General features: G+C 41.4%; 111 protein-coding genes, 3 tRNA genes, 1 pseudogene, 1 riboswitch and 1 other annotated feature (2 of these 117 running past the window's edge). Of the genes and pseudogenes, 86 read left to right on the top strand and 29 right to left on the bottom strand.

Going from position 1 to position 115,343, the window contains the following annotated elements; translation table 11 throughout:
- The 4 genes from IGJ28_RS08090 to IGJ28_RS08105 all read left to right on the top strand — a co-directional run.
- Positions 1-29 (top strand) — tRNA-Cys (locus IGJ28_RS08090); it begins 42 nt to the left of the window's first position.
- A 26-nt stretch (positions 30-55) separates the two neighbouring features.
- Positions 56-139: transfer RNA gene (locus tag IGJ28_RS08095), tRNA-Leu, on the top strand.
- A 126-nt stretch (positions 140-265) separates the two neighbouring features.
- Positions 266-349, top strand: a tRNA-Leu gene (locus IGJ28_RS08100).
- Positions 350-574: 225 nt separating this feature from the next.
- Positions 575-1,336, top strand: a complete 762-nt coding sequence (locus tag IGJ28_RS08105; protein WP_005472124.1) for a (S)-acetoin forming diacetyl reductase — start codon at positions 575-577, stop codon at positions 1,334-1,336.
- Positions 1,337-1,614: 278 nt separating this feature from the next.
- Here the strand turns inward: IGJ28_RS08105 and IGJ28_RS08110 are convergent, their stop codons facing one another.
- Positions 1,615-3,618: a beta-galactosidase gene (locus IGJ28_RS08110; protein WP_252712443.1), complete on the bottom strand. Its 2,004-nt coding sequence runs from the start codon at positions 3,616-3,618 to the stop codon at positions 1,615-1,617.
- A gap of 292 nt (positions 3,619-3,910) precedes the next feature.
- On the opposite strand from IGJ28_RS08110, the gene arcA reads away from it, so the two are divergent.
- The 11 genes from arcA to IGJ28_RS08165 all read left to right on the top strand — a co-directional run bounded on the left by arcA (position 3,911) and on the right by IGJ28_RS08165 (position 15,395).
- Positions 3,911-5,134 carry an arginine deiminase gene (arcA, locus tag IGJ28_RS08115; protein ID WP_252712444.1) on the top strand — a complete coding sequence of 408 codons (1,224 nt, stop codon included), beginning with the start codon at positions 3,911-3,913 and terminating at the stop codon, positions 5,132-5,134.
- A gap of 370 nt (positions 5,135-5,504) precedes the next feature.
- Positions 5,505-5,816, top strand: coding sequence for a hypothetical protein (locus tag IGJ28_RS08120; protein WP_003126763.1), 312 nt, complete (start codon positions 5,505-5,507; stop codon positions 5,814-5,816).
- On the top strand, positions 5,817-7,811 hold the full coding sequence (locus IGJ28_RS08125) for a V-type ATP synthase subunit I (RefSeq protein WP_041118997.1): 1,995 nt from the start codon (positions 5,817-5,819) through the stop codon (positions 7,809-7,811).
- Positions 7,795-8,268, top strand: a complete 474-nt coding sequence (locus IGJ28_RS08130) for a V-type ATP synthase subunit K (RefSeq protein WP_003126765.1) — start codon at positions 7,795-7,797, stop codon at positions 8,266-8,268. The genes IGJ28_RS08125 and IGJ28_RS08130 overlap by 17 nt, the downstream gene beginning before the upstream one ends.
- A gap of 13 nt (positions 8,269-8,281) precedes the next feature.
- Entirely contained in the window at positions 8,282-8,872 is a 591-nt protein-coding gene (locus tag IGJ28_RS08135) for a V-type ATP synthase subunit E (protein ID WP_003126766.1), read from the top strand.
- A gap of 12 nt (positions 8,873-8,884) precedes the next feature.
- Complete coding sequence (locus IGJ28_RS08140) at positions 8,885-9,886, top strand: V-type ATP synthase subunit C (protein ID WP_081131801.1); 1,002 nt, start codon at positions 8,885-8,887, stop codon at positions 9,884-9,886.
- A complete protein-coding gene (locus IGJ28_RS08145) occupies positions 9,879-10,193 on the top strand; it encodes a V-type ATP synthase subunit F (RefSeq protein WP_005472140.1) in 315 nt (104 codons plus the stop codon). Before IGJ28_RS08140 ends, IGJ28_RS08145 begins: the two co-directional genes overlap by 8 nt.
- 31 nt (positions 10,194-10,224) lie before the next feature.
- Positions 10,225-12,000 (top strand): V-type ATP synthase subunit A, encoded by a 1,776-nt coding sequence (locus IGJ28_RS08150; RefSeq protein WP_438845323.1) that lies wholly within the window; start codon positions 10,225-10,227, stop codon positions 11,998-12,000.
- On the top strand, positions 12,000-13,397 hold the full coding sequence (locus IGJ28_RS08155; RefSeq protein WP_003126771.1) for a V-type ATP synthase subunit B: 1,398 nt from the start codon (positions 12,000-12,002) through the stop codon (positions 13,395-13,397). The genes IGJ28_RS08150 and IGJ28_RS08155 overlap by 1 nt, the downstream gene beginning before the upstream one ends.
- The gene (locus tag IGJ28_RS08160) at positions 13,388-14,032 is read left to right on the top strand and encodes a V-type ATP synthase subunit D (protein WP_029487033.1); all 645 of its coding nucleotides are present in this window, start codon (positions 13,388-13,390) and stop codon (positions 14,030-14,032) included. The genes IGJ28_RS08155 and IGJ28_RS08160 overlap by 10 nt, the downstream gene beginning before the upstream one ends.
- A 331-nt stretch (positions 14,033-14,363) precedes the next feature.
- Positions 14,364-15,395, top strand: coding sequence for a D-alanine--D-alanine ligase family protein (locus IGJ28_RS08165; protein ID WP_113850319.1), 1,032 nt, complete (start codon positions 14,364-14,366; stop codon positions 15,393-15,395).
- Positions 15,396-15,626: 231 nt separating this feature from the next.
- Here the strand turns inward: IGJ28_RS08165 and vanS are convergent, their stop codons facing one another.
- The 9 genes from vanS to IGJ28_RS08210 all read right to left on the bottom strand — a co-directional run bounded on the left by vanS (position 15,627) and on the right by IGJ28_RS08210 (position 25,935).
- Entirely contained in the window at positions 15,627-16,712 is a 1,086-nt protein-coding gene (gene vanS / locus IGJ28_RS08170; RefSeq protein ID WP_438845324.1) for a vancomycin resistance histidine kinase VanS, read from the bottom strand.
- On the bottom strand, positions 16,702-17,397 hold the full coding sequence (vanR-C, locus tag IGJ28_RS08175; RefSeq protein ID WP_414142358.1) for a vancomycin resistance response regulator transcription factor VanR-C: 696 nt from the start codon (positions 17,395-17,397) through the stop codon (positions 16,702-16,704). Before vanR-C ends, vanS begins: the two co-directional genes overlap by 11 nt.
- A gap of 88 nt (positions 17,398-17,485) precedes the next feature.
- Positions 17,486-19,582 carry a membrane-bound serine racemase VanT gene (gene vanT / locus IGJ28_RS08180; protein ID WP_252712445.1) on the bottom strand — a complete coding sequence of 699 codons (2,097 nt, stop codon included), beginning with the start codon at positions 19,580-19,582 and terminating at the stop codon, positions 17,486-17,488.
- On the bottom strand, positions 19,579-20,151 hold the full coding sequence (vanXY, locus tag IGJ28_RS08185) for a D,D-carboxypeptidase/D,D-dipeptidase VanXY (RefSeq protein WP_252712446.1): 573 nt from the start codon (positions 20,149-20,151) through the stop codon (positions 19,579-19,581). Before vanXY ends, vanT begins: the two co-directional genes overlap by 4 nt.
- Positions 20,148-21,179 (bottom strand): D-alanine--D-serine ligase VanC1, encoded by a 1,032-nt coding sequence (gene vanC1 / locus IGJ28_RS08190; RefSeq protein ID WP_063856645.1) that lies wholly within the window; start codon positions 21,177-21,179, stop codon positions 20,148-20,150. The genes vanXY and vanC1 overlap by 4 nt, the downstream gene beginning before the upstream one ends.
- 348 nt (positions 21,180-21,527) lie before the next feature.
- A complete protein-coding gene (locus IGJ28_RS08195) occupies positions 21,528-22,337 on the bottom strand; it encodes an ABC transporter ATP-binding protein (RefSeq protein ID WP_021151270.1) in 810 nt (269 codons plus the stop codon).
- The gene (locus tag IGJ28_RS08200; RefSeq protein WP_252712449.1) at positions 22,334-23,254 is read right to left on the bottom strand and encodes an ABC transporter permease; all 921 of its coding nucleotides are present in this window, start codon (positions 23,252-23,254) and stop codon (positions 22,334-22,336) included. The genes IGJ28_RS08195 and IGJ28_RS08200 overlap by 4 nt, the downstream gene beginning before the upstream one ends.
- A gap of 101 nt (positions 23,255-23,355) precedes the next feature.
- Entirely contained in the window at positions 23,356-24,330 is a 975-nt protein-coding gene (locus IGJ28_RS08205) for an ABC transporter substrate-binding protein (protein ID WP_021151267.1), read from the bottom strand.
- Between the two features lie 450 nt (positions 24,331-24,780).
- Positions 24,781-25,935: a hydroxymethylglutaryl-CoA synthase gene (locus IGJ28_RS08210; protein WP_103299852.1), complete on the bottom strand. Its 1,155-nt coding sequence runs from the start codon at positions 25,933-25,935 to the stop codon at positions 24,781-24,783.
- Between the two features lie 191 nt (positions 25,936-26,126).
- Between IGJ28_RS08210 and IGJ28_RS08215 the strand changes: the two genes are divergently transcribed.
- The gene (locus tag IGJ28_RS08215) at positions 26,127-28,574 is read left to right on the top strand and encodes a hydroxymethylglutaryl-CoA reductase, degradative (RefSeq protein ID WP_252712451.1); all 2,448 of its coding nucleotides are present in this window, start codon (positions 26,127-26,129) and stop codon (positions 28,572-28,574) included.
- A gap of 91 nt (positions 28,575-28,665) precedes the next feature.
- On the opposite strand, the gene IGJ28_RS08220 is transcribed toward IGJ28_RS08215, so the two are convergent.
- The 4 genes from IGJ28_RS08220 to IGJ28_RS08235 all read right to left on the bottom strand — a co-directional run bounded on the left by IGJ28_RS08220 (position 28,666) and on the right by IGJ28_RS08235 (position 31,269).
- Positions 28,666-29,088: a GNAT family N-acetyltransferase gene (locus tag IGJ28_RS08220; RefSeq protein ID WP_372339116.1), complete on the bottom strand. Its 423-nt coding sequence runs from the start codon at positions 29,086-29,088 to the stop codon at positions 28,666-28,668.
- Positions 29,089-29,284: 196 nt separating this feature from the next.
- On the bottom strand, positions 29,285-29,926 hold the full coding sequence (locus tag IGJ28_RS08225; protein WP_252712453.1) for a hypothetical protein: 642 nt from the start codon (positions 29,924-29,926) through the stop codon (positions 29,285-29,287).
- Positions 29,927-30,139: 213 nt separating this feature from the next.
- Positions 30,140-30,409, bottom strand: a complete 270-nt coding sequence (locus IGJ28_RS08230) for a hypothetical protein (protein ID WP_208775311.1) — start codon at positions 30,407-30,409, stop codon at positions 30,140-30,142.
- A gap of 14 nt (positions 30,410-30,423) precedes the next feature.
- Entirely contained in the window at positions 30,424-31,269 is an 846-nt protein-coding gene (locus IGJ28_RS08235) for an aldo/keto reductase (protein ID WP_003126791.1), read from the bottom strand.
- Between the two features lie 153 nt (positions 31,270-31,422).
- Between IGJ28_RS08235 and IGJ28_RS08240 the strand changes: the two genes are divergently transcribed.
- A complete protein-coding gene (locus IGJ28_RS08240; RefSeq protein WP_003126792.1) occupies positions 31,423-32,427 on the top strand; it encodes a nucleoid-associated protein in 1,005 nt (334 codons plus the stop codon).
- A 44-nt stretch (positions 32,428-32,471) separates the two neighbouring features.
- Here IGJ28_RS08240 and IGJ28_RS08245 read toward each other — a convergent pair whose 3' ends face one another.
- Positions 32,472-32,831, bottom strand: a complete 360-nt coding sequence (locus IGJ28_RS08245) for a YxeA family protein (RefSeq protein WP_003126793.1) — start codon at positions 32,829-32,831, stop codon at positions 32,472-32,474.
- A 274-nt stretch (positions 32,832-33,105) separates the two neighbouring features.
- Here IGJ28_RS08245 and tuf point away from each other — a divergent pair, with 274 nt between their 5' ends.
- The 14 genes from tuf to IGJ28_RS08315 all read left to right on the top strand — a co-directional run bounded on the left by tuf (position 33,106) and on the right by IGJ28_RS08315 (position 47,092).
- On the top strand, positions 33,106-34,293 hold the full coding sequence (tuf, locus tag IGJ28_RS08250; protein WP_003126794.1) for an elongation factor Tu: 1,188 nt from the start codon (positions 33,106-33,108) through the stop codon (positions 34,291-34,293).
- A gap of 178 nt (positions 34,294-34,471) precedes the next feature.
- The gene (locus IGJ28_RS08255) at positions 34,472-35,101 is read left to right on the top strand and encodes a lysozyme family protein (RefSeq protein WP_252712454.1); all 630 of its coding nucleotides are present in this window, start codon (positions 34,472-34,474) and stop codon (positions 35,099-35,101) included.
- A 158-nt stretch (positions 35,102-35,259) separates the two neighbouring features.
- Positions 35,260-37,089 (top strand): DNA primase, encoded by a 1,830-nt coding sequence (gene dnaG / locus IGJ28_RS08260; RefSeq protein WP_003126796.1) that lies wholly within the window; start codon positions 35,260-35,262, stop codon positions 37,087-37,089.
- Between the two features lie 23 nt (positions 37,090-37,112).
- Positions 37,113-38,219 carry an RNA polymerase sigma factor RpoD gene (gene rpoD, locus IGJ28_RS08265; RefSeq protein ID WP_003126797.1) on the top strand — a complete coding sequence of 369 codons (1,107 nt, stop codon included), beginning with the start codon at positions 37,113-37,115 and terminating at the stop codon, positions 38,217-38,219.
- 324 nt (positions 38,220-38,543) lie between these two features.
- Positions 38,544-40,499 (top strand): cell division site-positioning protein MapZ family protein, encoded by a 1,956-nt coding sequence (locus tag IGJ28_RS08270; RefSeq protein ID WP_438845325.1) that lies wholly within the window; start codon positions 38,544-38,546, stop codon positions 40,497-40,499.
- Positions 40,500-40,617: 118 nt separating this feature from the next.
- A complete protein-coding gene (locus tag IGJ28_RS08275; protein ID WP_003126799.1) occupies positions 40,618-41,325 on the top strand; it encodes an AzlC family ABC transporter permease in 708 nt (235 codons plus the stop codon).
- Entirely contained in the window at positions 41,318-41,635 is a 318-nt protein-coding gene (locus tag IGJ28_RS08280; RefSeq protein ID WP_171918021.1) for an AzlD domain-containing protein, read from the top strand. The genes IGJ28_RS08275 and IGJ28_RS08280 overlap by 8 nt, the downstream gene beginning before the upstream one ends.
- Positions 41,636-41,660: 25 nt before the next feature.
- On the top strand, positions 41,661-42,524 hold the full coding sequence (locus IGJ28_RS08285; RefSeq protein ID WP_171918020.1) for a CvfB family protein: 864 nt from the start codon (positions 41,661-41,663) through the stop codon (positions 42,522-42,524).
- A 109-nt stretch (positions 42,525-42,633) separates the two neighbouring features.
- Positions 42,634-43,104, top strand: a complete 471-nt coding sequence (gene fur, locus IGJ28_RS08290; RefSeq protein ID WP_003126803.1) for a ferric iron uptake transcriptional regulator — start codon at positions 42,634-42,636, stop codon at positions 43,102-43,104.
- A gap of 89 nt (positions 43,105-43,193) precedes the next feature.
- On the top strand, positions 43,194-44,084 hold the full coding sequence (xerD, locus tag IGJ28_RS08295; RefSeq protein WP_252712456.1) for a site-specific tyrosine recombinase XerD: 891 nt from the start codon (positions 43,194-43,196) through the stop codon (positions 44,082-44,084).
- 14 nt (positions 44,085-44,098) lie between these two features.
- Positions 44,099-44,851 carry a segregation/condensation protein A gene (locus tag IGJ28_RS08300; protein ID WP_003126805.1) on the top strand — a complete coding sequence of 251 codons (753 nt, stop codon included), beginning with the start codon at positions 44,099-44,101 and terminating at the stop codon, positions 44,849-44,851.
- Positions 44,844-45,422, top strand: coding sequence for an SMC-Scp complex subunit ScpB (scpB, locus tag IGJ28_RS08305; protein ID WP_003126807.1), 579 nt, complete (start codon positions 44,844-44,846; stop codon positions 45,420-45,422). Before IGJ28_RS08300 ends, scpB begins: the two co-directional genes overlap by 8 nt.
- Complete coding sequence (locus IGJ28_RS08310) at positions 45,422-46,138, top strand: pseudouridine synthase (protein ID WP_081131786.1); 717 nt, start codon at positions 45,422-45,424, stop codon at positions 46,136-46,138. Before scpB ends, IGJ28_RS08310 begins: the two co-directional genes overlap by 1 nt.
- An 81-nt stretch (positions 46,139-46,219) precedes the next feature.
- A riboswitch (FMN riboswitch) is annotated at positions 46,220-46,344 on the top strand.
- A 154-nt stretch (positions 46,345-46,498) separates the two neighbouring features.
- Complete coding sequence (locus IGJ28_RS08315; protein ID WP_003126809.1) at positions 46,499-47,092, top strand: ECF transporter S component; 594 nt, start codon at positions 46,499-46,501, stop codon at positions 47,090-47,092.
- A gap of 41 nt (positions 47,093-47,133) precedes the next feature.
- On the opposite strand, the gene IGJ28_RS08320 is transcribed toward IGJ28_RS08315, so the two are convergent.
- Complete coding sequence (locus tag IGJ28_RS08320; protein ID WP_003126810.1) at positions 47,134-47,349, bottom strand: ferredoxin; 216 nt, start codon at positions 47,347-47,349, stop codon at positions 47,134-47,136.
- Positions 47,350-47,384: 35 nt separating this feature from the next.
- Here IGJ28_RS08320 and IGJ28_RS08325 point away from each other — a divergent pair, with 35 nt between their 5' ends.
- The 15 genes and pseudogenes from IGJ28_RS08325 to IGJ28_RS08395 all read left to right on the top strand — a co-directional run bounded on the left by IGJ28_RS08325 (position 47,385) and on the right by IGJ28_RS08395 (position 64,321).
- A complete protein-coding gene (locus IGJ28_RS08325) occupies positions 47,385-48,368 on the top strand; it encodes a helix-turn-helix domain-containing protein (RefSeq protein ID WP_003126811.1) in 984 nt (327 codons plus the stop codon).
- Positions 48,362-49,738, top strand: coding sequence for a RecQ family ATP-dependent DNA helicase (locus tag IGJ28_RS08330; RefSeq protein WP_113849938.1), 1,377 nt, complete (start codon positions 48,362-48,364; stop codon positions 49,736-49,738). Before IGJ28_RS08325 ends, IGJ28_RS08330 begins: the two co-directional genes overlap by 7 nt.
- A gap of 72 nt (positions 49,739-49,810) precedes the next feature.
- On the top strand, positions 49,811-50,446 hold the full coding sequence (locus IGJ28_RS08335) for an SAG1386/EF1546 family surface-associated protein (RefSeq protein WP_003126813.1): 636 nt from the start codon (positions 49,811-49,813) through the stop codon (positions 50,444-50,446).
- Between the two features lie 74 nt (positions 50,447-50,520).
- Positions 50,521-51,192, top strand: coding sequence for a (d)CMP kinase (gene cmk, locus IGJ28_RS08340; protein ID WP_003126814.1), 672 nt, complete (start codon positions 50,521-50,523; stop codon positions 51,190-51,192).
- A 307-nt stretch (positions 51,193-51,499) separates the two neighbouring features.
- Positions 51,500-52,708 (top strand): 30S ribosomal protein S1, encoded by a 1,209-nt coding sequence (gene rpsA, locus IGJ28_RS08345; RefSeq protein ID WP_252712457.1) that lies wholly within the window; start codon positions 51,500-51,502, stop codon positions 52,706-52,708.
- A 167-nt stretch (positions 52,709-52,875) separates the two neighbouring features.
- On the top strand, positions 52,876-54,186 hold the full coding sequence (gene der / locus IGJ28_RS08350) for a ribosome biogenesis GTPase Der (RefSeq protein ID WP_252712458.1): 1,311 nt from the start codon (positions 52,876-52,878) through the stop codon (positions 54,184-54,186).
- 234 nt (positions 54,187-54,420) lie between these two features.
- Positions 54,421-54,696, top strand: coding sequence for an HU family DNA-binding protein (locus IGJ28_RS08355; RefSeq protein WP_003126821.1), 276 nt, complete (start codon positions 54,421-54,423; stop codon positions 54,694-54,696).
- Between the two features lie 408 nt (positions 54,697-55,104).
- Positions 55,105-56,793: a dihydroxy-acid dehydratase gene (ilvD, locus tag IGJ28_RS08360; RefSeq protein WP_081131804.1), complete on the top strand. Its 1,689-nt coding sequence runs from the start codon at positions 55,105-55,107 to the stop codon at positions 56,791-56,793.
- Positions 56,793-58,490 (top strand): biosynthetic-type acetolactate synthase large subunit, encoded by a 1,698-nt coding sequence (ilvB, locus tag IGJ28_RS08365; protein ID WP_311810720.1) that lies wholly within the window; start codon positions 56,793-56,795, stop codon positions 58,488-58,490. Before ilvD ends, ilvB begins: the two co-directional genes overlap by 1 nt.
- 6 nt (positions 58,491-58,496) lie before the next feature.
- On the top strand, positions 58,497-58,973 hold the full coding sequence (ilvN, locus tag IGJ28_RS08370) for an acetolactate synthase small subunit (protein WP_081131721.1): 477 nt from the start codon (positions 58,497-58,499) through the stop codon (positions 58,971-58,973).
- Between the two features lie 38 nt (positions 58,974-59,011).
- Positions 59,012-60,010, top strand: a pseudogene (gene ilvC, locus IGJ28_RS08375) (ketol-acid reductoisomerase); the annotation flags it as partial.
- A gap of 13 nt (positions 60,011-60,023) precedes the next feature.
- Entirely contained in the window at positions 60,024-61,277 is a 1,254-nt protein-coding gene (ilvA, locus tag IGJ28_RS08380; protein WP_252711793.1) for a threonine ammonia-lyase IlvA, read from the top strand.
- 167 nt (positions 61,278-61,444) lie between these two features.
- A complete protein-coding gene (locus tag IGJ28_RS08385; protein WP_252711794.1) occupies positions 61,445-62,494 on the top strand; it encodes a hypothetical protein in 1,050 nt (349 codons plus the stop codon).
- Complete coding sequence (locus IGJ28_RS08390; RefSeq protein ID WP_003126829.1) at positions 62,495-63,754, top strand: tetratricopeptide repeat protein; 1,260 nt, start codon at positions 62,495-62,497, stop codon at positions 63,752-63,754.
- 9 nt (positions 63,755-63,763) lie between these two features.
- A complete protein-coding gene (locus IGJ28_RS08395; protein WP_252711795.1) occupies positions 63,764-64,321 on the top strand; it encodes a YpiB family protein in 558 nt (185 codons plus the stop codon).
- Positions 64,322-64,493: 172 nt separating this feature from the next.
- Here IGJ28_RS08395 and IGJ28_RS08400 read toward each other — a convergent pair whose 3' ends face one another.
- Positions 64,494-65,396 carry a YitT family protein gene (locus IGJ28_RS08400; protein WP_081131716.1) on the bottom strand — a complete coding sequence of 301 codons (903 nt, stop codon included), beginning with the start codon at positions 65,394-65,396 and terminating at the stop codon, positions 64,494-64,496.
- Between the two features lie 136 nt (positions 65,397-65,532).
- Here IGJ28_RS08400 and IGJ28_RS08405 point away from each other — a divergent pair, with 136 nt between their 5' ends.
- From IGJ28_RS08405 to IGJ28_RS08420, 4 genes are all read left to right on the top strand, one after another.
- The gene (locus IGJ28_RS08405; protein WP_003126834.1) at positions 65,533-65,883 is read left to right on the top strand and encodes a nucleotide pyrophosphohydrolase; all 351 of its coding nucleotides are present in this window, start codon (positions 65,533-65,535) and stop codon (positions 65,881-65,883) included.
- Positions 65,870-67,084 carry a CCA tRNA nucleotidyltransferase gene (locus tag IGJ28_RS08410; protein ID WP_103299871.1) on the top strand — a complete coding sequence of 405 codons (1,215 nt, stop codon included), beginning with the start codon at positions 65,870-65,872 and terminating at the stop codon, positions 67,082-67,084. The genes IGJ28_RS08405 and IGJ28_RS08410 overlap by 14 nt, the downstream gene beginning before the upstream one ends.
- Before the next feature lie 19 nt (positions 67,085-67,103).
- Complete coding sequence (locus tag IGJ28_RS08415; RefSeq protein ID WP_003126836.1) at positions 67,104-67,469, top strand: thioesterase family protein; 366 nt, start codon at positions 67,104-67,106, stop codon at positions 67,467-67,469.
- Between the two features lie 67 nt (positions 67,470-67,536).
- A complete protein-coding gene (locus IGJ28_RS08420; protein ID WP_003126837.1) occupies positions 67,537-67,995 on the top strand; it encodes a hypothetical protein in 459 nt (152 codons plus the stop codon).
- Positions 67,996-68,044: 49 nt separating this feature from the next.
- Here the strand turns inward: IGJ28_RS08420 and IGJ28_RS08425 are convergent, their stop codons facing one another.
- Positions 68,045-68,320 carry a hypothetical protein gene (locus IGJ28_RS08425; protein ID WP_081131714.1) on the bottom strand — a complete coding sequence of 92 codons (276 nt, stop codon included), beginning with the start codon at positions 68,318-68,320 and terminating at the stop codon, positions 68,045-68,047.
- Between the two features lie 181 nt (positions 68,321-68,501).
- Here IGJ28_RS08425 and IGJ28_RS08430 point away from each other — a divergent pair, with 181 nt between their 5' ends.
- Positions 68,502-69,059, top strand: coding sequence for an adenylyl-sulfate kinase (locus IGJ28_RS08430; RefSeq protein ID WP_171917961.1), 558 nt, complete (start codon positions 68,502-68,504; stop codon positions 69,057-69,059).
- Positions 69,060-69,380: 321 nt separating this feature from the next.
- Here the strand turns inward: IGJ28_RS08430 and rpmG are convergent, their stop codons facing one another.
- Positions 69,381-69,545, bottom strand: a complete 165-nt coding sequence (gene rpmG / locus IGJ28_RS08435; RefSeq protein ID WP_369914469.1) for a 50S ribosomal protein L33 — start codon at positions 69,543-69,545, stop codon at positions 69,381-69,383.
- Positions 69,546-69,666: 121 nt separating this feature from the next.
- Positions 69,667-70,620: an ABC transporter substrate-binding protein gene (locus IGJ28_RS08440; protein ID WP_252711796.1), complete on the bottom strand. Its 954-nt coding sequence runs from the start codon at positions 70,618-70,620 to the stop codon at positions 69,667-69,669.
- 169 nt (positions 70,621-70,789) lie between these two features.
- On the opposite strand from IGJ28_RS08440, the gene IGJ28_RS08445 reads away from it, so the two are divergent.
- The 9 genes from IGJ28_RS08445 to IGJ28_RS08485 all read left to right on the top strand — a co-directional run bounded on the left by IGJ28_RS08445 (position 70,790) and on the right by IGJ28_RS08485 (position 76,984).
- Positions 70,790-71,581 carry an ABC transporter ATP-binding protein gene (locus IGJ28_RS08445; RefSeq protein ID WP_438845326.1) on the top strand — a complete coding sequence of 264 codons (792 nt, stop codon included), beginning with the start codon at positions 70,790-70,792 and terminating at the stop codon, positions 71,579-71,581.
- Positions 71,578-72,561: a FecCD family ABC transporter permease gene (locus IGJ28_RS08450; RefSeq protein WP_252711798.1), complete on the top strand. Its 984-nt coding sequence runs from the start codon at positions 71,578-71,580 to the stop codon at positions 72,559-72,561. The genes IGJ28_RS08445 and IGJ28_RS08450 overlap by 4 nt, the downstream gene beginning before the upstream one ends.
- Positions 72,558-73,538 carry a FecCD family ABC transporter permease gene (locus IGJ28_RS08455; protein WP_103299879.1) on the top strand — a complete coding sequence of 327 codons (981 nt, stop codon included), beginning with the start codon at positions 72,558-72,560 and terminating at the stop codon, positions 73,536-73,538. Before IGJ28_RS08450 ends, IGJ28_RS08455 begins: the two co-directional genes overlap by 4 nt.
- A 72-nt stretch (positions 73,539-73,610) precedes the next feature.
- On the top strand, positions 73,611-74,177 hold the full coding sequence (locus IGJ28_RS08460) for a 5-formyltetrahydrofolate cyclo-ligase (protein ID WP_103299880.1): 567 nt from the start codon (positions 73,611-73,613) through the stop codon (positions 74,175-74,177).
- Positions 74,170-74,850: a rhomboid family intramembrane serine protease gene (locus tag IGJ28_RS08465; protein WP_003126848.1), complete on the top strand. Its 681-nt coding sequence runs from the start codon at positions 74,170-74,172 to the stop codon at positions 74,848-74,850. Before IGJ28_RS08460 ends, IGJ28_RS08465 begins: the two co-directional genes overlap by 8 nt.
- Positions 74,851-74,868: 18 nt before the next feature.
- On the top strand, positions 74,869-75,078 hold the full coding sequence (locus IGJ28_RS08470) for a YqgQ family protein (RefSeq protein ID WP_005472182.1): 210 nt from the start codon (positions 74,869-74,871) through the stop codon (positions 75,076-75,078).
- Positions 75,078-76,043, top strand: a complete 966-nt coding sequence (locus tag IGJ28_RS08475; protein WP_005472183.1) for an ROK family glucokinase — start codon at positions 75,078-75,080, stop codon at positions 76,041-76,043. Before IGJ28_RS08470 ends, IGJ28_RS08475 begins: the two co-directional genes overlap by 1 nt.
- Positions 76,044-76,058: 15 nt before the next feature.
- Positions 76,059-76,457 (top strand): rhodanese-like domain-containing protein, encoded by a 399-nt coding sequence (locus IGJ28_RS08480; RefSeq protein WP_005472184.1) that lies wholly within the window; start codon positions 76,059-76,061, stop codon positions 76,455-76,457.
- Between the two features lie 164 nt (positions 76,458-76,621).
- Complete coding sequence (locus IGJ28_RS08485) at positions 76,622-76,984, top strand: DUF488 domain-containing protein (RefSeq protein WP_005472185.1); 363 nt, start codon at positions 76,622-76,624, stop codon at positions 76,982-76,984.
- A 23-nt stretch (positions 76,985-77,007) separates the two neighbouring features.
- Here the strand turns inward: IGJ28_RS08485 and IGJ28_RS08490 are convergent, their stop codons facing one another.
- Positions 77,008-77,175 carry a DUF3042 family protein gene (locus IGJ28_RS08490; protein ID WP_003126853.1) on the bottom strand — a complete coding sequence of 56 codons (168 nt, stop codon included), beginning with the start codon at positions 77,173-77,175 and terminating at the stop codon, positions 77,008-77,010.
- Between the two features lie 153 nt (positions 77,176-77,328).
- Between IGJ28_RS08490 and IGJ28_RS08495 the strand changes: the two genes are divergently transcribed.
- The 10 genes from IGJ28_RS08495 (at position 77,329) to argS (ending at position 88,268) form a co-directional block, all read left to right on the top strand.
- The gene (locus IGJ28_RS08495) at positions 77,329-78,486 is read left to right on the top strand and encodes a galactokinase (RefSeq protein ID WP_252711799.1); all 1,158 of its coding nucleotides are present in this window, start codon (positions 77,329-77,331) and stop codon (positions 78,484-78,486) included.
- 48 nt (positions 78,487-78,534) lie between these two features.
- Positions 78,535-79,524 carry a UDP-glucose 4-epimerase GalE gene (gene galE / locus IGJ28_RS08500; RefSeq protein ID WP_021151224.1) on the top strand — a complete coding sequence of 330 codons (990 nt, stop codon included), beginning with the start codon at positions 78,535-78,537 and terminating at the stop codon, positions 79,522-79,524.
- 11 nt (positions 79,525-79,535) lie between these two features.
- Complete coding sequence (gene galT / locus IGJ28_RS08505; protein WP_252711800.1) at positions 79,536-81,017, top strand: UDP-glucose--hexose-1-phosphate uridylyltransferase; 1,482 nt, start codon at positions 79,536-79,538, stop codon at positions 81,015-81,017.
- Positions 81,018-81,055: 38 nt separating this feature from the next.
- Positions 81,056-82,042 (top strand): LacI family DNA-binding transcriptional regulator, encoded by a 987-nt coding sequence (locus tag IGJ28_RS08510; RefSeq protein ID WP_081131705.1) that lies wholly within the window; start codon positions 81,056-81,058, stop codon positions 82,040-82,042.
- Positions 82,043-82,276: 234 nt separating this feature from the next.
- Positions 82,277-82,999 (top strand): tRNA (adenosine(37)-N6)-threonylcarbamoyltransferase complex dimerization subunit type 1 TsaB, encoded by a 723-nt coding sequence (gene tsaB / locus IGJ28_RS08515; protein WP_081131704.1) that lies wholly within the window; start codon positions 82,277-82,279, stop codon positions 82,997-82,999.
- Positions 82,983-83,525, top strand: a complete 543-nt coding sequence (gene rimI, locus IGJ28_RS08520; RefSeq protein ID WP_438845327.1) for a ribosomal protein S18-alanine N-acetyltransferase — start codon at positions 82,983-82,985, stop codon at positions 83,523-83,525. Before tsaB ends, rimI (IGJ28_RS08520) begins: the two co-directional genes overlap by 17 nt.
- Complete coding sequence (gene rimI, locus IGJ28_RS08525; RefSeq protein WP_003126862.1) at positions 83,518-83,979, top strand: ribosomal protein S18-alanine N-acetyltransferase; 462 nt, start codon at positions 83,518-83,520, stop codon at positions 83,977-83,979. The genes rimI (IGJ28_RS08520) and rimI (IGJ28_RS08525) overlap by 8 nt, the downstream gene beginning before the upstream one ends.
- Positions 83,976-84,995, top strand: coding sequence for a tRNA (adenosine(37)-N6)-threonylcarbamoyltransferase complex transferase subunit TsaD (gene tsaD / locus IGJ28_RS08530; RefSeq protein ID WP_252711801.1), 1,020 nt, complete (start codon positions 83,976-83,978; stop codon positions 84,993-84,995). Before rimI (IGJ28_RS08525) ends, tsaD begins: the two co-directional genes overlap by 4 nt.
- Before the next feature lie 196 nt (positions 84,996-85,191).
- Positions 85,192-86,202, top strand: a complete 1,011-nt coding sequence (argF, locus tag IGJ28_RS08535) for an ornithine carbamoyltransferase (protein WP_081131703.1) — start codon at positions 85,192-85,194, stop codon at positions 86,200-86,202.
- A gap of 80 nt (positions 86,203-86,282) precedes the next feature.
- Positions 86,283-86,485 (top strand) — a binding site (T-box leader).
- 91 nt (positions 86,486-86,576) lie between these two features.
- On the top strand, positions 86,577-88,268 hold the full coding sequence (gene argS / locus IGJ28_RS08540; RefSeq protein WP_003126865.1) for an arginine--tRNA ligase: 1,692 nt from the start codon (positions 86,577-86,579) through the stop codon (positions 88,266-88,268).
- A 61-nt stretch (positions 88,269-88,329) separates the two neighbouring features.
- Here the strand turns inward: argS and IGJ28_RS08545 are convergent, their stop codons facing one another.
- On the bottom strand, positions 88,330-88,800 hold the full coding sequence (locus IGJ28_RS08545; RefSeq protein ID WP_003126866.1) for an arginine repressor: 471 nt from the start codon (positions 88,798-88,800) through the stop codon (positions 88,330-88,332).
- 302 nt (positions 88,801-89,102) lie between these two features.
- On the opposite strand from IGJ28_RS08545, the gene rpsB reads away from it, so the two are divergent.
- The 9 genes from rpsB to IGJ28_RS08590 all read left to right on the top strand — a co-directional run bounded on the left by rpsB (position 89,103) and on the right by IGJ28_RS08590 (position 102,015).
- A complete protein-coding gene (gene rpsB, locus IGJ28_RS08550) occupies positions 89,103-89,891 on the top strand; it encodes a 30S ribosomal protein S2 (RefSeq protein WP_003126867.1) in 789 nt (262 codons plus the stop codon).
- Positions 89,892-90,004: 113 nt separating this feature from the next.
- Complete coding sequence (tsf, locus tag IGJ28_RS08555) at positions 90,005-90,886, top strand: translation elongation factor Ts (protein WP_005472197.1); 882 nt, start codon at positions 90,005-90,007, stop codon at positions 90,884-90,886.
- Positions 90,887-91,030: 144 nt separating this feature from the next.
- Positions 91,031-91,753 carry a UMP kinase gene (gene pyrH, locus IGJ28_RS08560; RefSeq protein WP_003126869.1) on the top strand — a complete coding sequence of 241 codons (723 nt, stop codon included), beginning with the start codon at positions 91,031-91,033 and terminating at the stop codon, positions 91,751-91,753.
- 1 nt (position 91,754) lies between these two features.
- Positions 91,755-92,312: a ribosome recycling factor gene (gene frr / locus IGJ28_RS08565; RefSeq protein WP_003126870.1), complete on the top strand. Its 558-nt coding sequence runs from the start codon at positions 91,755-91,757 to the stop codon at positions 92,310-92,312.
- A gap of 163 nt (positions 92,313-92,475) precedes the next feature.
- The gene (locus tag IGJ28_RS08570; protein WP_003126871.1) at positions 92,476-93,273 is read left to right on the top strand and encodes an isoprenyl transferase; all 798 of its coding nucleotides are present in this window, start codon (positions 92,476-92,478) and stop codon (positions 93,271-93,273) included.
- A complete protein-coding gene (locus tag IGJ28_RS08575) occupies positions 93,270-94,076 on the top strand; it encodes a phosphatidate cytidylyltransferase (protein WP_003126872.1) in 807 nt (268 codons plus the stop codon). The genes IGJ28_RS08570 and IGJ28_RS08575 overlap by 4 nt, the downstream gene beginning before the upstream one ends.
- Before the next feature lie 437 nt (positions 94,077-94,513).
- The gene (gene rseP / locus IGJ28_RS08580) at positions 94,514-95,782 is read left to right on the top strand and encodes an RIP metalloprotease RseP (protein WP_081131699.1); all 1,269 of its coding nucleotides are present in this window, start codon (positions 94,514-94,516) and stop codon (positions 95,780-95,782) included.
- A gap of 73 nt (positions 95,783-95,855) precedes the next feature.
- Positions 95,856-97,559: a proline--tRNA ligase gene (locus IGJ28_RS08585; protein ID WP_252711802.1), complete on the top strand. Its 1,704-nt coding sequence runs from the start codon at positions 95,856-95,858 to the stop codon at positions 97,557-97,559.
- Between the two features lie 106 nt (positions 97,560-97,665).
- Entirely contained in the window at positions 97,666-102,015 is a 4,350-nt protein-coding gene (locus tag IGJ28_RS08590; protein WP_252711803.1) for a PolC-type DNA polymerase III, read from the top strand.
- 112 nt (positions 102,016-102,127) lie between these two features.
- Here the strand turns inward: IGJ28_RS08590 and IGJ28_RS08595 are convergent, their stop codons facing one another.
- The 3 genes from IGJ28_RS08595 to IGJ28_RS08605 form a co-directional block, all read right to left on the bottom strand.
- Entirely contained in the window at positions 102,128-103,069 is a 942-nt protein-coding gene (locus IGJ28_RS08595) for an AEC family transporter (protein ID WP_252711804.1), read from the bottom strand.
- 121 nt (positions 103,070-103,190) lie between these two features.
- Complete coding sequence (gene yidC, locus IGJ28_RS08600; RefSeq protein WP_005472205.1) at positions 103,191-104,120, bottom strand: membrane protein insertase YidC; 930 nt, start codon at positions 104,118-104,120, stop codon at positions 103,191-103,193.
- Between the two features lie 112 nt (positions 104,121-104,232).
- Complete coding sequence (locus tag IGJ28_RS08605) at positions 104,233-104,514, bottom strand: acylphosphatase (RefSeq protein WP_005472207.1); 282 nt, start codon at positions 104,512-104,514, stop codon at positions 104,233-104,235.
- Positions 104,515-104,623: 109 nt separating this feature from the next.
- Here IGJ28_RS08605 and IGJ28_RS08610 point away from each other — a divergent pair, with 109 nt between their 5' ends.
- Both IGJ28_RS08610 and IGJ28_RS08615 read left to right on the top strand, forming a co-directional pair.
- Complete coding sequence (locus IGJ28_RS08610; protein WP_252711805.1) at positions 104,624-105,382, top strand: TrmH family RNA methyltransferase; 759 nt, start codon at positions 104,624-104,626, stop codon at positions 105,380-105,382.
- A 125-nt stretch (positions 105,383-105,507) separates the two neighbouring features.
- Complete coding sequence (locus IGJ28_RS08615; protein WP_003126881.1) at positions 105,508-106,020, top strand: HD domain-containing protein; 513 nt, start codon at positions 105,508-105,510, stop codon at positions 106,018-106,020.
- A gap of 119 nt (positions 106,021-106,139) precedes the next feature.
- On the opposite strand, the gene IGJ28_RS08620 is transcribed toward IGJ28_RS08615, so the two are convergent.
- Positions 106,140-107,342 (bottom strand): YdcF family protein, encoded by a 1,203-nt coding sequence (locus IGJ28_RS08620; protein WP_438845328.1) that lies wholly within the window; start codon positions 107,340-107,342, stop codon positions 106,140-106,142.
- Between the two features lie 130 nt (positions 107,343-107,472).
- Here IGJ28_RS08620 and IGJ28_RS08625 point away from each other — a divergent pair, with 130 nt between their 5' ends.
- Entirely contained in the window at positions 107,473-107,991 is a 519-nt protein-coding gene (locus IGJ28_RS08625; RefSeq protein WP_103299887.1) for a GyrI-like domain-containing protein, read from the top strand.
- 71 nt (positions 107,992-108,062) lie between these two features.
- Here IGJ28_RS08625 and IGJ28_RS08630 read toward each other — a convergent pair whose 3' ends face one another.
- The 3 genes from IGJ28_RS08630 to IGJ28_RS08640 form a co-directional block, all read right to left on the bottom strand.
- Positions 108,063-109,397, bottom strand: a complete 1,335-nt coding sequence (locus IGJ28_RS08630) for a serine hydrolase (RefSeq protein ID WP_171917953.1) — start codon at positions 109,395-109,397, stop codon at positions 108,063-108,065.
- Between the two features lie 221 nt (positions 109,398-109,618).
- Positions 109,619-109,780, bottom strand: a complete 162-nt coding sequence (locus IGJ28_RS08635) for a hypothetical protein (RefSeq protein ID WP_003126893.1) — start codon at positions 109,778-109,780, stop codon at positions 109,619-109,621.
- 210 nt (positions 109,781-109,990) lie between these two features.
- Positions 109,991-110,335, bottom strand: coding sequence for a DUF4828 domain-containing protein (locus IGJ28_RS08640; protein ID WP_003126895.1), 345 nt, complete (start codon positions 110,333-110,335; stop codon positions 109,991-109,993).
- Positions 110,336-110,707: 372 nt separating this feature from the next.
- On the opposite strand from IGJ28_RS08640, the gene sfsA reads away from it, so the two are divergent.
- The 4 genes from sfsA to IGJ28_RS08660 all read left to right on the top strand — a co-directional run.
- A complete protein-coding gene (gene sfsA / locus IGJ28_RS08645; protein ID WP_005472220.1) occupies positions 110,708-111,436 on the top strand; it encodes a DNA/RNA nuclease SfsA in 729 nt (242 codons plus the stop codon).
- Positions 111,437-111,453: 17 nt separating this feature from the next.
- Complete coding sequence (locus IGJ28_RS08650) at positions 111,454-112,452, top strand: Gfo/Idh/MocA family protein (RefSeq protein ID WP_252711807.1); 999 nt, start codon at positions 111,454-111,456, stop codon at positions 112,450-112,452.
- Between the two features lie 12 nt (positions 112,453-112,464).
- Positions 112,465-113,721 carry a DEAD/DEAH box helicase gene (locus tag IGJ28_RS08655; protein ID WP_252711808.1) on the top strand — a complete coding sequence of 419 codons (1,257 nt, stop codon included), beginning with the start codon at positions 112,465-112,467 and terminating at the stop codon, positions 113,719-113,721.
- Positions 113,722-113,786: 65 nt separating this feature from the next.
- Positions 113,787-115,343, top strand: the 5' portion of a protein-coding gene (locus tag IGJ28_RS08660) for a sigma 54-interacting transcriptional regulator (protein WP_103299890.1). It continues 1,155 nt past the right edge of the window; 1,557 of the gene's 2,712 nt are visible here — the first part of the coding sequence; it begins with the start codon at positions 113,787-113,789; its stop codon lies beyond the right edge, outside the window.

The following is a 115,343-nucleotide window of genomic DNA, read 5'->3' on the forward strand; positions in this document are numbered from 1 at the left end:
CATCACCGGTTCAAATCCGGTTACCGCCTTAGTACGATACTAATATTTGCGTTATGCCGACGTGGCGGAATTGGCAGACGCGCTGGACTCAAAATCCAGTGCCCGCGAGGGCGTGCCGGTTCGACCCCGGCCGTCGGTATTATCGATACATCATTCGTTCGTACGATTGATGTATCGATTTTTATCCTAATATTGGTTGAAGATCAACTGGTTGGATAAAAAAAGCTGTTAAAATTTAGTAAGTACTTGAGTGATCTGCAATCATGCCGACGTGGCGGAATTGGCAGACGCGCCAGACTCAAAATCTGGTGTCCGCAAGGACGTGCCGGTTCGACCCCGGCCGTCGGTATAACAATGAAGCATCAACGTATTCCTTACGTTGATGCTTTTTTTATTTAAATGTGTGCTTTCTTAAATTTTGAAAGGATTGATCTTTATCAGCAAAAAGAAAAAGTATTGCGAATTACTGTTTTAGAAAATTTACTAGAATGCGTATTTATTTTCACTAGCTGAGAGTATTCATAAGCAGTAACATAAAACTGTAAAGAGTATTCATAAGAAGGAGTGGAAATGAATGAAAAAAGTTGCATTAGTTACCGGTGCTGGTCAAGGTATTGGCTTTGCCATAGCTAAGCGTTTGTACAAAGACGGCTTTGACGTGGCAATGGTGGATTACAATGAAAACTCTGTAAGAGCGGCAGCGAAAGAGCTTGGTGAACATGCGATTGCTATCAAAGCAGATGTTTCGAAACGGGATGAGATTTTTTCAGCAGTTGATAAAGTAATAGATGTCTATGGTGACTTATCAGTGATTGTAAATAATGCTGGGGTAGCACCGACTACACCGATAGAGTCTATTACTCCAGAACAGTTTGAAAAAGTTTATTCCGTGAATGCCGGGGGCGTATTATGGGGAACACAAGCGGCTTCTGAAGCATTTCAAAAGTTGAATCATGGTGGAAAAATCATCAATGCTTGTTCACAGGCAGGTGTTGTGGGTAATCCTAATCTCATGTTGTACAGTAGCTCAAAGTTCGCTGTTCGTGGTATGACCCAAATCGCTGCGCGAGATTTAGCTGACTATGGTATTACTGTAAATGCTTATGCACCAGGTATTGTTAAAACACCGATGATGATGGATATTGCGCATCAAGTAGGTGCTAATGCTGGTAAAGATGATGAATGGGGGATGCAAACTTTTAGTAAAGATATCGCATTGAAACGTTTATCTGAACCCGAAGATGTTTCGGCAGTTGTTTCATTTTTAGCCAGTGATGATGCCAACTATATAACTGGACAAACAATCATTGTGGATGGCGGAATGCAGTTCCAGTAATCAATAAGTTGTTGATCTAGGATTGGGCGTTCGGATAGTCCCGCAGGTTTTCAGTTGATTGAAACTCACCAAAATAGTGGCATTTTCTTGTTCAATTGTTACTGTAAGAAAAACTAAATGATAGTAGTTATGTAATTTGCTGTTTCATGCAAATCATCGAATGAATGACCCGATTAGATAGATTCTAATCGGGTCATTCATCTGTATACGAAGGAACGATCGAAAAAGTCTGAGAATGGAGTTATCACAAAGAATAGAACAAAAGATAAAGCAATTCTTTAGCCCTTGGCAAATTTGATGATTTCAACTTCCATGGGGGCGAGGGTGAGTTCACAAACTTTTCTTTTTGATAATAATGCTGTACCTTCCGATAGAAATTGTACTTGTTGTGAATCGTTTGTATGATTAAGTAGGAATAAGAAGATATGGGTTGGTCCTTGTCGAACAGTGACAGACAACTCGCTGTTTTCTTGCAAATACCTCTCAGCAACTTTTTTTAGTTTTGCATCACTAAAAATGTCGTTCAATAAGTCGGTCAACCCTTCTTGTTCTAGCTCGGTCCCTAAGTAATAGGCCAGCCCTTTGCCAAACCGATGTTTAGTGATAGCTGGTGAATCTTTAAGAAAGTCACTTGTGAAAGTGGCGAGTGGGGTAGCGCCTTGTAAATGGATCAGTTCTTCCCACCGACGATTTTCATAAAATTTATTTTTAAAATGCACTTGTTGCTGGATTTCCGGTTTTAAAGGCTGAAATTCTTCGACTGTGATTCCCAATACTTCTTTAAAAAGTCCTGGATAGCCGCCAAGATAGACTTGATCGTTTTCGTTGACGATTCCGCTGAAGAAATTTGTCAAGAATGTTCCACCATTTGCTACAAATTCTTTGACTTTATTGCCGAATTCTTCTGATGCAGAGTACAAATTATACGCAATCACAAGGGGATAGCCGTCTAGTGATTCAGATGGATGAATGAAATCAACAGCAATGTTCAACGCTCTTAGAGCGGCATATAACGCCCTCATTTGGTGAATATAGCGAATATTGGTATTCGGCTTCGCATCTAGCTCAAGGGCCCACCAATTTTCCCAATCAAATACGATAGCAATATCGGCAACAAACCGGCTGCCAACGATGTCATTCAACTGTTTTAATTCATTTCCCAGAGCAGCACATTCTCGAAAGGTGCGACTTGTGTGTGGATCACCATGAGGGACTATTGCACTATGGAATTTCTCTGCCCCTCCTTGTGATTGGCGCCATTGAAAGAACATCATGCCATCGGAGCCATGAGCAAGTGCCTCATAACTCCATAAGCGCATTTGACCGGGTTTTTTGACGCCGTTTACTTGGCGCCAGTTGACCGCACTTGGGGCTTGTTCCATGATCAAAAAAGGTTTCTTTTTTAAACTTCGCATGAGATCATTGGCTAAGAATTGGGGATAGGGCAGAGATTCAAACGGATTAGGATAGGCATTCCAGCTAACGACATCCATTTCAAAAGCCCATTTGAAGCCATCGACATATTTATGAAGACCCATCAAATTCGTGATGAATGGGATGTTTGACGAGAATGTTTGAATTGCCTTTTTCTCGATCTGATAAATTTCCAGATTCATATCAGAAATGAAGCGACGATAATCAAGCTGTTGACAAGGATTCTTAAAAGTCGGCATTTCTTCTGGTAGGAAAATCTCGTCCCATTCTTGATAGGTTTGGCTCCAAAATTTTGTTGACCAAGCCGTATTCAATGCTTCAATTGTTTGGTATTTTTTTTCTAGCCAATTTTGGAAACTGGCACGACAGTTCGGGCAATAACATTCATGGATGTGACAAGTATATTCATTATTGATATGCCACATCACAACTCCCGGATGTTGGCTGTATCGTTTGGCAACAGCTTCACTGAGCCGACGGGCATATTCCCGATAAATCGGTGAAGTCGGGCAATAGTGCTGGCGAGAACCATGTACCAACCGATTGCCATGAATGGTCATCGGCATCATTTCAGGATATTTTTTGACTAACCATGCAGGGGGCGAAGCTGTTCCATTGGCTAAATCGATGGCAATATTGTTTTCATAAAGGAGATCCATCAGCCAATCCAAAAAAGTGAAATCAAATGTTGATTCATTTGGTTGAATGTTTACCCAACCAAAAATATTGATGCTGACATAATTGACTCCAACTTCTCTCATTAAGCGCATGTCTTCCTTTATCGTTTCTTGTGACCACTGTTCAGGATTGTAATCTGCGCCGTAATAAATTTGTTTTTGATCAACCATCTGTTAAACTTCCTTTCTCATAGTAAGACATATTTGTTTCAATCATAACAAAAAAAGTAAAAGCTGAAAGCGTTAGCAAAAAGGTGCATGAAATAATACAAATATCTGTAAAATGTTCAAACCGATCTCAATACACGAGAACCATATTACTTGCTGTTTTTTTATTTTCAACCTACAATTAAATATAATTGATAACACTCAATTCTTAATGAAGATGTATTATTATTAGATGTTCTTTTATATTTATGCACATCTTCAGCATTTTTGAAATGAGCGAAAGGAATGGTTGGATATGTCAAAACCTATACAAATATTTTCAGAAATTGAACCGTTAAAACGGGTGATGCTCCATCGTCCTGGTGCAGAACTTGAAAACTTGATGCCGGATTATTTAGAAGACTTGTTGTTTGACGATATTCCATTTTTGGCACAAGCCCAACAAGAACATGATTTTTTTGCAAAAGTTTTAGTGGAGAATGGCTGTGAAGTGGTTTATTTAGAAGACCTGGCTGCTGAAACATTACAGCTTTCAGGGTGTAAGGAAGCTTTCTTGGATGATTATTTGCAAGAGACGAAAATTCAAGATCAAGATGTATTAAATGAAGTCAGAGACTATTTTCTTTCGATTAAAGACGAACGAGCGTTTATTGATCAAACGATGGCGGGGTTAAAAAAACAGGATTTTTCCATATCGAAGACTGTAAGTTTGTCAGCAATGCGGGAAAATGATTATCCATTTATTATTGATCCGATGCCAAACCTTTATTTTACAAGAGATCCGTTTGCTATTATAGGACATAGCATTTCTCTTAACCGGATGTTTTCGGAAACTCGTCGAAGAGAAACGCTTTATGGACAGTACATTTTCAAGCACCATCCGCAGTTCGCCAAGCCATCGGTCAATTTCTTGTATGATCGAGAAGAACCTGCACGTATCGAAGGTGGGGATCAGCTTGTTTTGTCCCAGCATGTATTAGCGATCGGTATTTCTCAGCGTACAGAAGTGCACTCTATCGAAAAAATTGCTGAAAACATTTTTTCAATGGAACCGTCATTTGAACATATTTTAGCATTTGATATTGGTTCTGAACGGAAATTTATGCATCTGGACACAGTCTTTACCATGATTGATAAAGACAAGTTTACGATTCACCCTGAAATAGAAGGTGAACTAACCTTGTTCTCTATTACAAAGCAAGGACAAGAAATCAAAGTAGTTGAAGAAAAAGATACGTTAGATCACATTTTATGCCGTTATTTGGACTTGCCGGCAGTCGAGTTGATTCGTTGTGGCGGCGACGATATCACGGCAGCTGCCAGAGAGCAATGGAACGATGGATCAAACACATTAGCCATCGCGCCTGGCGAAGTGATCGTCTATGACCGGAATACTATTACGAACCAACTTTTAGCAGAGGCCGGTATTAAATTACATCAAATTCCAGGTAGTGAATTAGTAAGGGGCCGTGGCGGCCCCCGCTGCATGAGCATGCCGTTTATTCGTACAGCTGATTGATAGAATGACTAGCTGATTTAAGTGTTTTTTTATCAGCAAAAAACAGGTGGCATCACAAATTAGAACGTTTAAAAAAGATGAGAGGAAGTCATTTTTCTTTCATCTTTTTTTTATTTGATTAAAAAACCTCCATTATAATGAAAGGGGTTACTTTTCGTGAAATTGTGCAAAAAATTTAAATTTTATATGTAATGATTATAAAAAAACAGATGAAACCTTGTTATACTACAAAATATATGTTACGGTTATATTAGTGACTCGGGTAAGTGTGAGTAGATGACACTTATTAAATTTTAACACCATACGAACAGCGATCGCTTGATTCGTAATGGTTTTTTTTCGCGAAAAAAAGTAGAAAGTAGGTGAGAGAATGTCTGTAGATGCCATTCGTTTGCTGCAAGAAGCAGAAGAGTTTGCAGAACAAAAAAACACGAAAGCGGAAGCTGAAAAAAAACAACTGATCCATGAAAGTCAAACAAGAATTTCAGCATTCCAGAAAGAATTGGTACAAAAAGAACGTGAAGCACAACGAATGATTGAAGAAAAAGTTGCAACGGAATTTGAGCAATCAAAACAACCCCTTGTGGCAAAAACAAAAGAGGAAGTTGAGACATTGCGCACGATTTCAGCTGAGTTGAAAGAACAAGCATTGGCAATAATAATAAATAAGGTTGTGACATAGATGGCGATTGCAAAAATGCAAAAATTCAGCCTGTTGACCTTTTACGAACAAAAAGATGCCGTTTTACAGCAGTTGCAAGACTTTCAAGTTGTCGAATTGCTTTCTTCTGAAATGTATTACGAGTCAGAGGAAACCACAGGCGTGTTAACACCCGTTCGTGATGAACAGAAACAGACTGAAGAAGTAGAAAACCAATTTGATCAAGTAAATTGGGGCCTGCAATTATTAGAGGAATATGTTCCAAAAAAAGGAATGCTGGAAAAACTTCGGCAACCAATCAAGCGCTACACACTTCACGAATTAGCGCAAGCCGCTCATACTTATCCTTGGCAAGAAGTTTGTCAAACACTTCGAAAACAAGACAAACGTTTACGATTGATCGAACAAGAAAAACGAGAGCTTTTGGCTCAAGAAGCAGAACTGAATAGATGGAAATACTTTGAAGACCGTCCTCAGATTTTGAATGAATTAAAAAAATCAGGTGGCCTATTAGGTTCGCTCCCAAATTCAGAATTTGCGGCTTTCACAAAGGGGTGCGAAAAACTGCCCCTCGTTTATTTTGAAACAGTTTATCAATCACAAACGACTACATACTTATTCGTTCTTTTCCATAAAGATGTTAAAGATAAAGTAAGTTCCCTTTTAAAAAAGACTGCATTCGAGCAGTATACCTATCCCTATTCAGGTCTGCCAAAAGATGACCTGCAACATGTAAAAGAAAAATCCCACGCATTGATTGAGGAAGAAAAAACAATCAAACACTCCTTACGTGCAATGAGCGAAGAGCAGGGACAATTGCGTCTCGTAGCAGAGTATTTAGATGGCGCGATCAAACGAGCTCAGAGTAATGAAAAGTTGCTTCGTTCGGCTCATGCCGTAGCTATTTCAGGCTGGATCCCTGTTGAGCAAGCAGCAGAACTGGAGAAAAGGATCCAACAGGCCAGCAAAGATGCTTTTTATCTTGAATACCAACAAGTGAAAGAACAAGAAATCGAGGATGTTCCGATTTTGTTGAATAATTCGCGGTGGATACAACCCTTTGAAGGGTTAGTGCGGATGTATAGTTTGCCCCAGTATGATGAATTAGATCCTACACCGTTTATGGCGCCATTTTATATGGTTGCATTTGGAATGATGGTTGCAGATTTTGGCTATGGATTATTACTGTTTTTGGCAACATTCTTGGGCAAAAAATTCTTTCATTTAAGTAAAGGATTGGAACAAAATTTGACGCTGTTTCAGCTTTGTTCGATTCCCACGATTATTTGGGGCTTGATTTATGGTAATTTCTTTGGCTTTGAATTGTCATTCCAATTGTTATCAGCCCAAGAAGATGTCAATCAGATTTTGGTCTTGTCGATCATTTTCGGATATATCCAAATCATGTTTGGATTAGCTTTGAAGTTTTATGTCCTTTGGAAACGAAAAGATCAGAAGCTACAGGCTATTTTTCAGGCTGGATCTTGGATGGTCTTTTTGATCAGTGTTGTTCTATTGGCAGCAGGAATGTTGCTGTTGCCTGATTCGCCTTTACAAACCATTGGTTTGATCATGATTATCGCTAGCTTAGTGGCAGTTGTATTTGGCGGTAGTTTAGAAGGAAAAACACTAGCTGGTAAAATCGGCTCAGGACTATATGGATTAATGGATGTTACGAATTACGTAGGGGATATGATCAGCTTCACACGACTCATGGCGTTAGGAGTCGCAGGGGGCAGTATCGCATCCGCATTCAATTTGATCATCAGTTATTTACCAATAGCTGCGCGTTTCACAGTCGGTATTTTGCTTTTTGTGGCGCTGCATGCATTAAATATCTTTTTAAGCTATTTAAGTGCGTATGTTCATGGTATTCGTTTACAGTATTTAGAATATTTCGGAAAATTTTTCACCGGTGGGGGACGAGCATTTGTACCTTTCAAAACCGATGAAAAATACGTAGAGGTTATCTCAGAAGAGAAAATGCAGGAGGAAAAGAATGGAAAATTGGATTAGTTTCTTTTATGAAAATGGCGGGTTAGTTTTTGCCGCATTAGGTGTAGCTACAGCGACAATTTGTGGTGGGATCGGCTCAACGATCGGGGTCGGTATGACCAGTGAAGCCGCTGCAGGATTGACTGCAGAGCAACCAGAAAAATTTGGACAGGCCTTGATCTTGGAACTGTTGTCAAGTACCCAAGGACTATACGGTTTCGTTATATCATTCATGATTTTTGGTCAAATGAGCGGAACGATCTCCCTTGATAGAGGAATGTACCTATTTATCGCTTCTTTACCTATTGCGTTGACAGCAATCGTTGCCGGAAGATGGCAAGGACGTGCTGCAAGTGCCGCTATGCAGATTCTAGCCAAGAAACCGGAGCACGTAACAAAAGGGATCATTTATGTAGCGATGATGGAAACGTATTGTATCTTAGGTTTCGTTATTTCCTTCTTGCTAGTTTTAAATTAAGAGGGGGAGAAAGATGTCTGATATTACGCGATTAACCGAAAAAATCACAGCAGATGCTGAAAAGAAGTATCAGTTGGTCCTTAATGATGCACAAGTAGAAATTGAAAAACAGGAGCGTCTCAAACGTTCTCAACTAGAAGAACAACTTTCTGATCGTTTGGCCCAATTTGAAAAAGAAAAACGGGCAGAAATGTATTTGCAGATTTCCGATATTCACATTCAGTCTCGCAATAAAGTGCTTGCCGCGAAACAATCCGTTTTGGAAGAATTGTTTAGTGAGGCACTTGAGCGCTTGAACCAAATGGAAGCCGCTGATTTTCAAGCATTCGTCACAAAAGGAGTACAAGAAGCACAGGTTTTTGGTGAAGTTGAATTGGTATTGGGAGAAAAAAGTGCGCATCTGCTGACAGAAGGTTCATTGAAAGAGATTCAACAAACGATTCCTGAATGTCGACTAACAGTTGCAAAACAAGTTTTGCCGCGAAAAGGCGGATTTTTACTGCGCCAAGGCGATATTGAGCTGAACTTTACGTTTGATGCGTTGTTGGATGCCAGCAAAGAAGAGTTGAGCCATACATTACTGCAATTGATTTTTGAACAGTAAGCGGGTGTAAAAATGGAAGATATCAAATACAACACGCTGAATACACGAATACGAACCTATGAAGCGGAATTGATCAGTCGCAGCCGTTATGAACGTATGCTTTCTGCCAACAGTGCCGAAGAAGTTTATGCTCTTTTGCGAGAAACCGTTTATGGTGATTTTATCAATGAAGAAGATCGAGTCCATGATTTTGAACAAGTATTGACCGCAGAATTAAAACGAGTATATGAAAACTTGTATCAGCTAACACCTGATCGTTCTGTGGTGGATTATTTTGCCCTTCGCTATGATTATCAAAATCTGAAGGTGTTAGTAAAAGCTAAATTCATGAAACAAGACTTTTCTGAATTTTTGGTACCGATCGGAACCATGCCTTTAAATGAATTGAAAGATTTGGTCAACACAAGAAAAAGTGCACACGCAGAGAAGCCAATGATTGCTTGTATCGATGAAGTATTTTCCTATATCGAAAATTATCATGAGATTCAATCCGTAGATATCATTTTTGACAATCATTTTTGGGAACATCTTTGGTCAATCGGTAAGCGATATGATGATCCGTTTTTACAAGGGATCATTCAACGGCAAGTAGATATTTTTAATATTTCGACAGCACTACGTAGTTACGCCATGAAGCGTCATCGAGGCTTTATCAGCGCTGTTCTAGCAGATAATGGGACTCTCCCTGCAAAAGAGCTGTTGGAAGCAATCACGACGTCTTTGGAAGTTTTTGTCCAGTATCTGCAAAATACACCTTACAAACATTTGATTAATCACAGCTATGAAGAACTGCTTGAGAAGAAGACCCTCAATACGTTTGATCTGCGAAAAGATAACTTTTTGATGGCAAAATTGAAAGAACAAAAAATCGTACCATTCGGTCCAGCTGCGATGATCGGTTACTTGTATGCAAAAGAAATCGAAAGTAAAAATTTACGGATTATTTTGATTGGAAAAATCAATAAAGTACCGGAAGAGATATTAAGAAGTCGGGTGCGTGATACGTATGAATAAAAAAATAGCAATGATGGGTGGCAAAAACTCAATTTTGCCCTTCAAAGGTCTAGGAATTGATATCTATCCTGTAGATGATCTTGAAGAAGCCGCACAACAGCTGCAGGAAATGGCAGAAGACTATGGGGTGATCTTCTTGACCGAGCGATTGATTGAACAGTTGGAGTCAATCATTCGACAATACGAAGAACTACCCACGCCAGCCATCATCCCCATCCCCAGCAGTACAGGGAGTCTAGGGATCGGAATGGCACGGATCCAGCAGAATGTCGAGAAAGCTGTTGGAATGAATATATTAGATTCTTAAAAGAGAAGTACGGCAACTAGGAGGAATGCATGTGGCATTTGGCACAATAGAAAAAGTATCTGGTCCCTTGGTCACGGCCTCAGGTTTATCAGGAGCTAAGATCCATGAAATCTGTAAAGTCAGTGAAAAAGGCTTGATTGGAGAAATCATCGAGATCAAGAAAGGTCTCGTGTCGATCCAGGTATATGAAGAAACAGCAGGAATTGGACCGGGCGAACCCGTTGAATCAACAGGGGCTCCGTTATCGGTTGAATTAGCCCCTGGCTTGTTGACAGAAATGTTTGATGGTATTCAACGTCCATTAGATACCTTTATGAATCAAACAGAGAGTGATTTTTTGGAACGGGGTGTGACCATTGACCCGCTAAATCGTCAAAAAAAATGGACGTTCATGCCGCAAGTAAAAGTAGGGGACAACGTACAAGCTGGAGACATTCTAGGACTTGTTCAAGAAACAACAGCCATTGAACACAAAGTGATGGTTCCGCTAGGTGTGAAAGGCACTGTAAAGGAAATCATGGTAGGTAATTATGCTATTACTGAACCGATTTGTCTTTTAGAAACGGCAGAAGGCGAACAGCGCTTGACTATGATGCAAAAATGGCCTGTCCGTAAGCCTAGACCGACTGCAGCAAAGTTAAATCCGGGTGAACCATTAGTCACTGGTCAACGGGTGATCGATACCTTCTTTCCGGTAGCTAAAGGTGGATCGGCAGCTGTGCCGGGACCTTTTGGTGCAGGAAAAACCGTTGTTCAGCATCAAATCGCGAAATGGTCGGATGTCGACATCGTTGTGTATGTTGGTTGTGGCGAACGCGGCAATGAAATGAAAGATGTTATCAATGAATTTCCAGAATTGATCGATCCTCACACGGGTGAATCGATCATGGAACGAACCGTTTTGATTGCCAATACTTCAAATATGCCAGTTGCAGCTCGTGAAGCTTCGATCTATACAGGAATCACTATTGCTGAATATTATCGGGATATGGGATACAGTGTAGCGATCATGGCAGATTCGACTTCACGATGGGCCGAAGCATTACGAGAAATGAGCGGTCGTTTACAAGAAATTCCTGGAGATGAAGGATATCCAGCCTATTTAGGCAGCCGGATCGCGGAATACTATGAGCGTGCTGGTCGGTTCCGTTCGTTGGGATCGGAGCCTCGAGAGGGCAGTATTACAGCTATTGGTGCTGTTTCGCCAGCTGGAGGGGATATCTCAGAACCAGTTACTCAAAACACGTTGCGGATCGTGAAAGTTTTCTGGGCATTAGACAGTATGTTGGCACAAAAGCGGCATTTTCCTTCTATTAATTGGCTGAACTCCTATTCTTTGTATGAAGATCAAATCAATTCTTATTTAGATCAGTTGATGGGACCTCGCTGGTCGGAGATGGTCAATGAAGCAATGGCGATCTTGCAAGAAGAAAGCCGCTTAGAAGAGATCGTTCAGCTAGTGGGAATGGACTCTCTCTCTCAGAAAGATCGTTTGACGATGATGACGGCTCGTTCTTTGCGTCAAGATTATCTGCAGCAGAATGCTTTTGATGACGTGGACACCTATACGTCAAGAAATAAGCAATTTAAAATGCTAGAAAATATTTTATATTTTGATGAACAAGCAAAACGGGCCTTGCAGCTAGGGGCGTATCTGGATGATATAACCAAAGGTACCATCGATCTGCGAGAACGGATTGCCCGCAGTAAATATATTCCTGAAGAAGAACTAACACGTTTAGATGCAATCAAACAGGACACGAAAGCATTATTACAAAAAATCGTAGAGACTGGAGGAATTCATTAATGCTAAAAGAATATCGAACAGTCTCGGAAATCGCTGGTCCTTTGATGGTGGTAGAAAATGTCAAAGGCGTCAAATTTGACGAACTTGTCCAAGTGCGAATGGACAGTGGCGAGGTTCGTCAAGGGCAGGTTTTAGAAGTCAGCGATGATTATGCCGTTGTACAGGTTTTTGAAGGCACTAGTAACCTGAGTGCAGAAGAGAGTAAAGCCCGCTTTTTAGGAACGGGTTTAACGCTTGGTGTATCGCCAGATATGATGGGGCGTGTCTTTGATGGACTAGGTAAGCCTAAAGATGATGGACCGCAGATCATTCCAGAAAAACGAATTGACGTCAATGGCGAAGCCATCAATCCAATGGCCAGAGATTTTCCAGATGAGTTCATTCAAACGGGGATCTCAACGATCGATCACTTGAATACGTTGGTCCGTGGTCAAAAACTGCCGATCTTTTCTGCGTCAGGATTGCCTCATAAGGAAATTGCAGCACAGATCGCCCGTCAAGCGACTGTGCCAAGTCAAGAAGGTAACTTTGCCATCGTTTTTGCGGCGATCGGCATTCCTTTCGAAGAAGCTGAATTCTTTGTAGAAGAGTTTCGCAAAACCGGTGCATTGGATCGCTCGGTATTGTTCATGAACTTAGCCAATGATCCAGCCATTGAGCGGATTGCTACACCGAAAATGGCATTAACAGCAGCCGAGTACTTAGCTTTTGAAAAAGGAATGCATGTATTAGTTATCATGACCGACATGACAAACTATTGTGAAGCGTTGCGGGAAATTTCAGCTGCTCGCCGAGAAGTTCCTGGCAGACGCGGTTACCCTGGTTATTTGTACACCAACTTAGCGACTCTTTATGAACGGGCAGGACGTTTGATGGATAAAGAAGGATCCGTCACTCAAATTCCGATCTTGACGATGCCGGATGGAGATAAGACCCACCCAATACCCGATCTGACCGGCTATATTACGGAGGGACAGATTATCCTTTCCCGTGATCTTTACAAGAGAAACATCAATCCGCCAGTGGATATTCTACCTAGTTTGTCCCGACTGAAAGATAAAGGAACCGGAGAAGGCAAGACTCGGCGGGATCATGCGGCGACGATGAACCAAATCTACGCGGCATATTCTGATGGGAAGGCTGCCAAAGAACTGTCGATCGTATTAGGGGAATCCGCACTTTCAGATATTGATAAGAAATTTGCTCGTTTTGCGGATCTTTTTGAAAAAGAATACGTAAATCAGGGATTTGATACCAACCGAACGATTGAAGAAACATTGGACATTGGCTGGAAATTGCTCGCTACATTACCGAAGCAAGAATTGAGCCGAATCAAAGAAGAATTTATTGAAGCCTATCTTCCTACTGGGGAGGATGTGAATCCTTCATGGCAATAATGAATGTCAATCCGACTCGGATGGAATTGAGTCGGCTTCGCAAACGCTTGACGACGGCAACTCGGGGGCATAAGTTATTGAAAGATAAACAAGATGAGTTGGTTCGCCAATTCATTCAGTTAGTCAAAAAAAATCAAAAATTGCGCCAACAAATGGAATCAGCGTTACAAGCTGGAATGGAAGAGTATGTTTTGGCATCTAGTAGTATTCCTGATGTGATCTTGCAAGAAGCTTTTATGATTCCTTTGAACAAAGTGACGTTAGATGTTCAAAGCCGCACGGTGATGAACATGGAGGTACCGGTACTCAATCCTGTTTATGAAGAAGAAAGTTCGGATGATGATTTTTCATATGGTTTTGTTAGTACGACAAGTGAGTTGGATCTTTCTCTGTCCCATCTGGATCAGATTTTGCCAGTCATGCTGCAATTAGCTGAAATTGAAAAAACTTGTCAGCTGATGGCAAATGAAATCGAACGGACTCGTCGGCGAGTCAATGCACTAGAATACATGACAATTCCGAAGTTGACAGAAACCATCCAATACATTGAGAGCAACTTAGCAGAGGATGAACGAGCAACATTGACACGCTTGATGAAAGTGACGGATATCATTGCCGAAAATGAAACGCGCTAGACACAATGAGAATTCACCCTTTTTTCAACTATTTTCTGTCATAAACAGAAAGATTTTTTAGTTGAGAAGTCAGTAAAACTGGTTTATTTTTTCTTTGGGAATAACATAAGCTTACGGCAGCTATTTTCAGTATAAATCTGAAAATAGCTGCCGTGTGTGTGTTATTCGTTTGTAAAGCGAATAGCTAATGATTTCTGCAATGTGAAAGAGGAGGCTTATTTCGAACAGAATAGGTTGCTATGGAAAGAATAGCGAGAAATTTTTCTTCATGATAAAATGAATGCTAGCTATTTCTAAACCAAAACAAAAAGTAAAAGAAGGGATAGGTATCATGAATATTGTGGTATTAGCAGGCGGTCTCAGTCATGAAAGAGATGTATCATTGTCTTCCGGAGGCCAAATTGCCATGGCTCTTGAGGAAAGAGGTCACCGAGCATTATTGTTGGATTTATATCAAGGAAATAACGAGAAGACATTTGAATCCGCTTACTCGATTCAAAAACAAGAAGAGAATCCTTATGATTATTTTGTGGATGAGAATGAACCAGATATTGAGAAACTTATCCAAAAGAATAGCAACCAGAAAAATTTGATTGGAAAGAATGTAGTAGAACTCTGTCTGAATGCTGATTTTTGTTTTATCGCATTGCATGGGGGCATTGGAGAGAACGGAAAACTACAGGCTTTCTTTGATATTTATGGTATTCGCTACTCTGGTTCTCATTACAAAGGCAGTTTATTGGCAATGGATAAAGATATAGCTAAACAACTAATGAAACTGAATGACATCCCCACGCCAAAGTGGCAAATCTGGGAGCAAGGACAAGAAGTGTATTATTCTACACCTTGTGTTGTTAAGCCAATCGATAATGGGTCAAGCATCGGAGTTGAAATCGTTGAAAATAAAGAACAATTTTTTAAGGCCTTAAAAAAAGCTGAAAAATACAACAGTAAAGTGATGATTGAGCAGAAGATAGAAGGGAGAGAATTCTCTGTAGGCGTACTTGGCGATAATGTTCTGCCAGCGATCGAAATAATTCCCCAACAAGGATTTTATAATTATGAAAATAAATATCAAAAAGGAGCAACAGAAGAAATAACGCCAGCTGACATTTCGAGTGATTTGGCGACGCGATTGAGTGAAATGACCGTATTAGTGAACAAAGTTTTGGGCTTATCAATTTATTCCAGAGTAGATTATATCGTTACCAAAGAGCTTGATATTTACTGTATTGAAGCCAATAGTTTACCGGGGATGACGCCAACCAGTTTATTACCACAAGAAGCTGAAGCCATAGGAATTTCTTTTTCAGAATTATGTGAGACAATTGTTGAACTATCACTTGAAAGCTGGTACAAATAGTCAGGATGTCAGCGATTGATTGAAGGCTCCATTAAAAAAACTGTGACAAAAGGTTCAGCTACACTAAGTTCTCCGAAGCATAATCACTGGATAATGGTATCTCTGATACATTTTTCCTTTGGACCTATAGCCCGCAGAAGTATGCTTTTCGGATTTTTCGTTTGTTGAAAGACTGATATCACAGTTTTTTATATGAAAGTTGATACTAGAGATTTTTTAAATCAAGAGACGTCAGCTGTTGGCAGGTTTTGGCAAGCGAACGTTGAAAATGATGGTTTCGTCTTTGCTTTCTGCCGAGATATCCCCGTCAGATGCTAACAGAATCTCTTTTGCAATCGGAAGACCAAGACCAGTTCCGCCTGTGGCTGTAGCTCGGGAAGAATCCATGCGATAGAAAGGTTCAAAGAGACGTCCGATCATCTCTTCTGGAATTGTTTTTCCACGATTCGTCAGACGAATGTGAATACTGTCTGATTCGACCAATTCAAGAAGTAAAGGCGAATCTGGATAGCTGTAGTTGATGGCATTGCGAATGAGATTATCAAAGACACGAGCTATTTTTTCGGTGTCTACTGTTGCAAGAACATTTTTTTGTAAGTTGAGTTGCCAATTTAGATTCTTTTCTTCCAAGAGAGGTAAAAACTCAAAGGTCAGCTGTTCAAGCATTAAACTTAAATCAGTCGTTTCTGTCTGCAAAACGATCGTGGTCAAATTGAAGCGTGTGATCTCGAAGAATTCACTGATCAATAGTTCCAGCCGTTGGGCTTTTTGTAAAGCAATCTCCGTGTAACGATTCCGCATCGCATTGGATAATTGTAGTTCTTCTTTTAGAAGAGTCAGATAACCTATGACACTTGTCAGAGGCGTCCGCAAATCGTGGGCGAGATAAACGATCAAATCATTTTTCCGCTGTTCCGCTTCTTTAGCGGCACGTTGATCTTGCAGACTTTTCTCCCGCAGTTGATTCATTTCCTCTTGAACATCAATCAGATGGCTCGACAAAGTGATGCGTTTGGTTGGTTCTTCAATCAGTTGAGTCGTGGCTTGGATCGTTTCATTCAAATAACCGATGGCTTTGGTCATATAGTAAATGGTGGTACCAAACCATATCAGTAAAGCGCCTATCGCAACACAAAACAACCAGCGATCCGCAAAAAAACGTAAAATATAGTAGATAGGTTCCGTTCCATACCAAGTCCGGGTTCCGGCAATAAAGCGAATGACTAATGGAATCATTACAAGGAATGCCAGCAAGATTCCAGTGGTGACGAAGTATTGGGTCAAGAGCTTTCGGATCAAAGGATTTCTATTTTTCAATGATATAGCCGCCCCCCCATACGGTTTTGATCAATTTAGGTTTACGAGGTTCTTCATGCAACTTTTCTCTTAAACGAGCAATGTGTGCCATGACAGTATTATTGTTATCTAAATATTTTTCTTTCCAAACCGCTTCGAAAAGTGTTTCGGAAGAGACGACGGATCCTTGGTGCTCAAATAAATAAAGCAATATTTTGAACTCAATGGGAGTCAGGAAAACTTCTTTGCCGTAGAGAATGCATTGATGACTGTTGATTTTGAGTATCAAGCCGTCTTTTTCATATTCTTCTACTGTTGGAGAAGCAGTGGAATGATTGTATCGCTGGTAGCGCCGCAATTGGGTTTTTACCCGAGCCACAACTTCTAAAGGATTAAAAGGTTTGGTGACATAGTCATCCGCTCCCAAACTCAATCCAGTGATTTTGTCTAGATCCTCTCCCTTGGCAGTCAGCATCAACACTGGGAAAAAATGGGTCTTGCGGATCTGCTGTAACAGTTGAAAACCATCAATGTCCGGCAACATGACATCTAAAACGGCCAAATCAATGGCTTCTTTTTCAATATAGGCGATGGCACTAGTACCATCATAAAACGGCTGCACACTAAATCCTTCGTTTTGCAAAAAGGTCGTGACTAAGTCCGCAATTTCTTTTTCATCATCAACAACGACTATTTTTTCTGACATACTCTTTCACTCCACCTAAACATAGTTTCGGATTCTCACGTTTCCATACCCCCATCATACCTTACCTGGTAAACTTATGCATCGTTTTCTATTTGATCCTAGCACTGACTCGTGGACCGATCCGACAAATCAACTCATTGGTTATAGTTTGTACTTGCTCGGCAGTATCGCTCCAATCTGTCAGAATTTCAATTTCACTTTCAATTGGGATCGTAGGACAATGGCTCAAGTCTATCAAAAGCATATCCATGCAGATCAAGCCGATCTGCGGCAAGGACTGACCGCGATAGGAAAGACAAAACTCTTGATTTGATAGAGAACGGGGCAGTCCGTCACAATAGCCGATGCTCACAACACCAACAGTTGTTTCTTGATTCGCGACGGCGGTTTGCCCATAACCGATCGCTTCCCCTTTGGCAACGACTCGCTTAGTGATCAACTGTGCTTTGAGGGTCAGAATAGGCTGTAAGCTTACTCGTTGTTTTGTAGGCTCGTTCGTATCACTGAGGGATCCTGTCAATAAAATCCCCGGACGCACATAATCATAGTTTAAGTCTGGATAATTCAAAATACCATAACTGCTTTGTAAGTGTGTGATACCATAAGAAATCTGTCTCTGATCCAGTTCTAGGAGAATCTGATCGAAGCAGGCAATCTGCTTCTGAGTGCGAATCATACTATCAGGATTTAAGCGATCTGCCGAACCAAGATGAGAATAAACACCACTGATCGTCAAGAAGGGCAAATCGAAAATCGAAAGAATCGAATCGATAGTCGGTGTTACACCTAACCGATGCATCCCAGTATCGATGGCTAAATGACAGTCAATCGCTACTTTTCTTTGTGACAATGCTACAGCATGACCTTCGCTGATGATCGATTGGGTCAATGAGTAACGACGAAGTTCTTTTATGCGTTTTGGAGAGGTATATCCCAAGACCAAGATGGGGTTTTTGACAGCATTTTTCCGCAATTGAATACCTTCATCAATCGTAGCCACCGCAAAAAAATCAATTCCGGCTTGTTCTAAAACAGGAGCAACTTCCTTGGCACCACAGCCGTAGGCATCGGCTTTAACGACTGCCATCACTTTTGTTTTCGGTGAGATGATCCGCTGGATCTCCTGTAGATTATGCAAAAGGGCTGTCTTTGAGAATTCTTTTACGGCCCTTTTAACGGGCGTTGTTTGTTTGTGTCTAAACCATGAGTGTTTTTGTCTTAAAAAGAGGCAAATGAATCCAATCGTCAAGATCAAAACAACCAAATAGTTGATTAGATTGTTTTGCAGAATGCTGATTTTTTGGCTCAAAAAGTGTGTGCCGGCAATTGTATAAGGATGCAAAAGGTAAAGCCACAAAGATAGCTGTCCCGGATGCTTCCAAGTCCTGTGGGGATGCCAGCGCAAGATCAGTGGAAATAAGAAAAAGAGTACAACAGGCAAGAAGAGATATATACTGTCATGTTTAGGTATAGAAAATCCATGCAAGTACGCACTCTCAATAAGCAATCCGATAAGACTGATCAAAAAGAAGAGAGCTGTTTTGGATAAACTTCTTTTCTCTGATTGTTTTCTGACCAGCACACCTAAGCACAAAAACAATGGTGTAAAGAAAATACCGTTGCGGGTACCATCTAATAGGTGGAACACAGCAGTATAGAATGGTTCGATTGGTGTCTGTTGGATCAGTCCAAACCAACTATCACCACCTAATCCAATCAGGTACAATCCAGCCGCAAGCCAGAACACTTTTTTGAAGGAGACATGTATCAGCAAACTTGTTAGGAGCAGGCTCCCAGTAATCAAAGCCGGAAAGTACCAAAGATGATAAAGAATGCCATTGACCAAAAGTGCTTGTACTAATGTTCCAACTGGTAGATCGAAGCCGATCGTTTGACTATAGAGTGCTAATGGTAAAAACATTAGTGTGGCTAATAGATAGACTTTTAGCTGTTTTTTGATAAAGTTGAACACTCGTTGTCGCGAAGGATAACTATTGGCCATAGCAAGTTCTGCAAACACATAGTAACCACTGATCATAAAAAAGAAAGGAACAGCTACTCGAAAAATCGTCAATGTGATTAGGATATCGCCTTCTGGCCATAAATAGTGAAGGGGAAGACAATGGATCGCAACCACCATCATGGCTGCAATCACACGAAATTGATCGATTCCTTTATTTTTCATGCGAACTGCCTCACTGTCTGAGCCAAGTAATCATGGTATTCTTCCAGAGTCCATTTTTGGGCAGTGATGACTTGGCTATGGGGAAGCCCGACATAACGAAAATGCCAAGGTTCATAATTGATACCGGTGATCTCTTGTTTATCTTCCGGATAGCGTAGAATAAAGCCATAATTCATCATCTGCTGCATAAATAAATCAGCAGCAGCACTATCTCGAAAATGAGGGCAGATAAGATCATCATCTTCTTGTTTCTTTAGTCCTACATCAATGGCCAGACCGATTTGATGTTCACTGCAACCTGGCAAAGCAACGAATTGTTTGGTATAAGCTAACCCGTTTTCTTTTAGAGAATACTCCCACAAGCGTCGCTGTTCTTTTTCCGTACGATACCCATCTACCAGACGAATGTCCTTTTCTAGTCCGGTTGCTCGTACGAGTCGTTCCCATTGTTTTGCCACTTCTGGCTGCAGGTAAACATCGTGATCGCTAAAAGGAGCTAGCACTAAGTGAGGGGGCTCTTGATTTTTTTTCAATGGATGGTTTTTATTGATCAATTGTAATGTGTTCATCGTTTGTCCTCCTCTGCCAGTGCAATCAATTGCTCTACTAATATTTCGTAGGATAACCCGACTTCCGCCATCATAGCTGGGTAGCGGGAGTGCCCAGTAAATCCCGGCATGGTGTTGATTTCGTTTAAATAGATCGCTCCTTGATTGGTGACGAAAAAATCGATTCGAGCCAGACCCGTCAATCCCAAGTTTCGATAAAGCAGCTGTGCCTGCTCCTTGATCTGTGATTCAAGCGCGAGAGGCAATGGTGCTGGGACAGTGATCGTGGCGCTGATTAATTGGTATTTCTCTTCAAAATCAAAAAAACCGTCGACAAGAGAAATCGCATCACAAGCACCAATCGTCAATTGCTCATTTCCTAAGATGCCGCAGCCAATTTCAATACCCGCTATCGCCTTTTGGATCAACACAGTAGAACCGTAAGCAAAAGCAGTCGTTAATGCAGATTGGAGCGCTGTTTTGTCAGTTACTTTTGTGATCCCTTTTGAAGAACCGGCTTCATTCGGCTTGATAAAGATCGGGAATCCATGGTCTTGAATAAAACGATCGATTGTGGCAGGATCGTTTTCATAGCGGGATAAAAGCAAAGTGGGAGCACTAGCGATTCCCATGGTATCAGCAAGTTGATGCAAGAGCCATTTGTTCATACATAATGCGGAGGCAGCGACATGGCAACCAACATAAGGCAGGTTCATTAGTTCAAGCAGTCCTTGAATACAGCCATCCTCGCCATACTTCCCATGCAAGACTGGAAAGAGGACATCAGGGACGATTCGTTTTTCTCCTAATATAAATCCTTGGCTAGAAAAAGTCAGCTGGTGACAGTTTTTGTGATCTTCTAGCCAAGTATCATTGCGAACATTCGCGAGGTTTCCTTGATACAAATACCAATCCATTGTTGGTGCGATGCCAATGGTCATTACTTCATATTTCAGCGGGTCAATAGCTTGGATCACACTTGCTGCTGAGGCTAGTGACACTGAGTATTCTGGAGAATTCCCTCCAAATAAAACGGCAATTTTTTTCATCATTTTCTTCCTTTCCTTTTTTCTTTTAAGGTTACATTCAGTGTACCTAGGAAAAGAAAAGAAAATTTGCGGTCTTCCTGTTGTCTTTCTCGTATTTTTATGATGAAAATCTAACGATTTTATGACAAAGGGCTTGAAGAAAGCAGGGGAAGCTATTGTTAGTGATCAAATGGACAACAACTCTTGGTACAGAAGTGCGTTGAAGGAAGAGTTCACGCATGCAGGAAAGCGTACAAAAAAGGAACCGAGCTGAACTATTTTCAACTTGGTTCCTCTGTATTCATACGTTAGTTCTTTGGAGTAGTGTGATGTGCCCAATTGAGGGAGCTATAGCCAAAGAAGATACAGTTAAGTGTGCAACAATAGCTGATCATCTTTTAGCTCAGTCCCACTATTTTGATGGAAGAGTGCCATCAAATCCGGTACCGTTAAGGATTGTTTTTCCTCACCTGCGATATCGACAACGATTTTGCCTTGATGGAGCATGATCAAGCGATTGCCGTAACGGATGGCATCTTCCATATCATGAGTGACCATAAAGGCGGTCAACTGCTGTTCTTGAATCAACTGATCAGTCAGTGCCATCACAGTCATGGAGGTTTTCGGATCTAAAGCTGCAGTATGTTCGTCTAGCAGGATCAGTTTAGGCTGTTGCAAGGTCGCCATCAATAGTGTGATCGCTTGCCGCTGTCCTCCGGAAAGCAGCCCAATCTCAGTCGTCAGTCGATTTTCAAGACCAAGATTCAAGCGAGCTAACTTTTCTTTGAAGAAGGCCCGATGCTTTCCTTTGACACCGGAGGAAAACCCGCGAACCTGACCTCTTTTATAAGCAAGGGCTAAGTTTTCTTCGACTGTCAAACGAACGGCTGTCCCCATCCGCGGGTCTTGGAAGACACGACTGATTTCTTTGGAGCGTCGTGTGACTGAATGACGTGTGATTTCTTTGTCACCTAAGACGATCTTACCTTGTTCTGTTGGGATCGTTCCAGCAATACTATTGAGTAATGTTGATTTTCCTGCACCGTTTCCACCGATAATCGTAATGAAATCACCGCTGTTCATAGTGAGATCGATCCCGCGAAGGACATGATTTTCGTTGATGGTTCCTTTTTCAAATGTTTGGTGTAAATCACTGATCGTTAAAACAGGTGTCGTCATGATTGACCTCCTTTGGTTTTCGGAAGAAATTTTTGCAATCCAAGTTTCGTTCGAATTTGCGGCAATGAAAGACAGATAACTAAAACGATGGCAGAGGCAAGTTTTGAATCTGAAGCTTCCACGTTGAATTCAAAGACGATGGCCAGGATTAGACGATACAAAATCGCACCAATCACAATCGTGATCAAACGAACCCACAAAGATTTATTGCTGAAAAGGACTTCCGCGATAATGATCGATGCTAATCCGATCACGATCGTTCCTACACCTGAGTTAAGATCAGCAAAACCATTGTTTTGAGCTAAGAGGGAACCAGAAAGAGCAATACAGCCATTGGAAATCATATAGCCAATTAGTTTCATATTGTCCGTATTAATTCCGTTGGCTTCACTCATCGCGAGATTGTCTCCCGTTGCTCGCACTGCTAGTCCAATCTCTGTGCGGAAGAAGAGAAACAGCAACAAAATCACGACAGCAGCAAACAGGAGGCCTGTACAAATGACTGCGGTATTTTTCGTTAAGCCTAGTGTTTGAAACCAAGTAAAAACAGTATCTTCCCCTAACAAGGCAATATTGGGTGCCCCCATGATCCGATTTGTAATAGAATACAATCCGGTCATGGTAATGATTCCCGCTAATAATGCGGGAATTTTAAATTTGGTATGCAAGATCCCTGAGACAAATCCGGCAGCTAAACCGCCGCAAAAGCCCAACAGACTTGCCGTAAAAGGGGAAAGGCCTTTGGTGATGCTGACAGCAGCAATGCCGGCTCCTAATGGAAAGCTTCCCTCAGCTGTCAAATCGGCAATATCTAAGATTCGGAAGGTCAAATAAACCCCGATCGCTAATAATGCCCACAACATACCTTGAGAGGCAGCTGATTGAATAAGTATGAAAAATGTATTGATTAAATTCATAAGGTTTCCTCAAATCGTTTTTAGGTTTTTAGTTTCAAGTTAGTTTTCATCATTTCATCATATAGCAGCAAAATTATAGTAGAGAGTAGATAGTAGCAAAATTACTCAGGAGCCACGATGCTTTCTGGATCAATTCCTAATGCAGTTGCCATTTCCTGGTTCACAACTAGCTCTAGTTTATTCGCTGTTTCTACAGGTGTTGTAGCGGGCTTTTCATCTCCATCAAGAATTTTTGCAGCCAATTCACCCGTTTGTTTGCCTAGTGACTTGTAATCGATCCCGAATGTAGCTAAAGCGCCATCTTCCACTTGCTCGACAGAACCAGCAACGATCGGTGTTTTGGTTTCTTTGGCTACTTCACCAACGACTGCCGCAGCAGAAGCAAAGGTATTATCTGTTGGCACATAGATACCATCCACATCTTTAGCTAAACTAGTAGTTACTTGTTGGACATCATTTGTCGTGTTTGCTGTCAAGACTTTGACGTCTACACCTGCATCTTTCAATGCTTTTTCTGCCAAATCTGCTTGGATTTTTGAATTTGCTTCTCCAGCATTATACATAATACCGATTGTTTTAGCGTCAGGGACGATACTCAATAACAATTGAATCTGTTTATCGATAGGGACCATGTCAGATGTACCAGTGATATTGCGTCCAGGAGCTTCATTGGACTCCGCTAATTTTGCTTCAACTAAATCAGTGACTGCAGTTACAACGATCGGAATATCTGTTGTTTCATTCGCCAATGAGACAGCAGCTGGTGTCGCGATCCCTAAGAGAAGATCAGGAGAATTTTTTACAAGTTTTTCGCTCATACTCTTCAGATTGTCTTGGCTGTTTTGGGCATTTTGGTATTCTAAAGTAAGGTTTTCGCCTTCTTTATAGCCGCCTTCCGCCAAACCTTCTTTGAATCCTTCATAGGCAGCATCTAACGAACCATGTTCCACCAGCTGCAAGATACCAACCGTTTTTTTGCCATCTTCAGTGGCATTGTTGGTATTCCCGCATGCCGCAAGTCCAAGTCCTAAGGTAGTTGCCAATAGGCCAGTTGTGATCCATTTTTTCATTTTCATCAAATATTCCTCCTAAAAAGTCTTGATTTAAACCCAACGGAACAAAAAAATCCATTCAGACAATCGTCTAAATGGATTTGAACTTACCAAAATTCAGAAATTCAGTGCGGCCATTTAGAAGATTCTCTACATGGCTGCTGTTCACGTTAAACTGCTCTAGCCATTATAGATACAAACAAAGTGTTGTGAGGTTTGTATCCACAATGTTATGAATACAAACTATCTAAAATAGCTAAAGTAAGCAATATTCAGTTGTGGGGATAGCAATAATTTCATGATTCTTCCTCCAAACTTGAATTGTTTTCAGTATAGACGAAAGTTCTGCCATCTGTCAATTGAAAAACGCAATATTCTGAAAATTTTTTTTATAACAGATAAAGAGATGTATGCAAATAGTAAAATAAAATAAAAAAGCAGCCAGATTAACTAAGCTGCTTTTATTAAATAGGTTTAGCTTTCTTTATAATAACGGATCGTATTTTTAATTTCTCGAATACTATAAGGAAGATCATCAGAAAAAGCGGCATCTTGATCGATTTCCAATGAATCAGTAAAGATGGCTTCATATTCCTCAATACTTAATTTTTGTCGCTGATCCAATAGCTGAGTGTGGGCTTCTTTGTTTAATTGATTTTCATAACCAGCTACCAAACGACCACTGAAAAATTCAGAAACAGCCCCAGAACCATAACTAAAAAGACCAATGCGATCTCCTGCGCTTAAATGAGACGAATTTTCTAATAACGAAATCAGTCCCAAATACAGAGAGCCGGTATAGAGATTGCCGATTCTGCGACTATAGACGATGGATTCTTCATAGCGAGCCATCACTCGTTCCTGCTCCGTTTCTACTTCATCGGCAAAGACTGCTAACAATGCTTTTTTCCCCATTTTTGTATAAGGAATATGGAAGCTGATTGCAGCATAATCGCTGATGCTGGCTTGATTGCGTTCACAATGAGCTTGCCACACTTTTTTGAAAGAATCGATGTAAACTTGGTTAGATAGATGCCCATCGACCATTGGATAAGCGTGGCCGAGAGGACGCCAAAAATCATAAATATCTTGAGTCAACATCAAATTGTCATTTTCAAAAGTTAGAATTCGTGGGTTAGCTGTAAGCAACATGGCAACAGCACCTGCTCCTTGTGTTGGTTCACCACCGGAACGTAAACCATAACGAGCAATATCTGACGCAATGACTAGAACCTTGCTTTCTGGATTGGCTTGAATATGGGTTTTCGCAAATTGAATCCCTGCGGTTGCTCCGTAACAAGCCTCTTTGATTTCGAAAGAGCGGGCGAAAGGTTGGACGCCAAGCAATCTGTGTAAGACTACAGCAGAGGCTTTCGACTCATCGATTCCAGATTCTGTACCGACGATCACCATGTCGATTGCCTGCAAATCTTCAGGTTCTAAGATTTCTTTTGCTGCACTAGCCGCAAATGTAACGATATCGTGTGTTTTTTTGCTGACTGCCATTTGGTCTTGACCGATACCAATGGTAAATTTATTAGGATCTACCTCACGAGCGTGAGCGAGATCAACCATGTCTATATAGTAAGGCGGAACAAAAAAATTTATTTTATCAATACCAACGTTCATTATGACGCTCCTTTGGGTTTAACTTATGTTATAACTATCGTCTATACGGTATCATATTTTTGTTTAAAAATGAAAAAAATTCTATTAGAATTTAAACTTTATTTAAGAATGGCTGATTGGAACAGAATGCAAACTCGTGGGGTATTCTTTTTTTGTGGAAATAATGATATATTTCTGTTGGAGGTGGCATGGTGGAAGAAGTTGTTATTATCGATGCACGAAGAACCCCCATCGGTAAATACCATGGGTCATTAAAGAAATTTTCAGCAGTTGCATTAGGTACTGCTGTAGCGAAAGATATGTTTGAACGAAATCAAAAGATCAAGGAAGAAATCGCGCAAGTGATCATCGGCAATGTCCTACAAGCAGGCAATGGCCAAAACCCTGCCCGACAAGTGGCCCTACAAAGTGGTCTCTCAGTGGACATCCCGGCATCAACGATCAATGAAGTTTGTGGTTCTGGATTGAAAGCCATTTTAATGGGAATGGAGCAAATCCAGTTGGGCAAAGCGCAAGTTGTTTTAGCCGGGGGGATCGAAAGCATGACGAATGCTCCGTCCCTCAGTCATTACAATAAAGCAGAAGATACTTACAGTGTCCCAGTCTCAAGTATGACATTAGATGGCTTAACAGATGCTTTTAGTAGTAAGCCAATGGGCTTGACAGCTGAAAATGTGGCGCAACGCTATGACATCTCACGAGAGGCTCAGGACCAGTTTGCCTATCAGTCACAAATGAAAGCTGCTAAAGCGCAAGCAGAGAATAAATTTGCGAAAGAGATCGTTCCGCTGGCTGGCGAAACAAAAACGATCACCGCAGATGAAGGGATCCGCAGTCAGACCACAATGGAAAAACTGGCTTCTTTAAAACCAGTTTTTAAAACTGACGGTACCGTAACTGCAGGAAATGCTTCTACGATCAATGATGGTGCAGCATTGGTGTTGTTAGCATCAAAAACCTACTGTGAAACAAATGATATTCCGTATTTAGCGACGATCAAAGAGATCGTTGAAGTAGGGATCGATCCTGAAATCATGGGGATCTCGCCTATCAAGGCAATTCAAACACTTCTTCAAAATCAAAAAGTTTCATTAGAAGACATCGGTGTGTTTGAGATCAACGAAGCATTTGCTGCATCTTCGATCGTGGTGGAGTCTGAATTGGGATTGGATCCAGCAAAAGTCAATCGCTATGGTGGCGGAATTTCTCTTGGACATGCGATTGGTGCTACAGGAGCCCGCTTAGCAACTTCTTTGGTCTACCAAATGCAAGAGATCCAAGCCCGTTATGGGATTGCTTCTTTATGTGTTGGTGGCGGGTTAGGGCTGGCTATGTTGTTGGAGCGGCCAACAATTGAAAAAGCAAAGCCGACGGACAAGAAATTTTATGAGTTGTCCCCCGCTGAGCGGTTACAAGAGCTTGAGAATCAACAAAAAATTTCTAGTGAAACAAAACAACAACTGTCACAAATGATGTTAGCGGAAGACACGGCGAACCATTTGATTGAGAACCAAATCAGTGAGATCGAGCTGCCAATGGGTGTAGGCATGAATCTGAAGGTGGACGGCAAAGCATATGTCGTACCAATGGCTACAGAAGAACCTTCTGTGATTGCAGCAATGAGTAATGGAGCCAAAATGGCTGGTGAGATCCATACGCAAAGCAAAGAACGATTGTTGCGGGGACAGATTGTTTTTTCTGCAAAGAATCCAAATGAGATCGAGCAACGGATTGCGGAAAACCAAGCTTTGATTTTTGAACGGGCAGAACAAAGCTATCCTTCGATCGTCAAACGAGAAGGAGGATTGCGGCGCATCGCTCTGCGGCACTTTCCAGCAGATTCTCAGCAGGAATCTGCTGATCAGTCGACGTTTTTATCGGTGGATCTTTTCGTGGATGTCAAGGATGCGATGGGAGCCAATATCATCAATGCGATCTTAGAAGGCGTTGCCTCACTTTTCAGAGAATGGTTTCCTAATGAAGAAATCTTATTTAGTATTTTAAGCAATCTTGCTACTGAGTCATTAGTCACGGCTGTTTGTGAAGTACCGTTTTCCGCTTTGAGCAAAAGAGGTGGCGCCACGGTTGCACAAAAAATTGTTCAAGCTTCTTTGTTTGCCAAAACGGATCCTTATCGAGCAGTCACTCATAATAAAGGCATCATGAATGGGGTGGAGGCAGTGATGCTGGCCACTGGAAATGATACCCGGGCAGTTTCTGCTGCCTGTCACGGCTATGCAGCACGTACTGGCAGCTATCAAGGACTGACTGATTGGACCATCGAATCAGATCGATTAGTAGGGGAAATCACGTTGCCGTTAGCTATCGCTACTGTTGGTGGTGCCACAAAGGTCCTACCAAAAGCACAAGCAGCATTGGAAATCAGTGATGTTCACTCTTCTCAAGAGTTAGCTGCGCTAGCTGCAAGTGTGGGACTTGTCCAAAACTTGGCAGCTTTGCGGGCGCTTGTCTCAGAAGGGATTCAGAAGGGACATATGAGTATGCAAGCTCGTTCACTAGCGATCGCTGTTGGAGCGGAGAAAGCGGAAATCGAGCAAGTAGCTGAAAAACTACGGCAAAATCCTCCAATGAATCAACAACAAGCGTTACGGTTTTTAGGAGAAATTCGGGAACAATAAAAAACTTGTTTCAACGGTAGCAAATGCTACTGTTGAAACAAGTTTTTTTGTCATAGACAAATTGATGAGTGTTTCTAGAAGCTGCTAAAGCTCATCTTTTTAAGTACATCCCAATACTTTTGGGGGCTGTCTCCACAAAACCAAACTGCTGATAAAGATTTTCAGCTGGACAATCAGCAATCAGGTTCACGTAAGCTTGGGGATCTACTTCATTATGTATATGGTTCATTATGGCGCTCATGATTGATTTTGCCAATCCATTGCCTTGATCTTCAGGAAGGACAGCGATGTCTAGGATTTGATAGGCAGTACCTCCGTCACCAATCAATCGGCCCATGCCGACTAAGGTTTGATCGCTGGTTCTTCGAACAGTCACTGCAAAAAGACTATTGCTTAAACCAATCTTACTCGCAGCTGTTCCACGAAGAGAAAGACCGCAGGCTTTTCGTAGAGTTAGGTATTCAGCTACTTCAGGAACTGTATGTTTTAGGAGATATTTAGAATCGTTCATCATGGTCCTCCTTGATACAGAGTAGAGTTGTTTAGTCCTATGGAATTTGATCAATACCCTTTAGCAGATGGCTTTTTGGTAATGGGCAAAGACGTCTTTAAAAGAAAGAGACGATGATAGAAGGATTCCAACAAATGAAACAGCCAAACCTCAACAGTTGAGCTGTTCGTTTTTTTCTTTCTATCATCGTCTCTTTAGCTTAACGTTCAGTTAGTGGGGTATTCGCATACTCTTCGATCAATGGAATCACATCCAGCTTCAGTTTGTACTTACGAGCTAAGGCAGGTTCAACAGTGAATTCGCCAACTTCAGTCGCTGATATAGTTGCCAATAGGCGTTTTTCTTTCGCTGTATCTTCAAAAATCTGCACATTCTCGGCATTTCTTTCAACAGAGAATTTAGGAAATGCAGTCATTTTTTCTTCAAAAGCGGCAAAACCATCCGTTGTTTCCGCTGCTTCCGGCTGAGATTCTGAGACTGGTTCGGTAGCAGAGGCTTCTGGTTGATTGACAGCTGGTGTTGCTGGTAACCAATAAGCGGCGATTTCTTCCACTAGATTATCACTAAAACGATCTAATAGACCTTTTTCTTGTTTTTGGATTCGTTTTACAACGATTTTGAAATTCTCGTCTAAAGGAACTGCGATTTTTTGTTCTTTGGTCGTTGTCGTTTGCAGTTCAATCAACATTTCCTCACGGTTTTTAGGGTTGATATAAACGGTGGTCTCTAGTCCAAAATTTGCAGCTGTCTTGTGTTGGATCGCTGAAAATAATTGTTGACGTGCCATTTCATAAGATGGCCGAAATTGTTGTTTTAACTTGGCTAATTGTTTCTTTTTCATATTCTTCTCCTCTCAATCAATCTCGATTATAAGGAATAATGACGAAAATGAACAGGGGTTTTCATGAAAAAATGAGGAATTTCTTTTGATTATCAGAAAAAATGGCTTTTCCTTAAATGAAATAAAAGAAACAGCCAAGATCATACCCAATGAGTAGGGGATGACTTTGACTGTTTCTGAGGGCAACAACTTACTTCTAAAGATATACCAGGTTTATCGCTTAGTGCTCAAAGCGTCGATTTCCTGATATTTAGGCATTAAAATAAACGAATCATTTTTACCGTAGGCGACCAAGTAATTTTCCCATAGAAAAAAGCTTAGCGGCATCTTCGCTTTTTCAGCAAGCATTTGCTGATAGTCTGACTGATCCCATTGACGTGCGGGAAAATGTTGAACGTAGTCGGGAAAAATCAGAAATACAAAATCAGGATGCAAGGCTCGCTTGACGGCAGTGGGCAGTTGATCTAAACGTGTAAAATCCATCGGGTTTTCCCTCATTAGAATCCTGTTGTATCCGGATTAGTTGCTTTCCCAACGACTCCATCTAGTTGGTCGATTCGCTGCATATCTTCATCAGAAAGCTCAAAATCAAAGACTGCTAAGTTTTCCTCGATACGACTTGGTGTAACAGATTTAGGCAGCGGCAAGAAACCATGTTGTAAAGACCAGCGAATCGCGATTTGAGCAATCGTTTTGCCGTACTTGTCAGAGAGTTCCTGCATTTCAGGAACGTCAAAGATCTTTCCTGTGCCTAAAGGACTGTAAGCTTCCAATAAGACATTGTGCTCTTGGCAATAAGACACTACTTCTTTTTGTAATTCACCAGGCGCTAAGAAAATCTGGTTGACCATTGGGAAAATAGTGGCTGTTTTTTTCAGTTCTTCGAAATGATGAGGCAAGAAATTGCTGACGCCGATGGCTTTGATCTTACCAGCTTGATAAAGCTCTTCCATCGCGCGCCATGTTTCTGCATTTGCTGACTGCCAATTGTCACGGAATTTCACTGGATTTGGCCAATGAATCAAGAAAAGATCGATATAGTCGGTTTGTAATTTCTTCAACGATTCTTCAAAGGAAGAAAGGACCAAGTCGTAAGAGTGATTTTCATTCCATAATTTTGTTGTCAAAAAGATTTCTTCTCTAGGAATGCCACTTTCTTTAATTGCTTGTCCAACACTGTCTTCATTTTTGTAACCTTGCGCGGTATCGATATGACGGTAACCAACTTCCAATGCTTTTTTGACAGCAGAAACAGCAACGTCACCATTTGGTGTTTGCCAAGTGCCAAAGCCAAGTTCAGGAATCGATACATTGTTCGATAAAGTATAACTGTTCATTTTCATTCCTCCATTTCTTTGTTTTTAGTTTAGCAGAGAAGGGATTTTTTTCCAATGGAAGATACTTCTGATCAAAATAATGCACAAAAAAGATGTAAAAAAACTTGTGTTTTGAACCAGTTTTTTTGTACACTTGAGAAATGGATAAGGAGAGAGAATATGGATATCTATTTAAAGCGTGCGATCATGCACATTGTGGATCGACAAACGGGTGATCCCGTATACTCGCAAGTGGAATTGGATCTGACAACGGAATACATCCGAGATTATTTAACGAAAAAAATTCAAAAATTAGCGACACCTCAGACAAAGACCGGCCGCTTGCTGGAGGACTCTGAGATGGCTAGATTCGTCAAACAAGCGCCGGAAGCATTTGTAGAAAGCAGTGAAGCAATCCTGCGACGCTGGTATGAAGTTTACCAACAAAGTGAAGATGCACCAAGTGCGGATGCTTTCATTGTTTTGTATGAATTAGATACCAAACTGCAATTAGCATTTTTGAAGGTTAACTATACAGATGGCTACACGCACTTTATCGACAGTACTGAAACAGGTATCGCCAATAATCTGATTTTGCATCGAGCACTTTTAGCTGGCAAAACCCAAAAAGCAGATGAAGGAATAACGATCGATGTCGAGCAGCTGACTTACGAATTAGTAGAGAAAAAATATACCTTCTCCGGAGAAAAATATTTCTATTTCTCCACGAAAGTGATTGATTCTGAACCGCTGCCTTCTCTAGAAGAAAATGTCAAAGTCATCAAAAAGGTAGCTGAAAAAATTGGTCAAAAGTTTGAGACCCCTTCTTATGATGTCATCGCCGATGTCAAAGAGGCTGTTTACGATACAATAGAAGAAAATGGTCAGCTGCATGTAGATTCGATTGCCCAAAAAGTATTCAAAGATAATATTACGGCTCAGATGGCCTTTCAGGAAGAAGTAGCAGAAAAAGGGTATATCGATCAAGCCCCTATGCTGCGAGAGGTCAGAGAAATTTCAGAAAAAAAATATGGCAAACAAAAGCTAAAACTTTCCAATGGTATCGAGTTGATCGTTCCATTGGATGTCTATCGAGATCCGAATTTGATCGAATTCATCAACAATCCCGATGGCACGATTTCTGTAACCATCAAAAATGTGGAAGAAGTCATCAATCGCATATAAAAATAGCTGCCAGGCTCTTCTCAAGGAGTCTCTGGCAGCTATTTTTATTTATTGTTGAGTTGATCCAAAGCGGGTTTGGGTACATCTTCTTGTGAGACTTCTTCCCAACTGAGGACACCTTTGCGGGGATTGACTAACAGTTTCAGATAAGCTCCTTCTCGTAGGGGCTTGGAGCGGTGTTCATTCATTTTAACGATCTTCTCTTCACCTGATTCATTATAAGCCGCTTGTTCATATTTATAAATATCTTGAGCCACACCATCACTGGCAATTGATGTTGAGTGGGTACCGCTGGTAGTGATTTCGGTGTAGTAAGCAGTGCCGCCATAGTAATAACGATAGGCAAAGAAACAGCCGCCTAAGAAAACGCCAAAGACGATCAAACTCGCAATGATTTTTTTCATTCCTGTTCACCTCATATCTATTATTCTATAAAAAAGCAGACCCGTCCAACTATTTTATCAAAATCAAAGCAAATCTTAGAAATTTTGAATAAAAACGGCGAACAATGAAGGAGACAATATTCTTGACTTTGACTAAATTTGACCTATAATAGAGATAGATTTAAACTTACAAAAAATAAGTAAGAAAGAATTTTTTACTTTTGTAAGGAAAAGTCTATAATTGATAGTAGAGCCGATCCAACGGCGCTACATCTCATTTAGGAGGGAAATTATTATGGCAAAACAACATTATGATCGTAGTAAACCACATGTAAACATTGGTACAATTGGACACGTGGATCATGGGAAAACGACACTGACTGCTGCCATTACGACAGTTCTTGGTAAAAAAGGACTCGCTAATCCGCAAGATTACGCAAGTATTGATGCGGCTCCTGAAGAACGGGAACGTGGTATCACGATCAATACCGCTCACGTTGAATATGAAACAGAAAAACGTCACTATGCTCACATTGATGCTCCAGGACATGCGGATTATGTTAAAAATATGATTACCGGTGCTGCCCAAATGGATGGTGCGATTTTAGTTGTATCCGCAACAGATGGTCCAATGCCTCAAACTCGGGAACATATCTTGCTTTCGAGACAAGTTGGTGTGAAACATCTGATTGTTTTCTTGAACAAAATCGATTTAGTCGATGACGAAGAATTGATCGATTTAGTGGAAATGGAAGTAAGAGAACTACTATCTGAATATAATTTTCCAGGTGATGACATTCCTGTTATCAAAGGTTCGGCATTAAAAGCGTTGGAAGGAGACCCTGATGCAGAAGCTGCCATCATGGAATTAATGGATACAGTAGATAGCTATATCCCAACACCAGAGCGGGATACAGACAAACCATTACTCTTACCAGTTGAAGATGTCTTTTCGATTACTGGACGAGGAACAGTTGCTTCCGGACGGATCGATCGGGGAACAGTTCGGGTAGGCGATGAAGTAGAAATCGTCGGTATCAAACCTGAAACCCAAAAAGCTGTAGTGACAGGCGTCGAAATGTTCCGCAAGACGATGGACTTTGGGGAAGCCGGCGACAATGTAGGTGTCTTGCTAAGAGGGATCACTCGTGACGAAATCGAACGCGGACAAGTGTTGGCTAAACCAGGTTCGATCACACCACATACAAAATTCCAAGCAGAAGTTTATGTATTGACGAAAGAAGAAGGTGGTCGTCATACACCATTCTTCAACAACTATCGTCCACAATTTTATTTCCGTACAACGGATGTGACAGGGAACATTACATTGCCTGAAGGAACAGAAATGGTGATGCCAGGTGACAACGTGACCATCGATGTGGAATTGATTCATCCAATCGCCGTTGAAAATGGAACGACTTTCTCTATTCGTGAAGGTGGCCGCACAGTTGGTTCCGGTATCGTTACTGAAATCGAAAAATAAATCAGTGTTTCAACAAAAATGAAGCAGTGACTAGAGCCTTTTAGGACAGTCACTGTTTCTTTTTCTAAATTTCTTTGTGATTTTATTAAGGATTTTAGATGATGGAAAACAAACCTAGTCAGCAAATAAGTTTCATAGTAGGATAGAAGCTGACACTAAAAAGATAGGATGTTTTTCCATGAGAAAACTGCGACGATTTTTTATTTTTATAGCAAAAATAGCTGGAGTCCTGTTGCTTATCGGCGGACTGTTTTTAGGCTATAAAAATTATACAGCTCTAAAGAAAGTGTATTCTTATGAAGAAACAATCGCTGAGCAAACAGAAAAATATGGCATCAGCGACTATCAGGAATTAGCGATGAGTATTATGTTGACTGAATCAAAAGGGGAAGGAAACGACCCGATGCAAAGCTCAGAGAGTGCTTACGGAAAACAAAATCAATTTGAAAATGCCCAAGACAGTATCGAGCAGGGAGTGGCTTATCTGGCTAAACTGATCAAAAAATCTGCTGACATGAACTGTGATCTGTGGACCGCCGTTCAAGCCTATAATTTTGGGACAGACTATATTGATTATGTAGCCAAGAATGGTGGCGAAAATACGCTGGAACTGGCAGAGTCCTATTCAAAAGAAGTGCTTTCTCCTTTGTTAGGAAATAATAATGAGCAAACCTATCGTTACTGGGGGTGGCAGTCGATCACTTATAATGGCGGTTATTTGTATCACAATGGTGGCAATTTATTTTATGCAGATGTGGTAAAATTCAATCAATGGAAGATAAAAATGGGTAGTATTTTGTTTTCTTGAAAGTCTCTGAAATCAAGCAGGTAAAAGACTTGAAAAAACAATAAAATATGATAGAATCAATATGAGTGATTCTGTCTAATTATTCGTCGCACTGATTCTGATTGGTGCGATTTTTTACCTAATGAATACGGGAATACTTACCGAATGGAGGTGAGTGGATGGCACGAATACCTCAAACGGTCATTGATGATATTCGAGAACGAAGCAATATCGTTGATATCGTTGGTCAGTACGTCCAGTTGAAGAAATCTGGGAAAAACTATTTTGGATTATGTCCCTTCCACAACGAAAAGTCACCTTCTTTTTCTGTGGCAGAAGACAAGCAGATCTACCATTGTTTTGGCTGTGGCCGCGGAGGCAATGTCTTTGGTTTTTTGCAAGAGTTAGAAGGATTAAGTTTTCCAGAATCTGTTTTGAAAGTTGCAGAAATCAGTGATATCCCTTTAGATGAGCAATACAAGCAAACCGAAGCAATTGATGCAACCTCTTCTCAGCAAAATCAATTGATCGCATTGCATGAAAAAGCTGCTGAAGTCTATCATCACATGTTAGTCAATACGGCTGCCGGGCAAGGCGCATTGGATTATTTGCTGGAACGCGGATTGACGATGGCACTGATTGACGAATTTCAGATTGGTTTTGCGCCTAACGAGCGTGCCTTTTTGGAAAAAGTTTTTTTGAATGAAAAAGCAAATGCGGCATTTTTTGCGGATACAGGTCTCTTTGTACAAAGGAACGATGGGCAACTTGCTGACCGTTTTTATCAAAGAATCATGTTTCCGATTCGGAACCCTCAAGGAAAGACCATCGGTTTTTCTGGACGCTGGTTTCAAACGGAACAGGATGATAGCAAAGACCAGCCCAAGTATTTGAACAGTCCGGAAACAATGCTTTTCAATAAGCGTGAAGTACTTTTCAACTTTGATAAAGCCCGGCGATCAATCCGAAAAGAAGGCCAAGTCTTTCTATTTGAAGGCTTTATGGATGTAATCGCAGCGTGGCAATCAGGAATTGAGAACGGGATCGCTTCAATGGGAACTAGTTTGACGAACCAGCAGATTGCCAATATTGAACGTGTCGCTACAGAAGTCATCCTTTGCTATGATGGTGATCAGGCAGGAATCAATGCAACGAATCGCGGGATTGATCTTTTACAAGAACATAGCCGCGTGAATCTCTCCGTCGTTCGAGTCCCTGAACGTCTGGACCCGGATGATTATGTGCGAAAGTATGGTACAGAGGCCTTTTTCAAACTGGCCATGCATGGCAGAGAAACGGTGTTTGCATTCAAAATGGACTTTCATCGTGCCAATCGCAATTTGGCCAATGAAAAAGAACAGATCGATTATGTCCAAGAGGTCTTGCAAGAATTACAGCATGTAGATTCTTTGCTAGAACAAGACCGATACTTGACACAACTTTCAACTGAATTTCATATTAGTCGAGAAACACTACAGACGCAATTGCGTCAGTTAAAACAGACGCAGCCGACCCCAACGCCTTCACCGCCAGTTCGTGAAGCAGTGAGTGTAGCACCACCGCCACCACGACAGCAACGGAAAACTCAGGTAGAAAAGGCGGAGGAATTACTGTTATATCGTCTGTTCCATGACAATACGCTGAATCCTCGTTTTAAAAGTACCGGTGTTGCGTTTATTCATGATAAATACCAACAAATCTATTTTTTATACGATGCGTATATGGAAACCGAAGAGCAATTTATCCTAGCAAAATTCTTGGATTTTTTGAAAGATGAACAAATGAAACAACAAGTGATCGAGATCGCTGATATCAAGGCTTCTGAAGAGGGGACGGAACAAGAATTCCAAGACCTTCTGCAGGTATTTCGTAAGTCGGGCATTGCTGAAGAAATCAATCAAAAACGAATCCAGCAGCAAGAAGCACGACAAAAAGGAAACCAGCAATTAGAGTTGGAGTTAGCAATTGCGATCATTGATTTGACCAAACGGTTGAAACAAGCTAAATAGCGAACTGAAAGGGGCTTTCTTTCATGGCAGAAGAAACAAAGAAAACATATGACAAAGCTGTTGCCGAATTTATCAAAGAAAACAAACCAAAAGGACAAGTCGTTTATGACGAACTAACCAATCATTTAGCGACCCCTTATTCTTTAGATGCAGACGCAATGGACAAGCTGATCCAAAAACTGGAAGACTCAGGGATCAGTGTAGTAGATGAGAATGGGGAGCCTTCCGTTCATAGTCTGAAGAGCAATGAAAAACAGCAAGCAACGCAACCACAAGAAGATCTTTCCGCTCCTACGGGTGTCAAGATCAATGATCCGGTACGGATGTATCTGAAAGAAATCGGACGCGTACCCTTATTGACTGCCGAAGAAGAAGTAGCCCTTGCTTTAAAAATCGAAGAAGGCGACCAAGAAGCGAAACAACGGTTAGCTGAAGCCAACTTACGTCTCGTTGTAAGTATTGCGAAACGTTACGTTGGTCGGGGGATGCAGTTTTTGGACTTGATCCAAGAAGGAAACATGGGCTTGATGAAAGCTGTTGAAAAATTCGATTACCGCAAAGGATTCAAGTTCTCGACTTATGCCACTTGGTGGATTCGTCAAGCAATCACTCGTGCTATTGCCGACCAAGCACGGACGATTCGGATTCCAGTCCATATGGTGGAAACAATCAATAAATTGATTCGAATCCAACGGCAATTACTGCAAGATCTAGGTCGCGAACCGACACCGGAAGAAATCGGAGCAGAAATGGATCTGCCAACTGAAAAAGTACGTGAAATCTTGAAAATCGCACAAGAGCCAGTTTCATTGGAAACACCGATCGGTGAAGAGGATGATTCCCATCTAGGCGATTTTATCGAAGATCAAGATGCGACAAGTCCCGCTGAACATGCAGCCTACGAATTGTTGAAAGAACAACTGGAAGACGTACTGGATACGTTGACCGATCGTGAAGAAAATGTTTTGCGATTGCGTTTTGGTATCGATGATGGTCGGACACGTACTTTAGAAGAAGTCGGAAAAGTTTTTGGTGTAACGAGAGAACGGATTCGTCAGATCGAAGCAAAAGCGTTACGTAAATTACGCCATCCATCCCGCTCAAAACAATTAAAAGATTTTCTAGAATAAAACTGAGACCACAAAGACTTTTCCAAGAAGTATGCTTGGAGAAGTCTTTTTCTTGTGGTTTAGCCAACTTTCGTAGGAAAAGTAATGAACTTAATAAAAACGTAACGAAGCAAGTGTTGGCTAATTGCTTTGAATATGATAAATTTAATTTTGTGAATCATTTACACGAAGGTGAATCATTTTGGTACAGAGAGTTTTTTCACCAAAGCCAGTGAATAAAGGGCAAGTCTATAAGTGTGATATTCTGTAGTAAAATGAAACCTTTCAGCGATGAACAGATAACTGCCGAAGCAGGTTCAAAATAAAAGGAGCAAATTCGAACAAATGATGAAAACATGTCCTCAATGTGGATTTGAATCAATTGATGCACAAAAGAAATGTCCAAACTGCGGCTTTGAGTTTGTTAAGTCGGATGAGGCAAATGAAAAAGAAGCCCCTCATACGAATGAGACGGTATCCGAAAAGAATCCGCAGCAAAATGATGATATCCGCTGGTCTGATTTTAAGGATGTTCCCTTAGGTGAATTAATTGAACATTTCGAAGACAAGAATGAAACTGATGAGTCAAAGAACAATCAGTCAGAAGACGACGTAAACGTGCAAGAGCTGATAACGAACCCAAATATAGAACAGACACCCGTTTCAAAAGAAACGCTATCAGATGCGTCCGAAACGATCGAATCACAGTCACTTGAATATCAGTCAGCAGAACAATCGATGCACAGTGGAAATGAAAGCAATGAAGTGTCTGGATCAGACAAAGGAATCCAATCGATCGCAGAAAGTTCCGCAGAGCCCAATGATTTAGTAGATTCAGCCGAGGTCCCTGAAGATCACGATTCGGCTATTTTATCTGCTTATATTCGTCAACATAAAAATTCAGAGATGGATGAAGATGCGACAGATGTTCCAGTGATACCGGAAGTCACGGACGATAAAGAGGCTCTTCCTCTAACGGAGGAACAATCTCAATCTGGATTAGAAGATGAACAAACTGATACTGCAGCGATTACTGAATCTTCAGAAAGCCCTCAATCAACAGAGAGTCCGCAACCGAAAATTGAAGCAGAAGAAACAAAGCTTGCCGAAATTCCAGAAAAAACAGCGGTATCTGAAAATACGAAGAGTAAAACCGATCCACTGCCCAAAAATAAAAAGTCACGCAAAAAATTCTATGTAGCGGCTGCGGCGTTGGTACTTGTTTCTGCAGGTGGCTGGTATTATTACGAAGAGACCGCTCGTCAAGAACAAATTGCGACAGCAAGTGAGCTGGACCAGATCGAAGCGGATCTAGCCGATTTTTATACCGACGATAACCAAGAATTTATCAAAGCAGACAAAACAACTACGCAATTGACGGCATTGACTGATCGACTAGCCAAGTATAAAACGGAAAGCCGTTACCCGGACTTGTTGGCTCAGTCTGAAACAATCAAAGAAAAGATGGCGACTCTTTCGGAAATCAATGGGTATTTCACTAGTCCAGTGATCATTGAAGATCAATTGCAGAAGGTTTCCTTAAAAGAGCCTTCGGCAGTGACTATGTCAAAAAGAACATCTGAAACACCATTCGATCAATTAGTAAATCGGGCGATTGATCAAGGGCAAAAAGAGTATGCCCAGATCGAAGAAGTACGAAATGCAGTCAAAAGCATGGTTGCTTTGAATAAAGAGGGTGAACTTTCTGACAAAGTCACGCGAAAAAGCTACAATGATTTAGTGAAGAAGATCGATGCATTGCCGATTGCTTCTTTAAAAGAGCAATTGACTGCTGAGATAGCACCGATTGATTCTGCACTGAAGAAAAAAGAAGCTGCCGAGAAGGCTGCTAAAGAGAAGGCGGCCCAAGAAGCAGCTCAGGCACAAGCGGAAAAAGCCGCCGCAGCTCAAGAAACAACTACGGCTAACAATAGCCAGTCTTCTGAAGCTGATTATGTATTATCGCCGAATACACCAACGAATACCAATAATCAACCAATCATTCCAGCACGTGAAAGTGATTTGGCAGACTCTAGCAATCCGGCTTGGAATTGGGCGCCTGGTGTCCAAGAAAAGATCATTGCAACCGCAATTGCTCGCGGCTATGTCGTTGAAGGGGGTTATACCTTTGAGCGCGTACGAATCGTGAATGGAGAAGGTTACTATAATTTTTATGCGACCAACAACCAAGGCTCCTTGTTGAAAGGAACCGGTGATTCCGCTTTTCCAATGTATCTCTTTACAGTGAATGCCAAAACCGGGTATTTCCGTGGAAATGGAAATGATCATACGATTCGGTGATGGGTGACACTTAGAAAATTTTCAGCATAATTACATTATTGAATCAAAAAACAGCTTGTTTCTCCTCCGGCTTTTCGATATGATGGATGATAATCAATCGGAAACGGAGGTTTTTTTGTTGCAGAAAATTGAAAGATATGAACAGTTCAGTGATGGAGTTATTGCCTGTATTCCAACGATTCTGGGTTATCTAGGCATTGGTTTTGCAATGGGAGTCGTGGGGAAAGGAATCGGCTTGACGGTCATTGAAGTCCTCTTGATGTCGATCATTGTCTATGCTGGAAGTGCCCAGTTTATCATCTGTGCCCTTTTGGCTATTCAAGCACCGTTTACTTCGATCGTTGCGACAGTTTTCTTAGTAAACTTACGCCACTTTTTGATGAGTTTATCGGTAGCACCTTATTTCCGTTCTGCTTCATTAGTGTCAGGAATTGGCATCGGCACATTGCTGACAGACGAATCCTATGGAGTTTTAACGACAGCTTTGCAACAAAACAAACCAATCACTACCCGATGGACTCACGGATTGAATGTCATGGCCTATTTAAGTTGGATCTTTGCCACTTTCTTAGGAGCGTTGTTAGGGTCATATATTCCTGATCCTGAAGCATTAGGACTGGACTTTGCACTAGTGGCTATGTTTGTTGGCTTATTCCTTTTTCAAGTAGAGTTGCCTTTAAAAAAGAAGACCAAGCAGACGGTGCTGGTGCTAGCCGCTGTGGTAATTTCATTGGTCCTTTTTATGCGAATTTCAACAGCTGAAGTAGCCGTGATTGCTGCCACTTTGATTGGATGTTTGATAGGGACGGTGACACATCATGATTGATTTTGTTATACTGATGATAGCTTGTGGTGTCGTTACTTGGATACCTCGGGTGCTGCCGTTTTTATTTTCGAAGAAATTAGTTTTTCCTGAAAAATTCACGATCTTTCTAAGCTACTTGCCCCTTTGTATTCTTGGGGCGCTGCTTGTTCAAAATCTGTTGGTTTTTCGTGAAGGACAATTTCCATTGCTTAAAGTCAAAGAAACCGTTGCTTGTTTACCAGCGCTAGTGGTCGGTTATTATACAAAAGATTTGATGAAGATCGTTGTTGCAGGCGTCATCACGATGGCGGCGATTCGATTCTTTTTCTAGTAAATCATTTCTAAGGAGAGAAAAAATGAAAGACTTATTGGCATCCGTTTTTAGCGGATTGATCATTGATGAGAATGATCAAAATTACTTTGTACAAAAAAATGGTCTGACTTTTCGCTTATCAAAAGCAGAAGGAGAGCACCATCTTGGAGAAGCTGTGGAGGGCTTTGGTTATCAGAATCAAAAACAAGAACTCGTAATCACTACGGAGATTCCTAAAAGCCGCCAAGGACATTATGCTTTCGGAACTGTCACGGACAGTCGTCGAGATTTAGGCGTCTTTATCGATATTGGTCTCAAAGATAAAGATATGGTGGTATCATTAGATGAATTACCAACAATGCGGGAACTTTGGCCAAAGAAAGGCGATCGCTTGATGGTCAGCTTGACGGTGGATGAAAAGGATCGAATCTGGGCTTCTTTAGCGGATGAAAAGATTTTTAAAGCATTGAGTAAACGTGGTTCAGAGACGTTGAAGAATGCTGACATTACAGGGACAGTCTATCGCTTGAAACTTGCGGGAACTTACTTGCTCACAGATGATTTCTACATTGGCTTTATCCATCCTTCCGAAAGATACCAAGAACCACGTTTAGGAGAAGTTGTCTCAGGACGAGTAATTGGTGTTCGCCCGGATGGTGTTCTGAATTTATCATTGAAGCCTCGTGCTTATGAAGCAATTTCAAATGATGCCGCTATGATCATGACATTCTTGGATCGAGCTGCAGATCATCGTATTCCTTTTACTGATAAATCGACACCAGAAGAGATTCTGCAGACATTCGGTATCAGTAAAGGCCAATTCAAGCGGGCGATCGGTACCTTGATGAAACAGCGTTTAGTGGAACAAAAAGACGGCTTCACCATCAAAGTCGAAAAATCCAATTGAGAATGCTTGTATCTTTTCTCATTCTAATTTATAATGATTACAATATTATCTAAGAGTTGACGTCTCTTAGATTAGAATCGTTATAAATTAGCGATGTATGGAGGCCTGTATGAATACAACTGCTGCTTTAAAGAAGACAAAAAAACAACTTCATGAATCAGGATTTAAATTGACTCCACAACGAGAAGCTACCTTGTTGGTTCTTTTGGAGAATGAGAAAGATCATTTATCTGCAGAAGAAATTTTCTTTTTTGTGCGCAAAAAAAGTCCAGAAATCGGACTAGCCACAGTGTATCGTACATTAGAAATCTTAACTGATCTAAAAATCGTGGACAAGGTGAGTTTCAATGACGGCGTTTCTCGTTACGATCTGCGCAAAGAAGGAGCAAAGCATTTCCATCACCATCTGCTTTGTTTAGAGTGTGGCAGTATCGAAGAAGTAGAAGAAGATCTGCTGACAGGTGTCGAAGACATCGTAGAGAAAAAATACCATTTTCTAGTAAAAGACCACCGATTGACTTTTCATGGAGTGTGTCAGAAGTGTCAGACAAAAAATGCAGCGAAGTTGAGTGAAGCGTAATTGCTCCTCAGCTTTTTTTGTGGTTGAACTACTATCATATCAAGCTTTAATTTGTTATGATAAAGAGGTTGAAAGTAGGGGGGACGTGTATGAAAGAACAGATCATCGATTATTTGCATTATCTGACGATTGAGCGGGGGCTATCCCAAAATACCCGTAAAAGTTATGAGCGCGACCTAGAGCAGTACCTTACATTTTTGACGAAACAGCACATCAAAGATTGGCAGGCGGTGGATCGTGTCTTGATCCTCTCTTTTTTGCAGCAATTGCAGCAATCAGGGAAATCCTCGGCGACCATTATTCGAATGGTATCAAGCTTGAGAAGGTTTCATCAATTTCTCCGTCAAGAACGCTTTACGGATCATGATCCTATGCAGCACATCGATTCCCCAAAAAAACAACAGAAACTGCCTGATACATTGAGCCTTTCTGAGGTTGAGCGCTTGATCGAGACACCGGATACCAAAGAAGTGTTGGGAATCCGCGATCGTGCGATTTTAGAAGTGATGTATGCTACCGGCCTTCGGGTCAGTGAACTGATCGGGTTGCAACTGAAAGACCTTCATTTAAGCATGGGTCTGTTGCAGACGACAGGGAAAGGTGACAAGGAACGAATCGTCCCTTTAGGAGATCTGGCGATTCAGTGGATCGAAACTTACTTGGAAGAAGCACGCCCTTTTTTGACTCGGAAACATCCAGAAGAGAGTCATCTTTTTGTCAATAATCATGGAAAACAACTTTCTCGTCAAGGAATCTGGAAAAACTTAAAGGCCCTCGTGCGCAAGGCAGGCATTACAAAAAATGTGACGCCACATACGCTAAGGCATAGTTTTGCCACTCATTTATTGGAAAATGGTGCCGATTTGCGTACCGTCCAAGAATTATTAGGGCATGCAGATATATCCACGACACAGATCTATACTCATATTACGAAAAAAAGGATGACGGAAGTGTATAAGCAGCACTTTCCTCGTGCCTAGAAATAGAGGAAGACATGGAAGAAATCAATATCAAACTAGATGTCTTTGAGGGACCTTTGGATCTGTTGCTGCATCTGATCCAAAAATTGGAGATCGATGTCTATGATATTCCAATTGCAGCGATCACCGAACAATATATGCAATATATTCATGCAATGAAAAGTTTAGAGTTAGAAGTTGCCGGAGAATACTTGGTGATGGCTGCTACACTGATGGCAATCAAAAGCCAGATGCTGCTGCCAAAACAAGAGATCTTGATTGAAGAAAACGATCCTTATGAAGAAGATCCAAGGGATATGCTGGTTGCTCAGCTATTGGAATACCGTAAATACAAATACGCAGCCGAACAATTATCCGAAAAAGCGGAAGAACGAAGTTTATACTTTACGAAAGATCCGATGGATGTCGATGCCTATAAAGAAAAAAGTGATGAATTGGCAGCCAACCGGTTCAACACGATCGATTTATTCTTGGCTTTTCATAAAATGCTTGAAAAGAAAAAGAGTCGGAAAGTACTGGAGACAAAGATCACACCAGATGAAAGTACCATTGATGAAAAAATGGCGACGATCCAATTGGAAATGCAGCAACGAAATGCCAAAAAGGGACGACGTTTTGATTCTTTTTTCACCAATTACAGCAAAACAGAAGTCGTTACCACTTTCATGGCATTATTAGAATTAATGAAAAAAGGATATATTCGAGTAGAGCAAGAAGGAAACTATGAATCGATCTTGCTTTACCCAGCAGGTAAAACAGATGAGTAAATATAGTGAAATAGAAGCGATTCTCTTTGTCGTAGGAGATGAAGGGATCGGATTAGAAGAATTAAGCTACTTAGTCAATAGCAAAACTGCGGCTGTCTATCAGTACTTGCAAGAATTGAATCAGCGTTATGAAGAAAATGAAGATTCAGCCTTGCATATTTTAGAAGTTGGGAATCATTTTGTTTTGTCCACAAAGAAAGAAGTCGCACCGTTATTAAAGAAATACGCAGAATCGCCAATGGGCAACTCTCTTTCGCAAGCTGCGTTAGAGACATTGTCGATCATTGCCTACAAGCAACCGATCACACGAATCGAAGTAGAAGAGATTCGTGGGGTCCAGTCCAGCGGCTCCGTACAGAAATTAGTCGCAAAACGATTGATCGAGGAAAAAGGCCGTGTTGATGGACCAGGTCGAGCAATTTTATATGGAACCACTGAATACTTCATGGATTACTTTGGCTTGAAATCATTAGCCGAATTACCTGATATTCAAGCAATGGAAGACGAACTCGAAGAAGATGGACCAGTGGATCTTTTTTATGATCGTTACAAACAAGAAGGAGACTCATAATGGAACGTTTGCAAAAAGTAATCGCACATGCTGGAATCACTTCTCGCAGAAAAGCAGAAGAGTTGATTGTGGCAGGTCGTGTCAGTGTCAATGGTCAAATTGTTAAGGAACTAGGAGTACAGGTGAGTGCCAAAGATCGCGTGGAAGTTGACGGTGTCCCAATTGAACAAGAATCGCCCGTCTACTATATGCTCTATAAACCACGTGGCGTAATCTCAGCAGTAACTGACGATAAAAAAAGGAAAGTTGTTTTAGACTTTTTTACTGAAGTTCCAGAACGTCTCTACCCAATCGGACGATTGGATTATGATACTTCAGGTTTATTATTGCTGACCAATGACGGCGATCTTTCACAAAAACTGATGCATCCAAAACATGAAGTGGATAAAGTCTATGTGGCAAAAGTGAAAGGAATCGCTGATAAAAAACAACTATTGCCCTTGTCTAGAGGAATTCGGATCGAAGGCAAGAAAACCGCACCTGCTCGCTTTGAGATTTTGTCGACAGACGCTGCTACTCAAACAAGTATCGTCCAATTGACGATTCATGAAGGCCGTAATCATCAAGTGAAAAATATGCTTAAAGCAGTTGGTTTACCGGTCCAAAAATTGAAACGGGAAATGTATGGTTCGTTGACATTAGCTGGGTTGCGCCCTGGAGAGTATCGGGAGTTGACGAAAAAAGAAGTCAATGAATTAAAAAATCAAGTGAAATAACCAGCACACAGCAAAGGATGCTTAAAAAATTTGTCAATCGAGAATTTTTGTGTATAATGAAACATGTATTATAAATAAAAGGTTCGTCTTCAGGGGCAGGGTGCAATTCCCGACCGGTGGTGATAGTCCACGACCTACTTCTTTTGAAGTAGCTGAATCGGTGAAATTCCGATACCGACAGTAAAGTCTGGATAAAGAAGATAGAGCGTATTTGATTTGCCTATGGTTTTTCAAATGCCCTCTTTTTCCCTGTGGAAAAGAGGGCATTTTTTACTTTGTCTGGCGCCGACAAGTAAGGAATCAAGGAAATTTAATAGGTTCGTTTGAAGAGGAATCCTGAACTTAGGAGGATTTGTATTAATGAACAACAAAACAAGAAAAATGGTAACAATAGCAATGTGTGCAGCAATGGGAACAGTCTTACAGTTTATTGCGTTTCCCATCATCCCGGCGTTTAGCTTTTTGAAAATCGATTTTAGCGATATTCCAGTAATGATCGTCATGTTTTTATTCGGTCCTTTTGCTGGCGTGGCAACCGCGTTTCTACGTTCTCTCTTACACTTGTTTCTATCTGGTTTTTCACCAGCAGATCTCGTGGGAGACACGGCAAGTTTCTTGGCATCCTGTGTCTTTACTTTGCCAATGTACTACTTTTTCCGTAAAGGGATCCATGCGAAAAATAAATTCGTGGGAGTGGTCACAGGAATCCTCGCATTAACTGCTTTTATGAGTATTGCCAATCTATATGTCATCACACCATTGTACCTGCGCTTCTTTGGGGTTACAGCAGATCAATTCCTTGGCATGTCATTAGCGCGTTATGTCAGCATCGGTATTATTCCTTTTAACTTGATCAAAGGAGTTATCGTCAGTGGGGTCTTCTTGATCCTTCATGCGAAGTTGTTGCCTTGGTTGGCTCGTAAACAACCGCAACATTCACCAGTTGGAAAATAATAAAAAAGATCGTGTGTTGCTTTTGAGCAAACGCGATCTTTTTATTTTTCTAACAGTATCGCCCGAGTAGGACACTTTTTATATGCAGCTAAGACTTTTTCTTGCTGATCTTCTATGATAAACTGTTGCCGAGCGGCTGGTTCTTGAGCAAATAAGACGATACCATCTTCATCATAATCAAAAATATCAGGGGCACAGACCGCACATAATCCACAAGCGATACAGCGCTCAGGAATGATTTTGCAGCGTTGAGACATGGAATTGTTTCCTTTCTGGAGGTAAGTATAGACATATGGATGCTTTTATTTTAGCGTTGTTTCATCATTCTGACAAGTTGCGTCCGTCAACCATTTATCAAATACTTTATGGCAAACGAACGAGTTCAGTATTGAGTTATGCTTTTTTTTATGATCGCTTAGGTTACTTTCAAGCAATGCCGAATCTTGAAGAGGATGAATTTAATAAAAGAATCACGGCGCTGATTGCTGCCAAACAACTTGTAGCAGATGAAAAAGGGTTTCTCCAGACAGTTGCACCTGCAACGCTTACTGAAGTAGAGACACTCTGCCGTCATTTAAATTATTTTCAATTCGGTCGCCGGGGGGAACAGATGTGGCGCTTGGTACAGCTGCTTGTTCAAGCGGCTGCTTTTCAAGAAATCAGTAATCGATATATTCCTGTGGAGAACACTCCTATGTTCACAGAACCGGTTCGGCAGCTGATTCGGCAGCACCCAAAATTGAAGCAGGCGTTGTTTACTGAGCTTTGGACAGTCTTCGAGCAGATTCCGGGAGAATTTGCCGACTTTTTGGCAGGGACGTTGACAGGACCTGAGCAAATTGGTCAGACTTTTTTTCAGCTGTTACCAGATAACTACCAAAAAATGCCTTGGAATCAGTTTTTTCCAGCGGCAGCGATCCACTGCTTTTTATCAGTGGCAAAAAAGCAATCTCCTCTTTTAGCAGCAGGATTAAACCCGTTTTATCAAGAAAACCTCAACCAAAGCATGCTGAAGACCCGTCGCTTATTTCTCAGCGGGAAGTCGATTGAGGAAATCATGGCACTTAGACAGATCAAGCGAGGAACAGTCAACGATCACTTGATCGAATGGGCGATCATCGATGATCAGTTTCCTTATCACTATTTTGCCACAAAGCAGCAGTTCCCTCCATTGTCATGGAAATTGCCTTATCACATTCTTCAAAAAGAAGTGCCGCTGGATTTTTTAAGTATCCGAATCAATCAAATTGCACAAAAGCGAGGGATCCTATGTTAGAACAGGCGCTCAAACACTATTTTGGTCATTCCCATTTTCGGACAGGTCAAAAAGAAGTGATCCAATCGGTTCTGAATCATCAGGATACATTAGCAATCATGCCCACTGGTAACGGCAAAAGCTTATGCTATCAACTGCCGGGTTATTTGCTGGAAGGGTTGGTAGTAATCGTATCACCATTGCTTTCTTTGATGGAAGATCAAGTGTATAGTTTGCAAAAAAATGGTGAGAGACGAGCGATCGCTTTTAACAGTCTCTTATCATTCGCTGAACGAAAATTTGTTCTTAGCCATCTACAGCAGTATAAATTTCTATTTATTAGTCCCGAGATGCTTGTTCAAAAGACGATTCTCCAAGCATTGGCAAATAGTAGAATCGCATTGCTGGTCGTAGATGAGGCACACTGTGTTTCTCAGTGGGGGATCGATTTTCGACCAGAATACCTTCAGCTAGCTGCGGTCAAACAACAATTAAAAGCACCAACGACTCTGGCTTTGACTGCCACGGCAACCGAACAGGTGGCACGAGATATTCAACAAAACCTTTTAGGAAAAACGCATCAAGTTTTTCGCTATGGAATGGATCGCAAAAATATTGGACTGATCGTTGATAAAAGCGGCGAAGAAAAAGACACGCTTTTAATGCATTACTTGCAGCAATTGTCAGGTGCGGGAATTATTTATTGTGCCACTAGAAACAAGGTGGAAGAACTTTATCAAAAATTACGCGGCAAGTATTCTGTGGGGTATTATCACGGTGGATTAGCCAGTGATCAGCGTAAAGTCCTTCAGCAGCAGTTTAGTCGGAACGAGCTGCAGTTATTGATCGCCACAAATGCTTTTGGAATGGGGATCAATAAACAAGATATTCGCTTTGTGATCCATTATGATCTGCCGGATTCGTTAGAAAACTATAGTCAAGAAATTGGCCGAGCAGGTCGAGATGGCAAGCAAAGCTATGCGATCTTACTCTATCGTCCTGGAGACGAAACCATCCATTATTTCTTTCAAAAGGAACTAAGTGCAGAAAGAGAACAGCTGGAAATGACGCCGCAATCTTTGATGCTTTCCCCATTGCAGGAAAAATGGCAAGCAAAAATCAATGAGTATGGTGCCAACAAATGGTTTGCTATTTTAAAGCAAAATGAGTGGGAAAAAAAGCAGCAGCTAAAAACGATGCTCGAATACATTCACTGTACTAGTTGTCGACGGTGTTTTTTATTGGCTCATTTTGACGAAGAAAAACAACCGCTTGACCAGTGTTGTGATATCGATGGTATTGAAATTCGGCTTGACCAAAAGGAATTCAAGCCGCAAAGAAAGAACTCGTGGCAGGAACGTTTACTAAAAATTTTTAAAGAAACAAATTGAATCGTTTTTTAAAAGACAGTTCGATTCAAGCTATGTTATAATACATCGGAAGGATATTAGGAGGTAATACGAGTGAGCAAGAAAGACAAAAACTATAATTCAGAAAATCAAGAGCCGTGGGAACAACCAATTTATGATACAGAATATGAAGATTCTGCCTCACGATCACAACAGCGGAAACAAAAACGCGGGAATTCACTCTTTTTGACGATCGTCTTAGTTTTACTTTTCTTGATCGTTGCAATTCCTGTTGGCGCGGGGATTTGGGTCTTAAACCGCTCAAATGATACAGCAACTGTTGCCTCATCAACAAGTAGCAGTACAGTTGCCAGCACAGAATCATCGACTGTTGAGTCATCGACAAAAGTCAGTGAATCATCTACTTCCAGCAGTAGTTCGTCATCGTCATCATCATCTTCTTCCTCATCTGAAAGCAGTGAGTCTGAAGAGCCAGCGAACAGTGAAGCAGAAGGAAACAACACCCAGAACAATCAGGGAAATGCAGACCAAGGAACGACGAATCAAGGTGCAGCGAATCAGGGAGAAACCAACCAAGGAACAGAGCAATATACGACTGTTCAAGCTGGTGAAGGTCCAGAACAAGTAGCAGCACGTACAGGTATTTCTGTCGAGACTTTGTATCAATTAAACGGGATCGATCCAAGTAATTTCATGCTTTACCCAGGCGATACATTACGAATTAAATAAAAAACCGCTTTGGCGGTTTTTTTTCTTGAAAGTTAAAAGGCCGTTGATCGGTAGTTGTTGAGAAGGAGTAACAAATGAAAAAAATCAATATTGCCATCGATGGTCCAGCTTCATCGGGCAAAAGTACAGTGGCAAAAATTTTAGCTCAGCATTATGGATATGTTTATACGGATACAGGGGCAATGTACCGTAGTATCACTTATTTAGCTCTTAAAACAGGGTGCTCATTAGAAGATGAAAGCGGGCTTGTGGCATTGATCGATACTTATCCAATCACTTTTGCGCCAACTGAGACAGGACAAGATGTTTTTGTAGATGGAACAAAAGTGACAGAAGAGATTCGCCAGCCCGAGGTAACCAACGCTGTTTCCAAAGTTTCTGCTTATCAAAAAGTTCGGGAAAAACTGGTCCAACAGCAACAAAAAATTGCTGAAAATGGCGGTGTTGTAATGGACGGCCGCGACATTGGCACCGCAGTCTTACCTCAAGCGGAAGTAAAGGTTTTTCTCGTGGCGAGTGTAGAAGAACGAGCAGAAAGAAGATACAAAGAGAACCAGCAAAAAGGAATCACCACCTCCTTTGACACATTAAAAAAAGAAATCGAGCAAAGGGATTATTTAGATTCTCATCGAGAAATCTCTCCCTTGAAACAAGCCGATGATGCAGTTCGCATTGATACGACAGGAATGTCCATTACAGAAGTCGTTGCAGCGATTCAGCAAATCGTTGATCAAAAAATGGAATAATCAACCACTGGCGCTAGTCGACCTAAAAAAACAGAACCGAACGATTCTCATGAGAAATTTCATTAAATATCGGAATTTTCGCGTAGAAATATTGTTCGAACTCTGGGGTTTTTAGGTCGGAGGGGCCAGTTTTTTTTGTATGAAACAGTGATTTTGAAGCAAAATAGTGAAGGAAACGTTTTTTGAGAACAATTATTGACAGTTTTTTGTGAAAATAAGCGAAATCGCTTTATTTTTTTGGCATTCTAATTTAAACTAAGGGATGTAGTGCATTTACGTACAATTGTTGGTTAGGAGGACACAAGACATGACAGAATTTGAAAATAATCAAGTGGAAAATGGGAATGAATCAATGGAAGCTGCTTTGGATAATTTCCAAGAAGTGAACGTTGGCGATATTGTCAAAGGTGAAGTTTTAGCCATCGAAGACAAACAAGCGATCGTTGGCATCGAAGGAGCAGGTGTAGAAGGAGTCGTTCCAGCAAAAGAATTGTCTACATTGCCTGTTGAGGATATCAATGAAGTAGTCAAAGTGGGCGATGTTTTAGAGTTAGTTGTTATTTCTGCAATCGGTAAAGATAAAGAAAACGGCAGCTATCTACTTTCAAAACGTCGTTTAGACGCGAAGAAAGTTTGGGAAGATATCGAAAAAGATTTCCAAGCAGGTAAGATCATTGAAGCGCCTGTAACAAATGTAGTCAAAGGTGGCTTAGTTGTTGATGTTGGCGTACGCGGATTTGTGCCAGCTTCGATGGTTGAGGACCACTTTGTAGCTGATTTTGAAGATTATAAAGGCAAGACACTCACCTTTAAGATTGTTGAGATCGAACCTTCTGAGAACCGCTTGATTTTATCCCATAAAGCAGTGGTTGAGGCTGAAAAAGAGAAACAAAAAGAAGCCTTGCTAGCTGATCTTTATGAAGGTCAAGAAATCGAAGGGAAAGTTGCACGATTGACCGATTTTGGGGCTTTCGTTGACTTGGGTGGAATTGATGGTTTAGTACACGTTTCAGAAATTTCTCATGCCCATGTAGGCAAACCGAGTGATGTTTTATCTGTTGGTGATACTGTCAATGTCCGTGTCTTATCCGTTGATCCAAATAAAGAACGCGTATCGTTATCGATCAAAGATACATTGCCTGGACCTTGGAGCAATATCGAAGAACAAGCACCCATTGGTAGTGTTTTAGATGGTGTAGTAAAACGACTAACTAGTTTTGGTGCTTTTGTGGAAGTCTTCCCTGGTGTAGAAGGATTGATCCACATTTCGCAAATCTCACATAAACATATTGCAACGCCTCATGAAGTGTTGCATGAAGGTGATCAAGTGCAAGTGAAAGTTCTTGAAGTGAATCCAACCGATCATCGGATTGCTTTGAGCATCAAAGCACTAGAAAAAGCCGAGGAAGCGGAAGAAGCGCCTGCAGAAGATGACTATGAATTACCAGAAGAATCCACTGGTTTTACCATGGGTGATATCTTGGGCGATGCGTTGAAAGATAACGACGAAGAATAATCTAGCCTAGCAGCTTATAACGATTCGTTTTTTGAATTTGTTATAAGCTGCTTTTTTGTTTGTCATCAAGACTTGCAAGTTAGTGATGCATTAGGTAAACTAAGAAAGATTGAAAAGCAGAAGCAGCTGTATTCAGCAGTTCGCTTCTTATAAATGGAGGGTAAAAAATGTCAAATCCAACAATTGCGATCGTCGGACGTCCGAATGTCGGGAAATCGACTATTTTCAACCGGATTGCCGGAGAACGAATCTCGATCGTTGAGGATACTCCGGGTGTGACGAGAGACCGAATTTATGCAACAGGTGAATGGTTAGGTCGAGAGTTCAGTATTATCGATACAGGTGGAATCGACTTAGGCGATGAGCCGTTTATGGATCAAATCAAACATCAAGCAGAAATTGCGATCGATGAAGCAGATGTGATCGTCTTCATTACGAGTGCCAGAGAAGGTGTGACGGATGCAGATGAACTTGTTGCTCGCCTTTTGTATAAGAGCAATAAGCCTGTGATTCTAGCGGTCAATAAAGTCGACAATCCAGAAATGCGTGCAGATATTTACGAATTCTATACATTAGGATTAGGTGATCCGTATCCAATATCCGGCAGTCATGGATTAGGGATCGGAGATGTACTTGATGAAGCCGTTAAGCATTTTACAGAAGAAGCAGAGGAAGAGGACGAATCGATCATCAAATTTAGTTTGATTGGGCGACCAAATGTCGGGAAATCTTCGTTAATCAATGCGATTTTAGGTAAAGAGCGTGTCATCGTTTCGGATATCGAAGGAACGACCCGGGATGCGATCGATACTCATTTTACAAGTGAAAATGGGCAAGAGTTCACTATGATTGATACTGCAGGAATGCGTAAAAAAGGAAAAGTTTACGAATCAACAGAGAAATACAGTGTCATGCGAGCGATGCGTGCCATCGAACGTTCCGATGTGGTTCTAATGGTCTTGAATGCGGAAGAAGGAATTCGTGAACAGGACAAACGAATCGCTGGCTATGCTCATGAAGCTGGCCGTGGGATCATCCTAGTTGTCAATAAATGGGATCTGCTAAAAAAAGAAACCAATACCATGCGAGACTTTGAAGCGGAGATTCGTGATGAGTTTCAATACTTAGATTATGCCCCGATCATCTTTGTATCAGCGACAACGAAACAGCGGTTGAATCAGTTGCCAGCTTTGATCGAAGAAGTCAGCATGAATCAAAACATGCGTATCCCTTCTGCATTATTGAATGATGTGATCATGGATGCAGTAGCCATCAATCCAACGCCAACGGATAAAGGAAAACGATTGAAGATTTTTTATGCGACACAAGTTGCGGTCAAGCCACCAACATTTGTTATTTTTGTTAATGAAGAAGAGTTGATGCATTTTTCTTATGCGCGCTTTTTAGAGAATCAGATCCGGAAAGCATTTACTTTTGACGGAACTCCGATTCGAATCATTCCAAGAAGACGAAAGTAGCGATTTTATCATACTTTGCTGCTTTTGACAAAGAATTCTATTCTTTTGACAGAAAAACGATAAATCCTAAAAAAAACAGTAGTAAAAACGTTAAAATCCTTGATATTACAACGTTCTTATGATAACGTTATATCAGAATATTGATGGATATCAATATTTGACAAAAAACTTGGACCACTCAAGATTTTTGTTGATGTATGACATCAAAAAAATAATCAGGAGGTGAAACCATCCATGGCAAATAAAGCAGAATTAATCGAAAAAGTTGCAGCAGCTACTGACTTGACAAAGAAAGACGCTACAGCAGCAGTAGACGCTGTCTTCTCAACAATTCAAGACGCTTTAGCTAACGGTGAAAAAGTTCAATTGATCGGCTTTGGTAACTTTGAAGTTCGTTCTCGTGCAGAACGCAAAGGACGCAACCCACAAACTGGTGAAGAAATCAAGATCCCTGCTAGCAAAGTACCTGCATTCAAACCAGGTAAAGCTCTTAAAGACGCAGTGAAATAATTGAGTCTTCCAAACCCTTGAGTAATCAAGGGTTTTTTTGTACATAAATTTACTTATCCCTATTTTTCATCAAAAATCCAATGTAGATCCGTCTACTAAAAGTACATTTATCGGATCAATTGCAAAAAAATTCAGAAAATTCATTGACAAGAATTTTTTTTCGCGCTATATTATTAAACAATTACAAGAAAACAGCAAATATTTTAATGAAGGAGCCATTTTTTATGCGCAATTTTAATCAATATTTATTAGTCATTATTATTGAGACCAGGACTTAGAACACGGAAGCAAAATTTATCCGTTTGTTTGAGTCCTATTTGCGTAAGTAAAATGGGATTCTGGCAAAGCATCCCAGTTTATTATAAACCGGGGTGCTTTTTTTTATGAAATAGGCGGGAGATGATGGAATTGAGAAGTGATCAGATAAAAAAAGGCATTGAAGCAGCTCCAGCAAGGAGTTTGCTTTATGCAACAGGACAAGTAAAAAATATCCAAGATATGAATAAGCCTTTTATTGCCATTTGCAACTCGTATATCGATATCGTACCTGGTCACGTCCATCTGCGAGAACTGGCAGATATTGCCAAAGAAGCCATTCGAGAAGCCGGGGGGATCCCTTTTGAATTCAATACAATTGGGGTAGATGATGGAATCGCCATGGGACATATCGGGATGCGTTACTCATTGCCAAGTCGTGAACTGATTGCTGACTCAGCTGAAACAGTCATCAATGCCCATTGGTTCGATGGTGTTTTTTACATCCCCAACTGCGATAAAATTACGCCTGGGATGATCTTGGCAGCTATGCGTACCAATGTGCCAGCAATTTTCTGCTCTGGGGGACCTATGAAAGCCGGGATTGATCCTAGGGGCCATCAGACGACATTATCTTCTATGTTCGAAGCAGTAGGCGCCTTTAAAGAGGGCAAAATGTCACAGGCAGATTTTGAATTCATGGAAAAAAATGCCTGTCCCACCTGTGGTTCCTGTGCCGGCATGTTCACAGCCAATTCTATGAACTGTCTTTTGGAGATTTTAGGATTGGCATTACCAGGAAATGGGACGATTCTGGCAGTTTCGCAAGAACGACGGGAACTTGTTCGCAAAGCGGCATTCCATCTGATGGATCTAGTGAAGAATCAAGTCAAGCCCCGGGATATCGTAACAGAAGAAGCCATCGATGATGCGTTTGCTCTTGATATGGCTATGGGGGGCTCTACCAATACCGTCTTGCATACATTAGCTATTGCGAACGAAGGGGAGATCGATTATGACTTGAGGCGGGTCAATGAGATTGCCGAACGAGTTCCTTATCTCTCAAAAATTGCGCCATCTTCCGCTTATTCCATGCACGATGTCCATACGGCTGGCGGCGTCTCTGCCATTATACGACAATTGGTCGATATCAAGGGGGCGATCCATCCAGATCGGCTGACAGTCACAGGCAGAACCTTGCGGGAAAATGTCGCTCAGGCGACAATCAAAAATGAAGAAGTGATTCATCCAAAGGAGAATCCGTACAGCCCTGTCGGCGGCTTATCGATCCTTTACGGCAATCTTGCGCCTCAGGGAAGTGTCATCAAAGTGGGGGGTGTTGACCCAAGCATTCAGCTTTTTAAAGGAAAGGCAATTTGTTTCGATTCTCATGATGAGGCAGTAGCCGCGATCGACAATCATACGGTCCAAAAAGGGCATGTCGTGGTGATCCGCTATGAAGGACCTAAAGGAGGTCCCGGGATGCCGGAAATGTTGGCGCCGACTTCGAGTATTGTTGGACGAGGGTTAGGCAAAGAGGTTGCACTGATCACAGATGGACGCTTTTCAGGAGCCACGAGAGGGATCGCAGTTGGGCATATCTCTCCTGAGGCGGCAGCCGGTGGACCGATCTCTTTGATCCGTGATGGAGATGACATCGTGATTGATCTGCAAAATCGCTCATTGGAAGTATTAGTCTCAGAGGAAGAATTAATGCTGCGCGCACAAACACGTCCGAAGTTTCGGGCTAAAGTGAAGAAAGGCTGGCTGGCACGTTATACGGCATTAGTCACATCAGCAAATACCGGGGCGATCATGAAAATCAGCGAGGAGGAAGTTTAATGGAGAATATCCAGTTGAATGAAGTAACTAGGACCGGTGCAGAAGTGTTAGTCGATAGTTTGCAGAAACAAGCAGTAGAACTGATTTTCGGATACCCTGGCGGTGCTGTCTTGCCTTTATATGACCAACTCTACGATGCTGCGATTCCGAATATTTTAGCGCGTCACGAACAAGGTGCTGTCCACGCTGCAGAAGGGTATGCCAAAGCCACCGGGAAAGCCGGCGTTGTCCTAGTGACTAGTGGACCAGGAGCAACCAATGTGGTAACAGGCATCGCTGATGCCATGAGTGATTCCGTTCCATTAGTGGTGATCACCGGTCAAGTAGCAACAGCCGGTATTGGCAAAGATGCTTTTCAAGAGGCGGATATTCTAGGGATCACATTACCGATCACTAAACATAATTACCAAGTTAGACATGTCGATGATTTGCCGCGAGTGATCGCAGAAGCTTTTCATATCGCTACCACGGGTAGAAAAGGTCCAGTGGTGATCGACTTGCCAAAAGATGTCACGCTTCAGCGGACAGCCGCAGTCATTGAACTGCCAATTGAGCGAAAAAGCTATCAACCCACCGTCTTTCCATCTATTTTGCAAATCGAGAAATTGAAGAATTGTTTAAAACAAGCAAAACGTCCAGTTGTCTTGGCGGGAGCAGGGGTATGTGCCGCCAATGCAGCCGAAGAATTGCGTCTGTTTGTCGAAACCCATCATTTGCCGATCGTAACCACGCTCTTAGGTCTTGGATTGGTGCCAGCAGATCATCCCTTATTCTTAGGAATGGGGGGCATGCATGGCACGTATGCTGCGAATATGGCATTATCTGAAGCGGATTTGATCATCAATATTGGCTCACGTTTTGATGACCGATTAGCAACAGCCGGCAGTCAATTTGGACAACAGGCAATCATTGCTCATATCGATATTGATCCTGCAGAAATCGGAAAAGTCGTTCAAACAGCCATTCCGATCGTGGCGGATGCGAAAGCAGCTTTGACCCAGTTGCTGCGCTATCCTGCGGAGGAATTAGATTGCAAGGAATGGCTCAATCGTTGTCAAAAACGGAAAAAAGAACATCCTTATCGGTATGACCGCGAGGAAACAAAGGAAATCAAGCCGCAAAAATTGATTGAAGAAGTGGGACGCTTGACGAAAGGGGAAGCCGTTATTGTTACCGATGTTGGTCAACACCAAATGTGGGTCGCTCAATATTATCCTTTCCGATTTCCCAAACAGCTGATCACTAGCGGAGGTTTAGGGACAATGGGGTATGGCATCCCCGCAGGCATAGGGGCAAAATTTGCTTGTCCTGAAAAAACGATAGTCGTTTTTGTAGGCGATGGCGGTTTCCAAATGACCAATCAAGAGTTTGCTCTGCTAAATGATTATGGTCTGGATGTCAAATTCATTTTGATGAATAACCGCTCTCTCGGGATGGTACGGCAATGGCAAGAAACGTTTCATAATGAACGCCGTTCTGCTTCTGTATTTGCTAAACAGCCAAATTTTGGCCAATTAGCAGAAGCATATGGCATCAATAGTGTGCGGATCGAAACCCCAGATCAATTGACCAACGATTTGGCCAATGCATTGCTAGAACCTGGTGCACGACTAATCGAGGTACTGATCTCGCCAACGGAACATGTGCTGCCAATGATTCCACCAGGAAAAGCCAATCATGAGATGATAGGAGTTTAAAAGACTATGAAACGTATCCTTGCTGCCATCGTGCATAACGAAGCTGGTGTTTTAAGCCGCGTCACCAGTGTGTTGAATCGTCGTCAGGTGAATATCGAAAGTATTTCAGTTGGGACCACCGAACAGCCGGAATTTTCGCGAATGACGATCATTATCAACGCAGAAAACCCACTGGAGACAGAACAAGTGATAAAGCAATTGAATAAGCAAATCGATGTCTTAAAAGTTTCAGATATTACAGAAGACCCCCATATTGAACGGGAATTAGTGCTGATCAAAGTGAACGCGCCAACGACTACACGTTCGGAGATCCAAGCTGTGATCGAACCATTTCGAGCCCACATCGTTGATGTTGCATTGAAGACTATCGTGGTTCAAGTAGCGGGAGACTCAGAGAAAGTAGCAGCCTGTATTGACGTGTTGCGGCCTTATGGAATCAAGCAAATGGCTCGTACCGGTGTGACAGGTTTCACTAGAGGTTAAATGCAAGAACAGTTGCTTTTAATAAAAAAAGATTTCGGAGGGAAGCATACATGGTAAAAGTATATTATAACGAAGTGACAGACAATTTAGGAGATAAGACTATTGCAATCATTGGTTACGGTTCTCAAGGACATGCCCATGCACAGAATTTACGGGATACAGGGCACGACGTCGTGATCGGGATTCGTGCAGGAAAATCAGCTGAGAACGCAAAGAATGATGGATTTACCGTGCTTCCAGTTTCTGAAGCTGTACAACAAGCAAATGTTGTGATGATCTTAGCTCCTGATGAGATCCAAGGAGAACTTTACGAGAAGGAAATTGCGCCTAATCTTTCTGCAGGGGATGCATTAGCCTTTGCTCATGGCTTTAATATTCATTTTGAGGTCATCACGCCTCCAAAAGAGGTGGATGTCTTCCTGGTGGCACCTAAAGGACCAGGCCATTTGGTGCGCCGGACCTTTAGCGAAGGATTTGCTGTCCCTGCGTTGTTTGCTGTTTATCAAGATGCTACTGGCAATGCACAAGAGACAGCCTTGTCCTATGCCAAAGGAATCGGGGCTACAAGAGTCGGTGTACTAGAAACAACGTTCAAGGAAGAGACGGAAACAGACTTGTTTGGGGAACAAGCCGTATTATGTGGCGGACTGACAAGTATGATCGAGGCTGGGTTTGAAACGCTGGTAGAAGCCGGCTATCAGCCAGAACTAGCCTATTTTGAAGTTTGTCACGAAATGAAACTGATTGTTGACTTGATTTATGAAGGAGGATTCGCCAAGATGCGTGATTCAATCTCCAATACAGCAGAATATGGGGATTATGTCTCTGGTTCACGAATCATTACCGAACAAACAAAAGCCAATATGAAGAATGTCTTGAAAGATATTCAAAACGGCACGTTTGCCAAAGGTTTTATTGCGGATAATCAAGCTGGTTTTCCGGAATTCAAAAAAATGCGGGAACAAAACGGGAATCATCCAATCGAAAAAGTTGGGTCAGAATTAAGAAAAATGATGCCTTTTGTTACGAAAGATTAAGGAGGAACAGTGATTGCTGGTATCTGTCGATCAAATAGAACAAGCACATGAAAGCTTGCAATCAGTCGTTTCAAAGACTCCTTTACAGCATGATCGGTTTTTATCCGAGAAGTATCAAGCGACTGTCTTACTGAAACGGGAGGATCTTCAGAAGGTCCGATCGTTTAAATTGCGGGGGGCATATTATGCAATCGCACAGCAAGATCCGGCTATACTGAAGCGGGGGGTTGTCTGTGCAAGTGCCGGCAATCATGCCCAAGGGGTCGCCTATACCTGTCATGAATTGAAAGCGTCGGCGGTTATCTTTATGCCGACGACGACACCGCAACAAAAAGTAGCGCAAGTTTTGTTTTTTGGCGGTGATTTTGTCCGTATCGAACTTGTCGGTGATACCTTCGATGCTTCCGCCGAGGCAGCCCAACACTATGCCGAAGACCATCAAATGGCGTTTATTGATCCCTTTGATGATCCCGCCATTATTGCAGGCCAAGGAACATTGGCAGTTGAACTGATGGCAGAAGCAAAGCAGCGCAATTATTCTATCGATTATGTTGTGGCAGCAATTGGCGGTGGCGGGTTGATCAGTGGTGTTGCAACTTATTTGAAAGCAAAACAGCCTACAATCTCAATGGTTGGTGCTGAACCTCTAGGCGCCGCTTCGATGCAGGCGGCTTTTGATAATCATGGTCCGACCACATTAGAGCAGATCGATAAATTTGTAGATGGAGCAGCTGTCAAAAAAGTCGGTCAATTGACCTACCAGCATGCAGCCCAGTACGTCGATCGATTAGTAGCGGTAGATGAGGGTTTAATTTGCCAAACTATCTTGGACTTATACAGTAAACAAGCAGTTGTGGCAGAACCAGCGGGAGCACTGAGTGTCGCCGCTCTGGAATTGATCAAAGAAGAGATTAAAGGGAAAACCGTTGTTTGTATTATCAGCGGCGGCAATAACGATAGTACTCGAATGGCAGAGATTGAGGAAAAGTCCTTGATTTATCAAGGCTTAAAACATTATTTTGTGGTCAATTTTCCTCAAAGACCTGGGGCGTTGAAAGAATTTGTTACCAATATTTTGGGTCCTACGGATGATATCACTCGATTTGAATATACCAAAAAAATCAATCGCGGAACAGGACCAGTACTGTTAGGGATTCTGCTAAAAAGGCAGGAAGATCTGCCCCCACTACTGGCGCGAATGTCAAGATTTGATCCACAATATATTGATTTGCGGGACAATCAATCTCTCTATACTCTTCTTGTTTGATTTTATGAACCAAGCGTTACGAAACAAACGACCTTTTTAAAAAAAAGAGGTCGTTTGTTTTTTGATTTCAAATCCATGACTTTCCCTCATCCTTTCGCTAGTTAGTAGGTGAAATGGTTGATTCTTGTTATAATAGAAGTAACAAATCGTAGATGGGGGGCGGATGTATGGAATTTGTCTTTTCTAGAAAAGAACAGCAGACGCAAATCTTGTATGGGGAAACATTGAATGCTGTTTTACGGACGCAGGAAATTTCCAATGATCAAGTCATCATTCTCACAAACCAGCGGTATTATGATTGTTTCTCTGAAAAACTGACCCGTTTGTTTTTACCCAAAGAAGTCAGCTGGTATATTTGTACCAATCAAATGTATTGCAATAATTTTACGGAATTTCAGGCCTTTATGTCCTTCCTAAGCCGCTTTTCGAAACAGGAGAACTATTTGATCGTGGGTTTCGGCAATGAAGGTGTGCTGGCGTTAAGCAGTTTTATTCACTACACGTCGATTCTGACTAGCGATCTTTGGTTGATCCCGGTGTCTTTACGGGCGTTAGCTAAAAGTGTCAAAGAATCTGCGATCATTGTTAAGAAACCAGATATTCCTGTTTTGCAAAGTCCCAATGTACCGCAAGTGGTCGTATACGATCAAACGATTGCTGAAAAACAAAAAGATGGGAAGTTGGTGGACTTACTTGTATTGATTCGTTGCGGACTGCTCACGGATCAAGCTTTTCTGCGGGAACTCTTTCGCACGTTTCTGACAGAAAAACAAGTAAACAATCGTTCGTTTGCAGCGTATACAGATCGGGTGATCCAAGCCTATCAAGCAAACGGTGCAGCACTTGAAGAATATGGACAAGTCTTTACAGATGCTTTTTATAAGACTGAAAATGGACATTTGCTGTCTGATGCAATGAAACTTTTTTATGGCCTACTCTTTCACTTAATCTGGAATGTTCAACAACAGCAGTTAGCAGTCAAATTAGATAAGCTTTGCTTGTGGCTTGACCAACTAGGGTTTCCTTTAGTATTGCCTGACCAACTATCTTTAAGCGACTATTTTCAGCAAGTTCTGCTGTTACAGAAAAAAGAGAAAAAACTGCTTTTTTTATCAGAAATTGGTACAATAGGGGGCAGAACCAGCGCATTAGAAGAGGATCTCGTACAGACAATGAGCGCTTACCAAACAATAATCAATCAGATAAGAGGAACTTAGATGGAAACATACAGTGAAAAAATGTTACAGGCATTAGCAGCCGAGAATTTAGCTGATGCGCAATTGAATTTTGCAAAAGCCCTGCAATCAGATCAAAATGAAGTCTTAGCCGAATTAGGAGAAGAATTGATCCAAATCGGCTTTTTAGAAGAAGCAAGAGAAGTATTTGATACACTGCAAGAACGTGACCCCGAAAATGAAGAATGGTTGCTATCGTTAGCAGAAATTGCTATGGAAAATGATCAAATCGACGAAGCTTTTGATTATCTAGATCGGATCACACCGCAAAGCTCTTTTTATCCACGAGCGTTATTGATCAGTGCTGATCTCTATCAATTGATTGGGATCCCCGAAGTCAGTGAAGCAAAATTATTGGAAGCCCAAAAGCTGCTGCCCAAAGAATCGCTGATTCGTTTTGCACTAGCGGAATTGTATTTTTCAACCGACCGTTATCAAGAAGCGGCAGAGTTTTATCAAGGATTACTAAAGGAAAATATCCAGGAAATCACAGGTATTTCCTTATTGGAACGGACCGGAGCCGCATTGAGTATGGCTGGGAAATTTGAAGAAGCCATCGAATATCTGGAAGCAAGTCTAGCTGAGGATCAAACAGATGACCGTCTATTCCAAACCGCTTTAGTTTACTTACAATTAAAAGAAAATGAGCATGCGATTCGATATTTGCAGCAGTTGCGGGCACTGAATCCGCAATACCGTTCCTTGTATCTCTATTTAGCAGAAGCATTACAAGAAGAAGAGCAACTGGAAGAGGCACAAACTGTCATTGAAGAAGGAATCCATGAAGATCCATTTCAAGTGGATTTTTATCATTTTGCATCAGAAAATGCGTATCGGTTGCATGACAGCGAAGCAGCCGAATCCTTCTTATTAAAAGCCCTTGAGACGGGGGAAAAAGAAGATGAAACCCTGCTTACACTGAGTAATCTTTATTTGAATGAAGAGCGTTGGCAAGAAGCTGTGTTGGCTATCGAGAAGATGGAAGACAATGAACAACCCCATGCTCTATGGAATTTAGCACAGGCTTATAACGCGTTAGAAGAGTTTGACCAAGCAGCGAAGTTCTATGAACAAGCGAATGAAGGATTGCAGCATGAACCAGCTTTTATGAAAGAATATGGATTGTTCTTAAGAGAAGAAGGACGATTATCAGAAGCTCTACCTTTACTGAGACATTATCTGGCTCACGAACCTGGTGATCTGGAAGTGCAATCGATCGTGGAGGATCTATTAGAAAGATAGGTGAGGGAAATGAACATCAATGTACAAGAAAAGAAAAAATTTCTCAATTGGTTAGTTTCTACTGTATCATTCAGCCGACGAGAAGTTTCTTGGGTTCTGAACTACCTAGCAAATCATGAAGCCATTTTGACAAATGTTCATATTGTTGAAGGGGCGATGCAGACAGATCGGGGGTTGAGTGTTCGCAGTACAGAGATTGGTGGCGAGCCATTTGTGTTGACGATCCAGAATCAAACCTTTTATGATATCGATCAAATTTTTCACGAAATCAGGATGAATTGGAAACAGCCGCTTTATTTAGAATGTATCTTTCCAAATCCTTGGGAAAAACCACTTTATTTAGCTGTTCTGGAGGACAATCCTTTTGAACGGTGGAATGACTATGTTGACGAAGAAGTACAAAAAAATGTGACAGAATATCTTGACAAAGAAGCTATGCAGCTAAAAATTGAGAAATTATACCGCCAAATCGATCTTGCTTTGGAAAATGGGGATCGGGATGCTTTTTTGGAATTATCGGATGAAGTCAACCGCTTCAAACTCGATCAAAAAGAAAAAAGTCATTAATAAAGCTATTAAAAAGCGCTATGTGAAGTAATAAAAACTAGTGGAACAGAAAAGAACCGCAAGAAAGAAGAGGACTCCCAGCACCGAGCGTTCGTCGTTTGCAACAGTGTGCGGGAGAAATCAAGTTTCTTGCGGTTTTTTCTTTATAATTAGATAGGATGGAAGAATGGGGTTATCCCTTTGATTTTGCTGCCTTGCGTTGCAAAAATCGTGATTTAGGACGTAAATAAGTGAAGCCTTCCCCTTCGACTTCATGGACATTGATCACCGACACGAACGCTTGTTGATCGAAGTCGGCAACGATCCGTTTGACCTCTGAAATTTCCCGGCCGCTTACTACCATATAAATGATCCGTTTGTTACCACCGGAATAGGCTCCTTCCCCATTTAAAAAGGTGACGCCTCGTTCCAATTCATTCATTAAGACAGGGGCAATTTCTTCACTATGATTACTGATAACAATGATCCCTTTTGCTGAATAGCCGCCATCTAGGATCGAATCAATCACGCGAGCGAAAACATAGGAAAAGATTAGCGTGTACATCATGCGTTTCAAATCGATATAGGTTAAGGAAAGCAATAGAACGAAAACATCAAAGATCAAGAGAGAACGACCAATCGTGATCCCAAAGTTCTTTTCTAGGATCCGGGCTAATACATCCACGCCACCTGTTGTCCCACCAACTTTATAGACAACACCACTGCCGATCCCTGCAATTAGTCCTGCGAGTAACGCAACGATCAGTAAGTCATGCTGCAGATCGATCAATAATGGAACCGTCTGCCAGAAACCTAACCAAAATGAAAGACCAAAGGTTCCAATCACTGTATAGACTAGCGAACGTCTGCCAAGAATCTTACCTCCTAGCAAAATGATTGGGATATTCAAAATCAGTGTACTGTAAGCGGGATTGATGCCCCACAATGCGCGCATGATCAACGTGATTCCGGTGACGCCGCCTTCAGCTAAATCATTAGGTATATTTAAATAGACGAGACCAAAACCATAGACACTCGTTCCTAGAACAATTAAGGCAATATCGCGGACTGTCCGCCACGAAAAAAAAGATCGCATCCTGTTTCCCCCATTTCTAAATCTCACAAGTACCAATTTAGCACGAAATTTGGCATTAAACAATATGAGCAAGTCGATCCTCTATCTAGGCAGGTGCGTTTTCTTTTGCTAAAATGTGAAAGAAAGGGTGAAGAGGATGACAGAAAAACGTTCACTATATGAGATGCAAGAAGAAGTCGATGCCTATATCCAACAATTCAAGGCGGGGTATTTCAGCCCTTTAGCACAGATGGCCCGACTTACTGAAGAAGTCGGCGAGTTGGCAAGGGAAGTCAATCATCACTATGGGGAAAAGGCCAAGAAGAAGACGGAAGTCGAGAAAACAGTTGCTGAAGAACTAGGTGATGTCCTTTTTGTCACCATGATTATGGCAAATTCCATGGGTATCGATTTGACGGAAGTTTTTGAATCCAATATGAAAAAGTTCAACCGCAGAGATGCGTATCGCTTTGAAAGAAAAGATGGGAAAATGAATGAAGCTGACTAAGTTACCACAAGAATTTGAACAAGCAATCCCTGTGTTGCAAAGAATCGAAGCAGCCGGGTTTGATGCCTACTTTGTGGGAGGAAGTGTCAGAGATACAATCTTAGGACAGCCAATCCATGATGTAGATATTGCAACAAGTGCCTTTCCAGCTGAGATCAAAGAACTTTTTCCTCGTACCATCGATTTGGGTATCGAGCACGGAACAGTCCTTGTTTTATGGGAAAATGAACAATATGAGATCACGACTTTTCGGACAGAAGAAGCCTATCAAGATTTCCGTCGGCCAGACAAAGTTGCTTTTGTGCGCTCTTTGGCTGAAGATTTGAAGCGCAGAGATTTTACAATCAACGCTTTTGCTCTGAAAAAAGATGGTGAAATCATTGATTTGTTTGATGGACTGGCAGACTTGCAACAGAAAATTCTGCGAGCAGTGGGTCAGCCGCACGAACGATTTCATGAAGATGCACTACGTATGATGCGGGGCTTACGCTTTGTCAGTCAACTGGGCTTTACATTGGAACCACGAACATTTGAGGCAATTTATGACAATCATCAGCTATTGGCAAAAATATCCGTGGAGAGAATCACCATTGAGTTCGTCAAATTGTTGTTAGGGGCACATCGCAATTCAGCTTTAAAGGCTTTTGTAGCGACTGAATGTTATCTCTATTGTCCAGGACTGAAACAAGCCGGTGAAGCTCTGTTGCGAATGGCTGATTTACCGGAGAGACCATTGAACAATGAAGCTTCTGCCTGGACACTATTGATTGACCAGATTGGACTTTCTACAGCAGAAGTTCGTCCTTTTTTGAAGCAATGGAAGTGTTCCAATGAATTGATTCGGATGGTCCAATCGTTATTCGAGGGAGTATTGCTGCGGAAAGCAGGGCCGTTTAGTGATGAAGCATTGTACCATCTGGGCAGCGAGGCCGCTCGACTATCAGAAGAATTGCTGTACTATTACGGACAAGAGGTAGATCCCTCTGTTAGTCAAGCTCGCTACCAGGCGTTGCCAATCCATTCACTTAAAGACTTGGCCATCAATGGGCGCGACTTGCTGAGCCACTTTGACCAATCCGGCGGTCCTTGGATGAAAGAAGTGCTAGCAGCTGCCGAAAAAGCGGTGATTGAGAAACGAGTCGCAAATGAAGAGAAAGCATTATTGGCTTTTGCCAAAACAATCGTATTAAATAACCTATAAATAAGCAGGTGAGAAAACAATGATCGAAAAAGAATTTTTGGTTACCGAGGAAGATACAGCTCTTGCAGTTGGATCGGGAGGACTGCCTGTCTTAGCGACCCCTCGTTTGGCTGCCATGGTAGAAGCTGTCTGTTTTGAAGCATTGGAATCGCGTATAGCGTCTGGTAAGACAACAGTAGGAACACAATTTACGATCGAGCACCGGGCGGCTTCAGGAATCGGTGCAACCGTTCAGGTATGCTGTGAAGAGATCTCGAATGAAAAGACGTATGAGTTTACTTTTCGTGTCTATGAAAACGATCAACTGCTAGCGACAGGTACGCATCATCGAGCGGCGGTCGATATCGAAGGTTTTTTAAAAAAAGTGAGCGAGAAAGAAAGTTAATTTGTGCTCCTTAGCAGACAATGTGTTAAAATTGAAATGTATTATTAAAAAAAAGGAGCGTTATGTCATGGCAAGAGAAATGAAAGCATTGAAATTTTATTTCCGTAATGGAGAAACATGGACGATTGAGCGCCGTTATATTGGAGATTTGTGGATCAAGCAAATCACTACTAGTTTTGGCCGCATCCACGGAAGCGAATTTGTTGAGATCCATCCATGTGCAGGATTCAAAATTGAAATCTTCCAAGAAGGGGATCATGTTGCAACACATGATATCAATTTAGGTGGATTGGAATTAGGCATGTTCGCCCGCGCTTTGAAATACGAAGATATTGAACGAATGGAAATTCTTTACCGTAATGGAACACCTGATCTTGTGTACTTCCCATACAAAGACAAAGATACTGAAGGATTAGATAACGTTTATCAATCAACAAAAATCAGTGAAAAAACAAAAAGCCTTTATATTGTGATTGATCCAAACCAAACAGTCGAAGACGTTTACCAAGAACATTTTGAAGAATAAAAAAAAGCAGAACTGAGAGCTTCTCTCTGGTTCTGCTTTTTCATTACAATCACTGATAAGTGCGAAAAAAGTCGGTATATTTTTTTAATAAAAGATAGTCTTGACTGATGGCATCTTTAAGTATGATTTTGTCTCCAAGCAAGCTTTTACGAGCATTTTGGATGATGCGGTGTTGAATATCATGATCGATCAAGTAATCGATCTCAGTACGTTTGATTTCCGGAGAAGCACTCTCGCGATTTTTTTCAAGATACTGCAAAAGATCATATTCAAGATGTCCGGCATCATTGATTACTCGTTTGTATTCGATTTTGTCTACCTTCACACGATCACGCTCCTTTATATGATAAGTTACCTTATTTCCGGAGTAATGTAAAAAAAATCTATATGAATTAGTAAATTTTTAAACACCTGTTTGGTATTGCATCAAAACTACTTTACGCTTAGAAGAAACAGCTAGATGTGTCGCAAGACTTAAACAGAAAATGAAAACAAAGGAGAAACAGATGAAAAAAGCAAGAGTTATCGTTGTTAGTGGAGTGACTGCTTCAGGGAAAACCACCTTTATCCAAAAGGTCGCCAATCTATGTCCCGGTACAGCAGTTTTATCTTTTGATGATTATAGTATCGATGCATTGCCTTCTGCACCATCCTCTGAGGCTCTGTTAAAAGAACCCTACGAAGCAATCAATCAATTTGATATTCAACCATTGATAAATGACCTAAAACAAATCATTCACCACTGTGCGCTGATCTTGATCGATTTTCCGTTTGGGTATGTCCATCAGCAACTCGCACCTGCTATCGACAAGGTCATTTATTTAAGAACACCTCTGGATATTGTCTTGGGTAGACTAATCATTAGAGACTTTCAACAACAGCCAGAGAAAATTATTAATTGGGTCACGGGGTATCTAGAGGAAGCGCGACCGCTTTTTTTGATGCACGAAGAAATTGTTTCTCCACAAGCAGATTATATTCGAGATGGGACGATTAATTTTCAAGACCAAATGACTTGGTTCAAAGAAGAAGTTCTAGCGGAAAAAACGATTTTCGCAGAATGATTGTTGGAATTGGGAAAAATACTTGTCACGTAAAGAATAAGGTCATCTTTTGAGAGATAAAAAAAGGGAATCTTAATTTTCTAGGTAATCAAAGGGAATATTGGGGTAAGCAAAACTTTCTTTGATTCTATACTTTCCCTTGCTGTATTATTATTTATACGCATATTTAGTCTGTAGTTAAAAAATAGCATTATTAACAATTAAAAACAAGTTACGATTTTGTCATCTATCTATTTTAAAGTGAACATATGGGTATAGCACAAAAATAAAAAGCCGACTGCAATGCTTATTTATCAGCAAGCGCAGTCGACTTAAAATGAATTATTTTGTTTCACGGTGTAAAGTAACTTTTCTTTCACGTGGGCAATATTTTTTCTTTTCCAAACGATCAGGATTGTTACGTTTGTTTTTGTTTGTTAAGTAGTTGCGTTCTTTACAAGAAGTGCACTCTAATGTGATGTTTACGCGCATGTTTTTCCCTCCCATATATTCAAGAATCCTCTAAGATTTCTCTCAGACTAAAATATAATAGCATGTTTGGCAAAGGAATGCTAGTAGTTTAATGAAATTTGTTAAGTAATTTTACTTGACGATTTTTTGAATGAAATCAACCATTTTCATCCAATTTATTTTTCACGTCTTCGATCATTTTTGTATAAGCAATCGGTCCGTTATACAGCCAGCTGGATTCAGGTCCAAACTCCCAAAGATTTCCTTCTTTGACCGCTTTAAGATTTTGCCAAACTTGGTCTTTAAAAAAGTCGGCTCCTTGATCGCTGTTTACTAGAATCAGGTAATCAGCATCTAATTCAGCTAATTTCTCCAAAGAAACGGCAGACCAGTCAGCTGTCGCTGTTTTACTGATCTCAGAAACAAGTGGCGGTACGGAGAATCCTAGTTCATGATAGAGGAGCTGACCGCTGGAACAATCGTCAGCAACCATAAAAGCAGAATTGTTGGTGACCCAGAGAACAGCCACCGACTTCCCATTGATTTTACCTGAAAATTCTTGCTTAGTTGTTTTTACTAAGTCATCATAGTCTTTTTCTACTGTTTTTGCTTGATCTTCTTTATGAAGAACTTTTGCGATATCTGTCAAACGGTCTCGCCAAGAGACGTTTTCACCATTTTTGACTACATAAGTAGGGGCGATTTTGCTGTATTGTGCATATTTATCCCCTTCAACCATCGTATTGCTGTCGATCAGCAACAAGTCTGGTTCATAACTTAAGACGTCCTCATAGGGCAAGTCGTAGCTGATCCTTGGTACATCACTTAGTTTCTCTTGCAAATAGCCTTGATCACTGTTATTACCAACAGTCCATTGTGCTACTGGTGTGACGTTCAAGGCTACTAAGTAATCTTCTAAATAACTGCCGATGATTCGCTTTGGATTATCGGGGATTGTTACTTCATGTCCAGCCGCATCTTTCAGCGTTGCCGTCTCAGCTGAGGAAGATGACTTGGTATTATTGGAATTAGCTGAACAAGCACTCAATGCTGTTAAGCTGACTAGGGTACAAGACAGCCAAAAAAGTGTTTTTATGGTTCGTTTTTTCATTAGGTTCCTCCTTATGGGATAAATGAGAATCATTCTCACTTTCTTTTTGTCATTATCACGAAGAAAAAGTGATTTGTCAATCCCTGGTTTTTTGCTTTGAAGCATTGACGGATAGAAGGAAAACCGTCATAATTGATAATCATTATCAATAGAATTTTGAGGGAAAGATATGGCAAACTTACGCACGGTCGATTTGACTGTCGGCTATCAAAAACAAAAAATTGTGCAAAAGATAACAATCGACATCCCAGAAGGGAAGATCATTGGTTTGATTGGACCTAATGGGAGTGACAAGTCGACTTTTCTAAAAGCATTAGCCCGAATCCTGCTACCTATGGAAGGGGAAGTTTATCTAAATGAACAGAATCTACAAACGATCAAAACGAAGGAAGTCGCAAGCCAGATTGCTTTGTTGTCACAAGTCAGTGATTCTTCCATCGGATTAACCATTCGAGAGATCGTTTCTTATGGTCGTTTTCCTTATCAAAAAGGGCTAGGTCGGTTGACCGCAAAAGATTATCAAGCCATTGAATGGGCATTAGCTGCGACAGATTTGACCGAACTAGCGGATGCTAGTATCCATACGCTTTCAGGAGGTCAGAAACAGCGGGTTTGGATCGCTATGGCTTTGGCACAAGATACAGAGATTGTTATCTTAGATGAACCGACGACTTTTTTAGATCCGGCACATCAACTAGAAGTGCTGTTATTGTTAAAACGAATCAATGAAAAATATGGGAAAACGATCATTATGTCGATTCACGATCTGAATCATGCATCTCGATTTTCTGATTATATTTTTGCCTTAAAAGAAGGTCAATTAATGACTTGGGGGACACCAGAAGAAGTTTTGACCCATTCATGGCTCCAACAATTGTTCGCTATCGAAGCTGTTTTAGGTACGTTTCCCAATAGTTCGAAACCGTTGCTTTTGACCTATGAATTAGGAGCCAACACATGAAAAAATTTACGATTCTTTTGCTTGTTCTAAGTGGAATATTGGTCGCTGTGTTTTTTCTGGCATTGACGCAAGGAGCAGCTGATATTCCCTTAATAACTATTAAAGAGGCCTTTTACACATTTGATCCAGAAAATCAAACCCATCAAGTGCTTAGAAATATCCGTTTGCCGCGGATCTGTGCTTCGTTTATTGTTGGCAGCAGTTTTGCTGTAACTGGTGCCATTATGCAAGGAGTCACCAAAAATTCGCTAGCAGATAGCGGTTTACTAGGAATCAATAGTGGGGCTGCAGTCGGATTAGCCGTTGCATTTATCTTGTTTCCCTCACTACAACCGAATCAGGCAGCGTTGTTTTCTTTCTTAGGCGCTTTTCTAGCTACTTCTTTTTTATTTTTGTTGACGAAGTATTCAAGGATCGGTATGACGCCGACTGGATTGATTCTAGCAGGTGTTGCATTGAGTTCTTTTTTTTCTGCGATTAGTCAAGTATTATCTTTACAATTTGATTTGAATCAAGACTTGGCTTTTTGGTTTATTGGCGGTGCAGCAAATGTAACGTGGACACAATTACAAGTGATTACCCCTATTTATCTGGTGGCGCTCTTCATCATCCTAGGACTCGGGAAATCTTTGAATTTGCTGGCTATGGGAGATGAGACGGCAATCTCTTTAGGCAAACATCCTGAACGGATTCGACTTGTTTCTTTAGCCGTAGTTGTTCTATTAGCTGGGATGGCTGTTTCACTGGTGGGACCGGTCAGCTTTATTGGATTGATAGTCCCTCATGTGATTCGCGGACTGATTGGCAAAAATTATCAAATGATCTTACCTTTGACAATAGTGGCGGGGGGAATATTGGTAATCTTAGCAGATTGGGTAGGACGAATCATTCAGCCACCTTTTGAAACGCCTTTTGGAATCATGATGGCTTTGATTGGGGTTCCTTTCTTATTAGTGAAGATTCGGAGGGAACAGCTATGAAGAAAAAAATCGGTTTCCTTTTTGTTTTGGTTCTTCTGGCGTTTTGTGGCAGTATCATGGTGGGAAAGACGTTCTTTTCTTTTGATCTCTGGCTCGCTCTTTGGCAGCAAACTCTAACAGCTAGCCAGTCATTGATATTCTTCGATTTCCGACTTCCTCGAGCAGTACTGGCACTGATTGCTGGAAGTGCGTTTGGCTTCTCAGGTTTTTTGTTACAGGGAGTAACCAGAAATGAGTTGGCGGATGCAAGTATTTTAGGAATCAATAATGGAGCTGGCTTATGTGTCATGCTCTACTTAGGCTTTTATGCCCAGGGCTCCCAGCTGTTACCACTAATTGGTATGATTGGCGGACTATTAGCTGCACTGCTAGTCTATGCTATCGCTTATAAACAGCGGCAGCTGCTTTCAATGGAGCGAATTTTATTATCTGGAATTGCTGTTAATGCTGGACTTGCTTCTGCGTCGTTATTATTGACTGTTCAATTGTCAAAAGAACGATATAGTTTTGTTACGGCATGGCTTTCGGGGACTATCTGGGGAACTTCGTGGACGCAAGTACTAAGTTTGTTGCCTTGGTTCTTGATTCTAGGATTGTTGGCATTCATGATTACACCTTTGATCAATTTACTGGGTTTTGGAGAAGAACAGGCGATCAGTTTAGGTGTTCCCCTAAATCTTTTGCGCACCGGTTTGTTGTTCGTAGCGATTGGCCTGGCCGCAAGCAGTGTTGGCTATACTGGAAACTTATCTTTTATTGGTTTATTGGCGCCCCATATCGCTAAACGATTGATTGGCAAAGAATCTCGTTGGGCATTGATAGCAGCGGGAATGATTGGTGCTATTTTGGTGCTAGTCAGCGACACAGTCGGCCGTCTTTTACTTCAAAGTGGCGAAATTCCTGCTGGTATCGTGATTGCGATCATTGGTGCTCCGTACTTTTTGTTTTTGCTGATTCGTCAAAAAACGCAGTCGTGAGAATTTTTTCACGATTGCGTTTGCTATTTGAGTCCGGTTTTTGGTACTATTCGGAGTAGGAGTTGGTTAATTATGGATAAAAAAATTTTGCGTGAACAAGGGCTAACCCGACTCAAGCAACTGGATCCACGAACAAAGCAAACCAAAGAGCAGATCATTCAGTCTTTGTTGTTTGCTTCCAAAGAGTGGCTCGAAGCAGAATCCATTGGCGTGATTCGGTCATTGCCGTTTGAATTTGATACAAAGCCGATTTTTGAGCGCGGATTTCACTCTGGTAAACAAATTGCTGTGCCACGTTCTGTGAGAAAGAAACTTCACTTTTATCAAGTGGAACCACAGACTGAATATCAGCTTTCCAGTTTTGGGGTAGAAGAGCCTCTTTCTCAAAAAAAAATCGATGCATTGGACCTGGATCTTTTGATCGTTCCTGGTTTGATTTTTTCTCATGAGGGATATCGGATTGGTTTTGGCGGCGGTTATTATGATCGGTTTCTGGCAGATTTCCAAGGGAAAACTGTGTCATTGGTTTTTGCAGAACAATTTGATGTCCGGTGGCAACCTGATTCTTTTGATATTCCGGTCCAGAAAATAATCACTGATAAAGTTTCTTTCGGAGAAAAAGGAGTAGACAATGAATAAACAAATGAAACGCTGGCTTAATCGTCCAATCTTTACTTATACGTTTTTAGCCATCCAGACGTTAGTCTTTATTATCGGCTATATTAGTCCGATGACTCAAGTGATGGGGGTGATGTTTGGCCCTTATGTTGCTTACATGAACGAGTATTGGCGTTTTGTAACGCCGATTTTCATTCACTTTGGTCTCGCTCATTTTGCAGTGAATTCTGTTATTCTTTATTTTATGGGTCAACAGGTGGAAGCGATCTACGGTCATGCTCGTTTCTTCATTTTGTATTTGATGAGTGGGGTTATGGGGAACGCGATGAGTTTTGCCTTTAATCAGGCCGGTGTCCAATCTGCAGGTGCGAGCACGTCATTGTTTGGTCTGTTTGGTGCTTTTCTGATTCTGGGACTCCACTTTAAGAATGATTACCAGATCCAAGCGATGGTTCGTCAATTTGCATTGTTCGTTGTCTTGAATTTCGTATTTGGTCTATTTGATCAATCGATTGATATTTGGGGACATGTCGGAGGAATCTTAGGAGGATTCATCTTAGGCAATGCATTGGCTTTACCAAAGAACTTCGGGAAATATTCGATTCATACCCGCATTCTTTCCGCCATTGTTTTTCTTTTTTTACTGGCAGTTTTTGTGATATATGGTTTAAAAAAGTATCAAATACTTGTATAATAAGCAGGAAGTGTGTTTATGGAAACGTTATATGACGTACAACAACTATTGAAACAATTTGGTGTCTATATTTATGTTGGCAAGCGAATCTATGATATCGAGTTGATCCAGATGGAAGTCAAAAATCTTTATGACAGCCGTTTGATCGATCGAGATACCTATTTGACCGCTTGGCGCATTTTAAAGCGTGAACATCGGATTGAAGAAAGCCGGGAGGAAAATAAGTGATGGACAAAAAAATCATCGGGATTGATCTAGGAGGAACAACAGTCAAGTTTGCTGTGTTGACTTCTGAAGGAGAGATTCAACAAAAATGGAGCATCGATACCAATATTCTTGATGAGGGTTCTCACATCGTACCAGAGATCATTGCATCAATCAATCATCGTCTGGATTTGTATGGCATGAAAGCAGAAGACTTCATTGGGATCGGTATGGGGACTCCAGGAAGTGTCGATCGCAAAAAAGGAACAGTTATCGGTGCTTACAATTTGAATTGGAAAACGTTGCAACCTGTCAAAGAAGCGATTGAAAAAGGGACAGGGATTCCTTTTGCTATCGATAACGATGCCAATGTTGCTGCGTTAGGCGAACGCTGGAAAGGCGCAGGTGACAACAATCCCGATGTGATTTTTATCACCCTCGGTACAGGTGTTGGCGGTGGAATCATCATGGAAGGACAACTTTTGCATGGTGTAGCAGGCTGTGCAGGAGAAATCGGGCATATTACAGTAGATCCAGAAGGATTTGAATGTACTTGTGGGAAGCGTGGTTGTTTAGAGACCGTGTCAAGTGCGACGGGTGTCGTTCGGGTAGCAAGACATTTGGCGGAAGAGTATGCTGGCGATTCTGAATTGAAAAAAAATCTGGATAATGGCGAAGATATTTCCAGCAAAGATATTTTTGAAGCGGCCCAAGCGAAAGATCCGTTTGCATTGATGGTAGTAGATAAAGTCTGCTTCTATTTAGGCCTTGCTTGTGGAAACTTGGGCAATACACTGAATCCTTCAAGTATTGTACTGGGTGGCGGTGTCTCAGCAGCAGGTGAATTTTTACGTAGTCGTGTAGCAGCTTACTTTGCAGAATTCACATTCCCGCAAGTAACGGAAAGCACGGAAATCAAATTAGCTGAGTTAGGGAATGATGCTGGTGTGATCGGCGCTGCGTCATTAGCATTACAATTTGCAAAGTAGAGAGGAATAGGTAAGATGTCTGTTTGGAACTGGATTAATATTATTTTAGGATTGATTTTATTGGCAATCGCATTGAATTGGGCGTACTTCCAAATTATGGGAAGACGATCAGCCAAAATCATTTCCGAAGAAGAATTTAAAAATGGCATGAAAAAAGCACAAGTGATTGATGTGCGGGAGAAAAACGAGTTCGATGCCGGTCATATCTTAGGTGCACGAAATATCCCATTTACGGTATTAACCAATTCGTTTAGCGCATTTCGGAAAGATCAGCCCATCTACTTATATGATACCCGTAAATCTCTAAGTATCCGTGCTGCGAATAAACTTCGCAAAGAAGGGTTTAAAGAAATTTACATTCTAAAAGAAGGCTATGAAGGCTGGAGCGGAAAAACGAAAAAGAAAACTAGTTAATCAATCAAAAGACTGAGATCAATGATCAAACAAGATGTTCCTAAGAGGCGCGAGAATGAATCGTTAGAAACCATTCAGCAGCTGTAACTGAGAATCTTGTCATCATGGACTCGGTCTTTTTTTTGAAAGAATGTGTTAAGGTAGATTCAAAGGAGTGGAAGGAAATGATTAAAGTAAAACGTGTATACGAAGCTGCAGCACCAACAGATGGTTATCGGGTCCTTGTTGATCGAATCTGGCCAAGAGGCGTCAAAAAAGAAGTGGCGGCGATTGATTCTTGGTTGAAAGAGGTTGCACCTAGTACGGAATTGCGTAAATGGTTTGGTCATGATCCAGAGCGTTTTGATGCGTTTTGTCAAAGATACCTAGCAGAACTAAAAAAGAAGCCAGCCGATGATGCCTTTAGTGCATTGCAGCAAATAGTAAAAGACCATAAAACCGTGACATTGGTTTATGGTGCAAAAGATGAAACACATAATCAAGCGGTTGTATTAGCTGAAGAATTGAAAAAACTGCCATTGAAGTAAAATCTTCAATGGCAGTTTTTGTATTAACGAGAGACACTTTTACGCATAGCTCGTTTTCTTTTTTCTTCATTTAGTGCTTGTTGTTCGTCAATTGGATCGATCACTTGTTTTTTGACAGTCATAACTACGCTAGCAGCTGCTGCGATAGTTGCTACTGTACCAACTAAGAAACCTGAAAGAAATCGTTTCATTCTTCTCCACCTCGCCTTTATCTATTTATTTCTATTATGAAACAAAAGTACAAAAATATCAAAAATAAGCCCTTGTATCGCGAGTAAAGGATTGATAAAATTTAGTAAATATTTTATAATAAATTTACTAAATGAAATGAAGGAGCGAAAAAGATGGAACAGCTACAACAAATTTTTGCAGAAAAATTCGGTGAAAAAGGCACAGGATCGTATTTTGCACCAGGACGAATCAACTTGATCGGGGAACATACAGATTATAATGGCGGGTATGTCTTTCCAGCCTCTATCACGATAGGAACGTATGGTGTAGCACGAAAACGGGCAGATAAGCAAATACGTCTTTATTCGGAAAACTTCCCTGAAAAGGGGATCATCACTTTTTCCTTAGACGATTTGGAGTACCGCAAAGAAGACGACTGGACCAATTATCCTAAAGGTGTGATTCGCTATTTGAAAGCAGCGGGTCATGCAATCGACTCTGGTATTGAAATCGCTTTTTATGGCAATATTCCTAATGGTGCCGGCTTGTCTTCTTCAGCCTCCATTGAATTATTGACAGGAGTGATTCTTGATGATTTGTTCGGATTGGCGATCGAACGTTTAGAGTTGATTTTGACAGGGAAAAAAGTTGAGAATGAATTTATTGGGGTTAATTCAGGTATCATGGATCAATTTGCTATAGGAATGGGGAAAAAAGACCATGCATTACTGCTAGATACCAACACTTTAGCTTATGACCTTGTACCTGCAGAATTTGGGGACTATGTCGTAGCTATCATGAATACAAACAAGCGGCGGGAATTGGCAGATTCAAAATACAACGAGCGCCGTGGGGAGTGTGAAGAAGCATTAAAACGACTTCAAACGAAACTGAAAATCCAATCGCTTGGTGAATTGGACGAAGCAACATTCTTTGCACATACTTCACTGATTGAAGATCCAACCTTGATCAAGCGCGCAAAACATGCTGTAACTGAGAATCAGCGTACCTTAAAAGCTAAAGCGGCATTAGAAGCGGGAGATTTAGAATCTTTTGGTCATCTGTTAGATGCTTCTCATGCTTCTTTAAGAGATGATTATGAAGTTACGGGTATCGAGTTAGACACTTTGGTGGCAGCGGCACAAGAACATCCAGCAGTTTTGGGAGCCCGAATGACAGGGGCTGGATTTGGTGGTTGTGCAATCGCTTTGGTGAAAAAAAGCGAGTGGGAAGCTTTTGCAACGGCTGTCAAAGAAAGCTATCGTGAAAAAATCGGCTATGAGACAGATATTTACCAAGCAAGCATTGATGATGGCGCGCGAAAACTGTAGAATGTAAGACGGATTCATTGAATAAATGAAAGAAAAGGATGATTAAGAATGGCTATTTTAGTATTAGGTGGCGCCGGATATATCGGCTCTCATGCAGTTGATCAATTGATTACGAAAGGATACCAAGCCGTTGTCGTGGATAACCTTTTAACAGGTCATCGTCAAGCGATCCATCCAGAGGCTGTTTTCTACGAAGGAGATATTCGAGACAAAGCATTTTTGCAAAGCGTTTTTGAGAAAGAAACGATTGATGGCGTGATCCATTTTGCCGCAAGCTCTCTTGTCGGTGAATCAGTTGAGAAACCGTTGAAATACTTCAACAACAATGTGTATGGGATGCAGGTATTATTAGAAGTAATGAAAGACAACAACGTTGATCATATTGTCTTTTCTTCTACTGCAGCGACTTATGGCGAGCCAGAACAAAGCCCAATCACAGAAGAAACACCTACAAATCCCAAAAATCCTTATGGGGAAAGCAAACTCATGATGGAAAAAATGATGCGTTGGTGTGATGAAGCTTACGGCATGAAATACGTCGCTTTACGCTACTTTAATGTTGCAGGAGCTAAATCAGATGCTTCAATCGGGGAAGACCATGATCCTGAGACTCACTTAGTTCCAATCATCTTGCAAGTCGCTTTAGGTCAGCGTCAGGAGCTAGCAATTTTCGGTGATGACTATGATACGCCAGATGGAACTTGTATCAGAGACTACGTACACGTAGAAGATCTATGCAACGCCCACATTTTAGCATTAGAATATTTGAAAAAAGGCAATCCTAGCAATGTTTTCAATCTTGGCAGCAACAATGGCTACTCAGTCAAAGAAATGTTGGATGCAGCGCGTACTGTTACGCAAAAAGATATTCCAGCGAAAGTAGCACCGCGACGTGCCGGAGATCCGGGAACATTGGTCGCTTCTAGTGATAAAGCAAAAGCGGTGTTAGGTTGGGAACCTAGTTACACCGATGTGAAACAAATAATTGAAACAGCTTGGAATTGGCACGTTAGCCATCCAGAAGGTTATCAAGACTAGGAGGCAACAAAATGACGCTCAGTCAAACAATCTGTGATTTCGTGACATTAGCGATCCAGGCTGGTGGATGGATGGAAATGGATCGTATTTATTTACAAAATAGGATCCTTGGTATGATTGGTGAAGAAGCATTTGAATCAGCTACTGTACGACCGGTCGAAGAATCAGCCGTGGTATTGATGGATCAATTGGTCACTCAAGCAAAAAAAAATCAGGTAATCGGCGAGGCACTTGCTGAAACCGAAATCCTTGAAGCGCAATTGATGGATTTCTTGACGCCACCGCCTTCTGTGGTCAATGCTTTCTTTGCCCAGCACTATGCAAAAGACCCACAAGAGGCAACGGATTATTTTTACCATTTGTGTCAGCAAAATGATTACATCAAGACTCGAGCCATCAAGAAAAATATTGTTTTTCCGGTAATGACCGAGTATGGAGAATTAGAGATCACGATCAATCTATCCAAACCCGAAAAAGATCCGAAAGAAATCGCTGCGCAGCGAGCAGCAGCAGCGATCGATTATCCTAAATGTCTCCTTTGTTTGGAAAATGAAGGTTATAAAGGGCGGCTGAATTACCCGGCTCGAACAAATCATCGCATTATTCGGATGAATCTGGACGGCGAAGCGTGGGGGCTTCAGTACTCTCCGTACGCTTATTACAATGAGCATTCCATCTTTTTGTCTTTAGAGCATCGTCCGATGAAGATCACGCGCAAAACCTTTGATCGTCTATTGCAAATCATTGAGGTTCTGCCTCACTATTTTGTCGGTTCAAATGCTGATTTGCCAATCGTAGGCGGATCGATCTTGTCCCACGATCATTATCAAGGTGGACGGCATACATTTGCGATGGCAAAAGCACCCATTGAGAAAACATTCAAACTAACTGGTTTTGACGAGCTAACGGTGGGAATCGTTAAATGGCCGCTTTCGGTTATTCGGATTCAAGGACGAGACAAGCAAAAAGTGGCTGCTGCTTCTGATTATATTTTGGCACAATGGAAAGAGTACTCAGATCCTTCCGTTTCGATCAATGCTTATTCAGAAGATGGCACACCGCATCACACCATCACACCAATTGCTCGAAAACAGGGCGAATACTTTGAAATGGATCTTGTTCTTCGGGATAACAATGTTTCTGACGAACATCCTGATGGTATTTTTCATCCTCATAAAGATGTTCAGCATATCAAAAAAGAAAACATTGGGTTAATCGAGGTGATGGGATTAGCGGTCTTGCCTCCACGTTTAGCAACGGAGTTAGAAGAAGTGAGGGCCTACCTTCTTGGTCAGCCAAATCAAATTGCTGCTTATCATATTCCGTGGGCACAAGAGATGAAGGAAACCTATACCATCACTGAGGAGAATGTAACAGAGATTGTTTATCAAGAAGTTGGTGGGATTTTTGCAAAAGTTTTGGAATACGCAGGAGTTTTCAAGCGAGATGCATCCGGTCAGGCTGCATTCATGCGTTTTATCAATAAACTTTGAAGTTATTGAGATGAATTTGAAAGAATGGAGGCGCGGGAATGGCTACAATTAAAGATATTGCTGAACAGGCAGGCGTTTCACCAGCGACTGTTTCTCGTGTCCTCAATTATGACAGTGAGTTAGCCGTCAGTTCAGAAACCAAAGAAAAAATATTCAAAACCGCCGAAGCACTGAACTATACAAAGCATAAAAAGAAAAGCCAAGTCGAAAACGGTCGGATTCGTTTGATTCAGTGGTTTGATACCGAAGAAGAACTGGCAGATCTTTACTATTTAGCTATTCGGCTTGGGATTGAGAACAAGACGGAAGAATTGGGGATTCGCTTGTTAAAAGAATCGTTTGCTTCTATCAGTGAGACCCAAGTAGATGGAACGATTGCTTTAGGAAAATTTGATGCCCAGCAGATCGCACAATTAAAAAAGACGCAGCCTCATCTGCTACTCGTTGATTTTGACGGGCTGTCGGCTGGAGTGGATTCATTGGTAGTCGATTTTCAGCAAGCAGTGGATTTGGTCATTGATCATTTTGTTGCTAAAGGACATCAAAAAATCGGTATCTTATCTGGTATTGAATTTACAAAAGGAAGTCGACAAGAAATTGAAGATCCGCGGCTGACGCTATTCAAGGAACGACTGACACGCTTGCGTCTTTATGACGAAGGGTATCACATTGCAGCACCGTTTACTGTCGAAGATGGATATCAGGCAATGAAACAGTTCTTGCAAGACGCCTTGCCACTGCCTACTGCGTTATTTGCTTCCAGCGATGCTTTAGCCATCGGAGCACTGCGGGCACTGCAAGAAGAAAAGATTCGTGTGCCAGAAGATATCTCCTTGATCGGCTTTAACGATGTCAGTGTTGCCAAGTATGTTTTTCCAACCCTTTCGACAATCAAAGTTCATACGGAGTGGATGGGAGAGTTGGCTGTAACCACACTACTTGAGATCATCAAGAATCCAGCTCCTGTTCCGCGAAAGGTCACTATCGCAACGGAGTTGATTAAACGTCAATCTACGAATCAATGATGGGGAAGTTCATCTGCAACAAATAGAAATGTCCTGAGAATCTATGGGAAAAAGTCTCCAGTAATGGAACAGTTTTCCATCGCAGTCAGAAACTGTCGCGGCTGCCATAGATTCTTTGGCCATTTTTTTAGTTCACCAGTAACCATGCACCTATGAAAGCAAATAAGCAAAGTTTGGCATTTTATCAGAATATGGTAAAATATGAGTGAGTTTTTTGATTGGGGAGAAAAAGCAATGAAAACATTAGCGATCGATACATCAAATCAAACATTGGCCATTGCAGTCATGGATGGTCAGGAGATCCTAGGACAAAGTCAGACGATGGCTATCAAAAATCACAGCAGTGCATTGATGCCGGCAATCGATTTATTGATGCAATCTGTGGGGGTATTGCCGCAGCAGTTAGAGCGAATCGCAGTTGCCCAAGGTCCGGGATCTTATACAGGATTGCGGATCGGTGTCACGACCGCTAAAACATTAGCCGATACATTACATATCCCATTGGTGGGCGTGTCGAGTTTGAAGAACATAGCTGCGAATTGTGTTGGGGTTTTGAAAGTGATCGTGCCATTATTTGACGCACGTCGCAACAATGTCTATGCTGGTGGCTATCGTTGGCAGGAAGGGAAGCTGCAGTCAGTGATCCCTGACCAGCATGTGGCATTACCGACATTGTTGCATGCATTAGCTGAGTTGCACACAGAGGTACTTTTTGTTGGAGCTGATGCTGCAAAATTTGCCCCGCAAATCACTGAAGCCATGCCGTCTGCACAGATCAATCACGTTTCTTTGTGGAATTATCCGAATGGCGTCGTGTTGGCAGAATTAAGTGAAACAGAGGAACCCGTTTCGTCGATCCATGATTTTGTGCCAGAGTATTTGAAACTTGTTGAAGCGGAAGAAAAGTGGTTGGCATCCCATACTCCAGGAGCGGATACATATGTTGAAAAAATTTAAATCTTTCCAAGGAAAGCTGACCCTTTTTCGTAAAGTTCAATACCCAGAACAGACGAAAACGATTCAGGATGAAACGTATGTGATTCGTGAAATCGTCGGCGAAGATATCAAAGAGTTACTGCAAGTGGAACGATTGGTGTATGCCGGGGAGCTGCCTTGGACCAAGAGCGCGTTTCTTTCAGAGATTTATTCGCGATTTAAGCATTTGTACTTGTGTATCTTACAAAATGAGCGCATGATCGGTTTTGCGGGCGTTCGTTTGTTGGGAGAAGATGCTCATATTACCAATATTGCTGTTATACCTGAATATCAAGGCCGAGGTGTCGGCTCTTTTTTGTTGACTGAAATCGAACAGTATGCGCGAAAAAACAAATGTGACCGAATTTCGTTAGAAGTGCGTTTAAGTAATCGTGACGCTCAGCGGCTTTATCGACAGCTTGGCTTTGTCTCGCGAGCGATCAAAACTGCCTACTATACAGAAGGAAATGAAGATGCATTGGATATGGTGAAATTTTTAAATGAATAAACTGTTGAATAAAGAAGAGTTGCCTGCAAAAAGTGAAGAGCTGTTATGGCAATTGGCAGAAGCGAGTTACCAAGATGGCTCTCCCTGGACTTGTGAACAATTCAAGCAGGATTTGGCTGCTGTTGACAGTCACTATTTAGTACTCCAGCCAATGGAGGCATTTGTTAGTTACCGTCGGGTTTTAGACGAAGCTGAAATCTTTAATCTCGCAGTCTTACCGGAAAAAAAAGGACAGGGATTGGGGAAACTCTTGCTGCAAGCTGTTATTCAGTCTTGTCAATCTGCTGGCGTCGAAAGGATTTTTCTAGAAGTGCGGGTCCGTAATTTTCCAGCACAAGCCTTATACCTGCGAATGGGTTTTGAAATCATTGGGCGGCGCAAAAATTATTATAGTCATCCTCAAGAGGATGCATTGATCATGGAAAAGAAAGTGAGGCCAGCATCAATCAAATGAATGAATTGATTTTAGCCATTGAAAGCAGCTGCGACGAAACAAGTGTCGCTGTCATAAAGAACGGGGACACGATTTTAAGCAATATCGTGGCTTCTCAAATTAAAAGTCATCAACGTTTTGGTGGCGTTGTCCCAGAAGTAGCTAGTCGACATCATGTGGAGCAGATTACTCTTTGTTTAGAAGAGGCACTGAAACAAGCAGAAGTGACACCAGAAGACTTATCCGCTGTAGCGGTCACGTACGGTCCAGGCTTAGTGGGGGCGTTGCTGATCGGTCTTTCGGCAGCCAAAGCGTTTGCCTGGGCGCATGGATTACCCTTGTTGCCAGTCAATCATATGGCGGGGCATATCTATGCGGCCCGTTTTGTCAAACCTCTGACCTTTCCATTGCTTGCCTTGCTAGTGAGCGGTGGACATACGGAGTTAGTTTATATGACAGAAGATGGTTCCTTTGAGATTATTGGCGAGACACGTGACGATGCTGCAGGAGAAGCATATGACAAGGTAGGACGAGTCTTAGGACTTTCTTATCCTAGCGGAAAAGAAATCGATCGTTTGGCGCATTTAGGTGAGGACACGTACCATTTTCCCAGAGCAATGATTCATGAAGACAATTTTGATTTTAGTTTTAGCGGATTAAAGAGTGCCTTTATTAATTTTGTCCATAATGCGCAGCAACGAGGAGAAACATTGGACGAAGCCAACCTTGCTGCTAGTTTTCAAGCAAGTGTCGTAGAAGTTTTGGTCACTAAGACGATTCGCGCCTGCAAGACTTATCCTGTTAACCAATTGATTGTTGCAGGTGGCGTTGCTGCAAACCAAGGCCTGCGTCAGGCACTAGATGAAGCAATGAGTGACCTGCCTGAGATTGACTTGATTATCCCACCTTTGCGTTTATGTGGCGATAATGCGGCAATGGTCGGGGCCTTTGGGCATATTTTGTTAGAAAAAAAACAGTTTGCCCCACTATCTTTGAATGCTGTGCCAAGCCTAAGTTTTGGTCATGAAATGAAATAATCAAGCATTTGCTGCTCAACATTACAGAGAAGACCGTGGCGTCATCGGGATACGAATCCGAATGGCAGCCCACGGTCTTTTGTTTAATTATTTGGATAAAATTGATTAAAAATACGTAAAACTTGTATATATTGAATAAAAATTAGAAAAGATGTATACTGGCTAAAAAACATAGGCAAGAAAGGGTGCAAAAGAAATGAAATCCGTTTTTAAAGGTCGCAGTTTTTTAGCAGAAAAAGATTTTACCAGAGATGAATTGCAGTATCTGATCGATTTTTCATTACATGTAAAAGAATTAAAGCAAAAGAATATCCCGCATCGTTATTTGGAAGGAAAAAATGTCGCTCTTTTGTTTGAAAAAAATTCTACTCGGACGCGAGCTGCCTTTACCGTTGCTGCCGTTGATCTAGGAGCGCATCCGGAATTTTTAGGAGCAAACGATATCCAGATGGGATCAAAAGAATCTGTTGAGGACTCTGCAAAAGTATTTGGTCGGATGTTTGATGGGATCGAATATCGAGGATTTAGCCAAAGAATCGTTGAAGACTTGGCGAAATATTCTGGTGTACCTGTCTGGAATGGATTGTCTGACATGTGGCACCCGACACAGATGATCGCAGACTTTATGACGATTCAAGAAAATTTTGGCAGTCTTGAAGGTCTGACGATCGCTTACTGCGGCGATGGAAGAAATAACGTTGCGCAATCCTTACTTGTGACTAGCGGGATTCTCGGTGTTGCTATTCGAATCATCGCACCAAAAGAATTACAGCCGGAACAGCAAGTCATCGAGCTGGCAGAGCAATTTGCCCAAGCATCACAAGCCGAAATTTTGATTACAGATGATGTGGCAGCTGTAGCAGGAGCAGACGTCGTTTATACCGATGTATGGGTTTCAATGGGAGAAGAAGCAAAATTTAAAGAACGAATCGACTTGCTGATGCCTTACCAAGTAAATGCCGAATTAATGAAAAAAACCAATAATGAACAAGCCATTTTCCTCCATTGTTTACCAGCTTTTCATGATACACAAACCAAATATGGAGCCAAAATCGCTGCTGATTTTGGCTTGAAGGAGATGGAAGTGACGAATGACGTTTTTCACAGCAAGCAAGCGCGCCAGTTCGATCAAGCAGAAAATCGCCTTCACTCTATCAAAGCTATTATGGCTGTCACCCTAGGAGATCTTTTTATTCCAAAGGTTTAACTAGCGAAATCCATGCAAAGGCGAAAAACCGGCTAGCCAAACCGATTATTTTTTGTTATACTTTCTGGGAACAAAATAGTAGATAATCGATGAGCAAGAAGAGTAGCTTTTGTTTTTCAGCGAGTTCGGGAAGGTGTGAGCCGAACAATCAAGAAAGTGAAGCGCACTTGTGAGATTTTGCCTAGCAAACGGAATTCTGCCGTTATCAGAAATAAGTAGGTCTTTTAAGAATCATTCCTTAAAGGACAAATAGAGTGGTACCGCGGGAAATCTCGTCTCTAGTGCATGTGATGCACTAGAGGCTTTTTTTAGTTGTTCCGCATGTACATTCGCTGGGCATTGCTTTCGTATCGAAACAAATGGAGGGAAAGAAAATGAATAATAAACAAATCGTTGCACAAGCTATTTATGCCGCAGTCAAAGAAGATTTGACTTTAGAACAAGTCAGTCAATTGTTAGAAAATCCTAAAACTGCTGAACACGGAGACGTTGCTTTTCCTGCCTTTGCGTTAGCCAAAGTCTATCGCAAAGCACCGCAACAGATCGCTAGCGAACTGGCGGAAAAAATTGATCCAGCTTCTTTTGAAAAAATCGAAGTCGTGGGTCCATACTTGAACTTTTTTATGAATAAAGAAGTGATCAGCGAACACGTCTTACAAACCGTCTTGAAGGAAAAAAATCATTATGGAGATCAATCAATTGGCAATCAGCAGGCGGTTCCGATTGATATGTCTTCACCAAACATTGCGAAACCAATCTCCATGGGCCATTTGCGTTCGACGGTGATCGGTAATTCGATTGGCTTTATTCTTGAAAAAATCGGTTATCAGCCAATTCGGATCAATCATTTAGGAGACTGGGGAACTCAATTTGGGAAATTGATCGTCGCCTATAAAAAATGGGGTTCTGAAGAAGCAGTTAAAAAAGAACCAATCAATGAACTCTTGCGTTTATATGTTGAATTCCATGAACAAGCAGAAAATGATAAAGCGTTGGAAGATGAAGCTCGGGCATGGTTCAAGAAGCTAGAAGACGGTGATCAAGAAGCAACCGAATTATGGCAATGGTTCCGCGATGAGTCATTGCAAGAGTTCAACAAAATCTATGACATGCTGGAAGTAAGTTTTGATTCATTGAATGGGGAAGCCTTCTACAATGATAAAATGACGGAAGTCGTTGAACTTTTGGAAGAAAAACATTTATTACAAGAAGACCAAGGCGCAGAAATCGTTGATTTGACTGCCTATGATCTCAATCCAGCGTTGATCCGCAAATCTGACGGCGCAACATTATATATCACTCGGGATATGGCGGCAGCATTGTACCGCAAACGGACTTATAACTTTGCTAAGTCTCTGTATGTTGTCGGTAACGAACAAAGCTATCATTTTAAGCAATTGAAAGCAGTTCTTAAAGAAATGGGCTTCGATTGGTCAGATGATATGCACCACATCCCATTTGGTTTGATCACCAAAGATGGTAAGAAGCTGTCTACTCGTAAAGGAAAAATCGTTTTATTAGAAGAAGTATTGAATGAAGCCATCGAATCTGCGAAAGAACAAATCACAGAAAAAAATCCAGGCTTAGCGAACAAAGATGAAGTGGCAAAACAAGTGGGTGTCGGTGCGGTCGTCTTTCATGATTTAAAAAATGATCGCCTGAACAACTTCGATTTCACATTGGAAGAAGTCGTTCGTTTTGAAGGAGAAACCGGACCTTACGTCCAATATTCTCATGCACGGGCGATGAGCATTTTAGAAAAAGCACAATTTGATCCTGCCAATGCGCAAGCTCTTGCTTTGAATGATGCAGAGAGCTGGGAAGTGATCAAGTTGATCCAACGCTACCCAGAAACTATCTTACAGGCTGCAGATAAATATGAGCCATCAGTGATTGCTAAACATGCGATCAAATTAGCGCAAGCCTTCAATAAATACTATGCAAATGTCAAGATTTTAGCGGAAGATGCGCAAAAAGATGCTCGATTGGCATTGGTTTACGCTGTAACAGTCTTGTTAAAAGAAGATTTGCGTCTGTTAGGATTACATGCACCTGATAAAATGTAAATAAAAAAAAGATACCAACGGCAGCCTATATGCTTGCCGCTGGTATCTTTTTTTCGATTCTTTAGAGAATAGCATGGGACTTGATATATTCAGTCAGCTTGATGGCATCTTCATTTGTACGGGAAATAACGGCTACTGTATCAAAGCCGGCGAGAGAACAAACTTTCTCAGGCATCGAAACTTCATCTAAAGCCGCTGCCAATAAAGGTGCATTGTCAGGGATCGTATTGATTAGCGTCATAAATTGAACACGATCCACTTTGGTGACGACATCTTCCAGCATGTGAATCAGCCGTTGTTCTTCCGCTTTTTCATTTTCTTGAGTATTCATTCCTTGAAAGAGAACAAATTTTGTTTGTCCAGTCTCATCAGGCTGTTTGACAATTTTTAGATCACGGATATCGCGGGAGATCGTTGCCTGCGTAGCGGTTACTCCTTGTGCTTCGAGCAACTGCAACAGTTCTTCTTGAGTTCCCACACTATGTTCTGCAATAATCTGTTTGATCAATAAATGCCGGTCGGATTTACGCATAAATAGACTCCTTTAATTGAATTCTTCAGCATTATCATAGCAGAAAAAGGATTAAAAACCTAGGCTTTAGTCAGACTGAACACCCGTTGTTTGTAAGAAAAAAATGTAAAAGTAAACAGCTAGGTTTATGAGGAAAAGCAGTTGCAATTCTTTAGTAGCTACTGTATACTGTTTAAGGCGTGAGTTTTTTGACTCCGCAAATCCACATCTTGTTCCATCTGCGAAGCGGTGCTGATAATCAGTTCTTCGAAGAGCTAAAGAACAAGAGAGGAAATCAAAAACCAAATTGGAGGAAACACATCATGGCAGTAATCTCAATGAAACAATTGCTAGAAGCCGGCGTACACTTTGGACACCAAACACGTCGCTGGAACCCAAAAATGAAGAAATATATCTTCACAGAAAGAAACGGTATCTACATCATCGACTTACAAAAAACTGTTAAGTTAGTAGATGCAGCATACGACTACATGAAAAACGTTGCTGAAGAAGGCGGAGTTGCTTTGTTCGTAGGAACAAAAAAACAAGCCCAAGAAGCAATCAAAGAAGAAGCTATCCGTTCAGGTCAATACTACGTAAACCATCGTTGGTTAGGTGGAACATTGACGAACTGGGAAACTATCCAAAAACGTGTTGCTCGCTTGAAACAAATCAACAAAATGGAAGAAGATGGCACATTTGATGTCCTTCCTAAAAAAGAAGTCGTTGGTTTGAACAAAGAACGCGAACGTCTTGAAAAATTCTTAGGCGGTATCGCTGATATGCCAAGAATTCCAGATGTAATGTACGTTGTTGACCCACGCAAAGAACGCATTGCGATCCAAGAAGCACGTAAATTAAATATCCCAATCGTAGCGATGGTTGATACAAACTGTGATCCAGATGAGATCGACGTAGTTATCCCATCAAACGACGATGCGATTCGTGCCGTTAAATTGATCACTGCTAAAATGGCAGATGCATTTATCGAAGGCAACCAAGGCGAAGACCAAGTAGTTGAAGAAGATTTTTCTGCTGAATCAACAGAAAATGCTACTTCAATCGAAGAAATCGTTGATGTTGTCGAAGGCGACAATGTATCAGCTGAATAAGAAATGATGGAGCTGTTTCAAAGGCTAGGCGCCAAGCCTCACTCTCCTTTGAAACAGCTTTTTTAAAAGGCAAGTTCAGGCTTGTTAAATGACATTTAGGAGGAAAACAAAAAATGGCAGAAGTAACAGCTAAATTAGTAAAAGAATTGCGCGACATGACTGGTGTAGGTATGATGGATGCAAAACGTGCCTTAGTTGAAGTCGAAGGAGATATCGAAAAAGCCGTTGATCTATTACGTGAAAAAGGAATGGCTAAAGCTGCAAAGAAAAATGATCGGATTGCTGCTGAAGGATTGGCATCTGTTGCTATCAACGGGAATGCTGCTGCAATCGTTGAAGTAAACTCTGAAACAGACTTCGTTTCTAAAAACGAAATGTTCCAAGATTTAGTTAAAGAAATCGCAGAAGTAATCGCTGCAAACAAACCTGCTGACATGGAAGCTGCTTTGCAGTTGGAAACATCAAAAGGTAAAATGGAAGCAGCATTGATCGAAGCAACTCAAGTTATCGGTGAAAAAATCAGCTTCCGTCGTTTTGAAGTTGTTGAAAAAGATGACAACTCTGCTTTCGGTGGCTACTTGCACATGGGCGGACGTATCGCTGTCTTGACTGTTCTTGAAGGAACAACAGACGAATCAGTTGCAAAAGATGTCGCTATGCACGTTGCTGCAATCAATCCTCGCTATGTGAATGAATCTCAAATCTCACAAGAAGAATTGGATCACGAAAAACAAGTTTTGACTGAACAAGCATTGAACGAAGGCAAACCAGCCAACATCGTTGAAAAAATGGTTGAAGGCCGTTTGAAAAAATTCAAAGCAGAAATCGCTTTGGTTGACCAACCATTCGTTAAAGATCCTGACATGACTGTTGAAAAATTTGTTGCTTCAAAAGGCGCAACAGTGAAATCATTTGTTCGTTTTGAAGTCGGCGAAGGTATCGAAAAACGCGAAGATAACTTTGTAGAAGAAGTTATGAGCCAAGTCAAAAAATAATTCTGTTCCTCGAACAGATGGGAACGCATGGAAGTGCGCTCCCTTTTTTTAAGCAAAAACCGATTTTCAAAAAAATTGCACAAATTCAAACAGAATGGCGCCAATATGCTACAATAGTATTGGAGAATGTACGGAGGAATCATCATGGGTAAACCAAAATATCAACGTGTTGTGTTAAAATTGAGCGGCGAAGCATTGGCAGGGGATGAAGGATTTGGTATCAAACCGCCAACGATCCAAGAAATCGTCAAAGAGATCAAAGAAGTCCATGAACTTGGTGTTGAAATGGCGATCGTAGTAGGCGGCGGTAACATTTGGCGTGGTCAGATTGGTGCACAAATGGGCATGGAACGAGCGCAAGCAGACTATATGGGAATGTTGGCAACTGTCATGAATGCATTGGCGTTGCAAGACACTCTTGAGAACGCTGGCGTACCGACTCGCGTCCAAACATCGATCGAAATGCGCCAAATCGCAGAACCTTATATTCGCCGTCGGGCAGAACGTCATCTAGAAAAAGGGCGTGTAGTGATCTTTGCTGGCGGCACAGGGAATCCTTATTTCTCAACAGATACTACGGCTGCCTTAAGAGCAGCTGAAATCAATGCAGATGTGATCTTGATGGCAAAAAATAACGTCGATGGTGTCTACTCAGCAGATCCAAAAATCGATCAAAGTGCAGTGAAGTTTGAAGAGCTTACGCATCTAGAAGTGATTTCGAAAGGATTGCAAGTCATGGATTCCACTGCAAGCTCATTAAGCATGGATAATGATATTCCGTTAGTTGTCTTTAATTTAAATGAACAAGGAAATATTCGCCGTGCAATCTTAGGAGAACATATTGGAACGACAGTAAGGGGGAAATAGAATGGCTGACAAAATTTTAACAGAAGCAAAAGATAAAATGAAAAAAGCAGCAGAAAACTTGCAGCGCGAGTTAGGACAAATTCGTGCTGGTCGTGCGAACGCAAGTATTTTAGACCGTGTGATGGTAACCTACTATGGTGTTCCAACACCACTAAATCAAATGGCATCAATCACGATTCCTGAAGCGCGTATTTTGATGATTACGCCTTTCGACAAAACAATGATCCAAGAAGTCGAAAAAGCGATCATGCAAAGCGACATCGGTATCACACCTGCTAATGATGGTACAGTAATCCGTTTAGTCATTCCGCAATTGACGGAAGAGCGCCGGAAAGAATTGGCAAAAGATGTGAAAAAAGAAGCGGAGAATGCGAAAATTGCTGTCCGTAATATCCGTCGTGATGCGATGGATGCTTACAAGAAGCAAGAAAAATCTGGCGATATCACGGTCGATGATTTAAGAGAATCAGAAAAAGAAGTTCAAACATTGACAGACAACAGTATTAAAGAAATCGATCAGATCGCAGCTGAAAAAGAACAAGAATTATTAGAAGTATAAGAAGCAGGGGCGCACAAGCGCCCTTTTTTTATTCCTAACAAAGAGAAAATGTTTTTGTTTTTCTTTAATATAGATTTCTTTTTTTACTTTTCATAGGCAAGAAATATGATTATTGTTATAATGAAAAAGATGAATTTTACGAAATGGAAGAGGAGCGAATCATATGTTGCGTTTTTTTCCACAAAAAGACAAATATGTTAAGGAAGAAACTGAATACGAACTTGATCCGGCATTACCTGTGCCTCAGCATATCGCGATCATTATGGACGGAAATGGCCGCTGGGCTCAGAATCGGCGTCTACCGCGGGTGGCAGGGCACAAAGAAGGGATGGAGACAGTGAAGACGATCACGACCCATGCCTCGCGGCTTGGAGTCAAAGTCTTGACATTGTACGCATTCTCAACGGAAAATTGGAAACGACCAAATGAAGAAGTCGATTACTTGATGCAATTGCCAGTTGATTTTTTTGACACGTTTGTACCAGAGCTGATCAAAGAAAATGTGAAGGTCCATGTGATGGGCTTTACCGAATATTTGCCTGCTCACACTCAAGATGCTGTCAATCGTGCCATCGAACAGACCAAGGAGAATACAGGAATGGTCCTGAATTTCGCTTTGAACTATGGCAGTCGTGCTGAAATGCTGCAGGCGATCCAAAAGCTGTATGAAGAACTAGACCACACACAGGAGACGGTGGAAATCACCGAAGAAATGATGGACCAGCATCTCATGACTGGTTTCTTGCCTGCTGCACTTCGCGATCCTGAATTGGTGATTCGAACGAGTGGTGAAGAACGGATCAGTAATTTTCTTCTTTGGCAAATTGCTTATAGCGAGCTCTTTTTCACTAAAGCATTATGGCCTGACTTTGATGCCCAATTGTTAGAAGCTGCCATCGGCAGTTTTCAACAGCGAAATCGGCGTTTTGGCGGGTTGAACAAGAAGGAGGACAAAAAGTGAAACAACGTGTGATCACCGCAGTGGTGGCATTAGCATTTTTTTTACCAGTTATTTATGTCGGTGGAATAGCCATCGAGTTGACGGCAGCTTTACTTGCCGGAATTGGTGTGTTTGAATTATTTCGGATGAAAGGATTAGCGGTTCTCAGTTTTGAAGGGGTGTTATCGATTCTTGGGGCTGTGATCTTAGTCTTACCTAAAGATCCTTGGTTTGCTTTCTTACCAGCAAATACAGATAAAAGTGCCTTGTTTTATCTGATTGTCTTGTTGTTGCTAGGGATCGCTGTCGTTTCCAAAAATATGTACACCATTGATGAAGCAGGTTTCCCCGTTTTAGTCAGTCTGTATGTGGGTGTCGGCTTTGAACGTTTCTTGACGGCTAGATTAGTACCAAACGGATTAGTTGTGCTGATTTTTGGCTTGTTTATTGTTTGGGCGACAGATATTGGTGCTTATATGGTTGGCCGCCGATTCGGCGCACATAAGCTATGGCCGGAGATCTCACCGAACAAGACCGTTGAAGGGGCATTGGGCGGAATTGTTTCGGCAGTCGTTGTGGCAGCTCTTTATTTGTTGGCATTCCCAGGCAACGATTACTTTGGCCATGGAAGTCTGATCATGATCGTATTGACGATTATTTTTTCGATTGCTGGTCAGTTTGGTGACCTTGTCGAATCAGCTATCAAGCGACACTACGGAGTAAAAGATTCAGGCAATATTTTGCCTGGCCACGGCGGGATTCTTGATCGTTTTGATAGTATGCTGTTTGTTTTTCCAATCATGTACTTATTAGGTGTTTTCTAAAGCAATCATTTAGTTAGTCTAGATAAACGAGCAATAATCACTTGCTTGACTAGATAAGTGCTAGGTCATTAATTTGTTTGATCAGCTCCGCAGAAAGAAGACAATTTTTAACCTCATTTTAACCTTATTTCAACCTCTAAATGAAGCCTGTTTTCACGGGACCAGACATTTAGAGGTTTTTTAGTTCTCGACTATTTGGCGGTCGAAGCTTTTTTGACGGACCCCTGTGAAGAATGCGAGGGTAAGGAAAAAAGAACACTCTTCCTGTTAAGGAATGTGTTGTGAGAAAGAGCCACAGTCTTTTTATGCGTGTTAGAGCTTGGTTCTTTAAATTCTTGTTACAATAACGCCGGAAGTTCCTCATTAGGTGTGGGTGTGATAAAATAAAGAAAGGTTTCCCCTTTAGCAAGAGGGAACAGTGAAAGCGAGGAAACAGAATGAAAACGATTCTTGTGTTTATTATCATATTTTCTGTTGTGGTCGTAATCCACGAATTTGGACACTACTTCTTTGCCAAACGTGCAGGGATTTTAGTTCGGGAATTTGCCATTGGAATGGGTCCAAAGCTTTTTGCCCATCAAGGAAAAGATGGAACGACTTACACGATTCGAATGTTACCATTAGGTGGCTATGTTCAAATGGCAGGCTGGGGCGAAGATGAGACAGAGCTGACACCAGGTATGCCGATCTCACTTGTGCAAGACAAGGATGGAAAAGTCATCAAGATCAATACTAGCAAAAAGGTGCAGTTGCCTCATGCGATTCCGATGGAAGTGGTAGACTTTGATCTCGAAGAAAAGTTGACGATTGCAGGGTACATCAATGGAAATGAACAAGAAAAAGTCGCTTATGCGGTCGATCATGATGCAACCATTATTCATGAAGACGGTGTTGAAGTAAGGATTGCACCGAAAGATGTTCAATTTCAGTCAGCGAAACTTTGGCAGCGAATGTTGACCAATTTTGCTGGACCGATGAATAACTTCATCTTAGCTTTTGTTTTATTCACAGGGTTAGTGTTTGCACAGGGTGGTGTACAAGATGTGAATACGACCAGCATCTCTGGTATCCAAAATGGTTCACCAGCCGCTGAGGCAGGCTTGAAAGATGGCGATGAGATCTTAGCAGTCAATGGCAAGACAGTATCCAACTGGCAGGAATTGAGCAGTGAGATCCAAAATTATCCTGACACGAAGATCCCCCTTGAAGTGAAGCGGGGAAGTGATACATTAACGATTGAAGCAACGCCAGAAGGGAAATCTGCTGAAGGAGAAAAAGTAGGATTTATGGGAATCAGTCCTGGCTTGAAAACAAGTCTTGGTGACAAGCTATTAGGTGGCTTGAAATTGACCTTCAACAATGCTTTACTGATTTTCCGAGCTGTCGGTAATTTGATCGTACAACCAGATCTGGACAAATTAGGCGGTCCGGTGGCCATTTTCCAATTGTCCTCACAAGCAGCCTCACAAGGGGTAGCCTCTGTCGTCATGATGATGGCGGCGATCTCCATCAACTTAGGAATCTTTAATTTGTTGCCTATTCCAGGGTTGGATGGCGGCAAACTCGTTTTGAACATTCTTGAAGGTGTCCGAGGTAAACCGATCAGTCAAGAAAAAGAAGGAATCATCACGTTAATTGGGTTTGGTTTTTTGATGTTGCTGATGGTGTTAGTGACTTGGAATGATATTCAGCGCTTTTTCTTTTGATTAGAGGAAGCAGCTGATATGGGCCAAGCAGGGTGTATGGTATAGCAAAGTGTTTGCAGCAAAGGAGAAAAAAATGAAGCAGTCGAAACTGTTTATTCCGACATTGCGGGAAATACCAAGTGATGCGGAAACATTGAGTCATCAACTTTTAGTTAGAGCCGGTTATATTCGGCAAGTGGCAGCAGGCATCTACATGTATTTGCCTTTAGCCCAGCGGGTGTTGGAGAAAATCAAAAAATTGATGCGGGAAGAATTAGCCAAAATTGATGCAGTAGAAATGACGATGCCAGTTTTATTGCCCTTGGAACTATGGCAAAGTACTGGGCGAGATGGGCTTTATGGGCGCTCACTGTATCAGTTAACAGATCGAAACGAGCGGGAGTATGTCTTGGGGCCAACCCATGAAGAGCCTTTTACGGAATTGATCAAAAGTGAGATCTCTTCCTACAAACGTCTGCCGATCAGTTTGTATCAGATTCAGTCAAAATACCGAGACGAACAACGTCCGCGCTTCGGTTTGATTCGCAGTCGCGAATTCATCATGCAAGACGGCTACTCATTTCATGCCGATGAGTCAAGTTTAGATACGACTTATCGTCGGTATGAAGCAGCCTATCACGCGATTTTGCAGCGTTGTGGTCTGGAGTATCGCGCAGTGATTGGTGATAACGGTCTGATGGGAGGGCATGATTCCAAAGAATTCATGGCACTGTCGCAGATTGGTGAAGAACTAATTTGCTACTCAACGGAAAGCGACTACGTGGCGAATTGGAAAATGGCCACAAGTTTGTATGTATCAAAGAAATCTCACGAAACCTTTCTTGAGCGCGCAGAGTTGCAGGTTGATCCATCTTATTCTCTGGAAGAAGTAGCTGCAGCTTGTGAGAGTGACTTGACTAAGATCGTTCAGTCCTTTCTTTTGTTTGCTGATGGAGAACCGGTCATGATTCTTCTACGTGGCGATCATCAATTGAACGAAGCAAAAGTCAAAAATTTTCTAGAAGCCGATCAATTGAAAATAGCTACACCAGAAGAATTACGTTGTCATCTGCAAACTGAAGCAATCAGTCCCATTGCGCTGCCGGAAAATGTCCGCTTATATGCTGATCAGCATGTACAAGATTTAGCAAATGTGATCGTCTTTGGGAATGAACCGGGCCATTACTATCAAAACGCAAATGTAGGACGAGATTTTTCCCCATTGGCATTTGCTGATTTTCGATTGGTGCAAGAAGGTGATCCTTCTCCAGATGGCAAAGGGGCCCTAACTTTCACACGAGGAATCGAAGTTGGCCACATTTTCAAGCTAGGAACCAAATACAGTGAAAGACTTGGTGCGACAGTTGTCGATGAGAACGGTCAGGAGACGCCAGTCATGATGGGGTGTTATGGCATCGGTGTATCTCGTCTTCTATCAACAATCGTTGAACAGCACGGCAATGAAGAGGGAATCGATTGGCCGAAAGAGATTGCACCCTATGATATCCATATTATTCAAACTACAATGGAAGACTCGTATCAAACTGCTTTGTGCGAGGAAGTAGAGCAAGCGATGCTTGCTGTCGGTTATGAAGTTTTAGTAGATGATCGCAACGAACGTGCTGGTGTCAAATTTGCGGATGCGGATTTGATAGGCTGTCCGATTCGATTGACCATTGGCAACAAAGCGACAGAAGGGATTGTCGAAATAAAAATCAAACACACAAATGCAACCGTTGAAGTTCGTAAAGAGGAAGTGGCTACGACATTAACGATCTTGTTGACTGCATCTGAATGATCCGTGACAAAAATCGAGGAAGGGGGAGCCCTTTCTCGATTTTTTAATGAAAGACAAAAGAAAAAGAGGTATACTAATTAATACTGAGAAAAAGGAGGATGGTCAATTGTCAAAAGAAAGAGAGACCTTTGAGATCTTATTAGAGCAAATCAATGCTGGTCCTAATTTACGCCAACATCCTTTGATACAGACCGCTCAAATCAAACAAGTCGTGGTCCATCGCCAGTCAAAAGCTTGGACATTTTACTTGCAGTTTGATACATTGCTACCCGTTATGGTGTATCAATCGTTCAAACAACATTTGGAACTGGCCTTTAAGGAAATCGCTGCGGTGCGAATGATCATTGAAGCCAAGGATAATGCCTTCGATCAACAACTGATCCAAGAGTACTGGCCATTAGCACTCGCAAATCAAAACTGTGATCGTCCACTAGTACAGCAAGTCATTAAGAATCAGCTACCGGTAGTGAATGAGAAAAAAGTGATCCTGCCTGTTACCAATGAAGCGGTAATCGCGATTTTGCAGCAACAATATTTACCAATCATTGAAGAAAACTATCAAACATTTGGTTTTCAAAAATTTCGTATCATTCCTGAAATGGATGCCGAACAAGCAGAAGAAGCTTTAAAAGAATTGGAAGCTCGTAAAGAAGAACAGACTGCTGCTTTCCAATTACAGGCTGCTGAGAACTTGATCGCCCATGAACAGCGGAAAAAAGAAGTGAAAGCTGTTGAATTTGACGGTCCGATTGCATTGGGAAGGAATATTCCAGCCGATGAACCCGTTACCCCAATGATTAATATCATTGAGGAAGAACGCCGTGTGACGATCCAAGGATATGTCTTTGATAAAGAAGTTCGGGAATTACGTTCAAAGCGGAAGATCTTGATTCTGAAAATCACGGATTATACGTCATCTTTCAGTGTCAAAAAGTTCTCCAATAATGAAAAAGATGAACAAATCTTTGAGGCAATCGCCAAAGGCAGCTGGGTAAAAGTTCGCGGAAGCGTGCAGGAAGATACCTTTATGCGAGATCTTGTTATGAATGCTCAAGACTTGATTGAGGTAAAACACGAGATTCGGAAAGACTATGCACCTGAAGGAGAAAAACGGGTGGAACTCCATCTTCATTCAAATATGAGTACGATGGATGCCACGAATAATATCAGTGATTTAGTCGCACAAGCTGGAAAATGGGGACATAAGGCGATCGCTATTACGGACCATGGTGGCGCGCAAGCTTTCCCAGATGCCCATCATGCGGGTGAAAAAGCTGGCGTTAAGATTTTATATGGGGTTGAAGCCAATATCGTTGATGATGGCGTTGCAGTAGCTTATAATCCTAAACCAGTTCTTTTGACGGATGCCACGTATATTGTGTTTGACGTGGAAACGACGGGGCTATCTGCCGTTTATGATACAATTATCGAATTAGCGGCTGTCCGCATGCATAAAGGCAATGTGGAAGGCTCATTTGATGAATTCATTGATCCAGGACACCCATTGTCTCGCACCACCGTAGAGCTTACAGGGATCACCGATGAAATGGTTCGCGGTTCTAAATCAGAAGAAGAAGTATTGCGACTCTTTAGAGAGTTTTCTGAAGGAGCAATCTTGGTTGCCCACAATGCTTCTTTCGATATGGGCTTTTTAAATACGAGTTATCGAAAATATGGGATTCCAGAAGCCGAAAATCCAGTTATTGATACATTAGAACTGGCACGTTACTTATATCCTGAGTTCAAACGTTTTGGTCTAGGCGTCTTATCTAAAAAATTCGGTGTCAGCTTAGAACAGCATCACCGAGCGATCTATGATGCGGAAGCCACGGGCCATTTAGCTTGGATCTTTGTCAAAGAAGCGATGGAAAAGCATGGCATGCTGCTGCATGAAGACTTGAACCGCCATGTGGGAGGAGAGAACTCCTTCAAAGCGGCGCGACCATTTCATGCGACGATCTTGGCGAAGACGCAAGCCGGATTAAAAAATTTATTTAAATTGATCTCGATGTCGAACGTGAAATATTTCCATGACAAAGTCCCAAGAATTCCACGCTCGGAATTGGTGAAGCTGCGGGAAGGATTACTTGTAGGAACCGCCTGTGACAAGGGAGAAGTCTTTGTCGCAATGATGCAAAAAGGGGTGGATGCTGCCCGTAAATTAGCAGAGTTCTACGATTATATTGAAGTCATGCCCAAAGAAGTTTACGCTCATTTGATTGAGACCGAACTTGTTAAGAATGAATCAGACCTAGAAGACATTATTCGCAACCTGATCGAGATTGGCAACGAATTAGGCAAAGTGGTGGTAGCTACAGGGAATGTTCATTATTTGAATGAAGAAGATGCGATCTATCGTAAGATTTTGATCAATTCAATGGGGGGAGCCAATCCTCTGAATCGCCATAGTCTCCCAGCTGTTCACTTTCGGACGACAGATGAGATGCTGACCGCTTTTCAATTTTTAGGCCCAGATACAGCCAAAGAAATCGTCGTGACGAACCCCAACAAAATTGCGGATATGTGTGAAAAGGTCATTCCAGTCAAGGATGATTTGTATACGCCAAAAATCCCAGGTTCCGAACAAGAAATCACAGATCTAAGTTACAATCGTGCCAAAGAATTATATGGGGATCCTTTGCCTGAGATCGTTGAAAAGCGATTGAAAAAAGAATTAGATTCCATTATCGGAAATGGCTTCTCCGTGATTTACCTGATCTCCCAAAAACTGGTACACAAGAGCAATGAAGATGGTTACTTGGTGGGCTCGCGGGGATCTGTCGGTTCCAGTTTTGTCGCAACGATGACCGGGATCACTGAAGTGAATCCATTAGCCCCTCATTATTATTGCCCAGACTGTCAGTACTCGGAGTTTTATGAGGACGGGTCTTATGGCTCCGGCTATGATATGCCAGAAAAAAAATGTCCGAAATGCGGCACCCGACTAAACAAAGACGGTCATGACATTCCGTTTGAAACCTTCTTAGGTTTCCATGGAGATAAAGTCCCCGATATCGATTTGAACTTCTCTGGGGAATACCAGCCCGAAGCGCACAATTATACGAAGGTTCTTTTCGGAGAAGATTATGTTTACCGTGCAGGAACGATCGGTACGGTAGCAGACAAAACCGCATTCGGTTTTGTAAAAGGGTTTGAGCGGGATCACAATCTTCATTATCGTGCAGCAGAAGTGGACCGGTTGGCCAAAGGGGCTACCGGAGTGAAGCGTACCACCGGACAGCATCCAGGGGGGATCATTGTAATCCCCGATTATATGGATGTCTATGATTTCACACCGATTCAATACCCAGCCGATGATATGAATTCTGAATGGAAGACGACACACTTTGATTTCCACTCGATCCATGACAATATTTTGAAACTGGATATTTTAGGACATGATGATCCGACAGTGATTCGGATGTTACAGGACTTATCTGGAATTGATCCAAAAACGATCCCTACCGATGATCCAGAAGTTATGCGTATTTTTGGCGGAACGGATGTTTTAGGTGTAACAGAAGAGCAAATTTATTCTAAAACTGGTACCTTAGGGATTCCTGAATTTGGGACCCGTTTCGTACGGGGGATGTTGGAACAGACCCATCCGTCCACCTTCGCAGAGTTGTTGCAGATTTCAGGACTTTCCCACGGAACGGATGTTTGGCTGGGAAATGCCGAGGAACTGATTCGGCGCGGTGATGCCAACTTGGCAGAAGTCATTGGTTGTCGGGATGACATCATGGTCTATCTGATTCATGCAGGATTAGATGACGGTATGGCTTTCAAAATCATGGAGACGGTTCGTAAAGGACAATGGAACAAGATCCCGGATGATTTGCGAGATACGTATCTGCAAGCGATGCGGGAAAATAATGTCCCTGAATGGTATATCGATTCTTGTTCTAAGATCAAGTATATGTTCCCCAAAGCCCATGCGGCAGCCTATGTATTGATGGCATTGCGGGTCGCTTACTTCAAAGTATATTTCCCAATTCTGTATTACTGTGCCTATTTCTCTGTTCGTGCGGACGACTTTGATTTGATCGCCATGTCAAAAGGCAAAGAAGCGGTAAAAGAGCGGATGCAAGAAATCAATGACAAAGGCATGGATGCATCGACAAAAGAAAAAAACTTGCTGACTGTTTTAGAATTGGCCAATGAAATGTTGGAAAGAGGCTATGAATTTGGCATGATCGATTTATATAAATCGGATGCTGAGAATTTTGTGATCGATGGCAACAAGCTGATCGCACCATTTCGAGCTGTACCAAGTTTAGGTCTAAACGTAGCCAAACAAATCTGTGAGGCCCGGAAAGATGGTCCGTTCTTGTCCAAAGAAGATCTGGCCAACCGAGGAAAAGTTTCCAAAACATTAATCGAATATATGACAGACAATGGTGTCTTGAAAGATTTACCGGATGAAAATCAATTGTCGTTGTTTGATATGCTATAAGGAAGAAATTTATTATCAACTATAAAAACGATTCGCAGGCACTATCTTTCTCAGAAATGATAGGTCCTCGAATCGTTTTTTTGTTTTTATACATCGACACTTTTGCAGCATGTCATAATAAAACCATCAACAATAATGGAATGTAAATCATATAAATCAAAACGGAGTAGCCTAATGAAGAAGCAGCAAACTCTTCATCTCCCTGGTAATTTCTAACCAGGATCGGCACAGAATTTTGAACAGGCATCGATGCTTGGATGATAAAGACTTGCAGCATCAATGAAGGAACCTGTATCCATTGACCAATCAGCCACACGATCAATGGAGAGAGGAGAAAACGACCTGCGAGGACGCCGGCAAGATCCTTGGTCATACGTAAATTCTTGATACCACTATAGTAAACGATGATCCCAATGATGAACATGGATAGAGGCGTGGTCAACTCAGAAAGATAGCCTCCTAGGCCTGCAATAAATTTCGGTAAAGGAAAATCGAAGAGCATCCAGATCAATCCAATAATAAACCCAATCAATGCAGGAGAGAAGATTTTTTTCAACACAACTAAAGGGTGAAAGGAGACTTTTGCTTCTTCGAAACTAGGGCTGTCTCGAGCGATTTCATAGATCCCAACCGTCCAAAACAAACTAGTGTTGACAATATAATAAAGCAAGACATAAGGAACAGCCTTTTCGCCAAAAATAGCCAGGTTGATCGGTAATCCAATAAAAATTGTATTGGAAAAAGTAAACATGGTGGAGAAGGATCCATGATGAGTGGGAGCTACTTGAAAGAAACGCTGCCAAAGTTTACTGATCCCATGAGTAATGACAATGGATAATAATGGAATAATCATTCCAGAAAACAGTGAAAGGAATTCATCGCGGGTAAAATTCTTGATGATATTCAAAAACATACTTGCCGGCAGTGAGAGATTCAAAACAAGTTTTGAAAAGGTATCTGCTGTACGATTTGAGAACCATTGCTTAAAAGACAACCAGTAGCCAATAAACATCAAACTAAAAATCACAAAAATATTGCTATATGCTTGGAACATGAACTCACCTCTCTTTCACTATAGCGAATCTTGATTCCATAATCAATTCAATCAGAAAAGAATACCCCAAAAAAGCAATCAAAAAAACTATGACCGAGAAGAGTCGGTCATAGTTCTAAATTTATTTTCGTTGTTGTTTGCCGGCATTACGGCCTTTTGCATTTTTATGATTCAAGTTTTTTGGCGTTGTAGGCTGCGTCTGCTGTGTAGGAGTGACATCTTTCCGAGGCGTCACGACCGTTTTAGGCGGATTGGCTTTCATTTCTGCTTCAACTTGCGCACGAATCTTAGGTTTCATGATGACATTTGTAATAAAGGTTTGCAGGCAGCTGAATACCCCGCCGACAACCCAGTACAACGTTACACCAGCAGGTGCACTTAATGACATGAAGACAATCATCAATGGCGAAACGATCAACATTGTTTTCATCGTTTTTTTCTGTTCTTCTGGGATTCCAATGGTTGAAATATATCCTTGTATGAGATACGAAATACCAGCAATGGCTACAAATAGGAAACTTGGTTGTCCTAAGGAAATCCCAAAGAATTCCGAATTTTGAATCCCTTGTGTGTAACGAGCAGTAAAATACAAAGCTGAAAATATGGGCATCTGAATCAGCAGCGGCAAGCAACCGATTCCGCCAAACATGCTGACATTATTTTCAGAATAAATTTTTTGCATGTCTGCTTGTGCTTGCATTTGTTCTTCACGAGTGGTCGCTTTTTTCAAGTTGGCTTGTGCAATATCTACCTGCGGTTTCAAGAACTGCATTTTTTCACTTTGGATCATCGTTTTCTTCGATTGATGGATCCCAAGCGGTAAGATAATAAGGCGTACAACGATTGTCACAGCGATAATTGCCCAACCATAAGACCAATCGAAGTTTTCTACCAGCATGGTGATCAAATTACCTAATGGTTTCACTAAGAAACGATAGATCATGCCGTTTTCATTCGGTGTTCCATCAGAGTTTGTGCTGACACATCCGGATAAAGTCAGTAAAAGTCCTAACAATCCAGACGAGAGCAGCCATTTATTCATTTTTGACATTCTTTTCTTCCTCTTCACTATAAATTTAGACAAAAATAACTATACTAAAAAAGACCGACTATTTCAATGTACAAAAGGAAATTCATTGAAAAATCAATCTTTCGTCGTAGATTTAGTAACCATATTCAACATCAAAACTTGTTCTTTCCTTGATAGAAGGATCTTCTTGGATCTTTGTACTTGTCACTTTACCAGAAGGAGACGGTGAATCTTTGACTGCTTCAACAAAAGCGTCTACCTGTTTCTCTTCGCCGATAGCTTCGATCGTTACTGAACCATCAGATTCATTTTTGACGGATCCTTGGATCCCCATCCGGTCCGCTAACAATTTTGTCGTGTAACGAAAACCGACTCCTTGGACTCGACCTTGAACTTGAATGCGTATTTTTTTCATCAAATCACCCCTCGTTTCAGTCAACCTCTATGGTATATGATAGCGTTTTTCTAACGAAAGAACAAGTTTCATCCTTTGACTCATGCTATAATGAGGCGAGGTGAACAGGATGAGGGAAATTCTTTCAAAAAAAAATACATTGATCAAAGAGGTCAAAAAACTCACACAAAAAAAATACCGCAATCAAACCAATACGTATATAATCGACGGTTGGCATTTGGTACAAGAAGCCATTGCAGCATCGGCACCGATCAATTATCTATTTGTTACTGATAAAGGAATCCAAGAAACCGGCAATCAGTTAAAAGACTATCAAGACAAAGTATTTCGTATCTCCGATGAAGTAGCTGCTTTTCTATCAGATTTACCGACACCCCAAGGGATCTTTGCAGTGATCGAAAAAGAGACGGTTCAAGAAACGATTCATGGAAATTGGCTGATTTTAGATAATGTGCAGGATCCAGGGAATGTTGGGACCATGATTCGTACAGCCGATGCTGCGGGTTTTGCTGGGGTCTTTTTAGGAACAGGCACAGCTGATCGTTACAGCACAAAAGTCTTGCGTAGTATGCAAGGCAGCAACTTTCATTTACCGATCCTTGAAGGGGATGTGCCAGCATTCATCCAAAAATTAAAAGTCCAAGGGACTGCTATTTACGGGACTGAGTTGAATAAAGAGGCGGTTTCTTATACGGAGTTATCTAAGAAAGGAACAGCTGCGTTTATTTTAGGGAACGAAGGACAAGGCGTCCATCCAGATATTTTAGCGTTGACCGATCAAAATGTTTATATTCCTATCTATGGGCAAGCAGAATCACTGAATGTAGCTATTGCTGCCGGTATTTTGATGTACTTTTTTGTCAGTTAGACTTTTTTAAGGAACTGTTAAACTCAAAGCAACTCTTTGGATTCTCCTAGAATTCTGTCTGAGCAGATGCTATACTTCTATTTGTAAGAAATAAGCAGTATCAAAAAGGTGGCAGGCATAAATCTATGACAGAAAAATGGCAAGAAGATAGCGAGTATATGTCTTATGTAGCAGATTTGTTAGAGACAGAAGCTGTAAAAAAATTAGCCAATTATGTTCAACATATGAGTTCCACACGTTTAGAACATTCGATCAGCGTTTCTTATTACAGTTATAAATTGGCAAAAAAATGGGGCGGCAATGCTCGTGCAACAGCTCGGGCTGGATTATTGCATGACCTTTTCTATTATGATTGGCGTACAACCAAATTCGATGAAGGAACACATGCCTATATGCATCCGCGAATTGCCGTTAAAAACGCAGAGAAAATTACTGAATTAAGTGATCTCGAGCGGGACATTATTTTGAAACATATGTGGGGAGCAACCATTGCACCACCCCGATATAAAGAAAGTTATATCGTAACCATGGTGGATAAATATTGTGCGGTGAAGGAAGCATCAGAACCAATGACTCAAGCCATGAAAGCAAAATGGCAACAACGGTTTTGGCATAAACAACGACCAACACATCTCTAATAAAACAGGCAAGCGCCTAGAATCTGTAGTGATTTATCAGATTCCAGGCGCTTTTTTTGTATGGTGGTGAAACAATTGGATCGTGGTGCTCATGATTCCATTCAAAGGGCATACTTACGCTAGTTTCCAAAGAAAAATTCGAGAATAGTCATCAAAAAGATGATGATTGCAATTCCGCCTATAGCTAACGCATGTCTTTTTTTGTGCATGAACAAAATGGCGATATATTCTCGTAAAAAAGCATTTGGCAAGTAATAGAAGGCTGTGTGTGAGCCAATCCCATCTGCTTTGACATGCGCTTGGTCGGCGTACATCCCTGCCCGGAAAATATGATAGTTATTGGAAGCAAAGATTGCGTGATATCCTTCTGGACGTAACGAATCCATGATTTCTTTGGAGAATTTCATATTTTCGTAAGTCGTTGTCGAATTGGCTTCCACTAAGATTTCACTTTCAGGGATTCCTTGAGAAACGGCATATTCTTTCATAGCCACTGCTTCAGGAATTTTTTCATCGCTACCTTGACCACCGGACATCAAAAGACGAGGGGCTGTTTTCTTCGCACGAAATTGAAGATGATAAAATGCGATGGCTTTATCGATCCGTTGGGCTAATAATGGAGAAACTTTCTCGCCATTAAGGAGACCTGCCCCTAAAACTATAATGAAGTCCTGGTCATAGCGGGGATGATTGAATTGATAAATAACCGAGATCGACAAAAAGTTAAGAAAAACCACAAAAAAATAAAGCAGCGATGCCGGAAAAATTGTAAATAAAACACTGACCCAACTTGGTAAGGCATGTAAAAAGGAATCCGATACCAACAAGATCGTTAAAACGATAGCTAAAATCAATGTCAACAGGTTGGCCAATGAGTGGGATTCTCGGCGTAAAACGACGATTGAATTCCAATAGAGGAAAATAATCAATCCATACAAACCAAAAAGAAAAACGAATAGAAAGCCAACTAATGCAACAGCTAAAATCCCACCGACTAAAATATCTTCTGTCCGATAAAGATTAACGAGCAAATAAATCCCAAAGGTCAAGATGAAGACATTAAAAAGCAAACCATTCACTAAACGATGCTTGTTTTTAAAATAGGAATATAAAAATAATCCGGCCAAACTAAGCGGGGCTAAGATAAAAAAACTGCCAGTACGTAATTCCGAAATGGACAAATAGGCCAATAAAGCGGCAATCGTCCAACAACACTCGAAGAAAAAGATATCTGGGTCATCTTTTTTCTTGCGGTACCAAAAAACAAAAATCGCTCCTAAGATATAAGCGATACTGAAAAGCCCAATTTGTGTAAAATCCATTCTTTTCACTCCTTTAAATCTAAGAACAGTATACCTAATTTTCGAAGAAAAAGCTTGCAGATGTGGTCAAAGTTGCTGAATTTTCTTGAATTCGCTACAATGGATAGAGAAGAAAGAAGGAGGCACAAGCATGGAATTAGGTGAAGTGATCCGAGTAACACTCCCAGCGTTTTATGTTGTCGGAAAAGAAGGGAAAGGTCTTGCTGAAGAAGGCCCTTCATGGGTACCGGCACTATGGGATCTTGCAACGAAAGATTTTGAAGAAATCGAGTTTTTGCTAGCCGATCAAGAAGCGGAAGATCTGCAGTTCTGGGGATTGATGAGTGACGGAGAGAACTGGCTGGAACCATGGCAAGAGACAGGACGTTACCTTGCGGGTGTCCAAGTCACTACGGATAATTTTCCACCAGTAGATTGGGTCCGTTGGCAAATGCCAGAGATGGAATACATGGTCGTAAAAACAAATGAATCCAATCTAAACATGATGACAGAGAAGATGTTGAGAGAAGTTCTTCCAGAAAATAATGTTCAACTGGCAGCAGCTATTCAGGAACACTACCTGCCTAATTTTCAAGAAGGAGAAGTAGAACTGTATTTTCCTATTGAACCGATTGCGCCTGTTGTGACCAAAGAAGAGTTACTCTCTTAACAAAAAACTTCCAGTGTTTTAGTGATCACCGGTCTTACAGGCAACGCCAAACACTGGAAGTTTATTTTTGATTAAAAGAGATTTGTAAAGAAATTGGCAACTGATCGCCAGCCGATAACAAAAATATTTGCTTTTTCAACGGCTTTAGTAGTGATCAGCTCAGTAGTAGGGACTTCTTTACTACCATCCATATAACCTAATGTATCTGCAGGAATCGTTGCTGTTACTTTTCCTAAATCCGTTCCTTTGGCAACTGGTGCAGAGACGGTTTCTTCGTTCATTGTTTTGTTATAATCGATTGTTGTGGTGAAGTCTTTTGGATCCATATCTTTACGTACCCAAACAGAAAGATCATTTTTTACCGCTATGGGAACAGTAAGTTCTTTGCCGTTTTTAACAGCGACCGTTTTTGTATCTGCTAACTGATCACCAGCAGATAGAATAGGAACTTGCTCCCACGCATCAAATGAGTAATCCATCAGTTTGCCTGTTTCGGTGAAACGTACACTAGGATTCTCAGCATGACCGTTGACGTTTAACACTACGGTGATAATACGCTGGCCATCTCGCACAGCCGTTCCAACAAAGCAAGCACCTGCTAAATCAGTGGTTCCGGTTTTCAAACCGTCAACACCATCTTTGGCGTTGATGAAACCAGGTAGCATCCAGTTCCAGTTGACCATCTCAACTGGTGAGTAGGAACCTTCACCAAATGTTTTGGTAACCGTGCTGGTGACTTCTAATACTTCTGGGAAGTCTTGGAGCAAATGTCTCGCTACGATAGCGACATCTTTTGCAGATAATTCATTTTCATCAGTGGAAGTGGAACCAGGGTAAAGGTTTTCTCCCAGATAGGTGTTATTCAGTCCGGAAGCATTGACAATCTTAGCATCTGTGATTCCCCATTCAGTGAGTTTGTCTTTCATTTGATCGACAAAGGCTGGCTCCGACCCGGCAATTTTCTCTGCTAGGGCAACGACCGCAGCATTAGCTGATTGAATGTAGCTCGCTTCATAAAGGTCTTTAACGGTGTATTGAACATCACGATGCAAAGGAACATTGGACAAGTCAGGTGTGACACTAAGGTCGGCTGCATATTGTGAGATTTCAACAGGGTCTTCCCAAGTCAATTTGCCTTCCTTGACTTGTTCTGCTACTAGATACAGACTAATGATTTTTGTCACTGAGGCGATGCCCATCGGGGTTTCTCCCTCTTGGTCATATAAAATCTTGCCTGTATCGAAATCCACTGAAAAAGCAGCTTTTGCATCGATAGAAAAGTTTTTGATTTCTTCAGCGGTAAATGTAGTCTCCTCAGCGTGGGAGATCAATGGTATTCCGGCAATAAAAAAGAGGGTTGCTAGACCCGCAATCAATGAATACCAGATTTTGGATAATTTCTGCATAGGTAAACTCCTTCGTTTCTGTATCTAAATCAAAAGTTTAACAAAGAGTTTCCTGAGTTGCAATACTCTAGCAGAAAGTTCAAAAATTCGTAAGAACCAGCTTTTTTCTTCTTGCCGAATCACACCAGTGATCGCTTTGTCTTGAAACAATAGTTGTTTTTAGACATAAAAAAAGCTTTTCTTTAACGAACAAAGAAAAGCAGTTTTTTTATCTAATAAAACTATCGGCGAATATGATTTCGGGGATCCTCACTTTGCACTTTTACAGGTACTTTCACTGCTCTTGTTTCTTGCTGCATCAATTGGCGGGCAAGAAACAGCGTTCCTCCAAGTAATGCGGCTAAACCAAAGATTGAAAAAAGTGAAACAAACGTCGCTAACATAGAAATCCCTTCTTTCTGTTTTTAATTAATGTGGAAGGTAGGAATCGAACCTACACCTTAATCTATGAACGATCATCTATCACTCAACGGAACACCTTGTTCAACTACTTCTTATTACTATCATAGCATGAACCGTCTAAAAATGCTGGTAGAAAGTCTGAGCATTTTCAGAGGAAATCAAGAATAAATAATGAAGAAACTTTGAAGAAATCATTCGATCTTTGTCAAAGGATATTGCCAATCTTCTGCTTCATCATAAAGGGTGAAGCGCTGGTCCTTTTGTTCAATGATCAAATGGTAACCCAATGAATCTAGTAAAACCAATCTTGATGGGGTCAGCTCAACGATCACAGTAGGTGAATGTTTCCCATCAATTGTCAGTGAATGCTCCTCTGTGATCTCAATGGATACAGTGTCTTTCATTTTTGAAGTGAACTGCCATTTCCCCACGAATTGTTGGCGGGGCTCAGTTTTTTGCTTTTCTTTTCTTAATATGAGCGAACTGGCAACACCGGTCAAAAGTGACAGACCAATCAACAGTGAACGTTTTTTCACATTTTCACATCCATTCCTACCTATGATGGAACTAGTATACCATGGGGAACAAAGAAATCCTCCTACTTTGGTCGGAACTTTAAAAGTTTTTAATTGACCGTATAATCCATTTATCAAAATCTTACAGCCCTCAGAAAATACCAGAAAATTGCAGCGGCAGCGGATAGCTGCAGCAATGATGCTGACCCAAAGCATTGTTCCATAGCTTATGGTAAAATCAGATAGAAAGTTTTCTGCTTTCTCCTTCTTTAATTGAAAGAGAGTCTTTCACTGAGAATCAGAACATCATCAATTACTAGATCAACTGATTTAGCGTTTATTTAAGGAAGTCCGGCTGTTTTAAGGCCGAGGTATTAATGGAGAGGGAAAAAGATGGAATATCCAAATAGTCACTTAGCGATATTTATTATTCGGGAAAATCGCTTTATTGCCCGCTGTCGATTGATGTCAGGGGAGGAAGTAATCGTTCACGTCAAAAATACTGGTCGAGGAAAAGAGGTACTTGTTGCTGGTGCGTTAGTCACTTTGCAATACTGGAATAGTCCAAAGAGAAAAACTAATTATGATTTGATCGCAGTAAAAAAGGGCGACCAATGGATCAATATCGACAGTCAAGTCCCAAACCGTTTGGCCTATGAATCCTTATTGGACGGAACGATTCTTTTACCGCAGATCACAGGCAATCTAACTTTACTAAAGAGAGAAGTGACGTATCACCGTTCAAAGTTTGATTTTTATTTTGAAACAGATGTCGGAGAAAAGGGCTTTATAGAAATCAAAGGGATGACTTTGGAAAACAAACGAGTGGGTGCTTTTCCAGATGCGCCTACCAGTCGCGGATTGAAACATGTAAGTGAACTGATAGATGCCAAGAAAGAAGGGTACTATGCCGCGGTATTGTTTGTCGTCCAATTTGAAGACATTGATGTCGCGACGATCCATCGTGCCATGCAACCAGAGCTAGCAAAAAAAATCGGACAAGCAATTGCAGACGGAATCCAAGTTTTCGCGTATAATTGTCTTGTGGATGAAACCAGCATTTCCATTAATAAAGCAGTACCTTTTGATCTTACGGCTGCTTTTGAAGACCCAAACTTATAAGAAAAGAGGGAATATGAATGATTCATTTAGGGATAATCGGTACAAATTGGATCACGGATCAATTTGTACAAGCTGCACATGAAACGGGACGCTACCATCTAACGGCTGTCTATTCTAGAAAACTGGTGACTGCTCAGTCTTTTGCAGAGAAATACGGAGAAGTGACTTGTGTAGATGATTTAACGGCTTTCTTTCAACTAGAAGAATTAGATACGGTATATATTGCATCTCCCAACAGTTTGCATTTTGAACAAGCAAAACAAGGAATTTTGTCAGGAAAAAATGTGATCGTCGAAAAACCTGCCTTTTCGACACCATCAGAAATGGCTGAGATCATTGAATTGGCCAATGAAAATCAAGTTTTATTTTTTGAAGCAGCGCGCAACATTCATGAGAAAAGTTTTGACACCATTGCGTCTGTCTTAACTGAACATGGCAATATCATTGGTGCAAACTTTACCTATATGAAATACTCTTCACGGTATGATGCAGTGTTAGCAGGAGAGGAGCCAAATATTTTTTCTCCCCATTTTTCTGGCGGCGCATTGGTAGATCTGGGTGTTTATCCCGTTTATGCAGCACTAGCTTGGTTTGGCAGACCACAAAATGTTTATTATTTTGCCCGGAAAATCGTGACAGGAGTCGATGGGATCGGTACGATCATTTTACGTTATGAAACTTTTGACGTAACCATTCAAACTGGAAAAATCGGCAACTCTGACTTGAAATCAGAAATATATTTTGAAAATGGAACACTGGAACTAAATGCAGTCAATGCCATTGAACAAGCGGTATTTTATGACCGTACAAATAATGAAACGGTATTACCGGTGACTGCGCAGGCAAATCCGATGGTCGAAGAAGCTGCAGATTTTGCAGAAGTCATCGAAAATAAAGCAGATCCCCAATTGGGTGCGCGCTATGAAGAATGGATCGAATTAGCTCGTGATGTCAATGAAGCGATCTATCTCATGAGAAAACACGCAGAAATATCCTTTGACGCAGACAAAGAGTAAGGAATGGAATGTATGACAGCAACTTATTTAGCAGAAGTTTGGCAAGAAAAATGGCAAAGCAGCGGCTTTTCTGCGCCATCACTGATTCAAGAACGGGTTTACCCCCTCTTGAAATCAGGACAATCAGTAGTAGGCGTTTCGCCGACAGGTTCAGGGAAAACATTAGCCTATTTACTACCTTTATTGGAAACTGTAAAAGTTGGTGAAGGCAATCAGCTCCTGATTTTGACCTCTTCCCAAGAACTGGCCATGCAGGTCACACAGGTCGCACGAGATTGGGCCCAGCTTTTAGATTTGCAGGTTTTACCACTGATTGGCGGCGCAAATACTAAGCGACAAATTGAAAAGTTGAAGGCCAAACCAGAAGTTTTGGTGGGGACACCAGGACGAGTATTGGAATTGATCAAATTAAAAAAAGTCAAAACGCAACAGATTCACGGGGTAGTCTTGGATGAAGTGGATCAATTACTGAAAGAAGGGGCCTTTGGGCTCGCTAGCAAAATCTTGACGCTTATTCCAAAACAGGCGACTCGCAGTTTCTTCTCTGCAACTGCCAATGAGGTTCTAAAAGAAATTCAAGAACTGGCTTTTGAAACACCACAGGTCATTGATGTGACAGAGGAAGACCAGAGCAAAGGGGTGATCCATCATTATTATTTGAATTACCCGAGTCGTAAACTAGTGGATGCTTTGCGCCGGTTGGCTTACTTACCAGATTTTCAGGGATTGATTTTTTTTAATGAATTAAGTGCATTAGGTAATGCTGAAGAAAAACTGCTCTTTCATGGTTTGCCAGTCGCCTCCCTTGCTTCAGACCAGAACAAACTGACCCGCCGTGCTTCGCTTGATGGGTTCCGTCAGGGAAAGATTTGTGAATTACTAACGACAGATGTTGCTGCCAGAGGATTGGATGTCGATCAGCTGGGGTATGTGGTCAACACCGAGGTTCCTCAAGAGAAAGAATCTTATCTTCACCGAGCAGGTCGTGTGGGACGGATGGGAAATGAGGGCACAGTGATCACGATCGTCCAAGACCATACATTAAAGGATCTAAAGAAAATTGCCGCACAGCTGGATGTAACGCTGCAAGAAGTTTTCTTGCATGGAGGTGCGCTTCACACAGAGCGTCCGGAAGTTAAAAGTGAACCTAAAAAAGAGCAGAGTGTGCAGAAAAATTCCAGAAAAACTTCTGAAAAATTACACACTATGCCAAAGAAAACGAAGAAAAAGCAAAAAAACCAAAAAGATAAAGGCAAAAGACGCCATTGAGCGTCTTTTTGTGTTACCATTAACGGTGGTTAATTACTAGTGTGTAATATTGAGGAGGCATTTTCGTGAATTCAAGGAAAGAAGAAATCTTTCAGACGATCGAACTGCACAAACAAGGTCTGACAGCCTTAGAGGTTGCGGAGATTTTACAAATCGATCGCAGTAATGCAAGCCGTTATCTCAGTGAATTATTTAAAGAAAATAAAATCAGCAAGCGTGCTGGTCGGCCAGTAATCTATGAACCATTGAATGAGGAAGTTCATGTGGATGTGTCCTCCGAGGTTAGTTTTGAAAGTCTGGTGGGCGTTCAAGCTTCTTTGAAAGTCAGTATCCAACAGGCGAAAGCGGCCATTCTATATCCGCCCCGCGGACTGCATACTATTATATTCGGCGAAACCGGGACCGGGAAATCATTATTTGCGGAGTGTATGTATCATTTCGCTGTGGAATCAAAAATGCTGAAAAAAGATGCCCCATTTGTTGCGTTTAATTGTGCGGACTATGCGCAAAATCCCCAATTGCTATTTGGTCATATCTTTGGGATCCGCAAAGGCGCATACACTGGCGCTGCGGAAGATAGTCCCGGACTAATGGCGAAAGCCGATGGCGGTATTTTGTTTCTGGATGAGATTCATCGTTTGCCGCCGGAAGGCCAGGAAATGCTCTTTACCTTTATCGACAAGGGAGTCTATCGTCCTCTAGGTGAAAGCAATCAAGTGTACGAAGCTTCTGTGCAGATCATCGGTGCTACAACAGAATCTTCAGAAACATTTTTGACGACATTCAACCGAAGGATTCCAATGGCCATCACTTTGCCGAATGTGGAGAGTCGTTCACTGGATGAACGATATGAAATCATCTCCTTATTTATCAAGCAAGAAGCAACTCGGCTCAATCAACGGATCGACGTTGAGCGAGATGCGATTTTGGCCTTTATGCTGTATGAAGCAGAAGGCAATATCGGTCAAATCAAACGTGATTTGAAATTAGTCTGTGCCAAAGCATTCCTCCATTATCGGACCTACGGCAAAAAGCATTTATTGATTCGTAAAGAAGATTGTTCACTGCAAGTCCAAAAAGGATTGTTGAAAATCAAAGAAATGTCGGAACGTCTCGATCGATTTTTAGAAGGCAAAGGCGATTTTTTGAGTTTCGAGCCTGGGGATCAAGATGTTGTTTGGTCACAAGATCCTCAAAGAAATATGCAGGTTTACAATGAGATTGAAGAGAAAGTCAGCAGCTTGATCGAGACAGGTGTTGCAACGATCGATCTGGAAAATCTGATTTCCAAGGATGTGGATGCCTATTTTGAAATGTATGTAGAAGAGCTGACGCAAAATCCCGTTCACAAAGAGTTGATTCCAGAAGATATTTGGAAACTGACCAATCACCTTTATGATATCGCTGAGCAAAAATTGGATCGTACATACAATGAAAAAGCACGTTTTGCCTTTGCACTTCATCTTCAAAGTACATTAGAACGCGTAAAAGAAGGCCACATGATCGTTCATCCAGACTTAAATACGATTCGGAAAAATCTGAAATCAGAGTTTCAGGTGGCGATGGATCTATCAACTATTATTGAAGAGGAACGACACGTGGAGATTCCCTTCGATGAAATT

This window comes from Enterococcus sp. AZ091, assembly GCF_051714805.1.
GTDB lineage: Bacteria > Bacillota > Bacilli > Lactobacillales > Enterococcaceae > Enterococcus_D > Enterococcus_D gallinarum.

What these genes read in the sequence shown, in the direction of transcription:
- IGJ28_RS08105 (WP_005472124.1), top strand. Translation starts at nt 575, where the DNA reads ATGAAAAAAGTTGCATTAGTTACCGGTGCTGGTCAAGGTATTGGCTTT.
- IGJ28_RS08110 (WP_252712443.1), bottom strand. Translation starts at nt 3,618, where the DNA reads ATGGTTGATCAAAAACAAATTTATTACGGCGCAGATTACAATCCTGAA.
- arcA (WP_252712444.1), top strand. Translation starts at nt 3,911, where the DNA reads ATGTCAAAACCTATACAAATATTTTCAGAAATTGAACCGTTAAAACGG.
- IGJ28_RS08120 (WP_003126763.1), top strand. Translation starts at nt 5,505, where the DNA reads ATGTCTGTAGATGCCATTCGTTTGCTGCAAGAAGCAGAAGAGTTTGCA.
- IGJ28_RS08125 (WP_041118997.1), top strand. Translation starts at nt 5,817, where the DNA reads ATGGCGATTGCAAAAATGCAAAAATTCAGCCTGTTGACCTTTTACGAA.
- IGJ28_RS08130 (WP_003126765.1), top strand. Translation starts at nt 7,795, where the DNA reads ATGGAAAATTGGATTAGTTTCTTTTATGAAAATGGCGGGTTAGTTTTT.
- IGJ28_RS08135 (WP_003126766.1), top strand. Translation starts at nt 8,282, where the DNA reads ATGTCTGATATTACGCGATTAACCGAAAAAATCACAGCAGATGCTGAA.
- IGJ28_RS08140 (WP_081131801.1), top strand. Translation starts at nt 8,885, where the DNA reads ATGGAAGATATCAAATACAACACGCTGAATACACGAATACGAACCTAT.
- IGJ28_RS08145 (WP_005472140.1), top strand. Translation starts at nt 9,879, where the DNA reads ATGAATAAAAAAATAGCAATGATGGGTGGCAAAAACTCAATTTTGCCC.
- IGJ28_RS08155 (WP_003126771.1), top strand. Translation starts at nt 12,000, where the DNA reads ATGCTAAAAGAATATCGAACAGTCTCGGAAATCGCTGGTCCTTTGATG.
- IGJ28_RS08160 (WP_029487033.1), top strand. Translation starts at nt 13,388, where the DNA reads ATGGCAATAATGAATGTCAATCCGACTCGGATGGAATTGAGTCGGCTT.
- IGJ28_RS08165 (WP_113850319.1), top strand. Translation starts at nt 14,364, where the DNA reads ATGAATATTGTGGTATTAGCAGGCGGTCTCAGTCATGAAAGAGATGTA.
- vanR-C (WP_414142358.1), bottom strand. Translation starts at nt 17,397, where the DNA reads ATGTCAGAAAAAATAGTCGTTGTTGATGATGAAAAAGAAATTGCGGAC.
- vanT (WP_252712445.1), bottom strand. Translation starts at nt 19,582, where the DNA reads ATGAAAAATAAAGGAATCGATCAATTTCGTGTGATTGCAGCCATGATG.
- vanXY (WP_252712446.1), bottom strand. Translation starts at nt 20,151, where the DNA reads ATGAACACATTACAATTGATCAATAAAAACCATCCATTGAAAAAAAAT.
- vanC1 (WP_063856645.1), bottom strand. Translation starts at nt 21,179, where the DNA reads ATGAAAAAAATTGCCGTTTTATTTGGAGGGAATTCTCCAGAATACTCA.
- IGJ28_RS08195 (WP_021151270.1), bottom strand. Translation starts at nt 22,337, where the DNA reads ATGACGACACCTGTTTTAACGATCAGTGATTTACACCAAACATTTGAA.
- IGJ28_RS08200 (WP_252712449.1), bottom strand. Translation starts at nt 23,254, where the DNA reads ATGAATTTAATCAATACATTTTTCATACTTATTCAATCAGCTGCCTCT.
- IGJ28_RS08205 (WP_021151267.1), bottom strand. Translation starts at nt 24,330, where the DNA reads ATGAAAATGAAAAAATGGATCACAACTGGCCTATTGGCAACTACCTTA.
- IGJ28_RS08210 (WP_103299852.1), bottom strand. Translation starts at nt 25,935, where the DNA reads ATGAACGTTGGTATTGATAAAATAAATTTTTTTGTTCCGCCTTACTAT.
- IGJ28_RS08220 (WP_372339116.1), bottom strand. Translation starts at nt 29,088, where the DNA reads ATGATGAACGATTCTAAATATCTCCTAAAACATACAGTTCCTGAAGTA.
- IGJ28_RS08225 (WP_252712453.1), bottom strand. Translation starts at nt 29,926, where the DNA reads ATGAAAAAGAAACAATTAGCCAAGTTAAAACAACAATTTCGGCCATCT.
- IGJ28_RS08230 (WP_208775311.1), bottom strand. Translation starts at nt 30,409, where the DNA reads ATGGATTTTACACGTTTAGATCAACTGCCCACTGCCGTCAAGCGAGCC.
- IGJ28_RS08235 (WP_003126791.1), bottom strand. Translation starts at nt 31,269, where the DNA reads ATGAAAATGAACAGTTATACTTTATCGAACAATGTATCGATTCCTGAA.
- IGJ28_RS08240 (WP_003126792.1), top strand. Translation starts at nt 31,423, where the DNA reads ATGGATATCTATTTAAAGCGTGCGATCATGCACATTGTGGATCGACAA.
- IGJ28_RS08245 (WP_003126793.1), bottom strand. Translation starts at nt 32,831, where the DNA reads ATGAAAAAAATCATTGCGAGTTTGATCGTCTTTGGCGTTTTCTTAGGC.
- tuf (WP_003126794.1), top strand. Translation starts at nt 33,106, where the DNA reads ATGGCAAAACAACATTATGATCGTAGTAAACCACATGTAAACATTGGT.
- IGJ28_RS08255 (WP_252712454.1), top strand. Translation starts at nt 34,472, where the DNA reads ATGAGAAAACTGCGACGATTTTTTATTTTTATAGCAAAAATAGCTGGA.
- dnaG (WP_003126796.1), top strand. Translation starts at nt 35,260, where the DNA reads ATGGCACGAATACCTCAAACGGTCATTGATGATATTCGAGAACGAAGC.
- rpoD (WP_003126797.1), top strand. Translation starts at nt 37,113, where the DNA reads ATGGCAGAAGAAACAAAGAAAACATATGACAAAGCTGTTGCCGAATTT.
- IGJ28_RS08270 (WP_438845325.1), top strand. Translation starts at nt 38,544, where the DNA reads ATGATGAAAACATGTCCTCAATGTGGATTTGAATCAATTGATGCACAA.
- IGJ28_RS08280 (WP_171918021.1), top strand. Translation starts at nt 41,318, where the DNA reads ATGATTGATTTTGTTATACTGATGATAGCTTGTGGTGTCGTTACTTGG.
- IGJ28_RS08285 (WP_171918020.1), top strand. Translation starts at nt 41,661, where the DNA reads ATGAAAGACTTATTGGCATCCGTTTTTAGCGGATTGATCATTGATGAG.
- fur (WP_003126803.1), top strand. Translation starts at nt 42,634, where the DNA reads ATGAATACAACTGCTGCTTTAAAGAAGACAAAAAAACAACTTCATGAA.
- xerD (WP_252712456.1), top strand. Translation starts at nt 43,194, where the DNA reads ATGAAAGAACAGATCATCGATTATTTGCATTATCTGACGATTGAGCGG.
- IGJ28_RS08300 (WP_003126805.1), top strand. Translation starts at nt 44,099, where the DNA reads ATGGAAGAAATCAATATCAAACTAGATGTCTTTGAGGGACCTTTGGAT.
- scpB (WP_003126807.1), top strand. Translation starts at nt 44,844, where the DNA reads ATGAGTAAATATAGTGAAATAGAAGCGATTCTCTTTGTCGTAGGAGAT.
- IGJ28_RS08310 (WP_081131786.1), top strand. Translation starts at nt 45,422, where the DNA reads ATGGAACGTTTGCAAAAAGTAATCGCACATGCTGGAATCACTTCTCGC.
- IGJ28_RS08315 (WP_003126809.1), top strand. Translation starts at nt 46,499, where the DNA reads ATGAACAACAAAACAAGAAAAATGGTAACAATAGCAATGTGTGCAGCA.
- IGJ28_RS08320 (WP_003126810.1), bottom strand. Translation starts at nt 47,349, where the DNA reads ATGTCTCAACGCTGCAAAATCATTCCTGAGCGCTGTATCGCTTGTGGA.
- IGJ28_RS08325 (WP_003126811.1), top strand. Translation starts at nt 47,385, where the DNA reads ATGGATGCTTTTATTTTAGCGTTGTTTCATCATTCTGACAAGTTGCGT.
- IGJ28_RS08330 (WP_113849938.1), top strand. Translation starts at nt 48,362, where the DNA reads ATGTTAGAACAGGCGCTCAAACACTATTTTGGTCATTCCCATTTTCGG.
- cmk (WP_003126814.1), top strand. Translation starts at nt 50,521, where the DNA reads ATGAAAAAAATCAATATTGCCATCGATGGTCCAGCTTCATCGGGCAAA.
- rpsA (WP_252712457.1), top strand. Translation starts at nt 51,500, where the DNA reads ATGACAGAATTTGAAAATAATCAAGTGGAAAATGGGAATGAATCAATG.
- der (WP_252712458.1), top strand. Translation starts at nt 52,876, where the DNA reads ATGTCAAATCCAACAATTGCGATCGTCGGACGTCCGAATGTCGGGAAA.
- IGJ28_RS08355 (WP_003126821.1), top strand. Translation starts at nt 54,421, where the DNA reads ATGGCAAATAAAGCAGAATTAATCGAAAAAGTTGCAGCAGCTACTGAC.
- ilvB (WP_311810720.1), top strand. Translation starts at nt 56,793, where the DNA reads ATGGAGAATATCCAGTTGAATGAAGTAACTAGGACCGGTGCAGAAGTG.
- ilvN (WP_081131721.1), top strand. Translation starts at nt 58,497, where the DNA reads ATGAAACGTATCCTTGCTGCCATCGTGCATAACGAAGCTGGTGTTTTA.
- IGJ28_RS08385 (WP_252711794.1), top strand. Translation starts at nt 61,445, where the DNA reads ATGGAATTTGTCTTTTCTAGAAAAGAACAGCAGACGCAAATCTTGTAT.
- IGJ28_RS08390 (WP_003126829.1), top strand. Translation starts at nt 62,495, where the DNA reads ATGGAAACATACAGTGAAAAAATGTTACAGGCATTAGCAGCCGAGAAT.
- IGJ28_RS08395 (WP_252711795.1), top strand. Translation starts at nt 63,764, where the DNA reads ATGAACATCAATGTACAAGAAAAGAAAAAATTTCTCAATTGGTTAGTT.
- IGJ28_RS08400 (WP_081131716.1), bottom strand. Translation starts at nt 65,396, where the DNA reads ATGCGATCTTTTTTTTCGTGGCGGACAGTCCGCGATATTGCCTTAATT.
- IGJ28_RS08405 (WP_003126834.1), top strand. Translation starts at nt 65,533, where the DNA reads ATGACAGAAAAACGTTCACTATATGAGATGCAAGAAGAAGTCGATGCC.
- IGJ28_RS08410 (WP_103299871.1), top strand. Translation starts at nt 65,870, where the DNA reads ATGAAGCTGACTAAGTTACCACAAGAATTTGAACAAGCAATCCCTGTG.
- IGJ28_RS08415 (WP_003126836.1), top strand. Translation starts at nt 67,104, where the DNA reads ATGATCGAAAAAGAATTTTTGGTTACCGAGGAAGATACAGCTCTTGCA.
- IGJ28_RS08420 (WP_003126837.1), top strand. Translation starts at nt 67,537, where the DNA reads ATGGCAAGAGAAATGAAAGCATTGAAATTTTATTTCCGTAATGGAGAA.
- IGJ28_RS08430 (WP_171917961.1), top strand. Translation starts at nt 68,502, where the DNA reads ATGAAAAAAGCAAGAGTTATCGTTGTTAGTGGAGTGACTGCTTCAGGG.
- rpmG (WP_369914469.1), bottom strand. Translation starts at nt 69,545, where the DNA reads ATGGGAGGGAAAAACATGCGCGTAAACATCACATTAGAGTGCACTTCT.
- IGJ28_RS08440 (WP_252711796.1), bottom strand. Translation starts at nt 70,620, where the DNA reads ATGAAAAAACGAACCATAAAAACACTTTTTTGGCTGTCTTGTACCCTA.
- IGJ28_RS08445 (WP_438845326.1), top strand. Translation starts at nt 70,790, where the DNA reads ATGGCAAACTTACGCACGGTCGATTTGACTGTCGGCTATCAAAAACAA.
- IGJ28_RS08450 (WP_252711798.1), top strand. Translation starts at nt 71,578, where the DNA reads ATGAAAAAATTTACGATTCTTTTGCTTGTTCTAAGTGGAATATTGGTC.
- IGJ28_RS08455 (WP_103299879.1), top strand. Translation starts at nt 72,558, where the DNA reads ATGAAGAAAAAAATCGGTTTCCTTTTTGTTTTGGTTCTTCTGGCGTTT.
- IGJ28_RS08460 (WP_103299880.1), top strand. Translation starts at nt 73,611, where the DNA reads ATGGATAAAAAAATTTTGCGTGAACAAGGGCTAACCCGACTCAAGCAA.
- IGJ28_RS08465 (WP_003126848.1), top strand. Translation starts at nt 74,170, where the DNA reads ATGAATAAACAAATGAAACGCTGGCTTAATCGTCCAATCTTTACTTAT.
- IGJ28_RS08470 (WP_005472182.1), top strand. Translation starts at nt 74,869, where the DNA reads ATGGAAACGTTATATGACGTACAACAACTATTGAAACAATTTGGTGTC.
- IGJ28_RS08475 (WP_005472183.1), top strand. Translation starts at nt 75,078, where the DNA reads ATGGACAAAAAAATCATCGGGATTGATCTAGGAGGAACAACAGTCAAG.
- IGJ28_RS08480 (WP_005472184.1), top strand. Translation starts at nt 76,059, where the DNA reads ATGTCTGTTTGGAACTGGATTAATATTATTTTAGGATTGATTTTATTG.
- IGJ28_RS08485 (WP_005472185.1), top strand. Translation starts at nt 76,622, where the DNA reads ATGATTAAAGTAAAACGTGTATACGAAGCTGCAGCACCAACAGATGGT.
- IGJ28_RS08490 (WP_003126853.1), bottom strand. Translation starts at nt 77,175, where the DNA reads ATGAAACGATTTCTTTCAGGTTTCTTAGTTGGTACAGTAGCAACTATC.
- IGJ28_RS08495 (WP_252711799.1), top strand. Translation starts at nt 77,329, where the DNA reads ATGGAACAGCTACAACAAATTTTTGCAGAAAAATTCGGTGAAAAAGGC.
- galE (WP_021151224.1), top strand. Translation starts at nt 78,535, where the DNA reads ATGGCTATTTTAGTATTAGGTGGCGCCGGATATATCGGCTCTCATGCA.
- galT (WP_252711800.1), top strand. Translation starts at nt 79,536, where the DNA reads ATGACGCTCAGTCAAACAATCTGTGATTTCGTGACATTAGCGATCCAG.
- IGJ28_RS08510 (WP_081131705.1), top strand. Translation starts at nt 81,056, where the DNA reads ATGGCTACAATTAAAGATATTGCTGAACAGGCAGGCGTTTCACCAGCG.
- tsaB (WP_081131704.1), top strand. Translation starts at nt 82,277, where the DNA reads ATGAAAACATTAGCGATCGATACATCAAATCAAACATTGGCCATTGCA.
- rimI (WP_438845327.1), top strand. Translation starts at nt 82,983, where the DNA reads ATGTTGAAAAAATTTAAATCTTTCCAAGGAAAGCTGACCCTTTTTCGT.
- rimI (WP_003126862.1), top strand. Translation starts at nt 83,518, where the DNA reads ATGAATAAACTGTTGAATAAAGAAGAGTTGCCTGCAAAAAGTGAAGAG.
- tsaD (WP_252711801.1), top strand. Translation starts at nt 83,976, where the DNA reads ATGAATGAATTGATTTTAGCCATTGAAAGCAGCTGCGACGAAACAAGT.
- argF (WP_081131703.1), top strand. Translation starts at nt 85,192, where the DNA reads ATGAAATCCGTTTTTAAAGGTCGCAGTTTTTTAGCAGAAAAAGATTTT.
- argS (WP_003126865.1), top strand. Translation starts at nt 86,577, where the DNA reads ATGAATAATAAACAAATCGTTGCACAAGCTATTTATGCCGCAGTCAAA.
- IGJ28_RS08545 (WP_003126866.1), bottom strand. Translation starts at nt 88,800, where the DNA reads ATGCGTAAATCCGACCGGCATTTATTGATCAAACAGATTATTGCAGAA.
- rpsB (WP_003126867.1), top strand. Translation starts at nt 89,103, where the DNA reads ATGGCAGTAATCTCAATGAAACAATTGCTAGAAGCCGGCGTACACTTT.
- tsf (WP_005472197.1), top strand. Translation starts at nt 90,005, where the DNA reads ATGGCAGAAGTAACAGCTAAATTAGTAAAAGAATTGCGCGACATGACT.
- pyrH (WP_003126869.1), top strand. Translation starts at nt 91,031, where the DNA reads ATGGGTAAACCAAAATATCAACGTGTTGTGTTAAAATTGAGCGGCGAA.
- frr (WP_003126870.1), top strand. Translation starts at nt 91,755, where the DNA reads ATGGCTGACAAAATTTTAACAGAAGCAAAAGATAAAATGAAAAAAGCA.
- IGJ28_RS08570 (WP_003126871.1), top strand. Translation starts at nt 92,476, where the DNA reads ATGTTGCGTTTTTTTCCACAAAAAGACAAATATGTTAAGGAAGAAACT.
- rseP (WP_081131699.1), top strand. Translation starts at nt 94,514, where the DNA reads ATGAAAACGATTCTTGTGTTTATTATCATATTTTCTGTTGTGGTCGTA.
- IGJ28_RS08585 (WP_252711802.1), top strand. Translation starts at nt 95,856, where the DNA reads ATGAAGCAGTCGAAACTGTTTATTCCGACATTGCGGGAAATACCAAGT.
- IGJ28_RS08595 (WP_252711804.1), bottom strand. Translation starts at nt 103,069, where the DNA reads ATGTTCCAAGCATATAGCAATATTTTTGTGATTTTTAGTTTGATGTTT.
- yidC (WP_005472205.1), bottom strand. Translation starts at nt 104,120, where the DNA reads ATGTCAAAAATGAATAAATGGCTGCTCTCGTCTGGATTGTTAGGACTT.
- IGJ28_RS08605 (WP_005472207.1), bottom strand. Translation starts at nt 104,514, where the DNA reads ATGAAAAAAATACGCATTCAAGTTCAAGGTCGAGTCCAAGGAGTCGGT.
- IGJ28_RS08610 (WP_252711805.1), top strand. Translation starts at nt 104,624, where the DNA reads ATGAGGGAAATTCTTTCAAAAAAAAATACATTGATCAAAGAGGTCAAA.
- IGJ28_RS08615 (WP_003126881.1), top strand. Translation starts at nt 105,508, where the DNA reads ATGACAGAAAAATGGCAAGAAGATAGCGAGTATATGTCTTATGTAGCA.
- IGJ28_RS08620 (WP_438845328.1), bottom strand. Translation starts at nt 107,342, where the DNA reads ATGGATTTTACACAAATTGGGCTTTTCAGTATCGCTTATATCTTAGGA.
- IGJ28_RS08625 (WP_103299887.1), top strand. Translation starts at nt 107,473, where the DNA reads ATGGAATTAGGTGAAGTGATCCGAGTAACACTCCCAGCGTTTTATGTT.
- IGJ28_RS08630 (WP_171917953.1), bottom strand. Translation starts at nt 109,397, where the DNA reads ATGCAGAAATTATCCAAAATCTGGTATTCATTGATTGCGGGTCTAGCA.
- IGJ28_RS08635 (WP_003126893.1), bottom strand. Translation starts at nt 109,780, where the DNA reads ATGTTAGCGACGTTTGTTTCACTTTTTTCAATCTTTGGTTTAGCCGCA.
- sfsA (WP_005472220.1), top strand. Translation starts at nt 110,708, where the DNA reads ATGGAATATCCAAATAGTCACTTAGCGATATTTATTATTCGGGAAAAT.
- IGJ28_RS08650 (WP_252711807.1), top strand. Translation starts at nt 111,454, where the DNA reads ATGATTCATTTAGGGATAATCGGTACAAATTGGATCACGGATCAATTT.
- IGJ28_RS08655 (WP_252711808.1), top strand. Translation starts at nt 112,465, where the DNA reads ATGACAGCAACTTATTTAGCAGAAGTTTGGCAAGAAAAATGGCAAAGC.